This is a genomic window from Vibrio jasicida 090810c (assembly GCF_002887615.1).
GTDB lineage: Bacteria > Pseudomonadota > Gammaproteobacteria > Enterobacterales > Vibrionaceae > Vibrio > Vibrio jasicida.
The window spans coordinates 461,373-576,715 of record NZ_CP025793.1; the positions used below are offsets into that span (position 1 = coordinate 461,373).

107 protein-coding genes (2 of these 107 cut by a window edge) are annotated in these 115,343 nt (G+C 46.1%); 49 read left to right on the forward strand and 58 right to left on the reverse strand.

The annotated features are described in order from the left end of the window. A protein-coding gene (locus tag C1S73_RS19685; protein ID WP_038868997.1) for a DUF1835 domain-containing protein crosses the window boundary here: on the reverse strand, positions 1-1,039 show its 5' portion. It extends 233 nt beyond the left edge of the window; the window shows 1,039 of its 1,272 coding nt (coding positions 1-1,039); the start codon lies at positions 1,037-1,039; its stop codon lies off the left edge, out of view. Positions 1,040-1,270: 231 nt separating this feature from the next. Beyond that, complete coding sequence (locus tag C1S73_RS19690) at positions 1,271-2,161, reverse strand: LysR family transcriptional regulator (RefSeq protein ID WP_038869000.1); 891 nt, start codon at positions 2,159-2,161, stop codon at positions 1,271-1,273. 109 nt (positions 2,162-2,270) lie between these two features. Between C1S73_RS19690 and C1S73_RS19695 the strand changes: the two genes are divergently transcribed. Both C1S73_RS19695 and C1S73_RS19700 read left to right on the forward strand, forming a co-directional pair. Beyond that, positions 2,271-2,579 (forward strand): monooxygenase, encoded by a 309-nt coding sequence (locus C1S73_RS19695; RefSeq protein ID WP_038869002.1) that lies wholly within the window; start codon positions 2,271-2,273, stop codon positions 2,577-2,579. 4 nt (positions 2,580-2,583) lie between these two features. Continuing rightward, a complete protein-coding gene (locus C1S73_RS19700) occupies positions 2,584-2,958 on the forward strand; it encodes a hypothetical protein (RefSeq protein WP_038869005.1) in 375 nt (124 codons plus the stop codon). Between the two features lie 48 nt (positions 2,959-3,006). Here the strand turns inward: C1S73_RS19700 and C1S73_RS19705 are convergent, their stop codons facing one another. Both C1S73_RS19705 and nfsA read right to left on the reverse strand, forming a co-directional pair. Beyond that, entirely contained in the window at positions 3,007-7,077 is a 4,071-nt protein-coding gene (locus C1S73_RS19705; RefSeq protein ID WP_038869007.1) for a hypothetical protein, read from the reverse strand. A 152-nt stretch (positions 7,078-7,229) separates the two neighbouring features. After that, complete coding sequence (nfsA, locus tag C1S73_RS19710) at positions 7,230-7,952, reverse strand: oxygen-insensitive NADPH nitroreductase (RefSeq protein ID WP_038869008.1); 723 nt, start codon at positions 7,950-7,952, stop codon at positions 7,230-7,232. Positions 7,953-8,164: 212 nt separating this feature from the next. Between nfsA and C1S73_RS19715 the strand changes: the two genes are divergently transcribed. Continuing rightward, complete coding sequence (locus tag C1S73_RS19715; RefSeq protein ID WP_005437917.1) at positions 8,165-8,806, forward strand: MarC family protein; 642 nt, start codon at positions 8,165-8,167, stop codon at positions 8,804-8,806. 181 nt (positions 8,807-8,987) lie between these two features. Next, positions 8,988-9,860 (forward strand): patatin-like phospholipase family protein, encoded by an 873-nt coding sequence (locus C1S73_RS19720; protein WP_038869010.1) that lies wholly within the window; start codon positions 8,988-8,990, stop codon positions 9,858-9,860. Positions 9,861-9,877: 17 nt separating this feature from the next. On the opposite strand, the gene C1S73_RS19725 is transcribed toward C1S73_RS19720, so the two are convergent. The 3 genes from C1S73_RS19725 to C1S73_RS19735 form a co-directional block, all read right to left on the reverse strand. Further along, positions 9,878-10,567, reverse strand: coding sequence for a flavin reductase family protein (locus tag C1S73_RS19725; RefSeq protein ID WP_038869013.1), 690 nt, complete (start codon positions 10,565-10,567; stop codon positions 9,878-9,880). A gap of 41 nt (positions 10,568-10,608) precedes the next feature. Continuing rightward, positions 10,609-11,109, reverse strand: coding sequence for a fasciclin domain-containing protein (locus tag C1S73_RS19730; RefSeq protein ID WP_038869015.1), 501 nt, complete (start codon positions 11,107-11,109; stop codon positions 10,609-10,611). Positions 11,110-11,189: 80 nt separating this feature from the next. Further along, complete coding sequence (locus C1S73_RS19735; protein WP_038869016.1) at positions 11,190-12,671, reverse strand: cryptochrome/deoxyribodipyrimidine photo-lyase family protein; 1,482 nt, start codon at positions 12,669-12,671, stop codon at positions 11,190-11,192. Between the two features lie 109 nt (positions 12,672-12,780). Between C1S73_RS19735 and C1S73_RS19740 the strand changes: the two genes are divergently transcribed. From C1S73_RS19740 to C1S73_RS19750, 3 genes are all read left to right on the forward strand, one after another. Next, the gene (locus C1S73_RS19740; protein ID WP_038869018.1) at positions 12,781-13,086 is read left to right on the forward strand and encodes a DUF6482 family protein; all 306 of its coding nucleotides are present in this window, start codon (positions 12,781-12,783) and stop codon (positions 13,084-13,086) included. A gap of 78 nt (positions 13,087-13,164) precedes the next feature. Then, positions 13,165-14,553, forward strand: coding sequence for a DUF1800 domain-containing protein (locus C1S73_RS19745; protein ID WP_038869020.1), 1,389 nt, complete (start codon positions 13,165-13,167; stop codon positions 14,551-14,553). An 8-nt stretch (positions 14,554-14,561) separates the two neighbouring features. Beyond that, positions 14,562-15,731 carry a DUF1501 domain-containing protein gene (locus tag C1S73_RS19750; protein WP_038869021.1) on the forward strand — a complete coding sequence of 390 codons (1,170 nt, stop codon included), beginning with the start codon at positions 14,562-14,564 and terminating at the stop codon, positions 15,729-15,731. A gap of 78 nt (positions 15,732-15,809) precedes the next feature. Here C1S73_RS19750 and trhO read toward each other — a convergent pair whose 3' ends face one another. Next, on the reverse strand, positions 15,810-16,790 hold the full coding sequence (trhO, locus tag C1S73_RS19755; RefSeq protein ID WP_038869023.1) for an oxygen-dependent tRNA uridine(34) hydroxylase TrhO: 981 nt from the start codon (positions 16,788-16,790) through the stop codon (positions 15,810-15,812). 465 nt (positions 16,791-17,255) lie between these two features. On the opposite strand from trhO, the gene C1S73_RS19760 reads away from it, so the two are divergent. From C1S73_RS19760 to C1S73_RS19775, 4 genes are all read left to right on the forward strand, one after another. Continuing rightward, the gene (locus C1S73_RS19760) at positions 17,256-19,514 is read left to right on the forward strand and encodes a ribonucleoside-diphosphate reductase subunit alpha (RefSeq protein ID WP_038869025.1); all 2,259 of its coding nucleotides are present in this window, start codon (positions 17,256-17,258) and stop codon (positions 19,512-19,514) included. Between the two features lie 52 nt (positions 19,515-19,566). Further along, complete coding sequence (locus C1S73_RS19765) at positions 19,567-20,499, forward strand: ribonucleotide-diphosphate reductase subunit beta (RefSeq protein WP_005447479.1); 933 nt, start codon at positions 19,567-19,569, stop codon at positions 20,497-20,499. A 25-nt stretch (positions 20,500-20,524) separates the two neighbouring features. Continuing rightward, positions 20,525-20,767 (forward strand): glutaredoxin family protein, encoded by a 243-nt coding sequence (locus C1S73_RS19770; RefSeq protein WP_170946226.1) that lies wholly within the window; start codon positions 20,525-20,527, stop codon positions 20,765-20,767. Positions 20,768-21,258: 491 nt separating this feature from the next. Further along, positions 21,259-21,747 carry a GNAT family N-acetyltransferase gene (locus C1S73_RS19775; protein WP_005441955.1) on the forward strand — a complete coding sequence of 163 codons (489 nt, stop codon included), beginning with the start codon at positions 21,259-21,261 and terminating at the stop codon, positions 21,745-21,747. Between the two features lie 100 nt (positions 21,748-21,847). On the opposite strand, the gene C1S73_RS19780 is transcribed toward C1S73_RS19775, so the two are convergent. After that, a complete protein-coding gene (locus C1S73_RS19780) occupies positions 21,848-23,143 on the reverse strand; it encodes an alpha/beta fold hydrolase (RefSeq protein ID WP_038869027.1) in 1,296 nt (431 codons plus the stop codon). A gap of 253 nt (positions 23,144-23,396) precedes the next feature. On the opposite strand from C1S73_RS19780, the gene C1S73_RS19785 reads away from it, so the two are divergent. Next, positions 23,397-24,563 (forward strand): D-alanyl-D-alanine carboxypeptidase family protein, encoded by a 1,167-nt coding sequence (locus C1S73_RS19785; RefSeq protein WP_038869028.1) that lies wholly within the window; start codon positions 23,397-23,399, stop codon positions 24,561-24,563. A 103-nt stretch (positions 24,564-24,666) separates the two neighbouring features. On the opposite strand, the gene C1S73_RS19790 is transcribed toward C1S73_RS19785, so the two are convergent. Together C1S73_RS19790 and C1S73_RS19795 are read right to left on the reverse strand one after the other, a co-directional pair. Further along, positions 24,667-27,324, reverse strand: coding sequence for an alpha-amylase family glycosyl hydrolase (locus tag C1S73_RS19790; RefSeq protein WP_038869029.1), 2,658 nt, complete (start codon positions 27,322-27,324; stop codon positions 24,667-24,669). A 129-nt stretch (positions 27,325-27,453) separates the two neighbouring features. Next, positions 27,454-28,890, reverse strand: a complete 1,437-nt coding sequence (locus tag C1S73_RS19795; RefSeq protein ID WP_038869180.1) for a helix-turn-helix domain-containing protein — start codon at positions 28,888-28,890, stop codon at positions 27,454-27,456. Between the two features lie 195 nt (positions 28,891-29,085). Between C1S73_RS19795 and nfsB the strand changes: the two genes are divergently transcribed. Next, positions 29,086-29,739 carry an oxygen-insensitive NAD(P)H nitroreductase gene (gene nfsB / locus C1S73_RS19800; protein WP_038869030.1) on the forward strand — a complete coding sequence of 218 codons (654 nt, stop codon included), beginning with the start codon at positions 29,086-29,088 and terminating at the stop codon, positions 29,737-29,739. A gap of 5 nt (positions 29,740-29,744) precedes the next feature. Further along, positions 29,745-30,035: a putative quinol monooxygenase gene (locus C1S73_RS19805; RefSeq protein WP_038869031.1), complete on the forward strand. Its 291-nt coding sequence runs from the start codon at positions 29,745-29,747 to the stop codon at positions 30,033-30,035. Here C1S73_RS19805 and C1S73_RS19810 read toward each other — a convergent pair. Further along, positions 30,032-30,961: a LysR family transcriptional regulator gene (locus tag C1S73_RS19810; RefSeq protein WP_009697990.1), complete on the reverse strand. Its 930-nt coding sequence runs from the start codon at positions 30,959-30,961 to the stop codon at positions 30,032-30,034. The two genes, C1S73_RS19805 and C1S73_RS19810, sit on opposite strands and share 4 nt — an antisense overlap. 132 nt (positions 30,962-31,093) lie before the next feature. Here C1S73_RS19810 and C1S73_RS19815 point away from each other — a divergent pair, with 132 nt between their 5' ends. Continuing rightward, positions 31,094-31,312: a VF530 family protein gene (locus C1S73_RS19815; protein WP_005429327.1), complete on the forward strand. Its 219-nt coding sequence runs from the start codon at positions 31,094-31,096 to the stop codon at positions 31,310-31,312. Between the two features lie 164 nt (positions 31,313-31,476). On the opposite strand, the gene C1S73_RS19820 is transcribed toward C1S73_RS19815, so the two are convergent. Beyond that, a complete protein-coding gene (locus C1S73_RS19820) occupies positions 31,477-31,929 on the reverse strand; it encodes an acyl-CoA thioesterase (RefSeq protein WP_005453229.1) in 453 nt (150 codons plus the stop codon). Between the two features lie 209 nt (positions 31,930-32,138). On the opposite strand from C1S73_RS19820, the gene C1S73_RS19825 reads away from it, so the two are divergent. The 3 genes from C1S73_RS19825 (at position 32,139) to C1S73_RS19835 (ending at position 34,418) form a co-directional block, all read left to right on the forward strand. Beyond that, positions 32,139-32,903, forward strand: a complete 765-nt coding sequence (locus tag C1S73_RS19825) for a ferredoxin--NADP reductase (protein WP_038869033.1) — start codon at positions 32,139-32,141, stop codon at positions 32,901-32,903. A gap of 120 nt (positions 32,904-33,023) precedes the next feature. Beyond that, entirely contained in the window at positions 33,024-33,467 is a 444-nt protein-coding gene (locus C1S73_RS19830) for an RDD family protein (protein ID WP_038869181.1), read from the forward strand. A 114-nt stretch (positions 33,468-33,581) separates the two neighbouring features. Further along, positions 33,582-34,418, forward strand: coding sequence for a DUF481 domain-containing protein (locus C1S73_RS19835; RefSeq protein WP_038869034.1), 837 nt, complete (start codon positions 33,582-33,584; stop codon positions 34,416-34,418). Between the two features lie 56 nt (positions 34,419-34,474). On the opposite strand, the gene C1S73_RS19840 is transcribed toward C1S73_RS19835, so the two are convergent. The 8 genes from C1S73_RS19840 to C1S73_RS19875 form a co-directional block, all read right to left on the reverse strand. Next, positions 34,475-35,155 (reverse strand): DUF2057 domain-containing protein, encoded by a 681-nt coding sequence (locus C1S73_RS19840; RefSeq protein WP_038869036.1) that lies wholly within the window; start codon positions 35,153-35,155, stop codon positions 34,475-34,477. A 191-nt stretch (positions 35,156-35,346) separates the two neighbouring features. After that, the gene (locus C1S73_RS19845) at positions 35,347-36,498 is read right to left on the reverse strand and encodes an AI-2E family transporter (RefSeq protein WP_038869038.1); all 1,152 of its coding nucleotides are present in this window, start codon (positions 36,496-36,498) and stop codon (positions 35,347-35,349) included. Beyond that, positions 36,491-37,177, reverse strand: coding sequence for a potassium channel family protein (locus tag C1S73_RS19850; protein WP_038869040.1), 687 nt, complete (start codon positions 37,175-37,177; stop codon positions 36,491-36,493). Before C1S73_RS19850 ends, C1S73_RS19845 begins: the two co-directional genes overlap by 8 nt. An 18-nt stretch (positions 37,178-37,195) precedes the next feature. Continuing rightward, positions 37,196-38,083, reverse strand: a complete 888-nt coding sequence (locus C1S73_RS19855; RefSeq protein WP_038869042.1) for an HlyD family secretion protein — start codon at positions 38,081-38,083, stop codon at positions 37,196-37,198. A gap of 12 nt (positions 38,084-38,095) precedes the next feature. Beyond that, the gene (locus C1S73_RS19860; protein ID WP_019821560.1) at positions 38,096-38,299 is read right to left on the reverse strand and encodes a DUF1656 domain-containing protein; all 204 of its coding nucleotides are present in this window, start codon (positions 38,297-38,299) and stop codon (positions 38,096-38,098) included. Continuing rightward, positions 38,299-39,966, reverse strand: coding sequence for a TolC family protein (locus C1S73_RS19865; protein ID WP_038869044.1), 1,668 nt, complete (start codon positions 39,964-39,966; stop codon positions 38,299-38,301). The genes C1S73_RS19860 and C1S73_RS19865 overlap by 1 nt, the downstream gene beginning before the upstream one ends. Positions 39,967-39,976: 10 nt before the next feature. Then, a complete protein-coding gene (locus tag C1S73_RS19870; RefSeq protein ID WP_038869047.1) occupies positions 39,977-42,157 on the reverse strand; it encodes an FUSC family protein in 2,181 nt (726 codons plus the stop codon). Positions 42,158-42,571: 414 nt separating this feature from the next. Next, positions 42,572-43,438, reverse strand: coding sequence for a DMT family transporter (locus C1S73_RS19875; protein WP_038869048.1), 867 nt, complete (start codon positions 43,436-43,438; stop codon positions 42,572-42,574). Between the two features lie 206 nt (positions 43,439-43,644). Between C1S73_RS19875 and C1S73_RS19880 the strand changes: the two genes are divergently transcribed. Next, positions 43,645-44,523: a 6-carboxytetrahydropterin synthase gene (locus C1S73_RS19880; RefSeq protein ID WP_038869050.1), complete on the forward strand. Its 879-nt coding sequence runs from the start codon at positions 43,645-43,647 to the stop codon at positions 44,521-44,523. 61 nt (positions 44,524-44,584) lie between these two features. Beyond that, positions 44,585-45,460, forward strand: coding sequence for an aspartoacylase (locus tag C1S73_RS19885; protein ID WP_038869052.1), 876 nt, complete (start codon positions 44,585-44,587; stop codon positions 45,458-45,460). Between the two features lie 8 nt (positions 45,461-45,468). Here C1S73_RS19885 and C1S73_RS19890 read toward each other — a convergent pair whose 3' ends face one another. Beyond that, positions 45,469-46,386 carry a LysR family transcriptional regulator gene (locus C1S73_RS19890; RefSeq protein ID WP_038869054.1) on the reverse strand — a complete coding sequence of 306 codons (918 nt, stop codon included), beginning with the start codon at positions 46,384-46,386 and terminating at the stop codon, positions 45,469-45,471. Between the two features lie 147 nt (positions 46,387-46,533). On the opposite strand from C1S73_RS19890, the gene C1S73_RS19895 reads away from it, so the two are divergent. Beyond that, positions 46,534-47,424, forward strand: a complete 891-nt coding sequence (locus C1S73_RS19895) for an alpha/beta hydrolase (protein ID WP_038869056.1) — start codon at positions 46,534-46,536, stop codon at positions 47,422-47,424. 47 nt (positions 47,425-47,471) lie between these two features. Here C1S73_RS19895 and yidZ read toward each other — a convergent pair whose 3' ends face one another. Together yidZ and C1S73_RS19905 are read right to left on the reverse strand one after the other, a co-directional pair. Then, positions 47,472-48,440 carry an HTH-type transcriptional regulator YidZ gene (gene yidZ, locus C1S73_RS19900; protein WP_038869058.1) on the reverse strand — a complete coding sequence of 323 codons (969 nt, stop codon included), beginning with the start codon at positions 48,438-48,440 and terminating at the stop codon, positions 47,472-47,474. After that, entirely contained in the window at positions 48,415-49,605 is a 1,191-nt protein-coding gene (locus C1S73_RS19905) for an MFS transporter (protein WP_038869059.1), read from the reverse strand. Before C1S73_RS19905 ends, yidZ begins: the two co-directional genes overlap by 26 nt. A gap of 132 nt (positions 49,606-49,737) precedes the next feature. On the opposite strand from C1S73_RS19905, the gene C1S73_RS19910 reads away from it, so the two are divergent. Beyond that, positions 49,738-50,208: a GNAT family N-acetyltransferase gene (locus C1S73_RS19910; protein WP_038869061.1), complete on the forward strand. Its 471-nt coding sequence runs from the start codon at positions 49,738-49,740 to the stop codon at positions 50,206-50,208. 70 nt (positions 50,209-50,278) lie between these two features. Here the strand turns inward: C1S73_RS19910 and eno are convergent, their stop codons facing one another. Continuing rightward, entirely contained in the window at positions 50,279-51,562 is a 1,284-nt protein-coding gene (eno, locus tag C1S73_RS19915; protein ID WP_038869064.1) for a phosphopyruvate hydratase, read from the reverse strand. Positions 51,563-51,724: 162 nt separating this feature from the next. On the opposite strand from eno, the gene C1S73_RS19920 reads away from it, so the two are divergent. After that, positions 51,725-52,183, forward strand: a complete 459-nt coding sequence (locus C1S73_RS19920) for a GNAT family N-acetyltransferase (RefSeq protein ID WP_038869065.1) — start codon at positions 51,725-51,727, stop codon at positions 52,181-52,183. Between the two features lie 34 nt (positions 52,184-52,217). Here the strand turns inward: C1S73_RS19920 and C1S73_RS19925 are convergent, their stop codons facing one another. Next, a complete protein-coding gene (locus C1S73_RS19925; protein ID WP_038869066.1) occupies positions 52,218-52,730 on the reverse strand; it encodes a DUF2799 domain-containing protein in 513 nt (170 codons plus the stop codon). A 260-nt stretch (positions 52,731-52,990) separates the two neighbouring features. On the opposite strand from C1S73_RS19925, the gene C1S73_RS19930 reads away from it, so the two are divergent. From C1S73_RS19930 to C1S73_RS19945, 4 genes are all read left to right on the forward strand, one after another. Then, positions 52,991-53,701: a response regulator gene (locus C1S73_RS19930; RefSeq protein ID WP_038869068.1), complete on the forward strand. Its 711-nt coding sequence runs from the start codon at positions 52,991-52,993 to the stop codon at positions 53,699-53,701. Then, on the forward strand, positions 53,701-55,143 hold the full coding sequence (creC, locus tag C1S73_RS19935; protein ID WP_038869071.1) for a two-component system sensor histidine kinase CreC: 1,443 nt from the start codon (positions 53,701-53,703) through the stop codon (positions 55,141-55,143). Before C1S73_RS19930 ends, creC begins: the two co-directional genes overlap by 1 nt. A gap of 75 nt (positions 55,144-55,218) precedes the next feature. After that, positions 55,219-56,559 (forward strand): cell envelope integrity protein CreD, encoded by a 1,341-nt coding sequence (creD, locus tag C1S73_RS19940; RefSeq protein WP_038869072.1) that lies wholly within the window; start codon positions 55,219-55,221, stop codon positions 56,557-56,559. After that, positions 56,546-56,974 (forward strand): ribosomal maturation YjgA family protein, encoded by a 429-nt coding sequence (locus C1S73_RS19945; RefSeq protein ID WP_038869074.1) that lies wholly within the window; start codon positions 56,546-56,548, stop codon positions 56,972-56,974. The genes creD and C1S73_RS19945 overlap by 14 nt, the downstream gene beginning before the upstream one ends. A gap of 240 nt (positions 56,975-57,214) precedes the next feature. Here the strand turns inward: C1S73_RS19945 and C1S73_RS19950 are convergent, their stop codons facing one another. Next, positions 57,215-57,889, reverse strand: coding sequence for a fructose-6-phosphate aldolase (locus tag C1S73_RS19950; RefSeq protein WP_038869182.1), 675 nt, complete (start codon positions 57,887-57,889; stop codon positions 57,215-57,217). A 254-nt stretch (positions 57,890-58,143) separates the two neighbouring features. On the opposite strand from C1S73_RS19950, the gene C1S73_RS19955 reads away from it, so the two are divergent. The 5 genes from C1S73_RS19955 (at position 58,144) to C1S73_RS19980 (ending at position 63,337) form a co-directional block, all read left to right on the forward strand. Beyond that, positions 58,144-59,085 (forward strand): glycyl-radical enzyme activating protein, encoded by a 942-nt coding sequence (locus tag C1S73_RS19955; protein WP_038869076.1) that lies wholly within the window; start codon positions 58,144-58,146, stop codon positions 59,083-59,085. 2 nt (positions 59,086-59,087) lie between these two features. Then, positions 59,088-61,511, forward strand: a complete 2,424-nt coding sequence (locus C1S73_RS19960; RefSeq protein WP_038869077.1) for a formate C-acetyltransferase/glycerol dehydratase family glycyl radical enzyme — start codon at positions 59,088-59,090, stop codon at positions 61,509-61,511. Between the two features lie 238 nt (positions 61,512-61,749). After that, on the forward strand, positions 61,750-62,079 hold the full coding sequence (locus tag C1S73_RS19970) for a hypothetical protein (protein ID WP_038869078.1): 330 nt from the start codon (positions 61,750-61,752) through the stop codon (positions 62,077-62,079). A 167-nt stretch (positions 62,080-62,246) separates the two neighbouring features. Next, a complete protein-coding gene (locus C1S73_RS19975) occupies positions 62,247-62,714 on the forward strand; it encodes an Sbal_3080 family lipoprotein (protein ID WP_038869080.1) in 468 nt (155 codons plus the stop codon). A gap of 128 nt (positions 62,715-62,842) precedes the next feature. Next, positions 62,843-63,337, forward strand: coding sequence for a GNAT family N-acetyltransferase (locus C1S73_RS19980; RefSeq protein WP_038869081.1), 495 nt, complete (start codon positions 62,843-62,845; stop codon positions 63,335-63,337). Positions 63,338-63,412: 75 nt separating this feature from the next. On the opposite strand, the gene cydX is transcribed toward C1S73_RS19980, so the two are convergent. The 8 genes from cydX to C1S73_RS20020 form a co-directional block, all read right to left on the reverse strand. Continuing rightward, positions 63,413-63,520, reverse strand: a complete 108-nt coding sequence (gene cydX / locus C1S73_RS19985) for a cytochrome bd-I oxidase subunit CydX (RefSeq protein WP_010453186.1) — start codon at positions 63,518-63,520, stop codon at positions 63,413-63,415. A 10-nt stretch (positions 63,521-63,530) separates the two neighbouring features. Continuing rightward, on the reverse strand, positions 63,531-64,667 hold the full coding sequence (gene cydB / locus C1S73_RS19990) for a cytochrome d ubiquinol oxidase subunit II (protein ID WP_038869084.1): 1,137 nt from the start codon (positions 64,665-64,667) through the stop codon (positions 63,531-63,533). A 9-nt stretch (positions 64,668-64,676) separates the two neighbouring features. Then, complete coding sequence (locus C1S73_RS19995; RefSeq protein ID WP_038869086.1) at positions 64,677-66,272, reverse strand: cytochrome ubiquinol oxidase subunit I; 1,596 nt, start codon at positions 66,270-66,272, stop codon at positions 64,677-64,679. Between the two features lie 88 nt (positions 66,273-66,360). After that, the gene (locus C1S73_RS20000) at positions 66,361-66,960 is read right to left on the reverse strand and encodes an HvfX family Cu-binding RiPP maturation protein (RefSeq protein ID WP_005429408.1); all 600 of its coding nucleotides are present in this window, start codon (positions 66,958-66,960) and stop codon (positions 66,361-66,363) included. Further along, positions 66,957-67,688, reverse strand: a complete 732-nt coding sequence (locus C1S73_RS20005; protein ID WP_038869088.1) for an HvfC/BufC family peptide modification chaperone — start codon at positions 67,686-67,688, stop codon at positions 66,957-66,959. Before C1S73_RS20005 ends, C1S73_RS20000 begins: the two co-directional genes overlap by 4 nt. After that, on the reverse strand, positions 67,681-68,547 hold the full coding sequence (locus C1S73_RS20010; protein WP_010453176.1) for an MbnB/TglH/ChrH family RiPP precursor modification enzyme: 867 nt from the start codon (positions 68,545-68,547) through the stop codon (positions 67,681-67,683). Before C1S73_RS20010 ends, C1S73_RS20005 begins: the two co-directional genes overlap by 8 nt. Next, the gene (locus C1S73_RS20015; protein ID WP_005436274.1) at positions 68,535-68,849 is read right to left on the reverse strand and encodes a hypothetical protein; all 315 of its coding nucleotides are present in this window, start codon (positions 68,847-68,849) and stop codon (positions 68,535-68,537) included. Before C1S73_RS20015 ends, C1S73_RS20010 begins: the two co-directional genes overlap by 13 nt. Further along, complete coding sequence (locus C1S73_RS20020) at positions 68,839-69,795, reverse strand: MBL fold metallo-hydrolase (protein WP_038869089.1); 957 nt, start codon at positions 69,793-69,795, stop codon at positions 68,839-68,841. The genes C1S73_RS20015 and C1S73_RS20020 overlap by 11 nt, the downstream gene beginning before the upstream one ends. 346 nt (positions 69,796-70,141) lie before the next feature. On the opposite strand from C1S73_RS20020, the gene C1S73_RS20025 reads away from it, so the two are divergent. The 6 genes from C1S73_RS20025 to C1S73_RS20050 all read left to right on the forward strand — a co-directional run bounded on the left by C1S73_RS20025 (position 70,142) and on the right by C1S73_RS20050 (position 76,162). Further along, positions 70,142-70,942, forward strand: coding sequence for a PhzF family phenazine biosynthesis protein (locus C1S73_RS20025; RefSeq protein WP_038869091.1), 801 nt, complete (start codon positions 70,142-70,144; stop codon positions 70,940-70,942). A gap of 4 nt (positions 70,943-70,946) precedes the next feature. Next, positions 70,947-71,366, forward strand: coding sequence for a VOC family protein (locus C1S73_RS20030; protein ID WP_038869092.1), 420 nt, complete (start codon positions 70,947-70,949; stop codon positions 71,364-71,366). Between the two features lie 237 nt (positions 71,367-71,603). Beyond that, positions 71,604-73,277, forward strand: coding sequence for an LruC domain-containing protein (locus tag C1S73_RS20035; RefSeq protein ID WP_038869095.1), 1,674 nt, complete (start codon positions 71,604-71,606; stop codon positions 73,275-73,277). A gap of 13 nt (positions 73,278-73,290) precedes the next feature. Continuing rightward, positions 73,291-73,749: a hypothetical protein gene (locus C1S73_RS20040; protein WP_038869097.1), complete on the forward strand. Its 459-nt coding sequence runs from the start codon at positions 73,291-73,293 to the stop codon at positions 73,747-73,749. Positions 73,750-73,954: 205 nt separating this feature from the next. Beyond that, positions 73,955-75,559: an ABC-F family ATPase gene (locus tag C1S73_RS20045; RefSeq protein ID WP_080774342.1), complete on the forward strand. Its 1,605-nt coding sequence runs from the start codon at positions 73,955-73,957 to the stop codon at positions 75,557-75,559. Between the two features lie 171 nt (positions 75,560-75,730). Further along, a complete protein-coding gene (locus C1S73_RS20050; RefSeq protein ID WP_038869186.1) occupies positions 75,731-76,162 on the forward strand; it encodes a VF530 family protein in 432 nt (143 codons plus the stop codon). Positions 76,163-76,272: 110 nt separating this feature from the next. Here the strand turns inward: C1S73_RS20050 and C1S73_RS20055 are convergent, their stop codons facing one another. Beyond that, complete coding sequence (locus C1S73_RS20055; RefSeq protein ID WP_038869098.1) at positions 76,273-77,223, reverse strand: LysR family transcriptional regulator; 951 nt, start codon at positions 77,221-77,223, stop codon at positions 76,273-76,275. A gap of 148 nt (positions 77,224-77,371) precedes the next feature. Here C1S73_RS20055 and C1S73_RS20060 point away from each other — a divergent pair, with 148 nt between their 5' ends. Together C1S73_RS20060 and C1S73_RS20065 are read left to right on the forward strand one after the other, a co-directional pair. Continuing rightward, the gene (locus C1S73_RS20060; protein WP_038869100.1) at positions 77,372-77,914 is read left to right on the forward strand and encodes an NADPH-dependent FMN reductase; all 543 of its coding nucleotides are present in this window, start codon (positions 77,372-77,374) and stop codon (positions 77,912-77,914) included. Positions 77,915-78,096: 182 nt separating this feature from the next. Then, entirely contained in the window at positions 78,097-78,882 is a 786-nt protein-coding gene (locus C1S73_RS20065; protein ID WP_038869102.1) for a hypothetical protein, read from the forward strand. 86 nt (positions 78,883-78,968) lie between these two features. Here C1S73_RS20065 and C1S73_RS20070 read toward each other — a convergent pair whose 3' ends face one another. Continuing rightward, positions 78,969-79,844 (reverse strand): LysR family transcriptional regulator, encoded by an 876-nt coding sequence (locus tag C1S73_RS20070; RefSeq protein ID WP_038869104.1) that lies wholly within the window; start codon positions 79,842-79,844, stop codon positions 78,969-78,971. A 98-nt stretch (positions 79,845-79,942) separates the two neighbouring features. Between C1S73_RS20070 and C1S73_RS27925 the strand changes: the two genes are divergently transcribed. After that, complete coding sequence (locus C1S73_RS27925) at positions 79,943-80,113, forward strand: hypothetical protein (protein WP_167391665.1); 171 nt, start codon at positions 79,943-79,945, stop codon at positions 80,111-80,113. Between the two features lie 83 nt (positions 80,114-80,196). On the opposite strand, the gene C1S73_RS20075 is transcribed toward C1S73_RS27925, so the two are convergent. From C1S73_RS20075 to C1S73_RS20085, 3 genes are all read right to left on the reverse strand, one after another. Continuing rightward, the gene (locus C1S73_RS20075; RefSeq protein WP_038869106.1) at positions 80,197-81,933 is read right to left on the reverse strand and encodes an ABC-F family ATP-binding cassette domain-containing protein; all 1,737 of its coding nucleotides are present in this window, start codon (positions 81,931-81,933) and stop codon (positions 80,197-80,199) included. A 340-nt stretch (positions 81,934-82,273) separates the two neighbouring features. Beyond that, on the reverse strand, positions 82,274-82,705 hold the full coding sequence (locus C1S73_RS20080) for a DUF2000 domain-containing protein (RefSeq protein ID WP_038869108.1): 432 nt from the start codon (positions 82,703-82,705) through the stop codon (positions 82,274-82,276). 217 nt (positions 82,706-82,922) lie between these two features. Then, positions 82,923-83,738, reverse strand: a complete 816-nt coding sequence (locus tag C1S73_RS20085) for an enoyl-CoA hydratase/isomerase family protein (RefSeq protein ID WP_009700909.1) — start codon at positions 83,736-83,738, stop codon at positions 82,923-82,925. A gap of 189 nt (positions 83,739-83,927) precedes the next feature. On the opposite strand from C1S73_RS20085, the gene C1S73_RS20090 reads away from it, so the two are divergent. Next, positions 83,928-84,878 carry a LysR family transcriptional regulator gene (locus C1S73_RS20090; protein WP_038869111.1) on the forward strand — a complete coding sequence of 317 codons (951 nt, stop codon included), beginning with the start codon at positions 83,928-83,930 and terminating at the stop codon, positions 84,876-84,878. 84 nt (positions 84,879-84,962) lie between these two features. On the opposite strand, the gene C1S73_RS20095 is transcribed toward C1S73_RS20090, so the two are convergent. The 3 genes from C1S73_RS20095 to C1S73_RS20105 form a co-directional block, all read right to left on the reverse strand. Next, on the reverse strand, positions 84,963-85,958 hold the full coding sequence (locus C1S73_RS20095) for a linear amide C-N hydrolase (protein ID WP_038869112.1): 996 nt from the start codon (positions 85,956-85,958) through the stop codon (positions 84,963-84,965). A gap of 78 nt (positions 85,959-86,036) precedes the next feature. Further along, positions 86,037-86,939, reverse strand: coding sequence for a LysR family transcriptional regulator (locus tag C1S73_RS20100; RefSeq protein WP_038869113.1), 903 nt, complete (start codon positions 86,937-86,939; stop codon positions 86,037-86,039). Positions 86,940-87,044: 105 nt separating this feature from the next. Next, positions 87,045-88,013, reverse strand: coding sequence for a helix-turn-helix domain-containing protein (locus C1S73_RS20105; protein ID WP_038869115.1), 969 nt, complete (start codon positions 88,011-88,013; stop codon positions 87,045-87,047). A gap of 93 nt (positions 88,014-88,106) precedes the next feature. Between C1S73_RS20105 and C1S73_RS20110 the strand changes: the two genes are divergently transcribed. Then, entirely contained in the window at positions 88,107-89,468 is a 1,362-nt protein-coding gene (locus tag C1S73_RS20110) for a serine hydrolase domain-containing protein (protein WP_038869116.1), read from the forward strand. 62 nt (positions 89,469-89,530) lie between these two features. Here the strand turns inward: C1S73_RS20110 and C1S73_RS20115 are convergent, their stop codons facing one another. Then, the gene (locus C1S73_RS20115; RefSeq protein ID WP_038869117.1) at positions 89,531-90,076 is read right to left on the reverse strand and encodes a TetR/AcrR family transcriptional regulator; all 546 of its coding nucleotides are present in this window, start codon (positions 90,074-90,076) and stop codon (positions 89,531-89,533) included. A gap of 147 nt (positions 90,077-90,223) precedes the next feature. Between C1S73_RS20115 and C1S73_RS20120 the strand changes: the two genes are divergently transcribed. After that, positions 90,224-90,817 (forward strand): hypothetical protein, encoded by a 594-nt coding sequence (locus C1S73_RS20120; protein ID WP_038869120.1) that lies wholly within the window; start codon positions 90,224-90,226, stop codon positions 90,815-90,817. 11 nt (positions 90,818-90,828) lie between these two features. Beyond that, positions 90,829-91,698 carry an SDR family oxidoreductase gene (locus tag C1S73_RS20125; protein ID WP_038869123.1) on the forward strand — a complete coding sequence of 290 codons (870 nt, stop codon included), beginning with the start codon at positions 90,829-90,831 and terminating at the stop codon, positions 91,696-91,698. A 71-nt stretch (positions 91,699-91,769) separates the two neighbouring features. Here C1S73_RS20125 and C1S73_RS20130 read toward each other — a convergent pair whose 3' ends face one another. Further along, a complete protein-coding gene (locus C1S73_RS20130) occupies positions 91,770-92,120 on the reverse strand; it encodes a rhodanese-like domain-containing protein (RefSeq protein WP_038869124.1) in 351 nt (116 codons plus the stop codon). 108 nt (positions 92,121-92,228) lie between these two features. Further along, positions 92,229-92,840, reverse strand: coding sequence for a LysE family translocator (locus tag C1S73_RS20135; protein ID WP_038869126.1), 612 nt, complete (start codon positions 92,838-92,840; stop codon positions 92,229-92,231). 103 nt (positions 92,841-92,943) lie between these two features. Between C1S73_RS20135 and C1S73_RS20140 the strand changes: the two genes are divergently transcribed. Both C1S73_RS20140 and C1S73_RS20145 read left to right on the forward strand, forming a co-directional pair. After that, complete coding sequence (locus C1S73_RS20140; protein ID WP_038869127.1) at positions 92,944-93,810, forward strand: LysR family transcriptional regulator; 867 nt, start codon at positions 92,944-92,946, stop codon at positions 93,808-93,810. Between the two features lie 81 nt (positions 93,811-93,891). Then, positions 93,892-94,257 (forward strand): VOC family protein, encoded by a 366-nt coding sequence (locus tag C1S73_RS20145; protein ID WP_038869129.1) that lies wholly within the window; start codon positions 93,892-93,894, stop codon positions 94,255-94,257. A gap of 53 nt (positions 94,258-94,310) precedes the next feature. Here the strand turns inward: C1S73_RS20145 and C1S73_RS20150 are convergent, their stop codons facing one another. The 12 genes from C1S73_RS20150 to C1S73_RS20205 all read right to left on the reverse strand — a co-directional run bounded on the left by C1S73_RS20150 (position 94,311) and on the right by C1S73_RS20205 (position 114,597). Then, the gene (locus C1S73_RS20150; RefSeq protein WP_227740541.1) at positions 94,311-94,814 is read right to left on the reverse strand and encodes an ankyrin repeat domain-containing protein; all 504 of its coding nucleotides are present in this window, start codon (positions 94,812-94,814) and stop codon (positions 94,311-94,313) included. 108 nt (positions 94,815-94,922) lie between these two features. Continuing rightward, positions 94,923-95,102, reverse strand: a complete 180-nt coding sequence (locus C1S73_RS20155; RefSeq protein ID WP_038869131.1) for a hypothetical protein — start codon at positions 95,100-95,102, stop codon at positions 94,923-94,925. A gap of 129 nt (positions 95,103-95,231) precedes the next feature. Beyond that, positions 95,232-96,659, reverse strand: a complete 1,428-nt coding sequence (locus C1S73_RS20160; RefSeq protein ID WP_038869133.1) for a hypothetical protein — start codon at positions 96,657-96,659, stop codon at positions 95,232-95,234. 34 nt (positions 96,660-96,693) lie between these two features. Beyond that, positions 96,694-98,256 (reverse strand): bifunctional metallophosphatase/5'-nucleotidase, encoded by a 1,563-nt coding sequence (locus C1S73_RS20165; protein ID WP_038869134.1) that lies wholly within the window; start codon positions 98,254-98,256, stop codon positions 96,694-96,696. Between the two features lie 213 nt (positions 98,257-98,469). After that, the gene (locus C1S73_RS20170; protein WP_038869135.1) at positions 98,470-100,950 is read right to left on the reverse strand and encodes a GH92 family glycosyl hydrolase; all 2,481 of its coding nucleotides are present in this window, start codon (positions 100,948-100,950) and stop codon (positions 98,470-98,472) included. 89 nt (positions 100,951-101,039) lie between these two features. Then, a complete protein-coding gene (locus tag C1S73_RS20175) occupies positions 101,040-103,496 on the reverse strand; it encodes a GH92 family glycosyl hydrolase (protein WP_038869136.1) in 2,457 nt (818 codons plus the stop codon). Positions 103,497-103,568: 72 nt separating this feature from the next. Next, entirely contained in the window at positions 103,569-106,274 is a 2,706-nt protein-coding gene (locus tag C1S73_RS20180) for a GH92 family glycosyl hydrolase (protein ID WP_038869137.1), read from the reverse strand. A 47-nt stretch (positions 106,275-106,321) separates the two neighbouring features. Then, on the reverse strand, positions 106,322-108,742 hold the full coding sequence (locus C1S73_RS20185) for a GH92 family glycosyl hydrolase (RefSeq protein ID WP_038869139.1): 2,421 nt from the start codon (positions 108,740-108,742) through the stop codon (positions 106,322-106,324). Positions 108,743-108,860: 118 nt separating this feature from the next. Continuing rightward, positions 108,861-111,692 (reverse strand): GH92 family glycosyl hydrolase, encoded by a 2,832-nt coding sequence (locus C1S73_RS20190; RefSeq protein WP_038869140.1) that lies wholly within the window; start codon positions 111,690-111,692, stop codon positions 108,861-108,863. 121 nt (positions 111,693-111,813) lie between these two features. Beyond that, on the reverse strand, positions 111,814-113,214 hold the full coding sequence (locus C1S73_RS20195) for a PTS fructose transporter subunit IIBC (protein ID WP_017189627.1): 1,401 nt from the start codon (positions 113,212-113,214) through the stop codon (positions 111,814-111,816). An 11-nt stretch (positions 113,215-113,225) separates the two neighbouring features. Further along, positions 113,226-113,666, reverse strand: coding sequence for a PTS sugar transporter subunit IIA (locus C1S73_RS20200; RefSeq protein WP_038869142.1), 441 nt, complete (start codon positions 113,664-113,666; stop codon positions 113,226-113,228). A 451-nt stretch (positions 113,667-114,117) separates the two neighbouring features. Continuing rightward, positions 114,118-114,597 carry a peptide-methionine (S)-S-oxide reductase gene (locus C1S73_RS20205; RefSeq protein ID WP_038869143.1) on the reverse strand — a complete coding sequence of 160 codons (480 nt, stop codon included), beginning with the start codon at positions 114,595-114,597 and terminating at the stop codon, positions 114,118-114,120. A 158-nt stretch (positions 114,598-114,755) separates the two neighbouring features. Between C1S73_RS20205 and C1S73_RS20210 the strand changes: the two genes are divergently transcribed. Together C1S73_RS20210 and C1S73_RS20215 are read left to right on the forward strand one after the other, a co-directional pair. Continuing rightward, on the forward strand, positions 114,756-115,145 hold the full coding sequence (locus C1S73_RS20210; RefSeq protein ID WP_038869144.1) for a VOC family protein: 390 nt from the start codon (positions 114,756-114,758) through the stop codon (positions 115,143-115,145). A gap of 91 nt (positions 115,146-115,236) precedes the next feature. After that, positions 115,237-115,343: the 5' portion of a DeoR/GlpR family DNA-binding transcription regulator gene (locus C1S73_RS20215; RefSeq protein ID WP_038869147.1), read on the forward strand. It continues 634 nt past the right edge of the window; the window shows 107 of its 741 coding nt (coding positions 1-107); its start codon is at positions 115,237-115,239; its stop codon lies beyond the right edge, outside the window.

Here is a 115,343-nt window from a genome sequence, read left to right on the forward strand (position 1 = left end):
CGTAAAACATCACATCACCCAAGGTTGGTAGTGGTTCCTTTGTGAGGTACTGCTGAAACCAATCTTTGACTGTAATTGGGACGCTATGCTTAGCTAATGTTTCCAATGCCAATCTTTGTGTGAGGCTCAACCCTGAACTTGAATGAGGCAATTCTTGAAGGTGCCGTTTTAATACAGTTTTGATGTTTGGCAAGCAATCTAACTCGTGATGTTTGATTAAATTCAAAAGTGAATCCGGCGTGGGGGATGTTAACGCTTGCCAACACCGCGCGGCTTGACTTAATAGTTTTGCAGAGACAGGCTTTCGGTGTTGCCAGCAAGAGCGAATGGCTTCTGCGGGCAGTTGCCCAAACCCAATAAAGCGCTCGGTTCCCGGAAACTGATTGAATTCGATGATCTCAATGATGTTGCCTTCGGTTTCCTCTAGCAGAGAGAGCCCTCGAAGTAGCATGAATTGATCGTAGGCATCATGTTCAACCCAAAAAACGATACGTTCATACTGCACGTCGAGCAGGGTATGGATATTGTCTTGCTCAAACTGCGCTACCTCTTGCACCGAGTCTTTTCTCCCCATAACAGGCAGCAATCGGTCCACAACGTATTGTGCTCTTAGGGCAAGAAACGTGTTGTCATCATCGGGAATTGGACCAATACACAACGGATCAATCATGGGCAAGAAGTCACCTTCGAAACCGCATGTCTTTAGTTGCTGCTGAATGTCATGACCGCAGCGTACATGCAGCGTTGTCAACTCGGCATCGAGTGGCTTTTCTTGATTATCAATGGCACGTTTATGGAATTCGAGTTTTTCCACGTGCGCTTTTAACTTGCTCCAACTAGGTAAACCAAGCTCTCTTGCTAAGGCGTGTTGCACATCCGAAAGTTTGACTGATTCTGGCGTGAGCTTTTCTGGCTGAGTATGAAACTGCTTAACCAGCTTTAAGGTATCTTCATTATTTTGGCGGATCGCTTTCAAGCGTTTTTTTGCCACGGATTTTTGCTGGTTTCGATTAATTGAGAAGCTGTTGTGAGATTGCATTTTTCACCTTTCTTATTCTTCCACACTCGCCTTAACAGAAGCTATAAAGAAGGTAAAAACAAATTGTTCCTGCTAATGAGAGCAGGGAAGTTGAATTGCCATGAACTGAGTTCTTTCCGCGAGTGTTGGGCGCTTTAGGCTTGAGCACCCTGATATTAGGTGCTCAAGCTTTGTCATGCAATACGTTGCGAGAGAATGGTGTCACAAAATAAAAGATTGGAGTCAAGAGGATTAAGCTCGGTATTCGGCGCTTTTTAGCAAAGCTTGGTATAGCGCAAGGGCAGCGGGGCCACTTTTCGCACCTTTAGGTAATGTAAGGTGCAAAGCCACTTGATACTGATTGGAGTGTTCTAATTCTAATACTTTGATTTTGTTGTTCTGACGATATTCGACCAGATGTTGAGGTAACCGACAAAACCCGACACTTTGTTCTACGGCTCTGAAAGCGTGGTCAAAATTATCGACAGTAATTCGCTGGCGCGCTCTCAGCCAGCCCACATTTTGCTTCGCTTTATCAGAGTCTCCTAGATCACGCACCACAATCTGGCTGGTGGTAGCAAAGTCTGCCAGTGACACTTGTGGTTTTCGCGCAAGCGGATGATGTGCCGAAATCACTGGCACCATCGTGGTCGTACCGAACGCTTCTGCTGGGTAGTTAGTAATGGGAAGGTTGATGATCGCGATGTCTGCTAATTCATTCACTACCATGTCTGTGGTTTTACTCAGAGAGGTTTCTACTACTTGAACTGAAGTTGTGTTGTTTTGTGTGAGAAATTCGCTAAGTGGAGTATAGAGCCAACTTGGATCGCACAGGTGATCGATAGCTACCGTAATTTGCGACTCTACACCGCTATTTAGTTGTTCACTGATCATTTCAAGTTCACGAGCCTGCTCAAGCATTGACTGAGCCCGTCGAAGCATGGTTTTACCGTGTTCGGTTAGCCCTGCTTTTCGGCCTTTCACTTCTATCAACTTAATGCCGAGCTGCTCTTCGAGCTTTTTCACCGAATAGATAAGCGTGGTATGGCTTTTATTGAGCGTTACTGCGGCTGATTGAATACTTCCTGCCTGTTCAATTGCTTGTAGTGTTTGCCATTGCTCTAGGGTTGTTTTGAGTCTCATTGGTCAGTTTTTTCGACAGGTAATGGCAAAATTATGAACTTTCTTGTCAGTTTTATAAAGGCAATAATCTTTTCATCGAAAGCGAGTCAATAATAAGAGGAGACTCAAGATGGCGAAATTACTGCAAGTTGATTTTGAATTTCATGGCCCATTTGGTGAAGAGATGTCGAATGCTCTGATCGATTTAGCGAAATCAATTAACCAAGAGCCGGGCATGATTTGGAAAATTTGGACGGAAAGCGAAAAAGACAAACTCGGTGGTGGTATCTATCTTTTTGAAGATGAAGCCACGGCGCAAGCTTACCTCGAAATGCACACTGCTCGTTTGAAACAGATGGGTGTAGAAGAAGTAAGAGGCCAGATATTTGATATCAATATGCCGCTGAGCATCATCAACCAAGGCCCAATCGGAGAGTAACATTATGACTAACCGCACTTTTCTAACCGTTCATGGTGTCATATATACGGTATTTGCGTTTGCGCTGTTTTTTGTTCCGACCATGATGTGGCCGATGTATGGCGTACAAATTAACGACCAGTACGCGCTGTTTTTATCGCAGCATACGTCGATCTTTTTAGGTGGGATTGCTGCGGTCAGTTTGATGTTACGTGATGTGGAACCTAGCACTACAGCCAAGCAACTGTTCAAAGCGCTGTTGACCACGAATTTTTTAGGCGTTGTGATCACCACTTATGCTGGCATTACAGGCGTGTTTGTTGGCTTTGGGTGGAGTGACCCTGCTTTCTTCTTATTACTGAGTGCGCTCACTTTTATTCAATGGAAGAAGCAATCGTAGAACAAACCATATCAAGCAAGCCCCGCGATGCGCGTGGGGCTTGCTTTTTTAATGAGGCATAAACTCGCCACCATCTTTCATTATTTTTTTCGCAATACGGTTCATGACACGGATGAAGAAGCGCCGAGCCAAACCATATTTAACGTTCGTTACCGAGATACGACATAAGTTGTCTTTCTCATCAAAACCATAAAACACCTTCGCTCCACACTTATCGAGATAAATTGCAGCAACATTGTTTGCTTTTGTTTCATCTGGTTGAATGAGAGCTACGGGGGAGCTCTGTTTGACCGCATTTTTCCATAGCGATTTTTTTGATTGAGTCTCGGTTATGGTGCTTGTACTACCAACGAGAAGCACTCGGTTTTTCACGCGTTGTTCCATAAAAGCATAAGTTGGGTTTGAAGCATAGAACCACTGTGTCGGTTCGGCAGGAGTGACGTGTATTTCAGCGAGTTCCAATTGGTTGTCTTTTGTATGACAGTGAACGGGCATCGGCTTTTCTGGCAACTTACAACCAAAGATCATTCCGTACGGCTTCGTTTTCGCATCCACAAAATCGAGGAGCCCCTGATTAAGGCTGATCGAACCAATATGAGAGCTTTCAAATGGTGCTTTTTGTTGAGCTTCTTCCAGTAGCGCCATTTGCCTAGGGCTATCATCGACGACATGGAACACTTTGTCCGCAAGCAAGTCGCCATTTGGATGATAAATTCGATATCGATAGACGCCGGTAGAGTTAGAACTTTTTTCGCCTAGGTTCCAAGTCAAACAGTTGGAGTGATTCAGCTGAATCGAAGACTCATATTCATGTGAGTAACCTCCAATTGAAGCTCTGTATGGGTGATCGATGCGAACTGTTAGGGCGACTTCAGGTTCATAACCGTCCTTGTCGTCATCATCTTCTGGGAAATAGCCGATACGAAGTCCAAAACAACGTTGATCTTCCGCACGAACTAGGGTGGTTTGTTTTATTAATTCGCTTGGGTCATCATCTTCTGGAATATGGTAAATGCCCCAATCGAGCAACTCAAAAGGAGAAAGCGCAGCATGACGATATTTTCCAGCTTGTATATCTGCTACAAGCTGCTGGACTTTCAACGATGCGTGCTGCGCATATTCACTGATGAGTGTTGTGAACTCTGGGAGGTTAGCGACCAACTCAATAAACTTAAGTAGTTGGCTTATCTCCAATTGATCTGTATAGCGCTTTAGTTCGGTTTGTTTGGCAAACCAAGGCATCGCATCGACCCAATGCTGCTTAATTGTATACTTGAGTAAGACGATCAGTTGCGCATCGCGTTCATACAGTTGTTGACATAATTCAGTTAGAGAAAGCACTCGCTCATTCTCAAGCTGCTTCAACCCTAGACTAGGATTAAGAGCAAATAATCGCAAGAGGTTATCTTGGATGTGCGGTGAGGCTTTCCAATACAGTTCATCAATACTAGGAATTCCGTAACAGGTATCAAAATCACTGATGAAGCTAGTTGTTAGTGTATCCAGTAACGTTTGTAATTGCTCTGAGTTGAGCAATGTCGTTTGGGCGATCTGAGCAGTGATCCACTCTACTGTTTCGGATTGCTCTGTGGTGATGGTGTAACCATTAGGGTTACGACGTCCCATTTGTTCACTTACGGTGTAGCGAATAGAGTCTAAGAGCGCTTCATCATAGTAACTGGTTTTGAGATTTGGTCTTCGTTGCTCCAGCAGCTCGAAGAAGCGCAGCTCAGCATCCGGACGGAGTTGTTTTAGTGCTGATCGAACGCATTGTTTGCTTTGTTCTGTTTGTTGCTGCGCTTCGAACTGATCGAAATACATGTCCATCAAACTGATTTCATCATCGTCCCTACGATCGATTTGAGACAATAGTAATTCCAAGCGCCCAGTCAGCTTATCGATCTCTGAATGGTATTTTAAGTCATCGACAAATGAGTGTGATTGATCGCTTAACTTTCCATAACGATCGCAATAAAAATAAGATAGCATGCGAGTGACTTTCGCCGGAGCTGATGTCAACCAGAGCAAAAGTAAGCGATGGCAATAGATTTGCTCAGGAGTATTTTGTAGTGAGCCCCAAACATGAGCGGCGACTAATAGCTTCTGGGCTTTGTCGTCAAAGTCACGCAGAAACTCATAGTAAGGCTGATTTTTGTTGATTTGTCTGCTGTCACTGAGCTGTTCGATATTTCCTTTAAAAGATTTTAGCGTGACATCGAAATCATCGCTTTCATTGCTTAGAAATGCATCGACGATCTTCCAATCTTGTTTTGCTTGGGACTCCTCTTCCTCTGTGAGAGGAACGTATCGCCAACGTTTCTCGGCAGTCTCAATACAATGGAATCGACTGTTTTCACTCAAGGTGAGAAGAAGCTCTGACTTTAGGCTTGAGGCAAGTTTGTCCTCAAATGCTTCTGTTGCCCTGTCGTTGATACCGTGCTTATTATCGTAGTAAAGCATGCCAGCACAGAAGGCCAGTTGACTGGCTAAGCTAAACTCGTCATCAAACGCGTCAGCCAATTGTTCGAGAAGATCAGTTGCCTCTTCTCGATGTTTGTTCAATAACTCATGGGCAAGCTGGGTCTCTTTCTGGCGAATATTGTCTCGGTATGCACCACATTCTTTGACATAGTTTAGAAATTGCGCCTTCCAATCACCGTTATAACGTTGGGTGAAATCCTCTTCACTTATGAGCTCAAAGTCGTGGACAAGCCCATGAGCCACATCGGCATGAAAGGACGCTTTGTTGTTCCAACAATGTAATACGTCAAACAAGCGCAAGATTTTTTGATTGTTTTCCGCTATCGCTGCGTCATCCAAGTCTTCATTGTGCCAATCGTATAGGATGTCACCGGCAATGGTCATCATCTCTTCGTGATAAGAGTCATAGCGGCCGAGGTAATATTCGAATTTCTCGGAGATATCGAAGTTACCTTTTCTCGCCGCGATTTGAATGTTACACGGTTCAATCACATCTAGGACTTGTGCATCTTCCCCACTCTCGATGTAATGCCAAATTGTTTTCCCTTCATTAAAACCTTCGGTAATGAATGACTTCCATTGCGCAATACCAGTGCCTCGATAATAGTAGTGATCACGGTAGTAGTCGTCTTCATTTTCGATGACTTTGGGTGGAACAATTGGACGACCCAGATATGCTTCGATCTCACTGGTAAGTGCCATCGCTGCTTGTTCTGCTGATGAGTCAATAAAGTTGCTCATTATCACCGCGTGGTAATCTACTTCATGATCATCGATATCAATGCCATGAATGGGCGACATGATGGAATAGATGAATCGGTCTACTGGGCGTTCAACATAGTAGCGAGAGTCATCTGTATATTGTAGGTAGTCTTGATCAGCGAAGCGTTGCTTCATCAAAGATCGAAATACTTCGAACTCGTGAGGCTTTTCGCGGAAGATTTTAAGCAATCCAGTGACTTGGCTACGAGTCGTTAGGTCGCTTGCACTTTCATGTTTAGAATCATCAAACATGTATCCTCGAGCAGCACTGTTATCACAGTAGCAAAATGCTTTCAGTGTATCGTGGGTATAACCCAAATGGTTTGTCAGAACTCCTAGTGCAAACTCACCGTGGGGAGCGTGCTCACTGTCCCAATATGGGATGGTGTAACCGCCAAGATAAAAAGCCAAGCGAGGAAACGTGAGCCCTACAATCAAAAGTGGTAACAACCCAAATACTTGCTCTTCAGATACCCACATCTCACTAGAGTCATTAAATTGTCTAGCGAGGTGGCAAATCAATTTAGCCGTTTCCTCTAATTCAGACTCTAGTGCTTGATGTTGACATGCTCGAAGAAAAAACGCGCCTTCACTGGTTAAATAGGTGCTGTTTAACAACTGAGTTGGTTGAATATCGCTTTTGTACGAGTAGCCAACGTAAGCAAACACTTCTTGAGCAATTTTATTTTCAACCAATGAACCAATTTGATCGTCACTCCCGCTATTTACTTGGAAGCGAACATGACAATGATAGTTATCAAAGGCATTTTCTTGCAGGAGGGCTTCTCGATAGTGTCTTACGGCTTGGCGTAAAGATTCAATAGATTGAGGGTCGTATTCCACGACCAGAGATTTGGTATCTAAAGCAACTGACATAATACTTGCACTACAACTAATTACATATTTAGTTGAGGATAAAGACGCGTGTGGCCGATGTCACTGAAAAGATTGAGCTATTTATAAAGGTGTGACGCTAAGCCACACCTTAAGTTGGAGTCAAAATCACCTGGTACGGAAATATGGGGTGTTTAACGCTTTGCTAATCCCTTATCGTTCAAATATGGCAGTATATGAGGGCGAGATTCTCCAGACAGCTTTCCGGCTGTTTCTTGTGACCATGCACTCTGCTTTTGATTGCTTGTGCGGCTCGCGTAGTACTCTTGCATGGTTTGATCGTAAGCTTGTACATCGTCTACGTTCAGCGTTTGGTATTGGTTTTCGTGGACAATAACGTTAACGGGCAAGCGTGGTTTTACTTCTGGGTTTTGATCAGGGTGGCCCAAACACATACCAAACAGGATAGCGGCGTTGTTAGGTAAACCGAGTAGCTCATCGACTTGCGCAGCACTATTTCTTAAGCCACCAATGTATACGCCACCTAACCCCATAGACTCCGCAGCTAACAAACAGTTTTGCGCCATGATGCCGGAATCCACAGCACCAATTAGGGTCAGCTCAGTAAAGTCGGCTTGAACGTCTGGGTTGATGGTTGTGTGACGCTGGTAATCAATGCAAAACACCAAAAATTCTGCAGCACTTTCAACGTAAGCCTGATTGCCAGCGTATTGTGCTAGCAGTTTGCGCTTTTCTGCGTCTGTCACTCTAATGATAGAGACCACTTGCAGCATGCTAGAAGAAGAGGCGGCTAATCCGGATTGGAGAATCGTTTGTAGTTGTTCACTTGCAATAGGCTCAGAGGTGAACTTACGAATAGAGCGATGACCGAGAATGGTTTCAATCGTACTGTTCATGATCAATCAACTTCCTTAGTTTGTTCTTAGTATTGGCTGAATCTTCACCATAACGCTATTTATATTGAGCGTAAACCAGGATGCGCTTCAAACTGTGGCGACGAGCAAAAGGTGAGGCGCTTGGAAAGTGCAGCGAACATAAAGTGACGTTATTTATAAAGTTGGGTATATAATGATTTTTAATAATCAATAACTTACCAAATGTAGAAAACATGAAAGAACTGATACTTCATACTGTCACTGTATTCATGGGCTTTTTTGCCATCATGAACCCGATCGCTAACATCCCTATCTTCTTAAGCCTGACCGCGGACGAAGACAAGCAAACCGTGCGCTCAATTGCGTTTCGCTCTGTGTTTATCGCCTTTGTTATCGTTGCAGTGTTCGCTATTGCTGGCAAAGTCATCTTCGACCTATTTGGTATTACCCTTTACGCACTGCGCATTACTGGCGGTATCTTAGTATTCCTTATTGGCTTCCACATGTTGCAAGGGGAATCGACACATAAGAAGACCAAGGAAAAGGCTTATTCACCGGAGCAAGAACAAGCCGCGTTGAGCATTGCCGTTTCACCATTAGCAATGCCGATACTGGCGGGGCCAGGAACACTTGCGACGGCGATGAACTTTGCAACAACGGGTGGAATCACCGAAACCATCATTACCATTGCTTCATTCGCAGTCCTTTGTGTGATGACTTATGTCCTGTTTTTGTTTGGTGACAAGTTAGTGAAAGCCGTTGGTCCAAGCGCCCTGAATGTGATCACCAAAATGATGGGATTGATCCTTGCTGTGATTGGCACACAGATGTTTATTGAAGGTGCTGCCGAAGCCTATAAAACCGTCTTTGCGTAATCTCTGATTGAACGACTGCAAATCCACATCAACGCTTTGGTTGATGTGGATTTTTTGATCCTAAGTTTCCACTTAAAGTGCAAGAAACACATAGACTTCGCCTATCTCAATAATAAGAATAACCGATTGTTGCTGTAGCACGAATTTCAGTAATCTTTTTAACGTCTTTATTGGGGGAAACATGGCAACAAAAGCAATCGTAGTCGAAGGTGGTGCAATGCGTGGCGTCTTTGCCAGCGGCGTATTAGATGCATTCTTAGAACAAGACTACAAACCATTTGATTTTGCGATTGGCGTATCAGCCGGGGCTTCAAACTTGATCGGCTATCTCACTGATTATCCGCACCGTAGTATTAACGTCATCACCAAGTTGGCGACGAGCAAACGCTTTTTCGATCCTACCCGCTTTTTGAAAGGTGGGGATTTGATCGACGTGAAATGGTTGTTTGAAGAGTCAAATCGTTTGTACCCAGTCGATGAAGCAAAACTGTTTGAAGGTATTCCTTTCTTAGCGGCAACGACAAACGTAAATACAGGTAAAGCGGATTACTACCGAGTGAATCGTCATAACTTCCACAACGCGATGGAAGCAACAACTGCTCTACCTATTGCTTACAAACATACCCCGTGCTTCTCCGGTGGTTGTTATACCGATGGTGGTGTGGCGGATTCCATTCCTGTACGAGAAGCCTATCGTCGCGGTGCTCGTGATATCACGGTTGTTCTTTCACATCCTTTGGCTTATGAGAAAAAGCCAGTGAAGACGCCTTGGTTAATGAAGAAGCTGTTCGCTGAACATCCACAAATGGCAGAGGCTATGCTTCATCGCTCAGAGAACTACAATGAGTCGCTTGAGTTCATTCGCAATCCTCCCGAAGGAACGCGTGTTCGCGTAGTTGCTCCGCCAGATGAATTCAACGTTCAGCGATTGTCTATGCGTCAATCTGTCTTGCTCGAAGGCTATGAAATGGGGTTGGAAGCAGGACGCGCCCACCTTACCAACCGGGCTGGTGAACACGGCTTGGACAGAGAAAACTGCCATTTTTGTATTTAGTTCTTGAGTATGAGGAGTTAGTCCAAATCGACTTCAAGCGCTCCCCAAGACGAAGGTTCTCCCTCTCTTGTTAAGGGGAACAGACGAGAGTCAGGTTTGGCATAACTTAACCGATGCAGTCGCTGTGTCACGTGGTAGCTGTCTAGCCCAGAAATGGTCACCAAGTCGAGCAGTTCCAAATCAAGGTAACCGTCTGGCATGATCGCTCTTTCCGGTGCGTGCACCATTAACACTTCACCAATCAACATTTCAGTTTGATTGCTTTCAATCTTGATGTGTTCTTTCAAAGCTAGGCCCATCTTGAGGTTACTTTCAAGGACAAAAGGCGCAGGAAACGCATCATCATAATAAGGTGTCAGGCCTACTGCTTCGAACTCTGAGATATGCTTTGGGTAGCGCGCGGAGGTTTGATGGGCTTTTTGCACAAAGTCTACGCCGATAGCGTTGATGGTGAAATGCTTGGTATCGAGGATGTTTTCTAGCGTGTGACGGCGACTTTTACGTGGACGAACGATAAAGCCGAATAGAGGTGGATGCGAACCCAAATGAACCACCGAGCTCACCACGGCAAGGTTCTCTTGCCCCTGTCTATCTCTTGTGCCGATGAGGTTAGCGCTTTTGTATCCCGCTAGAGAGTTTATCAATCGGGTGCGTTGGCGTTGCTCCATCGCTTGAATGTCGTGCTTCGAAAGTTTGATGTTTTCCATATCCTTGAAAGGGGCGGGTGAACCCGCCCTCCTTGTTGATTTTATTTCGGCATGATGACTTCATCAATTACATGAATCACGCCATTCTTTGCTTTGACGTCGGTAGCAATCACGGTAGCGTTATTGATCATCACTTTATCGCCCATAGTTTTGATCATCACGTCTTGCCCTTGGACTGTCGTCGCTTTATCCATTTTCACTACGTCTGCGGCCATCACTTTGCCCGGAACCACATGGTAAGTAAGAATCGCGACCAGCTTGTCTTTGTTATCTGGCATCAGCAACATATCAATCGTGCCATCTGGAAGCTTAGCAAATGCTTCGTCAGTCGGTGCAAACACCGTAAATGGGCCTTCTCCTTTAAGCGTGTCTACTAAGCCTGCGGCTTTGACTGCTGCCACCAAGGTGTTGAAGGAGCCATTTGCAACGGCGACATCAACAATATCTTCTTTCATCATTCCGTGTTCATGGGCTTGCGCTGGCATTAAAAATGAAAAAGTGGCAAACATAACCGTGGTTGTAACCAAAATACGTTTTAACATTGTGCATTCCTTTCGTTGTTTGGGTACCGCTCTCTCCCTGATAAAAGCCTTTGTTTGTACGCGCGCTTCTTTCTGGGCGATCAACTTGTTTTCTTTTTGCTCGAAGGCCGAACGTGCTGCGCCAGAATTCTCGCTCCTTCTATTTTCACTTCTGTGCGTTTGCGCCATGCCCACAATCGCTCTCTTGCTGCTTTTGCGCTTGCCTCTACATTTACGACGGGCGCGAGATATCGGGAATCGGGATCCAGTTGGTACATGACGGTTTCCATTGCGGTCATTTTCCATGGCTCAAACAACAAGGGAGTAGGAACCATTGCAAGTTCTGGAATCCATTTATGAATGAACTCACCGTTAGCATCGTGCTCTTGTGCTTGTTTCGTCGGATTGTAGATGCGAATCGTATTGGTGCCGGTCACTCCTGCTTGCATTTGAAATTGTGGGTAATGGATACCCGGTTCAAAGTCGAGGAACAACTGAGCTAAGTGAGTGACGCCATCGCGCCAATCCATGTTCATATGATGCGTTAAAAAGCTCACTAACATCGCACGCATGCGAAAGTTGATGTACCCGGTGTGATGAAGACAACGCATGCAAGCATCGATGAGTGGTATCCCGGTTGTGCCTGACTTCCAAGCGTCCAAGAGTGCCTCATCTCTGACGCTTGCTTGCTGTAATAAACGTTCATAAGCCCTATTGACACAACGAAACTCCATTTCGCATTCGGATTCAAACTTCTGCATAAAGTGACAATGCCAATGCAATCTCGAAGACAACGCAATTAAGCTGCGACGAAACCCAGCCACTTGCCAATGTTGCAGCAGGTATTGGTACACTTCTCGAAGCGATATATTGCCCCATGCAAGATAGGGAGAGAGGCGAGTGCATGCAGTTCGAGATGCCGTCGGGCTGGAAATACTTCGATAATAATCGTGTCCCCGACGTTGAAAAAAGTCTTCCATGGTTTGCCAAGCGAGCGAACTTCCGCCCGTTTGCATGCCTTTTATTTTTTCTAACCAAGAAGGAGGGGGCGTAAACGAGCAACCAAGTGCGTCAACATCGAGGGTAATAAGAGAAGCACTTTCAAGGTCGATATCTTCAACCTCGGCTCGCATAACCGTATCCCAATGCTTATCCCAGCCGAGTCGGTCTTTTGCTCCTCGAATGACGGCGCCATGTTCTAATTCGCGCCACGGAATCCCTTGTGATTGAAGCCACTCTGATACTTGTTTATCTCGTTCAAACGTACAACTCAGTCCGATTTCTTGATGGGAGAAAATAGCGTTGATGTTGAACTGGTTCTGAATCGCGCTGAGGCAATCTATTGCGCTACCTGACATTACGGACACTTGATGGCCACGAGGCGAGATTGTTTCGTTCATATCTTGGAGTGATTGCCAGATAAAACGCCAGTGACGAGCAGAGTAATGTGGGTCATCCAGTAACATGGGTTCGACAATATAAAGCAGCACAGTTGGATGCTCTGAAGATAGAGCGTGTTGCAAAGGCGTATGATCGGTCAGGCGTAAATCGCGTTTTAGCCACACTAAGTTGATTGTTTGCATTGTGCCCCTCACTGTTTTTCCGATTTCTACGCATTAGGGAGGCAAATTTCTCACTCGGTGATCGATTTTATTACGGTTGACGTAAAGGCACGGAGCAAGGAGGTGCTCTATGTCTATGCCGCTCAGTAAATTGGAAAAATTCTTCTACATCGACAAGCTCGTTATCCACTCTCTCGATCTCGCTCTGTATCAAGTATCTGTCTTAGTCGATGGAGAGGAACACTTTGTTACCGATGATCAAGGCAAGTTTTTGAGAGCGCATTCGATACTGGAGTTGCAAAAGCAATGTCGTCACTTGAAAGCGAAACAGCAGGTACTTCGCCAACAAAGTGCCTATGACGAAATGGTTGGGCAGACATCCAAAGATGGTACCAATGAATTAGAGGTTCCTCTGCGTGATAACCAGCTTTACTGACTGAGAAATAACCAAAAATTGAACTCGACGCCATGTGATGCTTGCTAGACTGACATAAAGCATCACACGGAAACGGCTATGCAGTATTACCCAACTCAAGACATTATCTCTGAGCAGCGGTTCGGCTTTGGGCCCCTTTATCAACACAGTTCGCCAAGTTTAGAAAAGCAACTAAGCAGCAATACCTATTGGCATGAGGCAATAACCAAGTTGCCGAGTACAAACGAAGTGTTGTTGAAACTGAGAAAGCTCAATAACACCAAACGAGAGCTCAAACAATCCCCAACCAAAAAGCGCGAAGTGCAAAAGCAAATCGGTGCGTTCTTTCGTGAGCAATATTTGCGGCAAGTCGAGGCTCGCAACCAACAGACTTTGCACACTCCGTATGGATTTCAGGAACGCTTGATTCAATTTTGGAGCAACCATTTTGCTATATCTGCAGACACCCGAAAGGTGCGTCCGATAGTGGCTAGCGTTGAAAATGAAGTGATTCGAGAACACTGGAATGGCAACTTTGTCGAGATGCTCTTAGCGGTGAGTCAGCACCCAACCATGCTGATGTTTCTGGATAACAACTTGTCAGTAGGGCCGAACTCCAAACAAGGACTGAAACAGGGTAAAGGGCTCAATGAAAACCTCGCGCGAGAAATCATGGAGCTGCATACGCTTGGTGTCGATAGCCAATATACACAACAAGACGTAATTGAGCTGGCAAAAGCCATTACTGGCTGGAGCGTTGGATTCAAAGCGCCAAAAGTTGGTTTCCAATTTAATGCAAGAACCCATGAGCCAGGCTCGATAACTCTGCTTGGCAAGCGCTATTTTCAACAAGGTATTGAACAAGGACGAGCGTGTTTGAGAGATCTTGCGCTTCATCCTGATACTGCAAAACATATTGCACGTAAGTTGGTGCAGCATTTCCTAGGACCTTCCGGTGAAGCCTTGGTTGAACCGCTCAGCCAAGCTTACCTAAAAGGCAAAGGGGATTTGCTCCCGGTTTATCGATTGTTGATTCAAAGCGCTTTGAGCCAATCGGCAGAAGCGATGCGCTTTCGCACTTCTCAAGAGTGGTTATTCGCGGTTTTGCGCAGTGCTGATGTCCGTTTTCCTGAATCGAATGATATGCAAATGAGCAAGTCTGGGAATAAATTACTCGGTGCGCAAAGAAGCTTAGGGCAGTCTCCTTTTATGGCGGGTTCTCCTGCTGGTTGGCCAGACAAAGACGTGGATTACAACAGTCCATCGGCGCTAACTCAGCGGTGGCAGTTAGCGAATCGAATCGCTCGACTGGCGGTGAAAAGTGCCAAGTCCCAAGGTGTGAAACCACAAGCTTTTGTTGAGCAAATTAGCCAACAGCTTTACGGCAATGCGTTAGACGAACACACAAGGTTGGTGATGAACAAAGCCCCATCGGCAGAGATGAAGCTTTCTCTACTTTGGCTTAGTCCGCAATTTCAGTATCGATGAGGTGAGTGATGACAATAGATAAACAAACGAACTTAACATCGACTCGTCGACAATTTTTAAAATCCGCTTTAGCCGTGGGCGCAACAAGCTTGTTGCCTAATGCAGTCTTTGCTCAATCAAGCTCTCCAAATATCTTTGTTTGGATTACGTTGCGGGGTGCGATGGATGGATTAAACGTTGTGGTTCCTTATGCTGATAAGCAGTATTTAGCTCTCCGTCCGACGATTGGTTTAGCAACAGAAAAACTGAATAAACTCGACGATTTTTATGGTTTGCATCCGGCGATGAAAACCAGCTTCGAGTGGTATCAAAATAAGCAGATGGCGATGATTCATGCTTGTGCCACCGCGTATCGTGAGCGCTCTCATTTTGATGGGCAAAAGGTGTTAGAAAACGGTACAGACAATCCGTTACATCGTGATGGATGGTTAAACCGATTGCTGCAACTGGATGCCAAGTCGAAAGGTTTGGCGATCGATTCAGGGTTACCTTTGATTGTTCAAGGAGAGAAGGCGGTCAGCAGTTGGTATCCAAACAATCTGCAAGCGCGAGACAGCCAAGTGGAGCTGCTAGAGGCTTTGTTTCAAAGTGATGAGAAGCTTGCGAGTAATTTTGAAGAAGCGCTGAAGATTGAAATGATGTCGAATCGTAATCGTCCCGGTAAGCAGTTTCCAGTCTTGGCGTCTCAAGCGGGAACTTTTCTCTCTACTGAAGGTGGCCCTAACATCGCGGTATTGGAACTGGGAGGGTGGGATACTCATGCTGGCCAAGGCGCAGAAACAGGAAGGCTCGCCAATCAATTGCGTAAATTGGATAACGGTCTTGCCAACCTAAAGAAAGCGTTAGGGGATAACTGGTCGAAAACTGTCGTGATGGCGGCAAGTGAATTTGGACGCACCGCAGCGGAAAACGGAACCAAAGGCACCGATCATGGAACAGCAAACGCCATGTTTATTGCTGGTGGAGCCATCGAAGGTGGCAAGGTATTGGGAGAATTTCCAGGGCTTGCCCAAACTGAGCTTTATGAAGGGAGAGACTTAGCCCCTGCTAATGATATGAGGGCGGTGATCAAAGCCGTTCTACAGCAACACATGAGCATAGAATCGAGTGCGCTAGAAAGCGTGTTTCCCGACAGCGGCTCAGATAAAGCTTACGCAGGCCTTATCCGATCATCTTAGTTTTTACCTTCCAACGATAACAAAAACGCCCCGTCTCCAAGCCAGAAGCGGGGCGTTTGTGATTAATGTGTTTGAATCTTACGCTTGCTTACGCTGTGCGTCCTTCTTTGCCAACTTTTCTGCGCGTCGCTGCTCACGTTGTTTGGCACTTTCACCACCGACGTGTTGTTCGCCACGAACCGCTGCTAACGACACTTGCTTTTCACGCTCGCGGAAGCGCTCTACTTGCTCTTCACTGTGTTTACCAAAACATTTCGGGCAGCTTACGCCTTGCTCAAATTGCTCTGATTGTTTGTCTTCTTCCGTGATTGGCAGTCGGCAAGCATTACACAAGTCGTAACCTGCTTTTTCCAGCTGGTGGTTCACCGCAACGCGACCGTCGAATACGTAACAATCGCCTTCCCACAAGCTTTCTTCTTCTGGTACTTCTTCAAGGTATTTCAGAATACCGCCTTCTAGGTGGTACACCTCATCAAAGCCCTGCTCTTTCATGTAAGCAGTCGACTTTTCACAGCGAATACCACCAGTACAGAACATCGCGACTTTTTTGTGTTTCTCTGGATCCATGTTTTGTTTTACATAGTCAGGAAATTCGCGGAACGTGTCAGTATTTGGGCTAACTGCACCTTTAAATGTTCCGATTTCGATTTCATATTCGTTACGAGTATCAACCACAAAAACTTCTGGATCAGCAATCAGATCGTTCCAATCTTGCGGCTTCACGTAGGTGCCAACGACATGGCGAGGATCGATGCCTTCAACGCCCAATGTCACGATCTCTTTCTTGAGTTTTACCTTGGTGCGGTTAAACGGCTGTGTATCTGAGTACGACTCTTTGTAAATAATACCAGTAAGGCGAGGCTCGGCATTTAGCCATGCAAGCAGTGTATCAATACCTTCGCGTTTCGCTGCAACCGTACCGTTAATACCTTCACTCGCCAGTAGCAACGTTCCATGTACACCGTGGGCTTCCATTAGGGCAAGCAATGGCTCGCGTAACTCTTGGTAGTTTTCCAGTTCCACAAACTTATACAGGGCGCAGACAACATACTGACTCATGATTATTCCTTACTTTAAAAGGTCGATGGTTCGACGACTCGATACCTAACAATTTTAGCGGCTCGGAGTATACCTGAGTAATTTAGTCGGAAATACGGACAAACTATGCGGATATTTTCAGTCATGTTTCCCCGGCGATTTTTTCAACAAATTTCAGCGCGTAGCATTGGAAATTAAAGGGTATGAAAATTTGAACTAGATCACATTTGTTGTTCTTTTCTAGAAATGAACTAAGTTAATGAAAATTAAAACTTTGTGGAAAACTTCATCACTTTATCAGGTTTGCGGTGCTTGTCTCTGATTGCTGCTCCTGTCGAGCTTGGTGTCGGTGTCAATATGTTTCCTGACCCTCTCTATCGTCAGTTCTAACTTTTAAAAAACTCACTTGTAATGATAACTATTATCATCTAGATCTATTGCGTACATATGGTGCTCAACATTTAAACTACACACAAGATATAGATTATGGACGTTATAAAACGAGATGGACGGAAAGAAAAAGCCAGTCTAGATAAGGTGACTCGAAGAGCCGAAGCGCTGGCTGATGGACTAAAAGTTGAACCTATTGCGGTTGCACAACGCGTGGTAAGCGGTTTGTACGACGGCATTAAGGTGACGGAAATCGATGTATTCCTCGCTGAAACGGCAGCAAGCCTTGCGACGGAACACCCTGATTATGCCAAGCTTGCAGCTCGCGTGATGGTGAGTTCTCTGCAAAAAGAAACCAGCGGATACACCACTGCGACACGTGAGCTCGCTGAAATCGGTATTCTTTCCGATGCTTACGTCGATTTTGTTGCCAAGAATCAGTTTGCGCTCGAAGAGATGATTGACTACAAACGCGACTATCAGTTTGATTATTTCGGCTACAAAACTCTCGAGCGTTCCTACCTATTGAAAGTAAAAGGTGTGGTGGTTGAACGACCACAAGATATGTTCATGCGCGTGGCAGTCGCTGTCGCAGGTGACGATCTTGAAGAAATTCGAGAGCTATACGATTTGTTCAGCCTTGGTTACTACACTCATGCTACGCCAACGCTGTTTAATGCTGGCTGTAAGATGCAGCAACTATCTTCGTGTTTCCTATTGGCGATGCAAGAAGACTCCATCAACGGCATTTACGACACCCTCAAAGATTGTGCACTGATTTCTAAATCGGCGGGCGGCATTGGGCTACACATCCACAATATTCGTGCGACTGGGGCGCCAATTATTGGCACTAACGGTGTGTCGAATGGCATCGTGCCAATGCTCAAAGTCTTCAATGAAACGGCTCGCTATGTCGATCAAGGTGGCGGTAAGCGCAAGGGCTCGTTTGCGGTTTATCTGGAACCTTGGCATGCGGATATCGAATCCTTCCTCGATTTACGTAAAAACCACGGTAAAGAAGAGTTCCGAGCTCGTGATTTATTCCTTGCTCTATGGGTGCCAGACTTGTTCATGGAACGTGTTGAAAACGACGCGGAATGGACTCTGTTTAGCCCACACAATACCAAAGGTTTGTCTGATTTATACGGCGCTGAATTTACTCAGAAGTACCAAGAATACGAGCGTATGGGCTTGGGCGTGAAGACCATAAAAGCCCGCCAATTGATGACGCAAATCATTGAGTCACAAGCCGAGACGGGTACGCCGTACATGCTCTACAAAGACGCGTGTAATGAAAAGTCGAATCAGAAAAACCTCGGCACCATCAAGTCGAGTAACTTGTGCGCAGAGATCATGGAAGTGTCGACGCCAGATGAAACGGCGGCTTGTAATTTGGCGTCCATGGCACTACCTAAGTTCGTTACAGACGCGGGGTTTGATTTCGACAAACTTCATCAAGTCACCAAAGTCGCGATTAAGAACCTCGACCGCGTTATCGATGTGAACTATCACCCAACCGATAAGATTGAAAAATCGAACCACGCGCATCGTCCTGTTGGTTTGGGTATCCAAGGTTTGGCGGATGTGTTCTTCAAAATGCACCTTCCATTCGATAGCGAAGAAGCATTGCAGCTTAACCGTGACATCGCGGAAACCATGTATCACGCGTCCCTTGAAGCGTCTTGTGAAATCGCGGCGCAAAAAGGCGCGTACTCTAGCTATGACGGCTCACCAATCAGTCATGGTCAGTTCCAATTTGATCTGTGGGGTGAACAACCAAGCAACCGCTGGGATTGGTCACAGCTCAAGCGCCAAATCGCAGAGCATGGTGTGCGCAACTCGTTACTGATTGCTCAAATGCCAACGGCGTCGACAGCGCAAATTTTAGGTAACAACGAAGCGTTTGAAGCGCAAACCAGCAATATCTATAAACGCCAAACATTGTCGGGTGAGTTCATCATCATCAACAAACATCTGGTCAGCGATCTGGAGCAGCGTGGTCTTTGGACGAGCAAAATCCGTGACGCCATTATTCTTAATAACGGTTCAGTACAAGGCATCGATGCCATTCCAGACGATCTTCAATCCGTGTATCGCACCGTCTGGGAAATCTCTCAGAAAGTGATCATTGATATGTCGGCAGCTCGTGCCCCGTTTGTTTGCCAATCGCAAAGCCTCAACTTATGGCTCGCATCACCAACGTTCGCCCAAATTAATGCGATGCACTTCTACGCGTGGAAACGTGGTTTGAAAACCGGCATGTACTACTTGCGCTCCAAGCCATCGACGAATGCGGTGAAAGTCACCGTTGGTCAGCAAAGTGAAGATGAAGATTGCCTAAACTGCGGCGCATAAACCGATTTCGTTAATTAAAAGTATTCACATCAACCGAAAGTAAGGAAACGGTATGATTGTTAAAAACAAATTTAGCTTGTTCCCCATTCAATACGAAGAGATTTGGCAAGCGTACAAAACTCACGAAGCGGCTTTCTGGACGACAGAAGAACTCGATTTTGCTCAAGATCTTGCTGATCTTGCCAAGCTGACCGAAGGCGAAAAGCACTTCATTCGACATGTGTTGGCGTTCTTTGCTCAGAGCGAAGGGATGATCAACGAGAACTTATTGACTCGATTTTATGGTGAAATTGAAATCGCAGAAGCGCGCTGCTTCCTTGCTTTGCAGGCATTTAATGAAGTCATTCACGCAGAGACTTACGCGCTGCAACTCGAAACTTACATCCCCGATGTTGAAGAGCGTGAGCGTTTGTTCAATGCGATTGAAAACGTCCCGACCGTGAAGCGTAAGGCGGAGTGGGTAATGAAGTGGATCTCTTCCGATAAACCATTGGCAATGCGTTTGATCGCTTTTGGTCTTGTGGAAGGTTTGTTCTTCGCTGGCAGCTTCTGTGCCATTTACTACTTCCGTAAACGTGGTTTGTTGGCAGGCTTGGCAGCAAGTAATGACTTAATCGCTCGTGATGAAGGGTTGCACTTTAGCTTCTCTGCGCTGCTATTCAAAACCTTGGGGCAGGGTAAAGTGACGCAACAAGAGTTTGAAGAGATTTGCCGTGAAGCGGTTTCGATTGAGAAAGAGTTTGTAACGGAAGCCTTACCAGTGGACTTGATTGGTATGAATGCCGAACTGATGTGCCAATACATTGAGCACACTGCCGATGTTATCGCTGGTTTGTTTGGTTTCAACCCGATCTTTGGTGCGGAAAATCCATTTGATTACATGCGCTTATTGGACATGGAAGGAAAGACCAACTTCTTCGAAAAACGCGTTACTGAGTACAAACGACCTCAAGATCGCCAATTGAGTTTTGATGCGGATTTCTAACGGCAAGGAATAGCAGAGAAGAGTGATGAAAATAGAAATGTACAGCAAGGAGCAGTGCTCCCAATGTGAAACCGCAGCAATGTGGTTGCAAAATCAGGGCTTCAACGTGGCAACGCTCAAGTTGGATGTGGAGTTTGATCGGGAAACCTTGTTCGCGTTATTCCCAACCGCAAGAAGCTATCCGCAGTTTATGCTCGATGGCGAACCCATTGGCGATTTCAGTCGCTTAAAATCCGCACTCGCTTTTGAGCAAAGTGCCGCTTTCTAAATTATGTATACCCAAGTAACCTCGAGATGCTAGGTTCAGCGAGACTGACTTGGTTTGTAGACGCGGCGGCGATTTAAAGGTTTAGTGGGTCTAAATCAAGAATCGGCAACAAAGTATACAAGCCAAGGCAGCTCGCCCTTTGGGAGCGTGTCATTGACCCGATTGCTGCGTCAAACAACTTGGAAATAGCTGGCTATTACACTGCGTTGTTTTCCTTGCTCTCGAATCAATGACAACGCTCTGAATCCTGCATCTTGAAGTCACTTGGGTATAACCCCTTTTATTGAGAAAAGGGGATTTTCATTTCCACTTAAATTTTGTGGATGTTCAAATTATCAGTAAAAACTCGTAAAACTGTTGAAAACGTACTCGACATAAATGGTCGAAATTTGTACTGTTGATTCGCTTCACATTCCTAAAACTTCTTATCCGATAATCAGTTGAAGCAAAGATCTGTGCTTGATACAGGTCGGTTGGCAAAGGAATTCAACATGCAACAGTTTCATATCAGAAGACTAAGAGAAGAAGACGTCCCACTGTTGAAAACGCTCTTGGTCGAACTCGACACCTCTCATTATAATGCTGAGCCAGATTTCTACCGTTCTCCGGAAGAAATGGCGCAGTTAAGGGAAGATCGCAACATATTCGATAAATATTTTGATGGCAGCATCACGGCTTTTATTGCCTGTTCTAACCGACAGGTGGTTGGTTTTATCTCTGGCACCGTGCGAGAGGTCAACTCGATTCTCTCTCCAGAAAGACGTGTCGGTTATATCAATGAGTTGGTGGTGTCTGAAAGCCATCGTAACTTAGGTATTGGTTTGTCTTTGATGGATAAAATCGAGAGCGATTTGTGCAGCCAAGATATTGAAGAGCTGGGTTTAACCGTGGCGTCATTTAATCACGAAGGCGAAGATTTCTACCATAAGATGGGTTACCGCGTGATCACCAAAATGATGACCAAGCGAGTCAAAGACTAGCGCTAATTTAAACCTGAATCGAATCAAAAACGCCTCTCTATCTCGTGATAAAGAGGCGTTTTTCTATCTAGGTTTTTAGCGAATTCTGAGCGTTAGCCGTTTATTTTAACGTTGCTGCGGTTTGTTTACCCATCGCAATTAACTTGTCGAGAATACGCTCACCATCTGCGCGAAGACCGTTGTGCTCATATTCATTGGTGATCCAAGCTTTTGAGTTTGGCATTGCAGCGAGTGTTTCGCGGCTAATGTCCATTTCTACAAACATATCGTCGGCATAGACGGCGCAGCTCACAGGCACCTTATTGTTTGCCAATTGCTGCGCATCGTATAACGGCGTCCAATCGGTTTTCTCTGCCAGTAATTCTGCAACTTCTTTCAGTGGCTTTAAGTTTACGTATTGATCGAACATCCAAGGGAAGACCATTTCTCCAGTGAAGTAGAACGACTTACCTTGTTCGTAATTGAACGCGTTGTGTTCTTGGCGCACTCGGTGTGCGCTCCATTGAGAAGCAAACCCTTGGCAGTAAATTGATTCGTGCAGAATCGCGTAAATTGGATTGGTCTGGAAGTTTTGTTGTGCCAACATGTCGTTGAGGAATTCATAACGAAGCTGAGGTTTACCGTTCACTTCAATCAAGGCACTTTCTAGCCAGTAATAAGTTGGCAAGAAGGTATCACTGACACCAAAGTTAATCCCAATTTGTTGGAATTGTTCGACAGTAAAACGCTGACCATTTGGCAGAAACTCTTCGTGCTCCAATAAGTGATTGGCAATGTTTTGGCACAGTTGCTGCGCTTGTGGGAATTGCTGGAAGAAGGCTTGGTTCTTCTCCATGGTGCGCTTAAAGGTTGCTTGATACACATCATCGGCATGACGAGAAACCGAAGGTACACCACCTGTGATGTAGCTTTGCAGCAGGCTGTTCGGGAACAGCGATAGATAAGTTAGTGAACAGAAGCCGCCAAAGCTCTGCCCTAAAATCGCCCACTTCTCAACCCCAAATTGTTCACGGATAAATTCCGCATCGCGAACAATGTTGTCTGCGCGGAAGTGGCTTAAGTAGTCAGCCTGTTGCTTCGGCGTGAGGTGCGCAAGCGTCTGATGATTGATCACGCTGCTGTTGCCAGTGCCGCGTTGGTCGAGCAGCAATACACGATACTCACTCAGTGCGCGTTTTATCCAACCGTTGTTTCCGTTTGGACGAGGAGAAGGGAAGCCCGGACCACCTTGAAAATACACTAACCATGGTTTGTCGGAGTCTTCATCGCCGACTAAACAAACGGAGCGAGCGAAGACGTTGATCGTGCCTTTGCTTAGATCTTGGTAATCCAGTGGCACGGTAAACGAGTGGGGCGTGTAATGCAGTCCTGCGTCGATAAATGATTGAGCGTTCATTGTTATGGTCTGTCCTTGTTTATAGTCGCTTTACGATATCGAATTCCTTATTAGAAACAATAGATTTGTTGTAAGAACTCAATTTTTGAAGCGGGAAAGGCAAGGAATGGCACTCAAAACAGAAACTCTTCGATCTTTCCGTGTTGGTATGCACTGAGTGAACTATGATCTGATAGGTGCAGTTTAGACATCACTGTCTTACCGTTTTTATGAAACGAGACATTTGGCGGTCATTGACCATGGAGGATGCTTGATGAACACGTCACTAACCCGAATCACGCTCGCTTGTTTATTACTACAGACCATCAGTGCCCCTGCATTGGCAGTCGTAACGCCGAATCCGCCTCAGTTGCAGGCAAAAGGCTATGTGTTAATGGACTTTCAGTCCGGTGCCATCATTGCTGAGCAAAACGCGCGTGCCGGATTAGCCCCAGCCAGTTTAACCAAGCTGATGACCGCTTACGTCGTGGGGCAAGAAATCAAATCTGGGCGGCTTCAATGGGATGATAAAGTGACGGTGAGTGAGAACGCGTGGTCAGCCAAATTCCCAGACTCCTCAAAAATGTTTATCCAACCCAAAGATGAAATCACCGTTGCCAACCTAATGCGTGGTGTGATCATTCAATCTGGTAATGATGCTTGTGTGGCGCTCGCCGAACACGTTGCCGGTAGTGAAGGGGCGTTTGTCGCCTTGATGAACGGTTGGGCAGATAAGCTCAGCTTGAATGATACCTACTTCGTTAACTCGCACGGTCTGGATAGCGAGGGCATTCAAACTTCTCCTAACGACATGGCGACGCTGATGCAATCCATCATCAATGACGTGCCTGAAGTCTATGCGCTTTATAGTGAAAAGGTATTTAAGTGGAACAAGATCACCCAATACAACCGCAATAAACTGTTGTGGGATAAATCGATGGATGTCGATGGCGGCAAAACGGGCTACACCAGCAATGCTGGTTACAGTTTGGTCAGTTCTGCTAAGCAAGGAAAGATGCGACTTATCTCGGTAGTGATGGGGACACCAAGCAAACAGTCGCGTATTAGCCAGTCTAAGAATCTACTCAGTTATGGCTTCCGCTTTTATGACACCAAACAAGTGGCAAAACAGGGCGAAGTTCAGGCGAGTGCAAAAGTTTGGAAAGGCGATGTCAGTGAGATTGATTTGGGTTTTGCCCAAGATGCGTACCTGACGCTCCCTCGCTCTCTAACCGCTGGTTTAGACAAGAGCGTGGTCGTGAATGAGCCGCTGATTGCACCTATAGCAAAAGGGGATGTGGTTGGTAAAGTCGTGTGGAAGAGTGACGATAAAACCGTGGCGAGCTATCCGCTGGTGAGTAACCAAGCAGTGGAAGAGGGCTCGTGGATTGGGAAGTTATGGGACAGTTTGGTGCTGTGGGTGAAGTCGTTGTTTAATTAGTGCAAGGGCAAGTTTCGCAATAGTGATTTCAGAATTTCAGACAAAGAAAAGCAGCTCGAAGGTGAGCTGCTTTTTGCTTTCGCGTTTATTGGGGTTTCAGTGATTATTCAGACAAGGTGATGATTGGTAAGTCATCCCAAATCTTACTCTCATCCGATGCGCCGCCAGAGAAGTTCCAAGGACCTTTGTCTTGTTCCAGTGGACGGTAAGTGGCAGACAATCCATCCAAGTCCCAAGTTGTCACATAGAATCGAATACCATCCAGTGAATCAGGTCGACCCAGCGCGTCACTCGCGAAGTCCATCGAAATGGTGTTGTTGGCTTTGTCTACCGTCACCATTGGTGCCGGCGTTACTGCTTCGCCCCATGTTGTCGCGTTTGCGCCTTGGGTGTTGTAAATCGAGCTTTGCCAGCCGAAGACCACTGCATTGCGACTCCATGTTCCGCTTGGCATAGAAGCGTTGATCTTTGGCAGTTCCGTTAGGTTGGTTGCTGCTTCTTCCGGTAAATCAATGAAGATGGTGAAACCAACGTGGTCAAAGCCGTTTGGCGGCAACCAAGTATCGGTGATCTTGTCCATGGTGAAGGTCAAGCGCACGTTACTGCCGACAGTAAATACCTCGGCTTTGTTGATTGCGAGTTGGCTGTTGTCTTTATCGAACGTTGGATCCGTTGGTAGCGAGTAGTTACCGTTAGGACCGCCCATGCCATCTTGCGCATCACCCGCGTCATCAATAGTGTCGTCTGGCGTGTTCGACCAGCTTAAGTCCGACACAAAGTTCACATCTTCAATGCCTGCTTTTTTCTCAGTGGAGTAAATCGCGAAGCGGTGTTGCTGCTCGCCAATCGCAAAGTGACGGGTAGATAAAGTCACGCTGAACTGACCGTCAGCACCCACGGTAATGGCTTGTGCGGTTTCTAGGTTACCGTCTACGACAAGGTTCAATTTCTCGTTTGCGTTAGCAGTACCAGCAATCACGATATCATCAGTGATGGTTTGTCCTTCCCAATCTTGCGCCAGTTGAATGTTGAGGTCTGGTGTATCTACCGATTGGGTGTCGTTAGTTTTCGAGTAAATCACGGCAGATTTGGCTGGTAGCTCTAGGGTTACGTGACCGTTTTCATCGGCGACTAGCTGCTCCGGAGCGTCTGCCCAATTTGACATGATTTGTTGTTGGAAGACGGTGCCGCCCGCTTGCTCTACATCGAGTTGGTTCATCAACATCGGGGAATTCGATGTGTTCATTACCACCAAGACTTCGTCGTTATCCAACGTTCGGGTAAAGGCGAACACACCAGCACCAGCTTTATCGCTGCCAATCACTTTCATTTCGCCGCGTGTCATGACTTTGTTTTCGGTACGTAACTTAGCAAGCTCTTGGATGAACAAGTACATCTCGCTGTTTTGATCGAATGAGTCTACGTAGTCGCCATCTTCACGGTAACCGCCGGCAAACATCGCATCGCGCGCTGCTGACATCGCCTGTTCTGTACCTTGGTAAATCACGGGGATGCCCGGTACCGCCATCATGGTAATCAGCGCTTGTTTCATATCGTTGACGCTGCCTTGCGATAGAAAACGCGGCATATCGTGGTTATCGATGAAGTTTGGCATGATGTATGGATTCGGGAACATCTCCATCATTTTCTCAAGACGGAAGCGTAAGTAATCGGTCGGTTGTCCTGCTGCAAACACGCGCGTCATGGTGGCTTGCAATGGGAAGTTCAACACCGAGGTTAACTGCTCCGGTGAGCCGCTTTCGCCGATGTAAGTCAGCATCTTCTCTTCGCCTTCGGTGTTGTAAGGCGTAGATGTTTCGAAGACTTCACCAAAGGTCAGGAAGTTATCGCGACCTGTATCAACCGCTTGAGTCATCACACCATCGTCGGCGTGCAGGAAGTCGTTCCAGAAATCGTGCTCAACAAACTTCACGGTATCGATACGGAAACCGTCAACGCCCACTTCGCGGATCCATTTACGGTAGCTCTCTTTTAGATAAGCGCGTACTTCAGGATCGGACGTATTCAGGTCATCCAGATCCGACAGTTGCCAGGTTTTTTCTTGTACTGGGTCGTTGTGGTCGGTGATGCTTGGCGTCCAGTGGTAAATGCCCGAGCCATCATCTTTACACTCATTCATGTTGAGCGGATAAGGCAGTTTTTGCCCTGCTGGCAGCGCATTTTCAATCAAGCGAAAACCTTGGCAAGGAAGGCTAGGATCGTAATTGTATGGGTCATCGTAAGTGAAGAAGTTACCTACATGGTTGGTCACGATGTCTTGAATCAAGAACATGTTACGAGCGTGCACTTCTCGCGCTAACGCTTGGTAGCTTTCCATGTCACCAAAGTGCTCATCCACTTTTTGGAAGTCACGCGCCCAGTAGCCGTGGTAACCGCCGTAGTTTTGCTCGGCATCCCACCATTGGTTTGCCACTGGCGGTGTAATCCAGATAGAAGTAGCGCCTAGGTCTTCGATGTAGCCCAGTTTGTCGCTGACACCAACAAGGTCACCACCACTGAATTTTTTGTCTGAGGTAGGATCGTATTCATTCTGACCTTGATCGTTAAGCGTGTTGTCGCCGTCGTTAAAACGGTCGATCATCAAGAAGTAAATGATCTGGTCTTGCCAATCAGGAGATGCCACGTGGCTTCCTGTATCTGCTGGTGTGGTTTCATCGCTACCACAGCCAGAAAGAGCTAAGGCGATCGCTAAAGGTAGTATTTTTATTTTATTCATAGGGTTAGGTAAGTTCTCAAACACGGTTTTTGTCTCCGTTATGCAGCAATGCGGAAACGATAAATCAAAGGTTTGAAATTGAGAGTGTCATTTTGCGCCAAAAGAGACGTGAAATGATGTCACGAAGTGCTGAATTTGAACTGTGCTACATATTTAACTGAGTGGTTGCACAATTGGGTATTGAATCGGGTAATGGTCTTTGGCTAACTCATTACCAGAATGATCATAGAGCCGGAATCGACACTGTTTAGCCGTTTGGGTGAGGGGAAGTTGTAGCGCCCAGCATGTGTAATCTTCTGCATTCTGAGTTTGGCTCATTGCGTGCGGAGCTGGCGCGTCACCCACGTAGCAATCGATTTTCGCCACGTCTTTTAATCGACAGGCGAGTTCCACAAACAAGGTGTAATGAGTGCCGAGTTGGATCAGTTGTCTTGTTGGGACTATGTATTCCGCTGCGCCAATTAAAAGCCCTTTAGAAACCACGTAATCACGCTGGTGGTTGTTATCAATGTAGCGCTCACCATCGACTTCATAACACAGTCTAAAGGTCAGTGGATGTGCGACAGGAAGCTCTGTCGTCGCCCATAGTTCGGTACCATTATTCAAAAAACGCTCGAAGAAGGCTGGGTAGCGACGCCAAGTGCCATCACGGTCTCGACACTCAACGGAGACCACTTTTTCAAACGCAATGTTATCCACTTCCATCCAGATTTTACCGACGGGTTGGTCAATGTCGTTATCGGCTAGAGTGTTCGCTTTGGCGTAGTACAAGCGGATGGGTTGGTTGTTGAGATGAGTGCGGTTATCCAAGCACTGCTGGCGATATTGCATTGGCGAAAACGGATACCAACGGCGAAAAGTTCGGTGGAAGTTGGAAGGTTCTTCATAACCCAACTGATAGGCGATTTGCTGCGTTGTGAGTTGAGTGTCTGCGAGTAGAGCTAATGCGTGCTTTTTCTTGGCAAAGTCGACGCATTGCGAATAGCTCATTTGTTTTTCTTGCAGGCGACGTTGTAAGGTGCGCTTGGATACGCCCAATTGCAGTGCGGCTTGGTCTAATTTCAGTGCGTAATTGCTGTTTTTGACGAACAGAGCATTAAGCACGCTCAACAATTCTGGCTGTTCAATTGGTTGGTGAGACAGGAGCAAATAAACATGTTTTACCAAGTCGAACACAACCGAGTTTTGCGTTGAGTTGGTTTCTTCTTCTAGTTCGAAATGAACAGAATAAAGCTCAGTGCTGTGAAGTTGAATGTGCAAAGATTTATTCAAACCTAGCTGTTCCAATTGCATCAGCAGCAAGTCATAAACCGATTCTGCCCAGTTTGGCATTTCAGTAGCTCTGCACTCTAGCCGCATCTGAACCTTGTTATCACTGTGTTCGAAAACAATGTACAAGCGACGGTCGAACAGCGAAACGCTTTTGCTCCACCACAACAGACCTTCACGCAGAGTCGGTGCCTCTTGCAACATCATACATTGCAAGGCAACCAGCTTTTCAATATGCCAATATTCGCCAGCAATTCTTAGGTGATTATGCCCAAGTTTTTTGCAGAGAAAGGGCGTGATGATGTTGTCTTGAGGCAGCATGAAAGTGGTTCGGTAACAGAGCAAAGGCGACATTATTGCTCAAACCGAGTGTTGCTTCAGTGAGAGTGCTCAAAGCTTGTTACATCGGCGATTTTCAAATTTATTTTGAAGATGTTTTTAACTGAAATCGGTTTTTCCCTGTAACTCATAAGGTTAAAGTGATAACCAGCATAAACTACTCGACTGGAGAACCCGATGGACATCGTTCAAGCTGCTAAATCTCGCTATTCAACCAAAGTCTTTGACCCAACTCGTAAGCTGCCTCAAGAAAAGATCGACGCAGTCAAAGAGCTGATTCGTTTTAGTCCATCGAGTGTGAACTCTCAGCCGTGGCACTTCATTCTGGCAAGCACAGAAGAGGGCAAGCAACGTATCGCAAAAGCAGCACAAGAGAACTACGCGTTCAATGCTGCGAAGATCCTAAACGCATCACACGTGTTGGTGTTCTGTGCTAAAACGGACATCGATAACGACTACATCGAAGCGCTATTGGCGCAGGAAGAAAAAGACGGTCGATTCCCAACCGAAGAGGCAAAAGCAGCGGTACGTGGTGGTCGTAGTTACTTTGTGAACATGCACCGTTTTGATCTGAAAGATGCCAATCATTGGATGGAGAAACAGGTTTACCTCAACGTGGGTACGTTGTTGTTGGGTGCTTCAACACTAGAAATTGATGCGGTGCCAATCGAAGGTTTTGATCCGAAAGTGTTGGATGAAGAATTTGGTCTTCGCGAAAAAGGCTACACTGGTGTTGTGATTGTGCCGCTTGGCTACCATGCGGAAGATGACTTTAATGCCAAGACGCCTAAGTCACGCTGGGAAATAGAAACTGTGTTTACTGAGATCTGATCAAGATGATTCATTTAGTCGCAGAAATTAAAGCGTACCCAGATAGTATCGACAACGTAACCAACTTACTTTCTGGTCTTTTAGAACCTTCTCGTGAAGAAGAGGGTTGTTGCCAATACGAACTGTATTTGGATCAAAAGATCGAAGGCTTGTTTATGTTCCAAGAAATTTGGGCATCGCAAGAAGCGTTAGATAAGCACTTACAAAGCCCACATATCGCGCAGTTTATCTCGACGCTAGAAGATAACGATTGGGTTGAATATTCTCAGATTCGCCCAATGATGTTTGTCGGCTAACCTTCTGAGCAGAATGTTGCCAGCACTTTCTTACGTTGCTGGCAGCATTTTTCATGAATGAATTCACGAAAAGTACGAATGGTTGGCGTCAGCAAACGACGATCGGCGCACACCATGTATAACGGTACTGGACCACAATCCCACTCAGGTAATACTCTTACTAACCTTCCCTCAATCAAATCTTGGCTGATGTCCATCAGTGATTTGTTGGCGATGCCTTTGCCTTTGATTGCTAAGCGATGGGATAAGTCACTGTCGTTGCTAAGTAGCTTGCCACTCACGACAACCTGTTCTGTTTCGTCTCCGCGAGTCAGCGTCCATTTGTTGTAAACCGAATCCGCCACCATGTAACACAAACAGTTGTGTTGGTTTAGATCTTCCGGTTTGGTCAGCACAGGATTATTTGCGACGTATTCTGGAGAGGCACACAGGATTCGCTCATTTGCGCCACACAATGCCAATACGACGAGATTAGAGTCAGCAGGTTCGCCGTAACGAATCGCGATATCGACGGGCTTGGTGTACATATCGGTTAAGCTATCAGACAGCTCTAACTTGATAGAGACGTTTGGGTAAACATCAATAAATTCATCAACCCAATCAAGCAGCATGTTGCGACCAAAATCAGATGGCGCAGTGATATGCAGCTGACCAGATAACTCGCCACGCGCGCTTGATATCTGATCTAACCCCTCTTGCAGTGTTGCGAGCGCTTGAGTGGTTTTGTCTAAGAACAGCTCACCCTCTGAGGTGAGGCGAAGGCTGCGAGTGGAGCGCACAAACAGCGGAAAGCCTATTTGTCCCTCAAGACGTTTGATCGATGCACTGATGGCTGCTGGTGTCATGTCCATGCTGTTGGCAGCTTTCGAAAAACTGCCTTGGCGTGCGGTTTCGACAAAGATATTCAGATCGTTGAGGGCTTTCATAATGAAAAGGGCTTTTAAGAAGTTTGGGCTACTATAGGGGAGAGTCGCAGGGCAATTCAAGGTTAAAACACTAGGTTGCGCGGCGAGTTTGAGTTAGATTAGCGCGCAACTTCACTTTACTGGATCAATAGCATGAGCCAACAGCAGCCGAATAACCCACTTCACGGGTTGAGTTTAGAAAAAATCCTTACCCGTTTAGTTGAGCACTTCGGGTGGAAAGGAATGCATGAGCGCGTTCGTGTTAATTGTTTTCAGAAAGATCCTTCAATCAAATCGTCGTTGAAGTTCCTGCGCAAAACGCAGTGGGCAAGAGATAAAGTGGAAGCGCTGTACATCGAGACGTTCTGCTAATTGGATTTGGTGCACGTCTAAAAGAGAGATTCCGGATGGCTCGCTAGAATGACACAACTTTTCTCATCGCATAGGCTGGAAGAGTACCTCTGCGTCATTCCCGATAGCGACGAAGGAGCGCAGTCGGGAATCTCGATTCTAATCTCTCGCTTCTCGCCTCTTTATTACTCCAAATGATGCGTACTGCCCACGGTGCCTTCCAAGTCTAAAATCGACTGGCGAACGTGGTCTGGAATCGCGGCTTTCACATTGTTCTTAAAATCAAACATCACACCAGTGGCGGTCGCGATGGTCGCAATCTTGCCCCACTTCTTACTCAGCACTTGGTATTCCATCGTGATGCGATCTTCTTGCATGTCGATTACGCGTGAGCCAATCAAAAGCGTATCTGGAAACGTAACGGGTAGTTTGTAGCGGCACTGGGTTTCACTTAAAACCGGACCGATGTGAGACGTCTGCAAATCTACCAACAGATTAATCTTGTTGAAGTAGTCCAAACGCGCAGTTTCGAAGTAACGAAAATACACCGCATTATTGACGTGTTGCAGGGCATCCATCTCTCCCCAAGCGACTTTGATTTCCGTAATCACTGGGAATTCTTTTAATAACGTATCCATTACTCATGTTCCTTTTTCATCGACGTTGCCGCAATTTGCCAAGCGACTTATCACTTTGAGTATTTATTCTAGATGGAACTGATTAAAATGTAATAAAATTGTATGTAAAGTGTGAAATGAATTAGATGCTTATTTTTGTAAACTAAAAACTTTACATAGTCAGTTGTGAGGCGTAGGTTTAAGTAAGCGTAACCAAAAGGAGATGTCCAATGACAGAACTGAAAGGTTTCAATCTTGCCAAAGTAGAAAAACGAATCGACTGGACAGGTGAGCTGTTCAGTTTACGAGTTTCCGGAGCGCCTCTCTCCTTCAAAGCCGGACAATTTACCAAACTTGCACTACTCGACGAACAGGGTAATCCCATTAGCCGTGCATACTCGGTAGTAAATGCGCCCAGTGAGCAGTTTGAATGGCTTGAATTCTTAGTCGTCGCGAACCCAGAAGGGCAATTGACGCCAAGGCTACAGCAGCTTCAATCCGGCGATAGCATTTATGTTGGTGAAACGGCCCATGGCGATCTGATCCACGATACCATTCCCAAACACGCAAACGATCTATGGCTGCTTTCCACGGGCACAGGCATTGGTCCATTTCTCTCTTTGTTAGACGACATCAATCTACTGCCACACAGCGATCATATTGTGCTGGTGCATGGTGTGCGTTACGAAAGAGATTTAGTTTACAAATACCTGATAGAGCAGCTCCAACAGCGATATGAAGGTCGTCTTCGTTATGTACCGATTGTCAGCCGTGAGAGTCTTCCGGGTAAGCTTCAAGGCCGTATTCCAGATCTGATTGCGTCGGGAGAGCTCGTTAATCGCGCTGACTTACCGTTCTCTAAAGAAAGTAGCTTTGTGATGATGTGTGGTAATCCGGAGATGATCAAAGACACCTCTCCAGTACTGCAAGAATTAGGGCTTGATAAATACCGAGCGAGAACGGGTGGCAATATCATTTACGAAAGGTATTGGTAAGCTTTGACTGATTTTTAATCCATCTCACTTCTGAGAGAGGTTCACAAATATCACATCTCACAATTGAGCACTTTGTGGTCCATCCCTAGAATGCATCAGCTTGCATTTCAGGGGGGAAGTATGTGGTGTTCAATTGCCAGTAAACGGCGCAGATTTATTGGTGGGCTGATTGATTTAATGCTTGTGACAGGGATAGTGCTACTTATTGCTCTCACGATCAATTCCCTCATTAATGGCTTCGAACTTTCTTTTCGTGAAAATCTTCAACTCGTTAATGAGACCAAAGCAAACTACGTCCTAACAATTCCGATGTTAATGATGATGAATTGGAATTTATTGCGTGACGGCCAGACAATTGGCATGCGTTTAGTTGGGATTAAAGTGGTGATGAGTAATGGCCATGATACGACGAAAGTCACTGCTTCATTGCGATTATGCATGGGCTACTTGATAGAAATGCTTATTCCATATACGCCGTTAGTGAATTTGCTGTTGCTGATTCTTCACCCGCAAAGGCGACTACTGCACGATTTAATTTCCGGAACTAAAGTTGTGAACTGTTAAAACATTTCAGATTTCGCCTGTTTCATACAGAGTTGCGAGCGACTCACCTTTCCACAACCCTTCTCTAGCGTCTACACTTTCTTCAGACATAAATTCAATCGCTTAGGATCAAGGATGATGAACAAAGCTGGTTGGGCGGTTTGTTTCGCTGCACTATTCTCTTCGGCTACTTCTGCGGGTGAATGGGAGATTGAAGCCGGTGGGTTTTTCTCCCGTACCGATACGAAACTCAACGCTTACGACCCTTATCTCGATCAAATACGCACTATCGATTTTGAATCGGATCTCGATTTGAAAGAGTTTACTGTGCTGCCTTATGTGGAGTTGGAGTATTACTTTAACCCCAAACACAGCGTGTACGCAGACTGGCGAAGTTTGCATCGAGAAGCCACCCGAACGGCGGTGACCAAGCCATTCGAAGTGACGATAGATGGAACAACGTATGCTGTTCAGGCTGGTTCAAAGCTTACAACAGAGCTGAATATTGATATTGCACGCCTAGGTTACGGTTACCAATTTTATACCAGCGATAAATGGGCGGTGGATGTATTGGCTGGGTTGCACGTGATGTGGCTGTCATTGGGTTTAGATGGCAAGCTCGGTGCGAAAGTGAGTGGAGTGGATGAAATCCCAGTGATGTTTGTTGATGATGCGGTTTTAAATGATGTCACAGCGCCATTACCAGACTTAGGTATTCGAGCTGAGTATTCGCTGAGTCCTGATTGGATTTTGAAAAGTCACGCCCAAGTCTTCTACCTAGCCGTAGATGATATTGAGGGTTACTTGTTGGAATTCGATTTGGGCGCTAAATACTTCTTTACCAATCAGTTCAGCATGACGGGGTCATTCAACTATTATGAGGTGGGCGTTGATTATGAAAGTGACAAATCAGCATTGGATGTCACTTATCGGTTTTACGGGCCGATGCTGACCATGGCGTATACATTCTGATATTAAAAAAGCCACATTCGAGTGTGGCTTTTTGCATTTAGCTATACGTGACTAAATCAACGTGCTTGTTGCTGGTTGATGTACGCTTTAAAGCGCGCTTGTGTTTCTGCGTCTGCTTTTTGGTACCAGAAGTGCAGCATCTCTTCAGCTGTTGAATCGGCTTTCATGGTCGCAGGTTTAGTTTGCTTCATGTCCGCTGGGATCTTTGCAGGAAGTGTTGCTGGTTGAATTACTGCAGCACTTACAACGCCAACTGCCGCAACACCGCCAGCTTTGTTGTAATCTTCCACTTCACGAACGTAATCACGACCGATTTGCATGCCAGGCTTCATAAGCTTGTCTTGCTCAACTGCGATAGCGTTGCCAGAAGCATCAACCAGTTTCCAATCTAGATCTTTGATTTTGTTTTCGGCTTCACGAAGGTCGCGGTATTCCGGCAGTTGTAGAGTCAGCTCTGCATCTGTCGCGTCGAAACGCGTTACGATCACGTCACTCTCAACGCTTAGGCGGTCATTACCTTGGCTGAAATATGGCGCGTAACGGAACACAACTTGGTTTACGCCGTCAGGTAGAGTGAAGCTCTTTTCCGAAGCAAAGAAGCCACCAGATAGTTTTACTTTTTCGCCGTTTGCGGCCAAAACTGAAACGTCGTCAGGAACATTTACGGTTACATCCGCGAATGCCATTCCGCTCATAGCAAGAGCAAGCGCGCAAGTTAAAGGCTTGATCAATTTCATTGTTTTTATCCTAAGCACTGTCATTTGTGGTCACCGAGAGTGCATCGTAAAGTGCTTTATTGCAACTCTCGAATGTAAGAAGTATGAAAATTTAACAAGAACGTCATTTTAATCTTATTCGCGTCGATGAAACTGTGAGCCAAATAGCTCAAACCGCTGCAAGCAGCGGTTTGTTTCAATTGATAGAACGATTAGATACCAGCGCCGTGTCCGGCTTCGTTTTGTCTGGAATCTCGCTCGGCATTTTCCTCTAATGCTTCTTGCTGCTGTTGCGCTTTTTCAATGTTCAACCACCACACGAACAGCTCGTACCAAATCGCTAGAATAACAGCACCTAAGAATAGGCCGACAATGCCGTAGAACAACATACCGCCGATGGCACCTAGCAGAATGACGGGCATTGGTACATCCACACCACGACCCATCAACATTGGTTTGAATAGGTTTTCAGATAGTGCTGCAACCACAACCCAAACCGTAAACATGGTTGCTGTGCTGGTGTCTTGCGTCATGTACATGTAACCAACGACTGGCAGTACTGCCAATAGAGCAGGTAGCTGTGCGATACAAAGAATCATCAGTACTAGTGTTAGTAAGCCCGCAGCCGGAACGCCAAAGATGAAGAACCCCGCACCAATTAATAGAGCCTGAATGGCTGCTACACCAACAACGCCAAGTAACACACTCTTGATGGTCGCTGCAATAAGCGTTGTCCAGCTCTTCGCATTATCACCCGCAGTACGAACCGCGATGGTTTTCAAGCCAGATGCTAGAGACTCAGAGTAAGTCATAAAGCCAGCAGCAATCGCTAGAGAGATGATTGATAGTAGTAAGCTACCCAGTGCACCACCGACCATACCAAGCAGAGAAGTCAGACCAGCCTTAATTTGAGGCATAAAGGTTTGGATTGCTTTTTCTAGGTTGGTCGCAAACAGCGTCCATACTTCGTAAAGCTTGTCACCGACCAAAGGCCAATCTGCTACCGATGCTTTTGGACCTGGGATCTTAATGTCACCACTTTGCAGTACGTCCAGCGCATGCGTTGCGCCATCGACAATAGAACCCGATACCATGACTAAAGGTGTAACCAATAGCGCGATACCCAGCAAGGCGATGGTCGTTGCAGCGAGGCCACGTTTACCACCATACACTTTTGCCAGCTTTTTACAGATTGGCATCAGAGCAACGGCAATGATGGCACCCCAAATCACCGGAAGGATGAAAGGTTTGATGATGTCGTATGTAAACATCAGCAAGATCAAGATCAAGCCGATTCGTATTGCAGATTCCACCATGTTACTGATGAAAACCTTACTTTCGATTTTTACCGATTGTTTATCCATTTTTGTTTACCTGATGTTCAATGTTGGAACTGACGAGACTTGAAACAACAATCGCCATATAAAACACGCCTACGATGGCCTCTAGATACACGACGACTTGCGCCAAAGGTGTTAGAGGGCTGATGTCGCCATAACCGAGAGTGGTTAGAGTGACGAAACTGAAATACGCTGCGTTAGAGAAGTTTTGGCCCCATGAGATGGCTTCCATCCCAGTGAATGAGTTTGGGGAAAACTCCAGCAGAATGAGGTAAGCAATTGCCCACATCAGACCGAGCAGCAAGAAGAGTGCAACAGATCCAATCACCTTGTTGGTGTTCACATGTCCAGTGAAAAGAATCTGTCTTGCAATCGATTTAAACGTACCAAAGAAGAAGGCGAAGGTTAGGGCGAGCATCACTACGTCCATCTCTTTGATGCCTAATACTGCTTTGATGGCAATGACCACGATCCACGTACCTAACAAGGTATAAAGGAAGCGTGACCAGTTCTTATCAAAACGCAGACTCGCCATACAAACGATGAAAGTCAGAATGGTGAAGCCTTGCAGAAGATGCTCCATTGCACCTTCCCCTACGACTTGTACAAACGCACCACCGATCAACAGACCGATAAGCGCTAACGTCAGGTAGAAGAAGTTGTTTTCTTCATTGATGTTTTTGAGTTTTTTTCCAATAGCCATGGTTTGCCTGTTTAACTCCTATTCTTGTTCTTGTGATGAGTCCTTCATCACCATGATGGAAGCGGAAAGCCCGAATCTCAGATCAACGCCTTCCGGCAATTCATGCAATGACACTCGAACAGGAATACGTTGTGCTAGGCGAATCCATTGGAATACCGGGTTCACGTTAGGCAGAAGGTTATAGCCCACGGTGCCGTCTTTTGGGGCGATACCCCAACCGATAGAATCGACGGTGGCATCGATTGGTGTGTCTGGGTGTGACATCAGAGTAACGCGCGCATCACTGCCCGGAGCAATTTGCGCTAATTGGTTTTCACGGAAGAACCCAAATACCCAGAAACTGTCTTTATCGATAAGGGCAACCAAAGGTTGGTTCGCAACGGCTTGTGTACCGTCGCGGATATCAAGGTTAGAGACAAAACCGTCAACCGAGGCATAAATCTTGGTGTAGCTAAGGTTTAAACGAGCTGATTTCAATTGCTCTTCAGCGGATTTGATTTGCAGCAGTGACTCTTCGTAGGTGATCTCACGGCGGATTAAGTCTTTGTGAGAAACTGCGCCGCGGTCTTTAGCACGAATGTCTTTCAAACGATCGTACTCTATCTTCTTGCCGCGTGAACTGACGATAGACTTTTGCAATGCCACTTCTGCTTGTGAGAGGGCAACTTCGTAAGTGGTAGGGTCGATCTCAAATAGCAGATCGCCTTTCTTTACTTCTTGGTTATCTTGCACGGTGACATTGACGATAGGGCCAGAGACTCTCGGCGCCACCTTAATGACATTGGCACGAACTTGGCCATCTCGGGTCCAAGGGTTATTAAAATACTCTTCGAACTTCTGATAGCCGAACCAAGCCGCGCCACCAAGAATGACAAGATTGAGTGCAATAACGAGTAGTTTTTTCATCTTGTTGGGCACCTAAAACTGTATATAAAAACTGTCGATGGCCACCACGTAAAACACCATGATGGCAAGGAATGTCAGGGACGGAAACGCAATAAAACGAGACAGACGTGTTTTGTTTAAAATGATCACGGTAATCCAAGTGGCAGTAACCGATAAAAACAGCACTAGCAACAGTGGTGAGAAGTACACGTCACCCCAAGAGAGTTCATGTGGCATTATTGAGCCTCCCCTTCTTGTGGTGCGTTATTGCTTTCTGCTTGATCTTTCGAGGCTGAGTCCTCGATACGATAAGGCGGCAGCACACGTGCTTCTTCATCCAAGTAGCCGTCCCAATCGCTGCGTTCTTGCATTTGCTTTGCTACACCTTCCGACAAGAAAGGTTTGCCCGTTTGGGCCTCCCAGCCACCACCGAGCGCTTTGTATAAGGCGACAACTTGGTTAGCAACATTGCCTTTGATGGTGGCGTAGCTGTCTTCCGCACGCGTCATTTTCTCTACTGAGTTGAGTAGACGTTCAAACGAAATTTGGCCATTCTCATACTGAGTCATCGAGATATTGAATGCACGAATAGAGGAGTTCACCGATTGCAGACGCAATGACTTTTGCTCCAAGTAAAGATCATAAGCCTCCAGCGCATTGGTCACTTCATTGACTGCTTGCAGAACTTTCTTGTTGTAGTTAGTGAGCGTTTCTTGGAACTTCGCATCTTCAAATCGAATGTTATTTTTCACACGGCCGTACTGGAATATGTTCCAACTGAATGTCGGACCTATCACCATGGTGAGCGAGTCACTGAAGCTAAAGCTGCTGCCATCTGGCACTGTGCTGTCTATGCCGATAGAACCAAAAAGGGAAAAACTAGGATAGAGAGCCGTTTCAGCAACACCGATTTGCGCACTTTGCGCACGAGCTTGCATTTCAGATACTTGCAAGTCAGGACGACGCATCACTAAGTTCGCATCCACTTGGTTATCAAGCAGAGGAGGGCGAGGCACGATTGAACGTTCATCATTACCGGAGAGCGCTGGCTTTCTTCCTGAGGATTTAAATTGGGCTTCGTAATCCGCCATTCGCTGTGCAAAGCCCGCGGATTTCAACAATCCTTCAACCTCTTCTGGCAAGACACCAAGTAACAACGCTAACGCGGTTCGGGATTGCTTCATCGCGATTTCTAACGAAGGTTGCGCTGCTTTGGTGTTGAAGAGCTGGTTTTTTGCTTGTTGAACGTCGAGTTCCGTAACGTTGCCAGAATCAAACTGGACTTGAGTGATGTTCACCACACGTTCTTGGATCTCGATATTTCGGCGAGAAAGCAGAATACGTTCTTGGAAAGTACGGTAGTTAATGTAGTTGCGAGCCACTTCCGCAGTGATGGTGACCATAATGTCGTGATAAGACGCAATCGACGCGTAATAGCCTGCTTCGGCAGACTCAATTCCACGTGCGTATTTGCCCCAAATGTCCATCTCCCAACCCGCATCAAATGACAACGCGGCATTATTGACACCTTTGTCGTTCACATAAGCTCGCGCTAAGTTACCGGAGACGGTTTGTACTTGTGGGTACTGCAACCCAGTCGATATGCCCAGTAGTGAACGTGCTTGAACGATGCGCAGGCCAGCTGCCTCAAGGTCAAGGTTTTGTTGGCTGGCCATCTCAACCAACAGGTTAAGGGTCGGGTCGTTAAATTGCTGCCACCACTGCTGCAATTTTTGCTCTGACTGCTCTGCGTCTTGCGTGGCGGCGGCTTTTTCTACCGACCAGTCACTTGGCAAGGCGGTTTGCTCTGGGTGGACATAATCCGGACCCAAAGTCGTACACGCACTTAATCCGAGTATAGAGAGTATGGCGAGGCTTGGTTTAGTTAGTTTTAGAAGCATCATATCCTCACCTTTAAAACCGCTTCTGACGTAAGTTCACCCAATCGATATCCTCATAGGTTTGCTTGCATTGGTTGATCGCTTCGAACACGTTCCGTTTTAAATTCAGCAAGATATAAAAACCAGCAATCTCTGAATAAGCGTAGTCAGATAAATCCAACTCACTAAAGAAATCTTCCAGTTTATTTTCAAAGGATTGGTAATCTTGGCTGTATTGTTCGAAGACAGTATCGAGTTCAGTTGTTGGCTGATGGCTTGCTAATGCGCCTGCCATCAGGGGTAATATGGAATCGGTATGCTTGCTGCGTAACTGTTTGATAAGTGGGTTACTTAATAACTTTTGTTCCGCTGCAATCAGGATGTTGACGTGGTTACTCAACGCATCGCAGGATTTACTGAATGCGCCGATCGCCTCTGGTGTCGTTTTGTCAAACAGTTTGTGGTTGACCTTTGAGCCCCACACTTTGAGTTTTTTCGAAGACACATTCAGAGTGACCAAGTGCAGTGAGCGCTTGACGGATTTGAAGCTGGAGTTTGATGGCTGATGATAACTGCTAAACAGGTCGCCAACGTGTCGGAAATACCGCTCTTTCAAAGTCAGGAACAAATGCTCAGGGCGAGAGCTGAATGGAAAGTAATGTGCAAAAATGATCATAAACACCACCATGTAGAACAGGGTCATGATCGTCATTAGAATCCCGAAGTGATAGGTCATGTTGTTGTCGAGTCCGAGCACAAACAGGCCAATCATGTAGAAGATCGTTACCGGTCCTTTAAACAGATAGAAGCCGATAAAGGTGTAGATGAAGATGAACAAGCCGAGCTCACCGCCGAGCTCTAATCCCGGTAAGATGAAGACGTACGAAGGCACCGCAAATAGGAAGCCAAACGTAAACAAAATCAGCAACATAAATGGGTGAACGGGTACGAATGACAGCAATGACATAAAGATGGTCGAGAAGGTAACGAATGAGTAACCACCAGGAGGATTGAAGTAAATCCAAATCAACCCTGCTACCCAATAAGTCGTAAAGGTTTTCACTGCTGTTTTAAAGTTCTCCGCATCCCACCAAAGGAACTTACTTTTTTGTTTCGGCAGTTCTTGCTTGAAAGACACATTGTTCGTGACGGAATCAATACAGCTGATGCTTTCTGATAGGCGAGATAAGCTTTGATGCATTAACTTTAGCAAGTGACCAAGAGTAAGAGCGGAGCCTTTGGTTAGGTGGGAGGCATTCGATAGTGCTTCTTGGTTGTAATCAATGCTGAGTTCTTGCGCACGATAAGCTGGACCTTCGTACTCCCACATTTCTTGGCAGGTTTGAAATAGGGTCTGGATCTCTTTAACCACTTGATCAAAGTTGTTGATGCAATCACGGTCTTGCTGATGGCTAAAGTGGCTGTGTGCCGCGACACTGAGTTCTTGAGTGATTTGTTTATTGAAGTGAACAGCGAGTTGCCATTCTTTCATGTAAGCCGAGACATCACTGCATTCAACACTGACCATGGCGAAGCGCTGTTCTAGCGCATTCTGAGCAGTGAAAACCTTATCTAATAACTCATCAATCGTGGGAGTCGGTTCTTCATCTTCATCCCCTTCTTTTTGTTCAGAGGAAGAGGCGTTAACGTGGTGTGGCGTTGTCTTTTCTTCGAAATTTTGCAAGATCGCTGCGAACAAAGTTTGCTGAGCTTGGTTAAGCTGCTCGATCATCTGGCGCAAATTCTGTTCTGTTTTGGTCGGCCACAAAAAAGTACCAACCAAGGTATAAATGACGACACCAAAAATAGTCATGTGGGCACGATCAACACCGTACATGAATGCGCCCTCGGCATCTCCGCCATTAGACATCATCAAAACCATTACGCCGGTTAGAGCTAATAATGTCGGGTCTTTTTGGTAGGCATTGCGGAAGTAGAAGATAAAAGACACAACCACTGAAACACTAAACATGTACATTAAGCGATCTTGCGCGAACATGCCTACCAACAATAAGCCAATGACGGCACCGACTAGTGTACCAAGTACTCGTAGTGTCCCTTTTGCTAATGATTCGCGACGGCTGCCTGTAGAAGCAATCAGCATGACAGTCGTTGCTGCGGTTGAAGCTTGCGGCCAACCCATCGCAAATGGGATCAGATAAGCCAGAGTTAGGCTAAGCGCGACTTTTGTGGCGAATTTGATTTTATCGTTCATAGTGTCAAAGTTTGCTCAGGCTTATAGTTGTAAGTAAATGAATTTACTCGGTCAATAATCAGAATTTCGTTCTGAATAAAATGCGGAGGCGGAATATAGCGAGTGAAAAGAGGTGGTTTGTAAATCCTTTGTCAAAACCAAATTAGGGTTAGACGCCACAATCGTTCCTTACGCCTTACTGCTGCTGGCGCGAGAGGAAAATGAGAAAGAAAACGTTTAACTAGAAAATCTCATTAGTGATACAGATTTGCAGGAATTACCAAGCCAAGTTTTCAATCAATACATAGAGCCGGTGCGTTATCGGCAGCGTTCACGTCCAAATTTGTGAGACTGACTGCCTATAGAAAAGCATAGATGATGATAGCTAAGTAGATAGGAAAGTTTTTATTTTTTATTGGCTTGCCGAGAGCAGTGCTACTTTTTGAGATCGATATTAGGTTTTTGAGCGCGAGATAAAAATACTAACGCAATACCGCTGAGGATGATTAGGCTGGTCATGACTGAGTGGAATGTCAATGTTTCACCGAGTAACAGCGAGCCAAGCAGCAAGGCGATAGCAGGAACCGAGAGTTGGCTGACTGCAGCTTGTAACAATGACAGCTTTCGCATTACTTGATACCAGAGCACGTAGCCGAAACCGGAAGCAATGGCACCCGATGCAACAGCCAACAATATGCCTTGTATTGTAAAGTGAGCGGGAGCTGATAAGAGAGGAGAGAGCATAAGACCGAACAAAGAAGCGGTGATAAACCCCCACGTAATGCCACTACTTGGTGTCGGTGCTTGTTTACCAAGTGCGGTAAAACCTGCCCAACAAATACCAGAAGCGACCATTAATATTGCTGACCAAATATCAGGACGAGTCGCAGATGGCAGCATCAACCATGTAAAGCCAATCAAAGATACCGCAATACCGATCAACTCGAGCGTTCTAAATTGTTGTCCTTGCCACCAATACAGCGCGAGCAATGTGAGCTGGACGGCACCAAAAAGTAACAAAGCCCCCGTGCCTGCTGCTAGTTTTATATAGGCAAAAGAGAAGAGTGTGGCGTAACCAAAGAGTGCTAACCCTGCGAGTACGCTGAACTTGGTTGTCGGTCGTTGGCTATGCCAGTTTCCACGAATGAGAAGAATGAAAACTAATATGACTGTGCCTGAGAGCAAGCGGATAAGGGTAAAATTGCCAGCATCAATCAATCCTTCTGCCAATGCCAAACGACAGAGCAGTGAATTGGCAGCAAATGCCATCATGGCAATCGCAGTCAGTAAAAATGTCGACATTCCTTATCCTTATTTATCGTAAGAGCTGGCAGTGTAGCGCCAAATATCAAGTACGGACTAGTTGATAAAGTGATTAGTTATAGCGGAAAATATCGCTCAAGCTGGAATGAGAACAGACAACGTTAGGTTAAATTGAGTAGAAATTGCAATTGTTATAACATAACAATAATTTTAAATCCCTAAACTAGATGAATGAGGAATTCAGTTTGAATTTATTTGTTAAGGACCTCACTGTTATTGATGCTTCTTACTTGTGCGCAACACGAGGAATGGTCGGAGAGAGTTGGATTCTTGATGTCGTAATGCATGGTGATCTCAACGAGATGAGCATGGTGCTGGATTTCTCTAAAGTGAAAAAGCAAATTAAACAATTGGTTGATGAACACGTAGACCATCGACTGCTTGTACCGTCAAAGAACTCAGCAGTGCATTCTGCGCATGTGAAAGCGGGTTATTCTCAAGTTGATCTCATTCGCGGTGAAAAAAGTATTCATTTGAACTGCCCCGATGAAGCATTCTGCTTTATTGAAACCGAAGCTATCTCGATTGAAAGTGTGACTGAGCATATTCACAAGGTGTTGATCGGTCATTTGCCAAGCAACGTGGCTTCAATCGACGTTACCTTACGCCATGAACAGATTAATGGTGCGTATTACCACTATACCCATGGTTTAAAAAAACACGACGGCAACTGCCAACGCATTGCACACGGGCATCGTTCACCGATTGAAATCTTGACTGATGGTGAACGTGATACCGCTCGTGAACACGCTTTTGCACAGCGTTGGCAAGACATCTACCTCGCGTCCATCGAAGACCTAGTCGAGATTGGTCATCTGGAGCTGAGTGAACATGCAAGCCTTATCAACTGCGACACGCATTTTGGGTTCCGGTATACCACTTCACAAGGTGACTTCCAACTTGCTATCGCACATAGCGAAACTGAAGTATTAGATACGGATACGACGGTAGAGCTACTGGCTGTATTTATTGCCAATGACATTGCCCCTTCATTGGTTAAAGGGCAGTCGTTACAAGTCATCGCTTATGAAGGCGTAGGGAAAGGAGCGATGGCGTTTCGTTAAAATAGCTTCGCCCATTGTCAATCAAAGCTAACTTTTACTTAATTTTTGGAATATCACTTTTATGGACAAACTCAATCGTGTTCTGCTCGTGGCAGGTACGCATGGCAATGAGCTTTCTGGTATTTACCTTCAAAAGCTCATCAAAGACCGTCTTTATGTTGCCGACCGTTCGACGTTCAATACTCAGTGTGTACTTGGCAACCCTGAAGCGGTTAAGCAAAACGTTCGTTATGTTGAGACGGATCTCAACCGTGAATTTGCCTTGGTGAATCAATCATCGCCTGCGACTCAACAAGAAACCGAAGTCGCGCAGCAATTCACGCAAGTACATGCTCGCCAAGAGAATCAATTGATCGTCGATCTGCACAACACTACTAGTAATATGGGCGCAACCCTGATCTTGGTGTCGAACAACGCGTTTTATCGAAAGATGGGGGCGTATGTGAAGCAACGTATGCCAGAAGCCAACATCTTGTTTGAAGACAGAAAAGAGTGGGACGACCAACCTTATTTATGCACCACAGGGAAGTATGGTGTGATGATTGAAGTTGGTGCTCAAGCCCATGGTTCGTTGAAATATGAAACCTTGGAGCTGATGAAGAAAATGTTGACCATGGTTCTGGACTACGTTGAAGTGCATAACCTTGGAGAAGTTGGCGAACTGAGTGACTATGACGCTTATTTTTACACCGAAGAGGTCATGATTCCTCTCGGCCAAGATGGTATGCGCGTTGCGACGGTACACCCAATGATCTGCGGGCGTGATTTCGAAGTGGTAAAGCCGGGAGAGCCATTACTCGCGACTTTCTTTGGTTACGATATCTTCTGGGAAGGCAAACAAGATATCTATCCGCACTTCATCAATGAGAGTGCATACAGCAAAGCCAATATCGCTATGGCACTTGCTGAGAAAAAGGTTGTGAGCGCGAGTAATTGAAACCGAGCTCAGTTTGAATCGCCGCCTTCGCGTTTGAACTGCTTATAGTGCTCTTCGAATCGGCTTGCGATCCAATTCATAAGCATTTTGACTCTTGGCAGTTGATATTTGACTGGCGGGCAGACGAGCGAAAGTAAGGTTTTTTCTGACCATTCAGGGAGTACTTCGATAAGTTTCCCTGATGTTAAATCAGCATGGCAGTACACATCGGTCAGTCGCGTGACCCCTAGCCCAGAAATCGCGGCGTGGCGCATTGTTCTACCCGTTGCCGCTTGAATACCTTGCCCTACATTGATAACGCGTTGCTCTTTGTGATTCTTCATGATCCAATGCTCTACACTGCCATGAATCAAAGGCAAGGCTTTAAGATCTTCTGGGACGAGGATCTTCGGGTGCCGTTCGAGAAAATCCGGGCTTGCGACATAGTGTGTGCGAAGTGTGGTGAGTCGGCGCGCAATGAGAGTCGAGTCTGGCATCTCACCAACACGTAGCACCAAGTCGTAGCTATCTTCAATCAGATCGACGCGATGTTTTGAGAAGTCGAGCTCTACTTCAACGTTCGGGTAGGCGGCTTGAAAACTCATCACCAATGGTGCAATAAGCTCTTCACCAATCGGACCTCCAACAGAATTCATGTGAATCCGACCCTTAATTTCGCTGGTGGCTTGCTGTGCCCATTCTGCGGCGGAATCCAGTTGGAGCATCGCTTCTTTACATTTACGAAAGTAACCATCGCCAATCTCAGTAAGGCGGAGCTGACGTGTGGTTCTATAGAGTAACTGAACACCTAGCGAGGACTCTAATTCACTCACGAGCTGACTTACGTTTGCCTTTGATGCGCCCATCGTTTCGGCTGCGGAGGTGAAGCTTCCACATTCCGCTACATAAATAAACGCTCGAATACCGCGCCAAGATAGATTGTTCATATAAACCTAACAGTGTTTTCATAATGGCTATATATATCCGAATAATAGCGCTCCTTATACTTGTTTAAAAGAGAGGAGCAGAGTGCAAATGTTTGTGAATGCTCGTCTTTATCATCTAAAAACCGTTAAACATAGAGAGTGAATCGAGTGACAGTAACAAGATATGAGGCTTCATTTTTCAGCAATGGCAATCGACTTGCAGCGGAAATTCATCGTCCATCCGTAGTGGAAAACCCTTTACCAGCGGTTTTGATTGCTGCGCCACAGGCGGGTGTGAAAGAGCAGACGGTAAGAATCTACGCCGAGAAAATAGCTGCCAAGGGATTTGTGGTATTAACGTTTGACCATGCCAGTTTTGGCGCCAGTGAAGGTGCGCCAAGATTTCATGAAAACCCATACAATAAAGCGGAAGATTGCCGCAACGGGGTAACTTATTTACGTTCCTTAACGTATGTGAATAGTGAGCAAATCCATGGGTTAGGTGTTTGTTCTGGCGGTGGATATTTAGCTCATGCCGTTGCGACAGATAGACGAGTAAAATCACTTGCGACCGTGAGTGCTTACTTTGACCACCGAGGCTTTTATCACAACGTCATTGGTCGAGAGGGTTTGTTAGATTTACTGCTTAAAGGTAATGAAGCGAGAGAACGTTATCTGGCTACTGGGCAGATTGATTTTCTGCCTCATGCACCAACTGAAGACAGTGAGGAAATGCCACGTCTGTTCCGAGAGTTCTACCAGTACTACATGACAGAGCGCGGAGCAAAATGCTTATACGAGAGCAAGTTTTTGCCTTGGTCTTATGAAACGTTGGCTAACTTTTCAGCTTTGGATATTGCAGCAAACCTGACACCGACACCACTGCTGATGATTGTCGGTACAGAAGCGGATTCCGCATACGAAAGTGAGCAAATGTTTGATGCGGCTTCGCAGCCTAAACAGCTGATTCGAATTGAAGGTGCGAATCACATTGGGCTCTATGACGAAGACGAATATGTTGATCAAGCTGTTGAGCAGATCATCGAGTTTTTTAGCTAATCACACCATTAGAAGAAAAAGGGGCGAGAACATCGCCCCTTTTGCCATTAATCGATGTCACTGGAACAACCATAAAGTGACTTAATGGTATTTCGTAACCACACCAGTTTGGGATTGTACGCATTACGTTTGTGCCAAATCATGGTGAACGGGATCAGCAATTTTTCTTGCTGTGGTTGTTCTAAAGGAATGGGTAAGCACACCAAATCTGGATGCAGCTTCTTAGTGTAACTTTCACAGTATTGCGGTGCTGTGGTCAGCATATTGTGGTGTGGTTGCGCGGCCATAAATAGAGACTGTTCGAAGCTCGACATGGTTAAGCCAATGGAGCGCTGTAAACCAAGTTCACTCAATACTTCATCCAGTGCCCACGTCTCACTCTTTTCCCAAACAATATTGATGTGTTGGTAACTCAAAAAGGTTTCAAGGTTCCATTCCTGCTCCAAAGCGGGGTGATCTTTGTGTAGGTACACCATAGGTAAATCTGAGAACAGCACTTCGAAATCAAGAAAGTAAGGAAGCAGGTCGAGTGACTCTTTTGAGCGGGGATGACTCTCTCTGCCGGTGAAGCCGATGTCTGCCTCTCCACGCACAATTGCGTCGAGTGAATCGTAATCCCAGTTACTGGTTTTGACTTTCGCATCTGGGTAGCGCTGGTGGATTGCAACAAGAAGATCATCAAGAATTGTCAGCACTAAAGGTGACTCAATGGTCAGATCAAAGCGCACGCCTTTGGGGGCTATATCGCTGCGCTTCTCTGCAATTTGGCTACCAATTTGTAGCCACTCCGCCAGATCTTGCTCCATGCTTTGCGCTAATGGAGTCGGTGCTAATCCTTTTGGTGTTTTCACAAACAGAGGATCATCAAACCAGTCACGAAGCTTATTGAGCGATTTACTTACCGTTGACGGCGTGACGTTCAATTTCTTCGATGCTTTGGAAACACTCTGCTCTTGCAGCAGCAATTGCAGAGTGAACAACAAGTTGAGATCAAGACGGGCTAGTGATTTCTTCATAGTGGCTTTCATGAGCAGGCTTAGGAATAAATAGTATTAGAGCCAAGCTGATTGCGCCACCCATAGCTAACACAAACACCAACATATTCAGCGCATTAACGCCGATGAACCCCATAAACCAGATGTAGAGGGCAGAGCAACACACTTGAGCGATGCCCAACAGTGAGCTTGCTACACCAGCACGCAGAGAGAAAGGGCTGAGCGCTTGACTCATGGCCACGCCAAAGCCAATCGAGAAGCCAGCGCAAATCAGCCCAAATCCGAATAAGTAAAATGGGATTCCCCATTGGTTTAGATGAGCAAAACCAATCACCATCGCCGCACTGACAAGCAAGGTTTGCGAAGTCAGCATCAGAGTACTTTGTTTAAAGTAAGACAAAGCCAATGGCGCAGAGAAAGAAGTGATCATACTGACTAATGCAGTGCCTGCCATGACAGAAGAATAGCCACCACGATCAAAACCAAGTTCGCCCATCACCAGCATTGGAGAGACATTCACGTAGGTAAGAATGGTGGTCACGCCGATAGCCGTAATGATGAGTCGGCTGATGAAAAAGCGCTCCGCGAACGTTTCTTGGGTAGAAGCTGAAGTGGTGTTTTGTTGTGGCAATGCACTAGGCTTTGATTCTTTCAGCACCAAGGTCGAAAGCAAACAAACCACCACACCCATGCCTGCCATTGTGGTGAATAGGCTTGGCCATGGGAATTTGAGCATAATGAGATGGCCAACAACGGGGGCGATGACAGGAATGATGCAGGTAATGCCGTTTAGCATCGACAGCACCTTAGCGCGGCGTTTGTCATCCAATGTGTCGCGCAAAATAGCAAAAGCAACCACATAGCAAGAGCCAGCCCCAATACCTTGGGCAAAACGTGCGATTAAAAATGTATTGGATTGTTCTGCCATTCCGCCAAGTAATGATGCTGCAATAAAAATGGCTGCACCTACCATCGCCACCGGTTTACGCCCAACGGAGTCGGCGATTTTTCCTGCAAACAGCATGGTGGTTGCCATACCAGCAAGGTAAATAGAAAACGCGATGTGTAATTGTGATTCACTGGCGTTTAAATCCGCGGCAATTTGAGGCAACCCTACAAGATAAAGATCAATGGCGGTAGGATAGAGTAAAACAAGAGAGAAACTACAAAGCAGAAAACGAAACATGACAACCTCACTAACAGTTGATGAGGATAATAGTGTGCTAAACGTTTGCCTGCGAGTGGGAAATACGACAGCAGGTTTTTCCATTTACGACATACCCTGTATGAAATGGGTATAAAAACAGCAAGGATGATTATGATTACCATTGAAAAGTACACGCCATGCCGTCATGAGCAAACCCTTGAGCTGCAAGTCTTAGAGGATCAAGTCCAATACACAGTAGCGAACATTCCAGAGTTATTGGGAAGTCTTAAACCGACAGAGCTAGCGCATTTGATCTTATTGGATGATCAAGTGGTTGGCTTTTTTGTCTTCGATGCCGGATACAGTGAGAGTTACGACTTCTGTCCGGAAAAAAGTTTAGGCGTGCGTTGGTTATTGTTGGATCATCGTCATCAAGGCAAAGGCATTGCCAAGCGAGCCATCAGCCAGTTTGCTGATTATGCGAAATTGCATTTTCCGAGCTTTGATTTTCTCTATTTGACGGTTAATTGCCGCAATGTACCAGCTTATCAGTGCTATTTGAAAGCAGGTTTTGAAGATACCAATGAGCTGTATCATGGTGGTCCGGTTGGGCCTCAGCACATCATGCGACAAGCCTTGTAGTCATTGTGTTAAAAACCAAAATGCCACCCAGCTCTACACTGGGCGGCTTTCTTTTAGATGTATTGAGCTGTTAGCGAACGAAGGCTTTACGACCAGCGAACACCGCCATTGAGCCTAACTCGTCTTCAATGCGCATTAGCTGATTGTATTTTTCGACACGTTCACCGCGACATGGCGCACCTGTTTTAAGATGACCAGTGCGAAGTGCAACAGTCATATCGGCAATAAAGCTGTCTGTGGTTTCACCCGAACGGTGAGAGACAAACGCGCCCCATGCAGCGTGGTGACACATTTGAATCGCTTCAATGGTCTCGGTTAGCGAGCCAATCTGATTCAGTTTGATCAATGCTGAGTTAGCAGCATTCATGTCGATCGCTTTTTGGATGTATTTGGTATTAGTAACCAGAAGATCATCACCAACGATTTCGATCTTACCGCCAAGCTTCTCATTCAATAGTGGCCAGTTATCCCAATCGTCTTCGGCAAGTCCATCTTCGAGAAGAACCACAGGGAAGTCTTCTACCAACTTCTCGTAGTATTCAATCATCTCTGCGGAGGTCAGTTCACGGTTCTCTGAGCGCAGCTTGTATTTACCATTCTCATAGAACTCACTAGAGGCTGGGTCCATACAGATACCGACATCGACACCAGGTTTTAGTCCGGCTCTCTCAATGCCTTTGACAATCAACTCTAATGGTTCGCGGTTGGACTTCACAGCTGGCGCAAAGCCACCTTCATCACCGACGCCTACTGAGTGATTAGACTCCAACAGAACTTGGCGCAATGCATGATACACCTCGCTGCCCCATTGTACCGCTTGCCTAAAGTTCTCAGCACCGTATGGCGCAATCATGTATTCCTGAAAATCCGGACCTTGCCAGCGAGCATGCACACCGCCGTTGAGGATGTTCATACAAGGCACAGGCAATAGGTTAGCGCCAACACCACCGAGATACTGATACAAAGGTATGTCAGCGGTTAGTGCAGCTGCGCGAGCAACAGCAAGGGAGACACCAAGAATGCCATTCGCGCCGAGACGGGATTTGTTTTCGGTGCCATCTAGCTCGATCATAATGCGGTCAATTAATGCTTGATCGCGCGAGTCCAAACCAACAATGGCTTCAAGCACTTCGGTGTTGATCAGTTGAACAGCATTGAGTACACCTTTGCCACCAAAGCGGGTGTCGTCACCATCTCGCAGTTCAACCGCTTCTCGTGAACCTGTACTGGCACCCGATGGCACCGATGCTCTTGCTGCAATGCCACAGCCGAGTGTGACTTCGACTTCCACAGTCGGATTTCCGCGTGAATCCAAAATTTCGCGCGCCAGAATATCCTCAATCAAGAAATCCATAGTATGTCCTCAATGATCAGTTAGGTGGGGAAATGACTTTAAGAGTGTAGACACAGATTTTTGATTACGATGACTCTTGATATCTTTGATGTTGAAGACAGTTGTTTATGTGGCTGTTTTCACATAAATTCCAGAAAGGCCATTGGTTATCAAGGAAGAGTCGTGAAGATAGAAGTCGACAATTTAGAAAGAACAGCAGTAATTGCATTGCTAGAAGAACATTTGCAAGACATGTACGCCACGTCGCCACCAGAGAGCGTGCATGCGTTAGATTTAGATAAGCTCAAAGCGCCAGAAGTGACATTTTGGACCGGATGGAAGGGTGAACAACTGCTTGGTTGTGCCGCGATTAAAGAATTGGATAGCCAACAAGCGGAACTGAAATCCATGCGCACCACGCCAGCGGCAAGAAACCAAGGAGTGGCGTCTCAATTATTGATTCATGTGATTGAACAAGCGAAGCAAAAAGGTTTGCAGCGCTTGAGTTTAGAAACGGGCTCGATGGAATTTTTTAAACCTGCGCGCCTGTTGTATGAAAAGCATGGCTTTGTGTACTGCGAGCCGTTTGGGGATTACGAACTCGATCCGAACAGTCAATTCATGACCCTAGAACTGAGCTAGGGCCATGAATTTTTAGAAGCGAAATCCAATCGATTTAGAAATTTAGATTCAAGTTGATGGTTGGCGACAACAGGTCTGAACGCTCGTCAGCCAATCGCTTTCTCTTCTCTTTCAGACGTTTGGCATTGTCTTTGTCTGGGTTGCCATCAAGTTGATTATCGATGACCGAGATTTCAGTATCGATCTCTTGGATGCGTTGCTGGCGTTGATATTCTTGATGACCTAACTGGTAGTTTTCAATGAATTCTTTGCTGCTGCACACGCCGTAATATTCTTTGCCTTCGATACCGACAGTGTAACCATTGTCTGGTGAGCAATACTGGATAGTGCCTTTATCAAAGCCTTCTTTCCATTTCGCTCGGTCTGGTGTCACACCCGCTTCACCACAGTCTTCGGTATAACTATTAATAACGTTTGGATCGTTGCCGTCTCGGCCATCTTGATAACCTAACTTGTACCAGTTCGCCGTCTTGCACTCATCCGGAGACATGCTGGCGCAACCAGAGAGCAAAGTGAGTAAAGCTAGGGGGATTAGCGCTCTTTTCATCAGTTACTGTCCTTTAAACAAAATCGAATTGATAACTCGAGTGTAAAATGAACACTGTTCATATCAATGGTTGAAATCATTGTATTCACAATTGTAGTGACTCATCAGTGTGAGTGATAAGTTCACCACGCTGAATGAGAGGGTGTTTGATTAATATTATTCACGGATTTTGCCTTTGTGGTATCAATCCGATAGCCTTTGCGCCAAAGTAAGTGAACAAGATGTGTATCTAAACAAGTATCGTCAGTGAGGTTAGAACATTGAGCGACCAATCAACCGTCGTCATTATTGAGGATGAATCTGCCATCGCAGAGAACCTGATTCATGTATTAGAGATGGATGGCTACCACGCAGAGTGGTTTGCAACGGCAGGAGAGGGCTTAGCCTTTTTGCAGCATAACTCTGCCGCGTTACTTGTGTTAGACGTAGGCTTACCGGATGGCAATGGTTTTGAATTATGCAAAACCATCCGCGAGTTTTCTGATATTCCCATTATCTTTCTCACCGCAAGAAGCGATGAAATTGACCGCGTAGTGGGCTTGGAGATTGGTGCGGATGATTACGTGACTAAGCCATTTAGCCCGCGCGAAATGTTGGCTCGCATTAAACTTCGAATCAAAGCTAAAGCGCCAATGATGGAGCACAAACCAGAGCCTGTGGCTGTTCTACAACAACCTCATTTGAACCATGATTTAGTTGCGCAAAACTTCGATTATGGTGTTGGCGGGCAAATGCTCGGGCTGACCGCAGTCGAATTCAAGATCCTCGATAAACTGATTTCCGTCTCTTCCAATGTATTGAGTCGAGAGCAACTTATGATCGCGGCAGACATGGCGCCAGAGGCTGCGTACGAGCGCAATATCGATACTCATATCAAAGCTATTCGCCATAAGTTGAAGCCGTTTGGGATGTCTGAACGTATCTGCACCAAGCGTGGCTTTGGTTACTTCTACTGCATTAAAGGTGAATGATGAATCGCTGGCCGAAGATCCCGCTTGGACTCAGACTGTTTTTTCTCTACTTCATCTTAGTCGGAATGACGGCTTACATGGTGAGCAAAACGGTTGTCCAAGAACTTAAGCCAACCGTGCGCCAAACTACCGAAGAGACGCTGGTGGATATGGCGAACTTGCTTGCGGTATTGGCGGAAGAAGACGTTGCAAACGGAAAGTTGTCTGAGAGTCGCTTCTCCAAACTACTAGTGGCTTATGGGCAGCGAGAACCTCAAGCGCGCATTTGGGAAATTGGCAAAAAAGCGATTAACCATCGAATTTACATCACCGACAAACAAGGCATTGTGATTGCGGATTCTTGGCAGCAAGACGTCGGTAAAGACTACTCACAATGGAACGATGTATATCTCACGTTGCGTGGTCAATACGGCGCGCGCAGTACCATCGAAGACCCGAAAGATCCGCTCTCAACCGTTATGCACGTTGCTGCGCCCATTTATCATAAAGGCGAAATTATTGGCAGCGTGACGGTGGCAAAATCCAATCGCTCAGTACAACCCTTCATCGACCTTTCTAAACGCAATGTGCTGTTTTGGATGGTGTGGATGAGTGGTTTAGTGCTATTGGCAGGGGCATTGTTTGCTTGGCGAATTCACTCGGCACTGAACAAGCTAGAAGACTACGCGACCAAAATGGGTGAGGGCGAAAAGGTCTCTAAGCCGACATTTCGTATCTTTTATGAGTACGGCACGCTAAGCGACGCATTGGAGAAAATGCGCAATCAGCTCGATGGTAAACAGTATGTGGAAGAGTACGTACAGACGCTGACTCATGAGCTGAAAAGCCCGTTATCAGCGATTAAAGGCGCGAGTGAAATATTGCAAATGCCGTTGCCTGAAGAAAAGGTCACACGCTTTGCTGGCAACATTGAGCGAGAAAGCGATCGCATGCAGTCATTGATTGATAAGCTGCTAGAACTTGCTCGTCTTGAAAAGCGCCCTGAACTAGAACAAGTCGAAGCTATCTCGCTAAAACAAATGGTCAATGAAGTGGTTGAATCGGCGGATGCGCGTTTGAGTGCTAAGTCGGTCACTGCCAAAATCCAAATTGATGACCATCTCTCCGTGCTTGGTGATGCCTTCTTACTGAAACAAGCCGTTTTTAACTTGATGGACAATGCGCTGGATTTTGTTGATTCAGAGGGATGCATTGAATGGAAAGCGGAGGTCACAAAAGAGAAGGTGTGCTTGTCGATTTTCAATTCAGGTCCTCACATTCCCGACTACGCGATGTCGCGTTTGACCGAGCGCTTCTACTCCCTCGCTCGGGAAAATGGCGTTAAGAGCACTGGGCTTGGGCTGAATTTTGTTGAGCAAGTGACCAAGCTGCACAAAGGTAAGTTGCAAGTCGAAAACGTCGATTCTGGCGTGAAAGTTACCCTGATTTTACCAACTCCATAGAAACTCCACATTAGCTCCATTCGTTCTCCAAATTGCTGATTTAGATTACTCCCATCAGCAAATGGAGAATGAAACATGAAAAAGATCCTCAATAACCAACTCGGCACGAAGTTCGCCTTCGTGCTGTTTTTGTTTGTCTTACTGCAAATCCCGCTTTCAATGGTCACAGGGTTGATCTCAGAACGCTCATATCGCCAAGATGAAGTCAGAAACGACATCGCACGCAGCAGCAGCGGCGAGCAGCGCATCATTGGTCCATTCATCATGGTTAACTACACCGAAACCAGTTACCGAGATGACAAAGTACAGATTAAAGAGCGTCGTAAATTTCTTTTACCTAGCACTTTTGATATGAGCGCGAATCTGGACAGTTTTGAAAAGTACCGAGGCATTTACCGTGCGCGTTTATACAAAGCACAAGTGGCACTGAAAGGCACTTTTGATGCAGACGATCTCGCGGCGTTGCAGGGGCTTGATATTGACAACATGAGCCTAGTGGTTGGCATTGAAGACAGCCGCGGATTAATTCGTTTGGATGACATGACACTGGCGAGCGCTGACATCGAAGTCGCACCGGGAACAGGGTTAAATCAGTTACCACAAGGCTTCCACAGTGATCTGACACTTGCAGACCTAAACCCAGCACAACCTTTGGCTTTCGATCTTAACTTCTTGCTGCAAGGGATGGGGCAGCTTCAAGTCACCCCAATCGGCAGTCAAACAACAGTTGAACTCTCTTCAACTTGGGCACACCCGAGCTTTATTGGTGATTACTTACCGGTGTCATCAGAAGTCTCTGAAGATGGATTTAACGCACAATGGGCGAGCAACAACTTCTCTACCAATATCGCGCAGTTGTTCCAAAGCTGTTTGTCATCGAATCACGCTTGTCACGAGCTTGAACAGCGACAAATGGGCGTAGATTTGATTGATCCCGTGGACCACTATTTGAAATCTCACCGAGCTGTGAACTATTCACTGTTGGTTATCACATTAGTATTTGCGAGTTTCTTCTTACTGGAGCTGTTCCAAGCGCGTCCGGTTCACCCAGTGCAATACGGCTTTATTGGTCTGGCTTTAGCGCTTTTTTATCTATTGCTGATTTCGATGAGTGAACATCTGGGCTTTAACTGGGCGTATGTGGTGTCAGCAGTCGCATCGACGGGGCTTTTAAGTGTGTACGTGAGCGGTATGTTGAGCAACACCAAACACGGCACGATATTCGGAGCGTGTTTACTTACTCTCTACGGATTACTGTTTGGCTTGCTACAAGCAGAAAGCTACGCATTGGTGATGGGGACATTACTGTGTTTCGCGATTTTGAGCTTCACTATGGTCATTACACGCAACATCGATTGGTACGCACGAAATAAGAAAGCAGAAGAAAGCGCAAAGGCGAATCATGAAGATGGTTAAACGAGCAATTCTCACTGGTCAGCCAAGCGATATAGTGGAAGAGACGTCTGCTATCCACCTGCGATTTTCTGCAAAAAATGGACTGAAAAGCTTGGTGTGTTTTATCGCATTGGTCGTTATTGCGCTCTATGTTCGAGACAGCTTTATTCGTCCGACAGTTGGTGATGTTCTCGTTGTGGTTTGGCTCTACTACTTTCTTGCAAGTATGTTCTCTATGCCCGTTAACTGGCTGGTTTCATTGGTGGTGTTGATTGCGTTTGCTGTCGAGTTGGGGCAATTGCTTCAGGTCGCAGCTTGGCTTGGTATCGAATCTTCATCGCCTCTGGCTGTAATTTTGGGCGCCACATTTGATTGGAAAGATCTGCTGGCTTACTGCATCGGAGGTCTACTGTGTTGGTGGATGGAAAAGAAATGAAAACCGAGATGAAAGTTATTGTGCTACCAAACCGACTCCGCCATTCCAAACGAGGTATTCGTAAGAGGCTCAAAATCAGTTTACTCAAGCGCGTGTACCTTTGGTCACTGACTAATAGAGAACTGCTGTAAACCTCACCTCTTTATATGAGATACAAAAGGGAATCTTAAACTCACCGGCGCACAGGGTGAGTTAAGATTCCCTTTATTATTCATTGAGACGTCTAGCTGTTACTTTTAATTAGCTTTCAAATGAAAGTTTCTCGCCGAACGTCTCTTTCCAGTCTTTCTCGAACTGCTCAACCGCCGGTTTTACTGCTGGATGTGCGAACATTTGTGCCGCCACATCAGTTGGTAATGTAATGGCTTCGATGCCCAGTTTCATCACCTCCATCGCTTGTTGAGTGTTCTTGAAACTGGCTGCCAAAATCTTCGCTGATAGTTGGTTTTGATCGAGCAACAATTGAAGATCCGCGACCACTTCAACACCATTGCCGTTCATCGCATCAATGCGGTTTACGTAAGGTGCTAGGTAGTCTGCACCGCACAGTGCTGCAAGGAAACCTTGTTGAGCTGAATAGATAGCGGTAGCAAGAACCTGAATTCCCTCTTTTTTCATTAGCTTAATTGCTGCTAATCCGGTTTCTGTGGCTGGCACTTTTACCACCATATCGTAAGGCAATTCATTCAGTTGGCGCGCTTCTGCCACCATACCTTCGACGGTTGAACTCACGACTTGAGCATGAAAGCGAGGTGCACCGCCAAGTGCTTCTTGCATGCCTGCTAGGGTTTCATTCAGTCCCTGTTTTGACTTCGCCAAAATGCTTGGGTTTGTCGTCACGCCTTTTAGCGGTAGGCACTGGTTAAAGCGTTTTACTTCTGCCACATCAGCAGTATCTAAATAAAGTTCAATCATGGTTTCTACCTTAAACAAAATCTTCGTTTTGATGATGGGATCACTATAGATCTGACAATCGAACGAGATCTTGATTTTGATCAATTGAAATTTCATTTGAAACTATAATAATTTCATTAAATGAAAGTTAAGTGAAACTTGTAAACGCTCAAATGAAGCTTTCAGTTCGAACAAAGAAAAGCCGCTGATAAGACTTAACCAGCAAGAAACGGATTAAGTACACAGCGGTAGCACAGACCAAGAGGCAAGCAGAGATGTATTTCAATATCCAACGATTCTCTACCCATGATGGCGATGGCATTCGTTCCATTCTTTTTCTTAAAGGATGCAGTTTGTCTTGCCCTTGGTGTCAAAACCCAGAAAGCCGCAACGAAAAGCATTCACTCTTATTTGATCAGCGAAGTTGCATGGAAGATTGCCAGCTGTGCGTTTCTGCTTATCAAACTACAACTCAATCTACTGCGGGTAGTGAAACGGTGAGCGATGGTATTCAACGCATCGACAACCAGATCATCATCAATCGCAAAGCCATCAAAGAAGACCAACTGATCGCGCTTCGAAACGTCTGTCCTACGCAAGCATTGACTGTCTGCGGTGAAGAAGCGAAATCAGACATGCTGTTCGACACCTTAATGAAAGACAAACCTTTCTACGACCAAAGCCAAGGTGGTGTGACCTTCTCCGGTGGTGAGCCACTCATGCAAGCAGATTTGGTGGCAGAACTCGCGCAGCGTCTGCATGACAACCAAGTCTCGACTGCGATTGAATCGTGTATGCATGTGCCGTGGAAGAACGTCGAAAAAGCCGCGCCGCATATCGATTGTTGGTTGGCGGATTTAAAACACACCGATGAAGAGAAGTTTCTTAGCTGGGCGAAAGGTTCACTAAAACGCATCAAAGACAATTTCCGAAAACTGGCACCTATCGCGAAACGCATTGTGATTCGCGTTCCCGTGGTGCCGGGGTTCAATGACACCATCGAAGAGTTGAAAGACATCATCGATTTTGCGGCTTCACTAGAAAGCTGCCAAGAACTTCACTTGCTGCCGTACCACACGCTCGGCATCAATAAATACCGTTTGCTCGATATGCCTTACGAGTGTTCTGACAAGCCACTAAACAAACCAGAACTGCTAGAAAGCGCCATGCAATACGCAAGCGAAAACACCCAACTTAACGTGATTGTAAGAGGTTAACTATGGACCTGAATTGCCTTCCTGAGCGTATCAAAGCGCACAAATCGGCACTGGTAAATATCGTAACGCCACCTGTCTGTACCGAGCGTGCAGAGGCATACACTCGTGCTTATCAAGCAAACGAAGACAAACCTGTAATTGTCCAACGTGCGCTAGCATTGCAAGAGCACTTACGCACTCGTACTATTTGGATTAAACACGATGAATTGATCGTCGGTAACCAAGCGAGCAAAGTGCGCGCTGCGCCTATTTTCCCAGAATATACAGTCCGTTGGATTGAAGCGGAAATTGATGAGCTAGCCGACCGTCCTGGTGCAGGCTTTGCGGTCACTGAAGAAGATAAGCAAAGCATCCACAGCATCACACCGTACTGGCGTGGCAAAACCGTTCAAGACCGTTGTTATGGCTTGTTTACTGATGAGCAACAAGAGATCTTAGCTAGCACCATCATTAAAGCCGAAGGCAACATGACTTCGGGTGATGCGCACCTTGCGGTGGATAACGAAAAAATCTTGAAGCTAGGCATGAACGGCTTGCTAGAGGATGTTCGTCAGCACCGTGCTAACAATGATGTTTCGACCTTTGAAGGCTTGAAGAAAGAGCAGTTCTACAAATCGGTCGAAATCGTACTACTTGCGATTCAAGATCACATGGTGAGCTACGCTGAATTGGCGGCAAAAATGGCGTTAGAAGAGATACGCCCGCTACGCAAAGCTGAATTAGAAAGTATTGCAGCAAACTGTCGTCATGTCGCGAACCACGCACCAGAAAACTTCTGGCAAGCACTGCAATTGAGCTACTTCGTTCAATTGATGCTACAAATCGAATCGAACGGTCACTCGGTTTCTTTCGGTCGTATGGACCAATTCCTAAACGAATTTTATGTTCGCGATATCGAAAACGGCACGATTGAGAAAGACTTTGCATTAGAGCTTTTACAAAGCTGTTGGTTGAAGCTGCTTGAAGTAAACAAGATTCGCTCTGGTGCTCACTCGAAAGCATCGGCAGGTTCTCCGCTGTATCAAAACGTGTGTATCGGCGGTCAGAAGTTGAATGAAAAGGGTGAGCCTGAAGACGCAGTGAATCCCCTTTCTTGGGCGATTCTGGAATCTTGTGGTCAGTTACGTTCGACGCAACCTAACTTGAGTGTGCGTTATCACGAAGGTTTGAACCAAGAGTTCTTAATGGGCTGTATCGAAGTGATTAAATGCGGCTTCGGTATGCCAGCGTTCAACAACGATGAGATTGTTATTCCTGAATTCATCAAGCTTGGCGTAGAGAAAGAAGACGCTTACAACTACGCATCTATCGGCTGTATCGAGACGGCGGTTCCCGGCAAATGGGGTTACCGTTGTACGGGCATGAGCTTCATTAACTTCGCTCGTATCCTGCTCGCTTCATTGAACGAAGGTGTGGATGCAACAACGGGTAAAGCCTTCTTGCCGCACGATAAGTCATTAGCAAAAGGTAACTTTGAGAACTTTGAGCAAGTGACGGCTTCTTGGGCAGAGCAAATCCGCTACTACACCCGTAAATCGATTGAGATTGATACGGTAGTCGACAGTGTGCTTGAACAGCAGGCACAAGACATATTCTGTTCAACGCTGGTGGATGACTGTTTGGCTCGCGGTAAAACCGTGAAAGAAGGTGGCGCGAAATACGATTGGGTATCTGGCTTGCAAGTCGGTATCGCAAACTTGGGTAACAGCCTAGCAGCAATCAAACATCTTGTTTTCGATGATGCGCAAATCACCCAACCAGAGCTGGCAAAAGCATTAGCAGAAGATTTCGACGGCATGGAGAACGAGCAGCTTCGCCAACGTCTTATCAACTTTGCACCAAAATACGGTAACGATGATGACGCGGTAGACCAACTGCTGGCAGACGCGTACCAAGTGTACATTGATGAGCTAGAGCAGTTCGTTAATACGCGTCATGGGCGTGGTCCAATTGGCGGAGGTTACTACGCAGGTACATCAAGCATCTCGGCAAACGTCCCATTCGGCGCCTCAACCATGGCAACGCCGGACGGTCGTAAAGCGAAAACACCACTGGCAGAAGGTGCAAGCCCGTCATCTGGCTCAGACCGTTTAGGTCCAACAGCGGTATACAACTCGGTCGGTAAGATCCAAGCGAATAAGATCCTTGGTGGCGTGCTGCTTAACCAGAAGTTAAGCCCGGCAGCGGTTGAGTCTGAAGGGGATAAGCTCAAGCTCTCTATGCTCATTCGTACCTTCTTCAACCACCACAAAGGTTGGCACGTGCAGTACAACATCGTCTCTCGCGAGACCTTGTTAGCTGCGAAGAAGAACCCTGAACAATATCGTGACCTTGTTGTGCGAGTTGCAGGCTACTCGGCCTTCTTCACCGCGCTATCACCTGACGCGCAAGACGACATCATCGCACGTACTGAGCACGAACTGTAAGTACACCAGTTTGAGACGTTTATACGTCTTGGCAGAGGCGCCTAAGCATGCTGTGCGGAACTTAAAAGCTCGCGAGGCACTTAAAGTGACATATTAGTAAACGCGTTAGAGCGTCACAAAGGCACCGATTGGTGCCTTTTTCTATTTGAGCTGTATCGTGTTTAGTTGCATAACTGATTGATTAATTGGGTGGTTTAAATAGGGTGGGAGAAAATTAAAAAGAAGGGTAGAAGAACGGATGTTTTTACTCATCGCAATACTTGCAGGGGTAGCGGCGTTAATTTGGTTTTATCGAGAAGGGCAAGTCATTGGCTTGAACCGGATCCTCGGCATACTTTATTTTATTGTTTACGCTGTGGTGTATTTGTACGTTCCACCATTTCTCGAAATGGGGCATCAATACATTGGCAAAACCTACGAGCTGATCCCCATCGCCTGCCTTTACGGCATTTTGTACCCAGATCCTGAGGAAGCAACGACTGAACAGAAGGCGATAACCTTTTTTTCATGGTGTGGCTTGATCTTTATCAGCTGTTTCTTGTTGTATTTCAAAATGAATGTCTGGTGAGAAACTAAACACTAAGTGCAAGGAAGATAAATGAGTTATGAATTATTTATCCTGTTGATTTTGTGAGAAGGATTATTGAGGTGTTGAATTAAAACTGCCAGAATCCAATATTCGATGCTGATTATTCATTTGGCGTCATTGGTTGTCATTTAAAAACAGAGAAAAATATGTTTAAAAAAGCACTCGTTCTGGCTCTTCCGGTTATATTAGCAGGTTGTTCTGCTCCTAAATTCACTGCTGAGCCTATTGCACAGTCGAATCAAAGCAAAGAAATCACTATCGTAAAAGATGATGCGACAAGGGAAGTGTTCATGGATTCGTTGCAAGAATGGTGCTTAGACACAGCACGTAAATGTACTGTTGTAAGTGACGGTACAGCGCCTAAGACAGACGAACTGACGTTAACTTACGTTTCACGTTGGAGTTGGGATTTGAGAACGTTTATCGCTGATGCAAAAATTAACGCCTACAAGAATGATCAGAAAGTCGGCCACGTTGAATTTAAAGCGTCCAACAATGGTAATTTAGACAAATTTGGTGACGATACAAAGCGTATTGAATCGATGATTCAAATTTTATTTGGTGAGCAAACTATTAGTGACGCTCAGCAAAAAATTAAATCTGGCGAAATCTAAGCACACAGTTTAAAAATGTAAGAGCATCGATACTCTAGTAAAGCTCAAAAGTAATGTTTTTCTTTTGAGCTTTATGTTTTTATGTCATTTAAAGCGCATATGAAATAAGCCTAAATAAGTGAAATGATATGGAAATAGCTAAAGCCAATCTCAGCCATTTTGAAGCGTTTGAGCAGTATGTTGAAAAGTGTGCTCAGGCGGGAATGGAAATGTACGTCGCCGCCCAACGCGACAGTGACGCGCTGCTGAAAAAACGAATTGGATACGCGAAAGGCGAAGGTTTGCCGGAAGGTTGGACGCCGTCTTCGACTTACTTTTGTATCAAGGAGGGGATGATACTTGGTTCGATTCGAGTTCGTAACGGTAATAACGACTACCTTGAAAATGTGATTGGGCACATTGGTTACGAAACCGCGCCAGATGCTCAAGGCAAAGGCATCGCCACATTTATGTTGAACTGGGTGAAAGCTGAGGTTCTTGAAGGCAGCGCAATCGTTACTTGTGATGTGAACAATACCGCATCAAGACGCGTGATCGAAAAAGCGGGTGGCGAGTTCCTCAATACGTTTTATTCAGAACAAGATCAATACGAAGTGCGCCGCTATCAAGTGACGGCAGAGTAAACTCATTGAGATGAACAAACGCCCTCGTGATTGAGGGCGTTTGTTATTGGTAATGTTCCATTCTGAAGTGAGAAATTAGAACTCTTCCTCTTCAAAGCGTCCTGTGTTCTCTAGCCATAAACCATTGATGACACCAAAGGCGCAGGCGAGTAACACGCCAAGTACCCAACACATGTACCACATACTTGCCTCCTTAATAGAGCGATGAGCTGTTGCTGCGGATGTAGTTGTTATCCAAACGTCCGAACATTTTGTAGTAACACCATGCGGTGTAGCCCAGAATCACAGGCACAACGATGATGGCAACGATAGAGATAATGCCGAGCGTTTTCTCACTCGATGTCGCATCCCATAACGTTAAGCTGTGCGATGGGTTGATGCTTGATGGCATGATCATCGGGAACAAGGTGACGCCTGCCGTTAAGATGATGCAAGCAATCGCAATGCTCGACATAGTAAACGCCACCCCAGCACGGCGAGAGACGGTTGCCCAAAAGCACACGAGTAAGCTCGTTACCGCAGTGAATGGAATCAACCAAAGTTGCGGCATTTCGCTGAAGTTATGCAATAAATCACCCGCGATGCTCACCACTTGTTTGTTGAGTGGGTTTGAAATGCCATCTTTAAGCATTGCGCCTATGATGATGTAACCCGATTGCGATGCCGCGAACAAACCGCCAAACATAAACAGCAACATGGTTGCCCCCGCGCCCCACAACGTGATGTTTTGTGCTCGAGTGCGTAGCTCATGTTTGGTTTTCATTTGAAGGAAAGCAGCCCCTTGTGTCACCACCATGGTTAAGCTCACCAAGCCACACAGAATTGGGAATGGAGTGAGCAAGTCAAAGAATCCACCTTGATAATCGAGCATCAGCAAGTTGTTTAACTCGAACGGCACACCGACTAACAAGTTACCGAAGCCAACCCCAAAGATAATCGGTGGAATCACACCGCTGATGAACAAGGCGATATCACATGCGTTGCGCCATTGCGGATTATCGATTTTAGCTCTGTAATCCATACCGATAGGACGCAACCAAAGGGATGCGAGCACCAACAGCATGGCAATGTAGAAGCCGGAAAACGCTGCGGCGTATACCAAGGGCCATATCGCAAAGATGGCACCACCTGCGGTAATTAGCCAAACTTGGTTGCCGTCCCAGTGTGGCGCGATAGCGTTAAGCATTACGCGACGTTCGAGGTTCTTTTTCCCCATAACTGGGAGCAGCGCGGCCACCCCCATATCGAATCCGTCAGTGATGGTGAAACCAATCAACAGCACACCAACGATCGCCCAAGTAAATAGGCGTAGGTTTTCGTAATCAAACATAGTGCCTCCTTAGTGCTGATGAATCAGTTTGAATGTGTCGGATTGTTTGTCTTTTTCGTTGTTCTCTTCATGGTGATAGCGACCCGTTTTAAGCACGCTTGGTCCACGTTTGGCAAACTTCACCATCAAGAACATTTCTACAATCAAGAACGCTGTGTAGAGCACATAAATAAAGCCGAGCGAAATCCAAATGTCACTTGGTGCGAGGTTAGATACTGCCATATTGACCGGAAGCACCTCACCAATTGCCCATGGCTGACGTCCGTATTCGGCAACGAACCAACCTGCTTCACAAGCTATGAAAGGCAATGGAATCGCCCATAGTGCCGCTCTCAATAACCAAGGGCTCGAACCCAATTTTCTGCGGCAGACTTGGACGAAAGACAAACCGATAATGGCGAACATCAATACCCCACAAGCCACCATGATTCGGAAGCTCCAGAACAGTGGTGCTACTTGAGGAATCGTGTCTCGCGCCGCTTGCTTGATTTGGCTTTCGGTCGCGTCGGTGACGTTATCGGTGTATTTCTTCAAGAGCAGACCGTAGCCGAGGTCTTTCTTCATCTCATCGAATTGAGCGATGTTTTCAGGGCTGTCGTTACCTGCGCGAAGTTCCTCTAGCATGCCGTAAGCTTTGATACCATCGCGGATGCGATCTTCGTTCTGCGCCATCAGATCGCGTAAGCCCATCACTGGTTCATCCAGCGAGCGAGTTGCGATGAGCCCCATTAGGTATGGAACCTTAATCGCGTAGTCGGTTTCCATGGTTTCTTGGTTTGGTAAGCCAAATAGCGTGAACGAGGCGGGTGCTTCTTCCGTGTGCCATTCGGACTCAATTGCCGCGAGTTTTACCTGTTGCACGTCGCCAAGCTCGTAACCCGATTCATCACCCAGCATCAATGTCGACACAATCGCCGCCATACCAAATGCGGACGCCACCGCAAACGAACGGCGAGCGAAAGAGATATCTCGACCTTTGAGTAAGTAGTAAGCACTGATGCCCATCACAAACAAAGCACCTGTGGTGTAACCGGCAGCCACGGTATGAACAAACTTCACTTGCGTGACAGGGTTAAACACCACATCAGCAAAGTTGATCATCTCCATTCTCATGGTCTGGTAATTAAATTCTGCGCCGACTGGGTTTTGCATCCAGCCATTCGCCATCAAAATCCACAACCCAGAGAAGTTAGAACCTAGCGCTGTCAGCCAAGTGACCGACAAGTGCTGGCGTTTTGATAATCGATCCCAACCGAAGAAGAACATGCCGACTAAGGTGGATTCGAGGAAGAAGGCAATCAAGGCTTCGATGGCAAGCGGCGCCCCGAAAATATCGCCCACATAGTGAGAGTAATACGCCCAGTTGGTACCAAATTGAAACTCCATGGTAAGACCGGTCGCGACGCCCACGGCGAAGTTAATCCCGAATAACTTACCCCAGAACTTGGTCATGTCTTTGTAGATGGTTTTTCCCGTCATGACGTACAAAGACTCCATAACGGCCAGCAAGAAAGACAAACCTATGGTCAGTGGGACGAATATAAAGTGATAGAGTGCGGTACTAGCGAACTGAAACCGCGACAGATCAACGACATCTGCAAACATAAGGACTCCTTCCCGCTACCAGAGTAGCGGGTTAGATAAGGTTATTATTAGTCTGTTTAATTAAGCGTTAAAGCTTGATGCGCTTGAGTTACGCTTTTGCTGGTGTGCGAGAGAAAGGTTTTCTCAACCAGTAATCCAAGCTTACGTAGCGACCACCTCCGTAGAAGAACAGCACCAGCAACATCACAAAGTAGGTCGCTGCGAACTCCATACCGTTGTTGAGCATTACTGGGTCACCCAATTCGGTGATGTAGTTGTATCGACCTGGGAAGTTGGTTGCTAACCATTCAATAAAGCCGTTCAAACGCACCGTTGCTTCCATGCCGCCAGTGGCGATGGCATCCCAACCGTGTTTCCAGTGCACCATCGCGCTCGCAACACTCATCAAGAAAATCATCGGAATCGACATCACTCGGGTAAACAAACCCAAAGCGATACAAATACAGCCAAGTACTTCCGTACCTGCGGCAAGAAACGCTAACAACTCGGGAAATGGTAAGTTCAAACCACCATCTGCGGTGGACGCGCCAAACCACGCGACGGTGCCAGAGAAACCCAGCACCTTAGAGCGAGCGCCAACAAAAATGACCGGAATGAGGTAGAGACGAATCGCAAGTAACGCTAAGTAATCGTATCTTTTGCATTTCTCGACGAGACCGTCGAACCAATTGAGGGCTGACTTAATCATAATTTTTCTCCTGAAGGGCGGACGTTGACGAGTCCTAGTTCACTGAAGTGTTGAGCCCACTCCATGAAACTGAATCTGGCGAGTTGCTGAGCAATCATTTGTTGTAGTTGCGCCAGAGTCAGGTTTGGTTGCTGTTGTAATAGCTGAATCAATGCGACATCCACTTCTCTGAGCTTTTGCGATATCACATGATGCTGTGAGTTCCGAAACACGCCATAAAACACAGGGTGACGCCTGTCAGTTAAGAAGGTCACGGAGTCTTGATGCAGCAAGAAAGGCACTTCGACCAGCTTTAATGTTGGGTTGAGTTGCAGCACTTGATTCTCTTCGAATATCGGATTCGAGGGTGAATTTAATGCCGCGACTAAGGTGTCAATTTCTACATTGAACGCCACCCATTCATATTCCAATAACGCCTTCTGATCGGCAGAGATGGAGCTGGAATCTTGATGCGCTTTCTGCTGCAAAAACTGAACAAACTCGGTGGCAATATGATGAAACTCAGGCTCGGACGCGCCATGCATCACCACAAAGTCATCCACCATGCGTTCAAGTTGTTCATCAGCGAACTGCGAAGAAAATAGAGGGAACGTATTCGCAACGACACCCAAGATGTTGTCGCGGATAAATTCGCTATATCGACACAGCGCATGCTGATTCATAGGCGTGCGAATTAGAGCCGTTAGGGACTCGGTTTGCGCGCGCATTTTGCTCGGAGGATTAAGCATTGAGCACCTCCTTACACAACACTTCGAGTGTTTGACTGAAATCCAAGATCTCGCCATGAATGCTGCGAAGCTCTTCAGCCAGAACAAGCAACGACGGCACATTGTGGTCGCGCTCAAGCAGTAAAGGTTTGCTGCCATGCACCGAGTAGGTGTAACGAGCCAGATCAATCACTTCATCAGGCACTGGCTTTCCATGGGTATCGAGCAAGAAGTCATCACGCTCTTTCAAGTGACCCGCAATGTGGTAATAACGAATCGCGTCGCTTGGTAAAGTACTCAGCATGTCGTAAGGGCAGAAATGATGATTTCGGCTGTTGACGAACACATTGTTGATGTCGATAAGCAGCTCACATCCACTGCGGTCACTCACTTCAGCGATAAACTCGCCCTCTGGCATTTCATGTCCGTAATCGTGGTAGTAAGAGATATTCTCTAACGCCAATGGACGCTGAATAATGTCTTGCACGCGTTGAATGCGTTCGACCAAATACGGAATGTTCTCTTTATGTCGAGGGATCGGAAGCAGTTCATACAAATAGCCCTGATTGTCTCTAGAGAAACTCAGATGTTCGCTATAGATGTCGATATTAAATTCATCGAGAAAGCGTGCGACGTCTCGTACAAAAGACTCGTTTAACGGTTGGCAATCACCAATCGATAAGCTCAAGCCATGAGCGACAAGCGGATAATATTTCGCAATGTCTTGCAGCTGTTCACGTTTCAAGCCGCCAATATTCATCCAGTTTTCCGGTGCCAATTCGAGGAAATCGATATCTGGGTGCTCGGGCAACTGACACAGCAAATCAACGTGTTCGCTGCGCAGCCCAATCCCTTTTGATGTATCGGTTATTGTCCGCATACCCCACCTGTGATTTTGCTTTTGGTTAATTTGATGGTTTCAGCCGAAGGGTTAATGCCCTCGCCAGTCACGCCACATTTGCCGTCACGAGCGCGTACCAAACGGCCTTGCGGATCATCTTTTAACTCTTGTTTCTCAAAGCGTTTCTCTGTACCACATTTACCAGCCGCACACTTACCGCCATGTTGAGAGCTGGATTGAGCTTCAACGGGAGCCTCGGTGGGTGCATCGGCAAACGCCATGCCTGAGTTCAAAGTAATGACAGACGTCATCGCGATAGATAGAGCGAGTTTATTGTTCATGAGACATCTCCTTCGCTGCGCTCATTGGGTAGCTAGATAAGTCGTGACCAGCGATAACTTGACCGTGGTAGTACTCTTTAACGATCTTGATGGAAGCGGGTTTGAGTTTTAGGCCTAAGCCCATCCAGTGGTTAAGCACCAAGAGTTTTGGATTCACTTCTGCGGCGATCTTGCCGACAACCGATGGCTTAGCGTGCATAAATGATGAGACTTCGTCGGCTTCTTCATGAATGGCTAGTGGCATCAATAAAATGTCGGCACCTTTAGCAAAGTCGATGAAGTCAGGGTTACTGCCGTTTTGGTCGGCGGAAATCACCATCACGCCTTCGGTACTTTCGATTCGGAAAGCGAGACAAGGTACGTCGCCGTGTGGGATCCCGAGAGCGTAAATGGTCAACCCATCTTGCTCGTACACCTTAGTGCCTTGGGAAGTTTTGTATGGCACATCAGTAATGGTGACTGGGAACAAGCCATCGCTGCCATCAAACAAACCGTTCAGATATGCGTACGCACCTTCATCACCGTCGAAAAGCGCTTTCATGTAACCGGTTAAGCTAGGAAATGCAGAGCCTGCTTCTGGGCCTGCGATATCGAGGGGATCTTGACGATCAAAGAAGTAGCCACCTTTTAATAAGGCAGGAACGTCAGCGACGTGGTCAGTGTGAAAGTGGCTTAAACCAAGGAAGTCTAAGTCTTCCAGTTTGCCGCCCGCTTGACCAAAACGCAGATAAACACCGCCACCGGCATCGATCATCACGCGTGATTTTCCTTTCCACCAAATCAGTTCACCAGACGATGCACGCAGGTCATCAGAGATTGGTCCACCGGATCCGAGTAGCTGCAAAGTAAAATCTTTTTCGAGCGGTTCGACAGTTAATGCGTAACAGTTGGCTGCGCCTAAGGATAACCCTAGAGCCAGCACTAACGCTTTTAAAGGCTGTTTCATATTGAATACCTATGAGTTTGATTTTTATTATTTATTTTCTTTGGGTGAGCATCCAAAGAAGTGTTGAAGAGGCAGGAAAAACGATTTGTTTTTGATGTCCGTCAAAGCACGGGAATAAGATATCCAATATGAATGGTTAATTATATCTAGTAATTTTAAAGTTTCGTTCAGGTAAATTGAACGTTATTGGTTTGAGCTGAACAAGCATCAGAATGTAAAAAGGCACCGCGAAGGGTGCCTTTTGTTTATGTTTTGCAAGAACAATCAGGGCATGCATTGTCGCTTTAGCATGAAACCGATAAGCTGTTTGGCATCTTGCCAAAATAGCAGTATTAGGAAGTGCATCATGGATCTCGATATTTACCAAGTGGACTCTTTCACCACCGAACCTTTCAAAGGAAACCCTGCTGGAGTTTGCCTTTCACAAGAACCGTTACCAGAAGCATTGATGTTTTCTATCGCTGAAGAAATGGCGGTATCAGAAACCGCTTTTCTCTGTTTGAAAGATATGCGACTGCGCTGGTTCACACCTAAAGTAGAAGTGGCGCTATGTGGTCATGGCACATTAGCGACAGCGCAAATCTTAAAAGAGCAAGGGTTAGCGAAGGTTGGCGATATCATCGCCTTTCAAACCCTCTCTGGTGAGCTTCATGCAAAAGTGAATGAGTCGACTATTGAGCTCGATTTTCCTTCGACTCAGCTTGAAATGGATGTTGAACAAGACGCTGCGTTGTTAGCGGCGCTTGGATTGAAAGCGGAGCAAGTGGTTTCTTACGCTCAGTTTGACAGCAAAGGCTTTATTGAAGTCGACAGTGAACAAACCGTGTTGGAACTCGAGCCTAACTTTGACGCATTAAAAAATAATAAAGGGCGCGGCGTGGTGGTAACTGCTCAATCGAAATCCCCGGATCTCGACTTTATCTCGCGCTACTTCGCCCCTTGGGTGGGCGTGAACGAAGATCCTGTTACAGGCTCAGCCCACTGCGCACTGACTCAGTTTTGGTCGCAAAAACTCGTTCAAAATCAGTTCCGTGCCTATCAAGCCTCAGCCCGCGGTGGTCATTTACAAACCGAACTGCTTGAAAACGGACGAATTAAACTGATTGGCTCTGCAAAGACGGTAATCAGCGGAAAACTAAAGGTATAACGCGATGAAACAATCCATTATCCATATTGCTTTGGTCGTAAAAGATTACGATGAAGCGATTGATTTCTATGTGAATAAGCTGAAGTTTGAGCTGGTGGAAGATACTTACCAACCAGAGCAAGATAAGCGCTGGGTTGTGGTTTCTCCACCGGGTTCTAATGGTGTGACATTATTGCTAGCCAAAGCGTCTAAGCCAGAACAGCATGATTTTATCGGCAATCAAACTGGTGGACGTGTGTTCCTATTTTTAAACACCGATGACTTCTGGCGTGACTACAACCGAATGGTAGAGCAGGGCATTAAGTTTGTTCGCCCGCCTGCGGAGCAAGGCTACGGCACAGTCGCAGTATTTGAAGATCTCTATGGCAACCTGTGGGACTTGTTAGAGATGAGCCCAAGCCACCCAATGGCTTCGCGTTCATAGATTCATACTAATTGATATTAACAGCGTCTTTCGGGGCGCTCTTTTTGTTTCAGATGTCCGCCTCTTGCATTTCTTTCTTCTTCTCCTATTTCGCTTCACTTTGCCTATCAGCTTCATTCTCAAAATGATAATGATAAAAACATCTAAATAAGATTTTGTTTTTTAATGGTTTAAACTCGGCACTATATTTGCGTTATCCCCCTTACAACCAACGATTCAGTTGACGAGGGGAATAATATGAAAACAAGGAAAATGTTCGTGCTAACGTGTTGTTGTGCATCTGCGTCAGCATACGCACTTACTACCAGTGATTTGACATATGAATCTGGCAGCGATAGCTCAAACTACTCGCTAAAAGGCAAGCCGAATAATATGTATTCTATTTCCGGGACATTGCCACAAGACACTCTCAGTAATGTTTATTCAATGCTGCCAGAGGGTACAGCCGTTAACAATGCCTTTATCGCACCAGAGCGTTACTCGAACATCGATATTGACGATGAACTCGATGGAGCCCCTTATGCGACCGCCTCAATTACTTTTCTGAATGAAGGGGCTGGTTATAGAAATGCATTGGGGTACTTCGTTTACGACACTGATAATCCACCGTCAAACAAAGACGAAGTTAACGCACATGTGATTGTATTCCCTAATGCTTCCAAGGCACCAGATGGTGAGATGGCTGAAGGTGATACGATTGACCTCAATGTGCAGTTGACAGCAGGTCAAACGCTGGCATTTTTCGTTATCCCAAATGGGTGGGGAGCCAGTACTTACAACAATATTTTGAATTTAGGTCCTTGGAACACGCCTTTCTATAGTTATTCGAACCTTAACCCTGAATCAACTGCGCTCTATCGTAGACATAATGTTGCGTTTATCGATACGCAAAACGAGTTTCTTGTGTTGGGGTTTGAGGATCTTCTTCGCCCCTACGGTGACAATGACTTTAACGACTTACTGTTTACCGTCGATGTTTCACCATTCTCCGCAGTAGACGGTGTAAACCCGGATGGAACGACGGATTCTAAATACGAAGTGCTGGTACAAGAAAACGACCCAGATGTTACCGTTACTTCTGTTTATCCAAGTTCTAATTCTTATGCGACCATGGCCTTTGAAGATCGCTGGCCATTAATGGGCGATTACGATTTTAACGATGTGGTGTGGCGCTACCGCGTGACTGAACTGTTGAATGGTCAACGTGAACTGAAAACCATCACCGTGGATTACACCTTACAGGCAATGGGAGCAGGGTTTTCAAACGGCTTTGCTGTAAAACTGCCGAATGTTGACCCGACAAACGTTGCTTCTGTTACGCTCACGAAAAATGGGCAGGCGGTTGAACATACGGTCTTACAATCTGGTAGTGAAACGATTCTTGTGGTTTCAGAAGATCTACGAGCAGAGTTGGAATCGCTTGGCGTGCTTAGTGAGACTTGTACTTATTACCGAACGCAAAGTGGTTGTTTGAACCAACAAGCTGCTGAGCTCCTCGCATACCAACTTGTTGTTGAGTTAACCACTCCTGTGGAGAGAGATTTGGTTGGCTATCCACCTTATGACTCTTTCATTTTTGCGGCTGAAAATACCTACCATGGCGACTTTGTGGCGACATTCCCTGGTATGACATGGCAAACGCACTTTAAGTCGTTCTCCGGTACTGCTGAGATGAACAATGCAATATTCAATATGCATGATGACGATACGGGTGGTTCGGAATACTTCCTGACCGATAACAACATGCCTTGGGCGATCAACATTCGTGCTGAGTGGGAACATCCTATCGAACTTATGGACATCAGCCATGCTTATACCGGTTTTCCTGCGTGGGTATCGAGCAATGGTGAAACGGATACCAGTTGGTATAGCACGCCAGTAAGCGGAAAAACCATTTCAGTAGCGGAATAATAAGGAGCTTCACATGAAAATTTCAACAAAACTGCTGACCATCATGTTCGTTCCTGTGTTTATTGTCGCTTGTGGTGGTGGAGGCGGCGGTGGTGGTGGTTCTTCAACGCCTGCACCAACGCCCACTGTTGAAACCATCGATAACACTCAAGATATTGTGGCGGAACGTAATTTTTCATTTGATGTCGGAGAAACCATTACTATATCGATGAACTACCAAGGTTCTGCGGATGGTGCTTTACACCTTTACACCAAAGCGGCATTTACTACAGAAAACGGTGTGGTCGTGGCCGATCCAATGTCGCGCATCACCACCATTTATCCAACACGAACCAGCGAAGTGGAGTTAGAGGTAAATGGTAACTGGAGCCAGTTGTATGCTCAGTGGGTACCCATGAGCGCGAATGAATCAGAGAAGAATTGGGTCGTATCATTAAATCAGTCCAACAATAACTACCACCTCGACTTTTAATAGTGACGAGTAGAAAAACGAAAGCGCGGCAAATGTCGCGCTTTTTGTTTTTCGAAAAATTCGGCGCAATATGAATGTGACCTATATCACCTTATGAATGAATCATATAGAATGGCGGCCACATTCAATATGACCTTTTTTAACAGTATCTCGAAAGTAAATTAAGAGCTTGTTATTAAAAGAAATTTACTTCGAGGGCACTGCTATCATTAGTACAAACAACATCACCATGCAATTTGGTGCCGAGCCATTGTTCGAAAACATTTCCGCTAAATTTGGCAACGGTAACCGTTATGGCCTGATTGGCGCGAACGGCTGTGGCAAATCTACGTTCATGAAAATCCTGAGTGGCGCGCTCATGCCAAGTTCAGGCAACGTTTCTATTACTCCAGGATTAAAACTTGGCGTATTGAGCCAAGATCAGTTTGCGTTTGAACAATACAGCGTGATTGACGCCGTGATCATGGGTGATCGCAAATTGTGGGAAGTGAAACAAGAACGTGACCGCATCTATTCATTGCCAGAAATGAGTGAAGAAGACGGCATGAAAGTCGCTGAGCTTGAAAGCGAGTTCGCAGAAATGGACGGCTATACAGCAGAAAGCCGTGCTGGCGATATTTTGCTGCAAGCGGGTATTGAAGAAGAGCTGCATTTTGGTTTGATGCAACAAGTTGCTCCAGGCTGGAAACTGCGCGTGCTTTTGGCACAAGCCCTGTTTGCTAACCCGGATATTTTGTTGCTCGACGAACCAACCAACAACTTGGACATTCATACCATCAACTGGTTGGCAGAAGAGTTGAACCAACGTAAGTGTACGATGATCATCATCTCGCACGACCGTCACTTCCTAAACTCTGTGTGTACTCACATGGCAGATATCGATTACGGCGAATTGCGAATTTACCCTGGTAACTATGAATACTTCCTTGAGGCATCTGGTCTTCGTCGTGAACAGCTATTGGCTTCTAACGCGAAGAAAACCGCTGAAATCAACGAACTTCAAGATTTCGTAAACCGTTTTGGTGCGAACGCATCGAAGGCGAAACAAGCCAGTTCGCGCGCTAAAAAGATGGATAAAATCCAACTCGACGAAGTGAAAGCAAGTAGCCGTGTTAGCCCATCGATTGATTTCGGTGAGGGTAAAAAACTGCATCGTTTAGCCTTGGAACTGCAAGACCTTGGTCACTCGTTTGGTGATGAACTGTTGTTTGAAAAAGGCAACTTGTTACTTGAAGCGGGCACTCGCCTTGCGATCATCGGTGAAAACGGTGTGGGTAAAACGACCTTGCTGCGTTGCCTAGTGAACGAGTTAGAGCAAACTCAGGGCGTAGTAAAATGGTCTGAAAACGCTTCGATTGGTTACTGTCCACAGGACAGCAGTGCAGACTTCGATAATGATCTGACCATCTTTGAGTGGATCTCTCAGTGGCGTACCGTGAAGCACAATGACCTAATGGTGCGTGGCATTCTGGGTCGCTTGTTGTTTACCGCTGATGATGCCAACAAAAAAGCGAAAAACTGCTCGGGTGGTGAGAAGAACCGCCTTCTGTTTGGTAAACTAATGATGCAAGACATCAACGTTCTGGTGATGGATGAGCCAACCAACCACATGGATATGGAAGCGATTGAAGCGTTAAACAGCGCATTAAAAGACTACACTGGCACTTTGATTTTTGTCAGTCATGACCGTGAGTTCGTATCGTCATTGGCGACTTCAATCATTGATGTGAAGGACAAACAGTTGGTGAGTTTCCAAGGTACATTTGAAGAGTACATGGCACACCAACAAAAGGTGCTTAGCGCTGCGTAACCAAGTGCCAGCGTCGATCATTGCGAATACTTGGATGTAAAGTTCGTCTTTGAGACGAAGCAAACAACAGATTATTCGTAATAGTGATTTAATCTAAACCTAATAGAGGTAAGGTGGTGAGTACTACGCTCGCCACCCACAATTAAGGAGCCGTTCATGAGCCATGAATTTATGACCGACGAAGAACGTATTGAACTGCAGAAGAACAACCCTCTGCACGGTCTTAAATTAGAAGACATGTTGCAGCAGCTTGTTGACCATTACGGTTGGGAAATCCTCGACACAGCAATGCGTATGAACTGTTTCAACACTAAGCCAAGCATTGCGAGCAGTGTTAAATACCTGAAGAAAACAGAATGGGCTCGCGAGCGTGTAGAGAACTTTTACCTATACCGTTACAAGCGCATGCCAAAGGCATCTGAATACGAATACAATCTACCGCCACGTGCACGTACTTTCCGTCATGGATTAGAACCACGTGAACCAATGGAACTGACGGTTGAATCGATTCTAGCTTCACAAGCAAAGGCTGCGTCTGCGCACAAAGAGCGTTCGTCTAAACAGCGTACAGATCGCGCTCGTTTTAACAACCGCCGTCGATAAACTTTCAGTTCTCTTGTTCTGTAGTCATCAGGTACAAGAATGATTTTGATGAAAAGCCAAACTATTTAGTTTGGCTTTTTTATTGCTTTTTCTTTGGCTAAATATTTTGCTCAAGACCCTAGCTTGATAATCGAAGAGTACATCTGCTGCGGATCTGACTGACGGTTGAATCGCGCTTGGAAGCTCTCCACCACATAATCAATAAAGGCTCGTAATTTTTGCGATTGCTCTTTGTGGTAAGGGTAAACGATGTACAGCGCGTGCTTTTCCATCTGCCACTCAGGGGTAATCTCGACCAATTCACCTGAAGCTAACTGAGGCTCGACAAAGAAATCTGGTAGTAATGCGACACCGAGTCCGGCGCATGCCGCTTGGGTAAGCGCAAGACCACTGTTGACCATATAAACACAAGGCGGAATCGCAACATCTAAAATCTGATTGCCGTTATTAAAAGTCCAACGACGTGATGCCGATGACAGGCTGTAACTCAGTAGGCGATGATTTACCACATCACTAGGCGAGAGGAAGGGCGCAGATGCTTCCAAGTAATTAGGAGAGGCACAAAGCACACGCCGAATGTCTAACAGTTTTCTCGAACGTAAAGTTGAATTTCCAAGCTCTTCTCCACCACGAATGGCGATATCAACCCCTTGTTCAATCAAATCGAGGTGCTCGTCGCTCATGATTGCCTCTATGGAAAGTTCTGGATGCAGCTTCATAAACTCGCAAATGATAGGGTTTAGTTCAATCAACCCTAATGACATCGGCATGCTGACTTTTAGCGTGCCCTTTAATGTGTGCGAAGACTCAATCACTGAACGATCGGCATTGTTGAGTGCATCGAGAACCTGACACACTTGCTGATAATAGAGCTGACCATTATCGGTAATGTGTAAATTGCGGGTAGTGCGGTTAATCAAAGGGCTTTTCAAATAGCTCTCTAATTCATTGATGTTCTTACTTATTGCGGCTTTTGAGAGGTTTAAATCTTCTGCAGCTGCGACGAAGCTGCCTAGCTCCACGACTCGACGAAATACGGTTAATGCTCTGATCTTATCCATGTAATTGCTACCTTGAACTTATTATTGTTCACTATTGGTGAACTATATAGACACTATTATAGAGTTTATTCACTGTTTGGAGTTAATTAATATCACCTCATTCAATGAGTGCCCGCTGAGTAGGGGCAAGTGTAACTAGGATTCCACTATGAAAAAGATCGTCGCATTTACTGGTAGCAACAACAGTCACTCAATCCACAGTCTATTGGTTCAAGCATTAGCAAACCAAGCTACCCAAACAGAAGTAAACACAATTGACCTAAACGACTTTGAATTGCCAATGTACGGTTTGGACGTTGAAGGTCAGGGCATCCCAGAAAACGCACACAAACTGCGTGCGACGTTAAACGAATACGATGCGATCATCATTGCATCACCAGAGCACAACGGCTCAATGCCAGCATTCCTGAAAAATGCGATCGATTGGCTATCACGCGTTGCGCCTCAAGGTACGTCTTTCTTTGGCGACACTAAGAAACCAGTTCTGCTAGTGAGCACATCTCCAGGTGCAAACGGCGGCGCGACAAATATCAAAACCATGGCTGAGTTGATGCCTTGGTGGGGCGGTGATGTAAAAGGCACTTACAGCTTGGGCGGTTTCTACGACAAGTTCCAAGAGGGTGAATTTGATACAGCGACCTCGGCGGAATTGAGTGAGCTAATGGCCTCTTTCGAACATGCTATTAATTAGTTTGATTATATTTCTATACAAACTATTAAATCACTAACCTAGTTGCTAGTTAATTTTTAATAACAACTAGGTCATTCCTTACAATTATTGCTTTTTAATTGCGAAATTAAATCTTACTGTAAATTTATAGTAAGTTGTGTTTTGTTGTCTGTGAATATAAAAATAATATAAAGGTTTATATTATGAGTACTATTAAATATCCCATATTATTGCTAAGTGTTTTTGCCTCTCTTCCTGCTGTCTCTCAAGAAAATAAAGATGAAAAACTGCAAGATATGTCTGATCCACTTGCGGTATATACACAAGCTGGTTTTGGCATCAGTGATAAAGGCATTAATATTAAAGTCGGCCAAGCCTATGATTCAAATAAGCCAAATACGCTTGCTATGAATGTTATTGAAGTGAAGGGGATCGGTGGTGACTTATTAGGTATAAGAGACAACGATGAACCACTCTACAAAAGTGTAGACGATAGCATTGACTCACTTCGTCTTCGTAACTTTCAATCTGACTTAACAACAGGTCGAGGCCGCCAAATTGATATCAATTATGACGTTGATAACGACAGACTTGACGCTTCTTACAGTTATGTTCAATCGCTTCCCAAGTTTGGCATAGTGCAGCTTTTTCCTCTAGGTGGTGTCGGCGTGACTGTCGCGAACGATTATAGCGGAGAAGATAATGGTTACGAAATTCCGGGCACGTTTATGGTGGTTGGCATGTACTCTAAAATCGACATCACAGATAAAATCTGGATTAATTATAACCCAATGTACATGCATACATTATCTGGTTCGAGTGAGTATAAAGATAATTATTATGCAGAAGAGAAGGATATTCTAACCCATGAGTTTACGCTCTCTTATCAATTAAATAAAAGATCGAATATTCGTTATTATGCAAACTGGAGTGAAAACGTTGATTTTAATGATGGTGATCATCGTATTGAATACAACTATCAATTTTAATTACTAGTTTTTATTGGTAACGATTTTAAAGTGATTATTGAAGTAAATATCTAGTTATGGATATTCTCTTTTTATCACTAATGTTGTTACTTGGGCTGTACGCTAGGATAGAAATCCAAACAACGCTCTGTAAGCCACTGCATAACAGGACCTAATTCTTTTGCTTTGCCTGTCACACGGTCAATTTGTAAAAGCCAATCTTTTTCTTCCCCTTGTAGCTTAAGGGGAACGATATCTGAGTGTTTTTGAAACAAGTGGTCAGGTATCAAGCTCCAGTTATTATTCAGTTTAATCAACTCTACTAGGGTTTCTAAATCGTTCACTTTGGTCAGTGAGTTCGATAAGTTTGCGTTGTAGTGAGCAGGGTAGTCTTTTAATACGATTTGCCGATAGGCCTTAAGTGCTTCAAAAGAAACGGAGCCTTCAGCCAATAATGGATGTGATTGATGCACCGCGATAGAAAACGGCACGTAACCAATCGAACCTAAAAGCACGTTCTTAGGCTGTGTGCTGCCCCACAACATAAAACCGATATCCACTTCATTACTCGCGACAGCATCAGCAATGTCATTGTTTTTCAAGACATTGAGATTGAGCTCGGTGTGCGGGAATTGCTGATAGAACTCCTCAATCACGCCAAAAAACTGCGGTGTTAGTAAAAGCGCATTGATTCCTATCGAGATCCTATCTTCTATTCCCACATTGAACGTTTGCAGCATATTTTGTACGTGTTGTGCGTGCTCTAACAAGGAGATGGCTTGAGCATGCAGTCGCTCGCCTTGTGCCGTTAAGGTAGGCAATCGAGAAGTACGATCAAAGATGGTCAGTCCTGTGTCGATTTCCAAGTTTGAAATCGTAGTACTGACCGCAGACTGTGCTTTACCAAGCTTTCTTGCCGCCGCAGAAAACGAACCACATTCCACGCACATGACTAACGTTTCAAGTTGTTGAAGGTTGAACATAACGATGTATCTAATTTTTAGATGGTAGCTAACTATATCTTATAAAAACTTTAGATGAAAATCGCTCCATTAATCGTTAAGTACAAGTAGAGAATAAGATGAGTAACCACCAATCTACGGAATTATCGGATACACAAAAGGAACTAGAAGCATTGCGTGAACGCTTGCGTCAAAACACTCAAACCATGCAAAGTTCGGCTAAGAAATCAGACGCTAACGAAATGATGTCTGGCGTGATTAAGACCGTAGCGACGTTCGAAAAAGACTAATAAGATCCTTCTTAGAAAATAGAAAATAGAAAATAGAAAATAGAAAATAGAAGAAAGGCACCAATTAATGGTGCCTTTTGTTTTTATAGCTGCGCCGTAATTTCCTCTATCTCTTGCTGCCATTGCTTTTGCATCGCTGGTTTTTGATGTTTGGGTTTGCGCCCCAAATCGGCTTCCAGCAAGCTTTCCAGCTCCAACAGTCTTTCCAGCATTTGCTCTTCGGATTGCTCATCAGACGCGGTGTTTGTTTCCATCGACATTACTTCATTGCAATAATGCGAGATGGCTGATTTCGGTGCTGTATCAGTTACGCGTTGATACACCTCTTCCGCGCTTAAATACTCCGTCAGTAAGCCATTTTCAATAAACCAGAATCGATTACAGCTTTGCTCTATCAGGCTTCGGTCGTGACTCACCAATAAGGCGGCACCTTCGAAGTTTTGCAGAGTTTCAATCAGCTCTTCTTTGCCTTCCATATCCAAATGGTTGGTCGGTTCATCTAAAAACAACATGTGATAACGAGCGAGGGTTAAGCCAACAAACAGCAGCCTTGCTCGCTCTCCACCACTTAGACTGACGACTTTCTGCTCGTGTCTTGCATACTCGAATCCTGCACCAATTAGCGAACGTTTTGCCTGTTCACTGCTTATGCTGGCAAACGACTGCAACGCATCCGTGATGGATTGATGATCGTCGAGTTGCCTTAGAGATTGATCGTAGTAACCCAAGCGACAGCGATCGTGAAAAGTCACACTCTCATGTTGGTTGCCTAGGTCGGTTTGGATGACTTCATACTGACGATAAAGCAGGTTCAACAACGTCGATTTACCGCAACCATTACTGCCTAGAACGGCAATTCGGTCGCCACTTTTCACGCGCATTTCTGCCATATCAAACAAGTGATAATCACTGTTTGGTGGCGTTACCGAGAAAGGCAAAACCTCAAGCAGTCGATTTGCTGGCATTGACTCACCTTGAAGTTGTAGCGCCCACGGTGTGCCTTCTGTCAGTTCGGTTTGTTCTTCCTCTAAACGTTCTTTGCGCGCAAACATCGTCTTGGCTTTTCGAGCAAGATCCTCGTTGTCGTAGACTTTGCCCCAAGTGGCTAAACGCTTGGCGCTTTTTTCGATTCGGTCGATCTCTTTCTGCTCGCTGGCATAGCGAAGTTGATCGGTTTCATCTTTCTCTTTCAATGCTTGTCTTGCTTGAGAACAAGGTAGAGAGAAATGATGCAGAGAGCGATCTCGCATGACCCAAGTGGTGTTGGTGACGCGATCGAGTAAGGTTTGATCGTGAGATACCAATACGAATGAGCCTTTCCAGTTTGATAAGAATTGCTCTAACCAAAGGAGCGATGGCAAGTCCAAGTGGTTGCTTGGTTCATCCAGAAGCACTAAGTCAGGTTGATGGATAATCGCACGAGCAAGCAGGAGTCGCATTTGCTGACCACCACTGCAATTCTTAACCGGCATGTGTCGTTCTGTGGTTGAAAATCCGAGTTCATCCAATAAGAGTTCGGCGCGCCAAATCTCATCATCGGATAAGGATTCCGCTAACGCGTCCAATACGGAATGTGTACTTAAAGACTTAGGTAAATGCTGCTCAACATAACGCATCAAACATGAACTGGCTTTGGCAACCGTGCCTTGGCTTGGTTCAAATTGACCGCTAAGCAGTTTGAGTAGGGAGCTTTTACCACAGCCGTTATGACCGATAAGACCAATTTTGTCGCCACGATGAATCGTAAACGTTAGATCTTTGAAGATTGGTGTTGCTGTGTGAGAAAGGGTTAATGATTGTGCAGTTAAAAAAGTACTCATAGTGTTCTCAAGAATTTTGGACGTAAGACGCCGTTGTCATAGCTGACAATAATTCTTCGAGCTTGAGGGAAAGTACTCGGGTGACGTGTTTTCGTCGAAAGGTAATTATTCGCTCAAGTCGAGATTATCGCAGCGCGAAATCTGAAACTCTTGAGCGGTCCTTCATGCCATAAAAACGTGGGTTGATTGAACACCACAAAGACATAAATTCCTCCTTAATTTCGTTGTAAGTGTTGCCACTTTTGGTTGATAGATGCACTAGATTCTAACCCTAAAAGTGGCAATGTACAGATAGCTTGATGAAAAAATGATGAGAGGATCACCAAGGTATCACGTGCTTTTAGCGATATAAGCTGAACTTCTTGGTCAATTCTCGAAGAGTTTCAGTCTCGCCGAACAAACAAATGCCCAAATATTCTAGCTCTGCTTCTGATGTGTTTTTGGTGGTTTGCTGTTGTATTTCAGAGCCGCCTTCTACCATGGTGTGAGTAAAATCAGAGAATGGGATGCCTTTATCGAGTGCTTCTTGGCGAAGCTTTCTGATTTTGTTGGAGTTATCCGCTCTCAAGACGATAAACGGATAGTGCGAGATATTTGGATGAACATTGCCGTCGAGGTCGTGATAGTCGGTATAGACTGCGTCGCCATCAGAAAGTTGATTCGCAAGGCTTACACTCAAGTGTCCTAATACGTTAACGGCGCGTCCCACTTCGACTTTTTTACTGATCACGGCAACAAATCGTTTTTGGTTTTCTTCGGGAAGTTGATTCATGGAGGACCTCGTTTTTCTATAGATCTGAATACTGTTTAACTGTCTCCATTGTATTTCCTCACACGCGCAATTTTGTTTCTAACATTGCTTTCGAAAAGTTAAATTTGCAATAAACGACCGATGTAATCGTTTTTCATGCAATAAGATTCCTCAGAGTTTGCAAATAGACAAGGCACCAACGGATTGTCGGTGCCTTAGGTCTATGGCGAACCAAGCTCTATTGTTTGTTTAGCTCTGCCGCGGTATCCACAAAGATGCCTTGGATGTCTTTCGCTTCACGTTCTGTTTGACCACCGTGTTTTAGGAACGCGTCGATGATCGCTGCGGTTTTTTGCTCTTTTGCGCGCTCTAAGAAGTAACGTAACTCTAGCTCTGCACCTGCGTCTTCATCTTTGATAGAGGTTGCGATGATCTCTTTGTACATTACGATGTCACGCACTTCTAATTGGCTAATCACGCCCAATGTTGCCGCTAAGAACCCATCCAACTCTGCTTTAGGAACAAACTGAGTAATGATGTTTAACTGCTCCGCTTGTTGTGCCGTAAAGTCGTTACCAAGTAGCAGTGCTTGAAGCGCTTTGTTTTTACCCATGCGACGAGCGAACTGAACCGCGCCTTGACCACCCGTTGGGATGTTGACGTGAATCTCTGGCTGAGCAAATGCTGCGTTTTCAGTGCCGTAAGCCAAGTCACACGCCATCACAAACTCATTACCGCCGCCACGAGCCACACCATCAACCACAGCAACCGATACCTGTTTCATCGCTTTGATGTTGGCAATCATATGATTGAATTCAATTGATGCTGCCTGACCACCTTGTGTGCCGTTGATAACGTTCAAATCTAAATGCGCCAAGAAGAAAGACTCATGAAGCGATTTGAAGACCACTACTTTCGTATCGCGGTCATCTTTAAGTGATAGGACAAATTCGTTGATTTCATTAATCAAATCGATAGTCAGTACATTCACTGGTGGGTTGTTGATTTCAACAGTAGCGATGCCGTTTTGTTGTGTGATTGATAGAGTTTTCATAGCTGTTTCCTCAGCGTTAGTAAGATCAGCAGACCTCGGTAACGCGAATTTATTGGTTTGGTATTGAGGAGGTTTGTCTCTCTCCCGTTGTGTGCAGCTACTATAGATTTGTTATAAGATGAGAAAAATAAGCTAAATGGCATATAATTGGTGCCATAAAAGCAACAATGGTTTTTTAGGTAAGACGTTATGGATTTCTCTAGTCGTTTATTGCTGTTACTTGAAGTGGTCGAGCTTGGCTCGTTCACCAAGGTATCAGAACAGAAGAATGTGGATCGTTCGGTGATCTCAAAACAGATCAGCCGTTTGGAAGATGAGTTGGGTGTTCGATTGCTCAACCGAACTACGCGCTCCTTATCATTGACGGCGGCCGGGAATGAAATGGTCAACCAAGCCAAATCCCTTCGGTCACTTCTCAGTGATACTCACCGTTTGGCGCAGAATTTTCACGAAGAGCCTCGTGGTGTCTTGCGTATTACCAGCTCGAACATGTTCGGGCGTCAATATGTTCAAGATGCGATTTCGGTGTTTCAACAGCAATACCCAGATGTGGAATTTGAACTGCGCTTAGAAGATCGCATGGTTGATATGGTGCAAGAGGGTTTTGACATTGGCTTCCGAATTGGGCGACCTAAAAACTCAAGCTTGATTACCCGTAAGATTGCACGAAGTCGCCTGTTGATTGTTGCCGCTCCTGCGTTTATAGAAAAACATGGTGAGGTGAACAGTCTTGAGAAATTGGAATCTTTACCCGCTACTATCTACGCCGCTCCTGGTTTGTTATTCGATAAATTCGGCTATCAAGATGAGCAAGGCAGACAACAGCATTTTCAGCTTAATGTCGCTTATAAAGTGAATGATGTGGAAATGTTGGCAAGAAGCGCAGCAGGAGGAAATACGCTCGCTGTGGTGACCGCACAAATGGTTCAAGACGAAATCAAACAAGGCAAGTTAGTGCCAATCATGACGCACTTGAACATTGATGATTTCGGAACCTTCTATGCCGTGTATCCGCACCGAGATGCACCGATTAAAACCAAGCTGTTTATCGACACACTCAAATCCATTGTGGGAGAAGAGACGCCCATTTGGGAAAAGAACATTCCAAACTTCGACAAGATGTATGGGCGAGGGAAGTAGTGGCTTGGTACTCGGACGAAAAAAGCACCGACATCGCGGTGCTTTTGTTTGAGTGCGAAATGGCGATCAGTATTTTGTTTGCGACTAGAACTTCGCCATAAATGATTTCGTCAGTGGTAGGCGGAAATCTTTGCCCATCATTTCATAAACGTTGAATTTCACCGTGTTCCAGTTTTCTTCAAAGTTGTATTCGAACACGCTATCACCCGTATCCAAGCTTTGTGTCATGGTCCATTCTGTTGCGTAACCAGACATACCATTGCCGTTGCCAAAGTCTTTGTATGGCGCATCCGCAGGTACGCGATAAGGAACTGTCGACAGCTTCATCATACCGTTGGTGATGCTGGTCGGCTCCGTGAGTTTGCTCATAAAGTAGCTCGCGTGAACAAAGCGACTGTGTGAGTTACCGTTGCCAATGGAGCCATAGTCGGTATCACGACTCGCGTTTTCCCACGTTGGTTGAACCTTCTTGCGCATTTCGATGTGTTCTTTCATCGAAGGGTCGTTAGTCATTACCATCGCTTCTTCGCCGCGGTAGGTATGCAAGCCGTCTTTATCCATTTCAATCACTAGACGGTCACCGCTTTTGTCTGTGACAGACCAGTGCAGTTTCATTTCAACGGGCATCCCCTCCATAGGGATAGATGCGTATTCCAATGTTGGTAGCGCTTTAACCACGTCATCAACCGTTGCGTAGTTAGCAAGTAGGTATTCAGCGATGGTAAATTGCGTGACTTCTGACCCCGTTTCTGCCTTTTTCATGGTCATGTCTGGATAGAACAGAGCGTTGACTTGCATGCCCTCGCTGTTTACCCCATCGGCAACCAGTTCACCATAAGCCAGTACCGCAACCATGTCGTATTTCACCGTGTAGGTATTGCCTAGGCCATTACCTTGAAGCGAACGAACGTCGCCTTTGTTAATCGTACCTAGCACAGGTGAGGTTGATTCCATCCAATCCATCGTTCTAGAAGTGAAAGTGCCCAAGTCGGTATTCCATGCGACTGAGGTACAAGCGTGCGCTACACCAGTAGTAAGAGTGCCAGCAAGAAGGGCTAGGGTGATTGCTTTCAATTTCATAGTAACTCCGATTCATGTTTAGGAACGATTTGGAGTGTACGGTGGAAAACAAAAACACCTAAATCACGTTATGAGCATTCAATCCTCACTTCGAGCGGTGTGGGCATGACTGTGTTCTTTAAACAGTCGAATCATTTCTCGCGTAACAGGACCGGCTAAGCGGTTGTGTTGCCAAAGGTTGATGGGAAATTGAAGCACGGCATGGAGTTCGTCTATCTCAATGGTCTGTAATTGCTGGGTTGTTAAAAGATCCTCCACGCAATGGGTTGGGACGATTGCCCAGCCATCACCTGCGACTAATAGGTTTTTGAGCACATTCACACTTTCGATTTGTTGAGCGAGATTCGATATCGTCAGAGTTTGTGCGATGCCAGTATGGTGAAAATCCGCCATCAACAGTTGCCTTGCTCGCTTTAGAGAGGTGAGGTCAACAATCTGATGTTGCTTGATAAATTCGCTGGTGGCACACACAACAAAAGGAAGATTGAGTAGATAGGTGTAGCTGAATGCTGTTGTGGCATTGCCCGTTGGAACGAGCATGACAGCAAGATCTGCGGCATCTTGTTCGAACAACGCTTTCGTTTCGTGATTGTTTTTGTGAAGCCAGTTCACTTTGACCAACGGGAATTTTTTTCGAATCCCAATCATCACATCTTGAATCAGTTTTCCCGGCACCAATTCACTGTGGCAGATAGTAATTTGGCTCTCGTTCCCTTGTTCGGTGCTCTGGCATAGACGCTCAAAAGACTTGGTCGTTTCCGCGAGGTTTTTAGCATGTTGATACAGTGCTAAGCCTTCTTCCGTCAATTGAGGGTAGCGGGTTGAACGGTCAAACAAGGTCATGTTGATTTCAATTTCGAGGTTGGTGATCACCTGACCAAGCGTCGTGCGATGCTTATTTAATTGTTTTGCTGCAGCGCTAAAGGAGCCACATTCCGCAACAGCGACAAAGGCGGTGACTTGCTCATAACTGATGTGCATGATGATTTGGTCCTACAAAAGTGTCTTATTCAAACCTAATGTAAGACCCCAACAGAGTCCAGCCAGAGAAGATCAAGTTGTGATGAGTTGAGAGTTCTATGTGATTCAACGATTGGAATCTAGATAATCATTGCGGTATTGAGCTGGCGTTTGTCCCGTCCAAGCTTTGAAAGCACGATTAAAATTGGAGAGGTCGTTGTAACCACATTGCCAAGCCGTCTCGAATGGAGTGAGTTGTCCTTGTGTAAGTAGCGTTTTGGCAGAGCGGCACCTTGCTTGATCTCGTAATGTCCGGAAGCTCTTATGGCGCATGTGAAGTTGGCGTTGCAATGACCGCGAAGAGGTACCGAGCAGTTTGACAAACCAGTCGATATTAAACCAAGGTAACACAGCATAGGTGGCAATCAACTGCTCGACTTTGTCCAACCAGTCTGTGGTTAGGGTTTGTCTATCAATTGGGACGAAGCTGCTCGGTAAATCAATCGCGATTGCGCCATAGTCTTTTTCAAACAGAAACTCAGTGTTGTCAAACGTGGCTGGCAACCTTGCGTTCAGGTGCTCTGCAGAGCTCATCCAGACCTGTTGTGGTTGCCAAGCCTCTCCTGTGAACATACGACACATTGATAGCAAGGCAAAGCTACGAAACCACTCGGCTTGATCAAAACCAATTGTTGATGGGTGATAGGCTCCTCGGTGACATAGAAACCATTGACCTTGAATGTTTTCGACCCAGACCATGACGTGACTATTGAGTGTCGGCATTATCTCAATCAGCTTATGCAGTGCATCGCCTAAATTATCGCAATTCGACAGTGTTTGATGCAATTCTGGTGATATTTGTTCAAGGGTAATTAGGCGTCCTACTTCAATGCCAATCCGCTTTTTGCTCTCCCTCATCATTGCCATTAAAAACGCCATCACTTGATGAGTGGGAACCCAGTTAGGTTGAACGTCAATATCTTCAGGAATGTTATTTAGACGAGCCGCCGACTTCCATTCAATGCCCTTTAAGTCAAAGTAACGAATAAAGGGCAATAAGTTGTTAGTCTGAGTGATATTGATGTTTTCAGGCATTCTTTTCTCGTTAGATTATATGGCGGGAAATGACCTAATTTGTTCCTCACGGTATCAGTACAGTTCTCCCAAGACAACACGGGAGATGCACACATGACAGTCAAACCAAGTACCCTAATTCTAAGCGCCATTGTTCTTAGTCAACCTGTATTCGCAGCCGACGAAAACCCAGTCAAAGCCGCACTAAAGGCAGAGGGTGCGCAAGTAACGTTACCAGTGAGCGCTGCAAAACAACCTTATTCCAACCAGTTTGTAGATTCGGCTCGTGAGCAGTTCAATAATTTTCATTGGCAAATGGGCGGTGACCACTCCCTTTACTACAACATGCACATGAGTGAGTTTATGCCGACGGCGGTTGCCTCTCCAAACCATGAGTACCAGCCATTGGTCAAAGCTATTAAACCAGAACTAGGCAGTCTTAAAGTCGAAACAGAATCAAAAGGCGAAATGACCATGGATCAGTACTTGGCTGATCCTCAGTTTCGTACTCAGGGTTTCATGCTGATTCACAAAGGTAAAATTGTTTATGAAGCGTATCCGGGAATGAAGCCGACTGACCGCCATATTTGGGCATCTGCGGCGAAAACCACAGTGGGTGCTGTGATAGCGATGCTGGTAGAAGAGGGAAAAGTTGACCAAAACAAACCGGTTTCCGAGTACGTTCCAGAGTTAAAGGGAACGGTATGGGATGATGTGTCAGTACTAAATGCACTCAATCATGCGACAGGTTTGGACAATGAGGAAACCGGTGAGTCGATCATGAACCCTGACTCTCCAGTGGTTCGCTTCTTTGCTTCAGCGTTTGGTTCGCCACGTTACTCGACTGGCAAGCTTGAAAGTTGGTTGGATGTCGCCTTAGATACGCATAAGTTACCAAACGAAGAGGCTGGTGAGCATTTCCGTTATGCGTCGATGAATACGATTGTTCTGACGCAAATTGTAGAGAATATCGAGGGAACGACTTGGACTAAAGTATTCGAGGATCGCGTTTGGTCTAAAGTCAAAGCACGCCAACCAATGATGATTAATCAAACGCCAGATGGTATGGCAATTGCGGTTGGTCTCGTCTCGACAACCTTAGAAGACATGGCACGCTGGGGGATATTGTTTACGCCAAGTTGGAATGCGGTTGCCGATGAGGCAGTGATTTCTCCTGCTGTTATCGATCGTATTTTACTTAATGGTGACCACAACGCATTTGTCGGCACTGCGAAAGAGGCGAGTTCGCTACATTCATTCAACGAGAAAGCACAGTACAACTCGTACCATTTCGATTTCATTTTTGAAGATGGAGCCATGGCGAAGAGTGGCAACCTAGGGCAGATGATTTACATCGATCCTAAACGTGATTTCGTTGGCGTGGTGTTCTCAAATAATCCGTACCATTCGGGCTATGGTGAAACTAAAGCGCCAGCATTAATGCGCTCAGCTGCTAAATTATTGGCTGATAAATAAGAGAAATTAAATAGAGGCTCGACGGAGCCTCTTTCACGTTGATTTTAAATGTGAGTTTGAATCTAAACTAAAATGCGCTCAACTTGCTCAATAACATACGAATCTTCTAGCGCTTTACCCAACATCAATTGATGGTTCAGTAGTCCTAGCATAAGGGTATAAAGCGATTCTTTGTGTTGCACTGAAACGTAGTTTTCTAGCATCGTCATGTACTTTTGATTCGCAAGTAACATGCATGGATCGGTAGCTACGTTTTCTTGTCCAATCACATCAATGTAATCAGAGACAAGCTTCATCTCTTGGAAGAAACGCGGAGCCATTTGCTGGAAGATCAATACGAAGTTTTCGATTTGTTGCCCTGTACTCGCTTTACTTGAGTTTGGTCTATCTGCTAGCACTTCTGCATCAAAGTTGACGATGGCCTCTGTTGCGGCTTTGAACAATTCATCCTTACTTTTGTAATAGTGATAAACCGCACTTTTGCTCATTCCTAACTGTTCGCACAGTTGTCTCATACCAATGTTTTTGTAACCGAACTCAAGGAACACTTCGGTTGCTTTTAAGGCCATTTCTCTACGTCTTCTTTCATGATCGACGATCTTAGGCATGGTTTTCTTCTCAGCTTTTGTTACCGCAATGCCCTGCAGTATAACACAAGATCTTTTATTTAGACCGAGTGGACAAAAAAAGATCTTTACCTAGCTCTCAAAGCGTACTAATTTAAAAAGACCGAGTGGTCGAAATAAGGTTTTAGTATGAAAATTGATTGGAGTGTTCCTCAAGCAAGAGCGGGTTTCTGGGGTGGAATTGATAAGCTGATTGGTCCGGGCGCAACGAAAGCAGAAAAGAATTTGCAGCTGTATGTCCCTTTTGCTGCTGGTTTTGTCGTGGTGATTTATGCGTACTTTGCACAGCTAGGTTGGACTACTACTCAATATGTTATCGCGGGTTTGCTCACAGTGGATATTATCGGCGGCATTATTACCAATGCGACTTCTACGGCAAAGCGCTGGTTTCATCGTGAAGGACAAGGTTTTAAGCAGCACATGAGCTTTATTCTGACTCATTTCGTGCAGCTTTCTCTCTACAGTTGGGCGTTCTTGAATTTCGATATCATGTGGATTGTTGTGATCGGTGGTTACATGGTTCTGGCATGTAGCCTAGTCATGAAAACACCGTTGTATTTACAACGTCCTGTGGCGCTAACTCTGTATTCTCTTAGTGTGATTATTTCGATTTATTGGGCACAAGCACCACAAGGTTTGGAATGGTTTTTACCGCTGTTCTACCTAAAGTTATTGGTGAGCCACGTATTGCGTGAAGAGCCATACCGACCAGAGCAAGAATAGGACGTCATGTTATGAAAACGCACCCTCGAATTTTAATTGCGGGCTCAACGGGGTACTTAGGCTCGAATATTGTTGAGCTACTCCTATCTGAGCATATTAACTTTAAAGCCATTGCGAGAAACAAAACCAAGTTATCCGCAATGGGTTTGGAAGAGTCACAAGTGATAGAGGTGCAGGTTACTCATCCCGATGAGCTTAAAGGTGTTTGCGACGGTGTCGATGTTGTTATCTCATGTTTGGGCATTACTCGCCAACAAGACGGATTAGGTTATTTGGATGTCGACTACCAAGCAAATTTGAACTTGCTTGAAGAAGCAGAGCGAGCAGGTGTCGGTAAATTCATCTACATCTCTGCATTTAATGCTCAGAAATGTCCTCAAGTTCGTCTTTTAGAGGCGAAAGAACGCTTTGCGAATCGGCTTCTGCAATCAACAAAACTAACCCCTTGTGTGATTCGCCCGAATGGCTTTTTCTCTGATATCACCGAGGTGTACAACATGGCGAAATCCGGTCGAGTGTTTACTTTTGGCGATGGTGAAAACTTGCTTAATCCCATTCACGGAAAAGACTTGGCGAGGTTTTGTGTAGAAGCGATTGAACGAAATGACACAGAACTCGATGTCGGTGGTCCAGATGTTTTGTCAGTCAATGATATTGCTCGGCTTGCGTTCAAATCTCAAAACAAAGTGGAGAAAAATACGCACCTACCGGACTTCCTGCGCAGAGCTGGGTTATCGATAGTACGTCACTTGCCAGAGAAATGGGGTGGTCCTGCTGAGTTCTTCCTGACCATGTTAGGCGGTGACAATATCGCGCCGATTTATGGTCACCATCGACTGGAAGACTACTTCGGCGAGCTGGCTTCAACCGATAACGAATAGATAGTGAAAAAACAAAAAGCACACGAGAGGTGTGCTTTCCATTCAGTTGGCTAGGTAGGTGCAAAGTCGTATTACTTCGCTTGTTGCATCTCAACCAAGCCGCCCGCGTTATGTAGGTTGGTAAACCCTTGCGATTGTAGGTACTGATACGCTTGCCCTGAGCGATTACCACTGCGGCAGTAGAGCACGATTTGCGTGTCTTTATCGACATTAGCAAAGTGTTTATCTAACTCTGAAAGCGGAAAGTTCACCGCTTTGTCTAAGTGACCATCGGCAAACTCTTGTGGCGTGCGCACATCGACAATCATTGCGCCTTGATCAATCCATTGCCAACCCTGCTCTGCTCGTTCAGAAGCCAATACCGATGGTGCGGAGAAAGCTAAGCTCAAACAAGTGAATACAATCGGAAGTAGTTTTTTCATTGAGTTCTTTTCCTCAAGGTCAATTGCCCTTAATCGTTCTGATGAAGATTATACGTGCGATTATCAAACTTCGATGTGGCATCGGTCGAAATGTCGTAACTCAGCGTGTTATGACTTTAATCCTAACATTGCACCAAACAACAATAACCCAGCGCCACAAGCTTGGTTCAACCTATGTTTCACGCGCAGTAATAAGCTCTGTAATCGCGGTGAGGTAAACAAGATGGCGACCATAGAAAACCACATCCCGTGTAGCGCAATCATGTAGACACCGTAACCTAAAGCTAGGTGCTGTGATGCTGCATTCGGATCGATGACTTGGCTAAAGATACTCAAGAAGAACAACATGGTTTTTGGGTTAAGCACATTGCACAAAAAGCCTTGGAAAAAGAACTGCCAAATGGAGATGCTTTGTTGTGTTTCCCCCTCTATCTTCTGCTGAGAGTCAGCCCCAAAAATCCCTTTTAATCCTAGATAGATCAGATAAGCCGCACCGAGGTAGCGAATCAAACTGAACAACCATTCGTTCTGTGAGATTAAGTAACTGATACCAAGCAATGAATAGGTAATGTGCACCGAAATCGCAAGACTAATGCCCACGGCACTCCAAATTCCCGCTTGTCTGCCATTGTTGAGGCTATTTCTAAGAACCAATACAAAATCAGCTCCGGGACTGATAACGATGAGTATGCCTAATAAGGCAAGGCTGAAAAGCTCCATGGTGTTTCCTGTTTCTTCGTTGTTATGAATGGGGCAATTGTAGGTCGAGAGTTCGGAGACTATAATCGAAACAAATTCCGCTAAGTGTGAGAAAAAGTCACAGATGAGGCATCTTAAATCCTTCCATGTTTTCCATGTCGCGGCATCGTCTGCGAGTTTTAGTGAAGCAGCAAACAAGCTCAATATTACGCATGGCGCAGTGAGTAAGCAGATCAAAGTGTTGGAAACCTATCTGGCTCAACCTCTGTTCTACAAACAGGGGCGTAATATGCTGCTCACTAAAGAGGGTGAGATGCTGAAAAGCTACACCGAGCAAGCATTCCAAGCGCTGGAAACTGGAGTGAACAAGCTGGTGCAGGAGAAGCATCAATACCTTGAAGTCTCTTGTGAGCCAACGTTAACCATGCGTTGGTTGATGCCAAGGCTTTCCGCGTTTAATGATGGTTGTGACGCAGATGTTCGTCTTTCGACTGCGGGAGGACCTGTAACGCTTGGCTCGACGGGGCTTGCTATGGCGATTCGTCGAGATGACTTTGAGCCTTTGTATCACTACCCAAAAACCAAGTTGGTGGAAGAGTGGGTGGGTCCCGTGTTTTCACCTGACTACTGGCAGCAAGTGAAAAGTGATTTGAGCTCCGTGAAGCTATTACACAGCCAAACCAGACCTGAAGCTTGGCACGAATGGATGCAGCGTTCTGGTGAAGCGTCGATGAATACCAAAGCAGAACAGTCTTTCGCACATTTTTATTTCTGCATTCAAGCTGCGGTGGATGGCTTAGGCGCGGCGATGGGCTCTTATCCTCTAGTGATGGACGAACTCGAACGTGGCAATCTCGTTGCACCATTTGGTTTTGTGCCGTCAGGGCATGACTATGTCTTGTTGACTCAAGACAAGGCTCGCTCGGAACTGGAACAAAAATTTGTCCATTGGCTGCAAACCCAAATGGCGGAGTGTGTGCCTTGCGCCTAAGAAACAAAGAGAGACTCTAGTCAGGGCGCGTTGAGTTACCTAGAGTGGTTGAATACGTGCTACACAATGGAAACTTAGGAAATGGAAAACCTCAATATTGTTGAAATTAAATCTTTTGTTCCTGCGAAAGATTACGAGCTATCAAAGCGCTTTTATCAGGCGTTGGGTTTTGAGATGCCTTCGGATTTTGGTGGTGTGGCGTACTTCTTCAAGGGCAGTTGCTCATTCTTGCTGCAAGATTTTTATGAGCCAAAACACTGCAATAATTTCATGATGCATTTGTTGGTGGAAGATGTTGCCAGCTGGCATGAACATGTTTCAAGTGTCGATCTGGAGTCATTCGGAGCCAAGATGACGGAGCTGGTTGATCAACCTTGGAAGATGCGAGAATTCTGTTTGCACGATCCTAGTGGCGTGCTGTGGCGAATTGGTCAGAATATCGATTAATTTCAACTATATAAAAACAGCAAAGGGAGCGAGCGGCTCCCTTTGTTTTTGCTCTAGTGCAATAGCGCGTACATAGCGCCGCGATTGGCGGTCGGGTTCTCGGTGTAAATCCAATCTAAAAACTCAGTGGCGTTCTTTCCTACCTTAGGGCAATAAAGATCTTTGTTTGCCCCTTGCTGCATTAGCCATTTAAACGCTTCGAAATCATCATGAATGATGGCGGAGTGCAGAGGTGGACTGTTACTTTCGTTCAGCCAATTTACGTCAAACCCATGTGCGATTAAGGTGTTTGCCATACGAAAGCGGCTATGACTGTCACCACTTAGAATCGACGAAATACCATATTGATACTCGACTAACCTCAGTAAATCTTGCGAAACGCCAAACGTCTCAAAATAGAATAAGCAATCTTCGCTATCAAACACTGGAATATCATTTCCTAATGCGCACAACATCATTCGTTCTTCGGTGAGTGAATGCTTCAAAAACAGTGCGAATGAAGTTGTGATAAACGATAGGGTAAAGATTGTGGTTCTAATTGTTGTATTGATGTCCATATCTACCTGTATTTAAAAAATAAAAAGCCGTAAGCGCACCTGACGCTTGTTGGCATTAGGTAAACTTGGAAACGGTTTAATTGTGGAAATAAGGTGTCATTACGCGGTTTACGCAGCCATGGTTTGGCGTTCTTCTTCTAGCAACCAGCCGTACCACCAACTCATGAATTCGAGCGAGACAATCGGGTATGGGTTCTCCTCGAAAGGCGTGTTGTGAAGGTAGGCATTACGTCCTTCCGTGACGACTTCATCCACTAGTGGAAGTCCGCCATCGTCATAGTCTTTCATGATAGTTCGTCCTTTTTATCATTCGGAAAACTATACATTACAGAGTTCTCTAACCTGCAATACGGCATTGTATAAAGAGGCAAAAATGAAAATGCTATTATCAGTAAAAAGGCATTTTTAATCAGATGGTTATGATGATTCGCTTGTTAGTGAATGATGGTTTATGAAGTCAACTAAGTGAGTAACTTGGCTTGGTTCGATGAATCGAGATCCAATTTTGATTTCGTGGCGGCACAGTGTGAAATTGTGCAAAAAGCGATAAATGCTTTGCCACTGCTGTATTCGAGCCAAGCTGAGGTGAGACGCGTAACTAGGTTGTAGCCATTCGGTGTAGCGTTGCCAGAAGCGCGAGTTCCAATCTGGATCCGTGGGGAAAAGGGAGTGAATAGCGGCATCATCGAGCTCGCCTTTTTTGGTCAATAAACCCATGCCGATTTGCCACTTGCCCAGTGTATTTTCAATATTCACTCGTCGCCATGTTTCATCCCACCAACTCATGTTTTGTTTACCGCTGTTGTTAGTGTCGTACACGTTGTGTGAGGTGACATGGCAGTAGTACAGATGTGTGCTTCCACTGATTACCGTTGGTGTAAATCCGGTAATCGCAGCGCCGCGAATAAAGCTTTCATGTTCGAGCAATAAGGCTTTTGGTGGCTGAGATTTTAGATACTTTGCCAAGTTCTGCATGTGAGCGTGAGCGGCAAATACAGGGCGCGTTAGAAACACTTCCTTGGATTGGGCATGCTGGGCAGCGCAGTAACCGAGTTGATCAAACTGGCTGCGATTTAAGATCTTGTCGTAAGTCTTTTGCGCTTGAAGCAGTACGTCTTTTTCTGTGGGAGCGAGCTCTTTCTTGGTGAGTCGATAACGGCTCTGCTCTTGCACCTCTTCAGATAACGAATCTTTCTCCATCAGTGCATTATCACTGATCAACAGTACATATCCCGTCTTGGCATCGGCCGTCGATAGTGTCCAAATATGCGCGCTACTTTGAGAGCGGCTATCGTGTCTAAACCCAGATCGCGCGACTTGAAGAAACGAACGAGTTTGTAGGACTGAGAAATCAAGCTGTGATTCAAACAAACGGCTGAAGGTATTGAGTAGCTCAGCCAATTGTTCCATCCGCAGAGAAAACGCGCGGTGATTGAGCCCCAAAACCTGTTGCAGTTCTTGGGGAGGAACGCCAGAAATCAAAGCATCCAGCATTGGTTGCAGGTTTGATGATGCTTTACTTGAGTTGATCAGCGTTGCGGTCTTTTGGCATTGCCGACATTGCACACGTTCGGTGCCAGACGTTGTGCGTCCGAAACGTTGCCAAGAAGCACGAGGACAATGGCATTGAGGCAATAAATCGAGTTTGAAGGTGTGCTGTTCCAACTGATTGGCTAACGCGAGAATAGGCTCGTTCACCAAAACAGGAGGATAAGCACCACACTCAGAACAATGCCACGCATCGTAACCGAGTCGGTTTGAGCGCGAATACAAGCTCAAGTCGGGTACGCCGCAATTGGCACAACCAAACGACTTACAGCCATTGTATTCTTGACGAAATGTCATGGTGCTTATTCTCCGAGCTAAGTCCGTTATGGATTTAGTTTTGGCTTACGTCTACTTGACGACCGAGTTCTGGTACGGTTACTTGTTTCTTCGCTTTGAACTGGTCAATCAACACTTGTGTTACTGAATCGCCTTCTGATTCAAACGTGCCTTTCTCAAACACATGATAGCCGTCACCGCCACTTGCTGCGTAGGAGTAAGTCGCGACTTTGTATGAGTCAGCATTGTCCACTGGTTTGCCGTTTACATTTAGGTTCACCAAGCGTTGACCCTCAGGCTTTTCGTTGTCATAACGCGCTTCGATACCAGAGAATTGCGCTAAGCCGTAAGGCAAGGTGTAGCTGTATTCCAACAGTTCTTTGAGCTGTTCACCGTTTAATGTCACGACCAAGAGTTTATCCGTGAATGGGAAAAGATCCATCACGTTTTCCATCGTCACTGGACCTTTGTTTAAGTCGACACGAATACTGCCAGAGCTGATCATGCCCACATCGGCATTGGCAGCTTCACGCATCATATCGGCCACCAAGTTACCGACGTTTGATTCGCGGTAGTAACGGCGGTAAGCAGTGTCGTTGATGGTCGCCAGTTGCTCGCTTAACTCAGGGAATTTGCTGCGTGCATTGGCGATAAGGTCGCTGGTTTTTTTGTCTCGTTCCAGCTTGTCTGATTCAACAGGGATGAGTTTGCCATCAAGCAGTTTTACGTCGTGCTTTTCTGTATCCACCGCGAACTTGGTGTAACCCAAGTATTTGCCTTGACCGAATGTAAGACCAATGACGGTGCCAGTTTTCGGGTGTACAACTGGCTCCCACAAGCCATGGTCTGAGTGACCACCAAAGATCACATCCACGCCTTTTAGCTTGCCAGCCATGTCGTAGTCTTCATCAAAACCGCGTTGCACTTCTGGGTCTGCTTCTTTGTCGGTTTGCATTGGCGCCGTTTTGTTTTGGTGAGTCAGTACGACAATCATGTCCACTTCATCACGAATCTTATCAACCCAGTATTGAGTGACTTCGATAGGGTCATCAATGGTTAAACCCTTGCGGTTTCCTTTCCACATGGTGTTGTAAAAAGCATCCACGCCCATAACACCTATCACGCCTACACGAACGCCATCACGCTCAATAATGGTGTAGGGCGAAGCAAATGGGGCATTGTTTTGCTCGAATTTGATGTTGGCGTTCAGTACTGGGTAAGCCGCTCTTGGCATGTTCTCTTTCAGCGTTTGCCAACCGTATTCAAATTCATGGTTGCCGAGTGTAATCGCGTCGTAGCCCATTGCGCTGTACAAATCGAAAGAGAGTTTGCCTTGAGTCTTCTTAGCAAGTGACCCAGTGAAAATGTCACCTGCATCAAACAAGAAACTTGTCTCTTCCTGCGCTCGGGTTTGTTTGATCAAGGTGGCTAGATATGGAATACCACCGATGTGTGAGATGTCTGGATTCCAAAAGGCATCAACAGGTTCGTAAACGCTCTCGATGTCGTTGGTATGCAGCAGCGTGACATTGCGAATTTCCGCAAATGAAGAAGATGAAGCACCGATAGAAATTGCAGCCAAGGCGCAAAGTAACGGCTTTTTAGAAAATGTGTTCATAGCTGATCCGGTTAAGTCGAATGAATGTTGGGTTTCGCGAAACGGGGCAACTTTAAAAAAGCAAACGTTTAGTTCGCTTGAATTGGATCACATAAATTTACTGAGCTTATGATTAATTGTCGCGGAGTGCACTTTTGTGTTGGTGGAAGTGAAAGGTTAAAAAAAGGCCAGCGCTCGCGAACTGACCTTTGAAGAGGGAAGTGTGATAGAGGCTTATTGAGGCGCTTTCATCGCTTCTGATTGATCGCCCGTCATCACGAAGTGTAACTCACCACCCGGTTTGAACTCGGAATGGTCGAAGAAGAAACCATTATCCAACGCTTTGCCATTGATGGTGACAGACTTGATGTACATGTTGTCATCGGCGTTGTTCTCCGTGGTGATGGTGAACGTGCCGCCTTTCACCGGAATCACTGCTTTGTCGAATAGCGGACGACCCACAGTGTAGGTAGGCTCTGCTGCGTTCACTTGGTAGAAGCCTAATGCAGACATCACATACCAAGCGGACATTGCGCCCACGTCTTCGTTACCAATGACGCCTTCTGGCGCTGCAAAGTACATGTCATCAAGAATGTGGTCGACGACTTGTTGCGTCTTCCATGGTTCTGCGGTCCAGTTGAATAGGTAAGGAATGTGGTGCGAAGGCTCGTTACCAAACGCAACTTGACCAATCAAACCAGACATATCCGGTGTTTCAGTGCCTTGGCTTTCTGCGGTGAAGGTTGCTTCTAGGTTCTTCTGGAACTCAGCATCGCCACCCATGATGGTCTTCAAGCCTGCGATGTCATGCGGTACAAACCAAGTCCACTGCCATGCGTTACCTTCGGTGTAGTTGCCTGTCTCGTGTTCTGTGCCGTATGGGTCGAATGGCGTCATGAAGGTTTCATCAATCATCACTGGGCGCATAAAGCCCGTTACGCCATGCTCTGCGTATTCCGTCGGGTTGTAATCGAAGTACTTTTTGTAGCCTTTTGAGCGTTCAAGGTATTGCTCTTCCGCTTGAGTATCACCCGCTGCTTTGGCAATTTGTGCGATAGCCCAATCGTAGAACGCATTTTCCAGACCGTAAGAAACAGACTCAACCGTGTAGTCTTCAAATACTGGCTCACCATCGACACGTTGGATAGCAGGCGTGAAGCCGTTTTTCTCAATGTAGTCGATGTGCTTGGTTAAAGTGCGATCCAATACGCCCTGATCCCAATCCGCTTGCAATGCAGGGTAGTTGTCGTAAGTCGAAGAGTCGATCGCGGCTTTCAGCGCCAGCTCTTTCTCTTGTTGAGTAAACTCATCTGGGAACTTAGTGATCGCATCCGCAATCACTGCTACCGCTGGGTAGCCAACCATGGTGCCTGTCTCGTCACCTAAGTGCTCCCATTTCGGCAGCAAGCCGCTTTCAGTGTACTTCTGAACTAGGTTCTTCGCGTACTGCACCGCGCGGGTTGGCTCTGTGATGGTTTTTAGTGGGTGTAATGCACGTTGGGTATCCCATAGAGAGTAAACCGAGAAGTTTGGCTGCTCTTCCGTTGCTTGACCGTAAGCGATGGAGTATTCCCCTTCGCCTTCACGAATTGAGCCTTTGCCCATGCCACGGAATCGACCATCTACGTCTTGATGCACCATAGGTGCAATTTTGGTGTGGTAAAGCGCAGTGTAGAAGATCTCTTTCTGATCTTCCGTGCCCCCTTCAATTGAGAAGTTGAGTGCTTTTGCCCATTTCTCACGTGCGTTGTTGCGCGCAGTATCGAAAGAGACATTCGCTTCGGCATCGTAGTTGTTTTCTGCGCCTTGTGGGTCAACCGCAGATAACGCCACTTGCGCATTCAACTCTTGTGAGCCTTCATCTTCAAATTCGATGTAGGCAGTGACGTCTGCTTTGACACGCTTAACTGGATTACCTTGGTCATCGTAAATTAATTCAGAAACGTGCTCTGCCGATAGACCGTCAACAGGCTTACCATTGGCAAGGATGTAGACGTCTTTGATCTTCTTATCGAAAGTCGCATAGAAGAAGATTTTTTGGTTTTTCGCCCAACCAGAGAAGTGCGCTGCATCGCGCTCGCCCGTGATGGTATGGCCGTCTTCGCTCACCGTCAGTTTGTTGCGCAGAGAGGTCGAACCCCAGTCACTGTTTAGGATGGAGTTGAGGTCAATCTTCAAACGTTGTGGTTGACCTTGCGGATAGGTGTAACGATGGAAGCCGACACGTTCAGACGCCGTAAGCTCGGCTTTGATACCGTTCTCGGCAATCTTCACCGAGTAGTAACCCGCTTCTGCCACTTCTGAGGTTTTGTCCATCTTGACTGAAATCGCTTCGCGGTAGTCGTCGCTGTCTTCGATGTATTTGGCTTTGTCTTCGGTAAACGGTAGGAACAGAATGTCACCTAAGCCACCCATACCCGTGCCGGAGAGGTGAGTGTGGGAAAAGCCAAATAAGGTCTTTTTATCGAAGTGGTAACCTGATGAAGAGTGCCAGCCGATCAGCTCGGTATCTGGAGAAAGTTGCACCATGCCTTCTGGCACAACAGGACCCGGAAAGGTATGTCCATTAAAGCCGGTTCCAATGAATGGATCGACGTATTTTAGGTTGGAAGTATCGATGCTTGGTGAGGTGTTATCGTCGTCATCGTTGCAGCCAGCCAAACCAATAACACTTGCAATCACAGCGGTGGCGATAGCGGTTTTCGTAAAGTTCATAATCTTGATTCCTTAGGCAGGAAGCGCGTCACTTCCTGCCACTGAGTTAATCTATCTGTTTATTCTTTAAACACGAATTACATAAAACGTTACTGAGCTTGAAGCGCTTCTTGCTTGTCACCCGTCATGACGAAGTGAAGCTCGCCGCCCGCTTTGATTTCGCTGTGTTTGAAGGTGAAGTTGGCATCCAGCGGCTTGCCGTTGATGGTTACGGACTTCACGTACTTGTTGTGTGGGCTGTTGTTGTCTGCGATGACTGTGAATTCGCCGCCTTCCACTGGAATGGTGATTTCATCAAACATAGGGCGACCGATGGTGTAGACCGGATCTGCAGGCGTCACTTGGTAGAAGCCCATTGCCGACATCAAGTACCAAGAGCTCATCTGACCCACGTCTTCGTTACCAATCAAACCAGTTGGTTCGCTGGTGTACATCTCTGACATGATGCGGTCTAGGTACTCTTGCGCTTTCCATGGCTCATCGGTTAGCGCATATAGGTAAGGAATGTGGTGCGATGGTTCGTTACCGTGCATGTACTGACCGATGTAACCCGTTAGGTCTGGTAGCTCTTCGCCTGTGTTTGAAGAACGCGCATTGAATAGTTCGTCCAAGTCTTCACGGAAGGCTTTCTCTGGCGTGGTGTCTTTGCCTTGTGCCAAGTCTGCTTGGTAGATTTCTTGTTTCAGACGGTTGAAATCGTGCATTGGTTGGAACTTCCATTGCCACGCGTTCCCTTCGGTGTAGGAAAACTCGTCCACGTAGTAAGGGTCAAATGGTAGCAGCGGGCATTTCTCTTTCATCACACCTGAGCCTTCTGGCCACTCAACCATTTCACACTCATCCAAACGTTCTTCATCAATCGGTTGGTTGAACTCCAAAGGCGGTTTGTTTGGTGATGAACTCAGTGGGTGGTTTTTCGGACGTAAGAAGCCTGTCTCTGCATCCCAATGGTTAAGCCAGTTGTCGGCACGAGTCATAAACTCTTCTTGCAGTTTTACATTGCCAGCCATGCGCGCGATTTCTGCCATTGCCCAGTCGCCGTAAGCAAACTCAAGCGTGTAAGACGCACTGTTCCAGTAGCCGTGGTGAACAAAGCCATTTTCTTCGTACACCTTCACTTGCACAACGTTTGCCGCGCCGATGTTGTTGTCTTCCGTCCAATCTGGGAATTCAGAAGCCTCGTGGTAACGCACCGTAAACTCAGCCGCTTCTTTGGCAAGTTGTGGGTCGATGTCTAAACCTTTCGCCATCGCGTCAGCAATGATAGAAACCGCAGGGAAGCCGATCATAGTGCCAGTGTAATGGCTGTGCAGTTCCCATTTCGGCAAGATGCCACCGTCTTCGTATTTACGAATCAGGTCGTTGGCAAACTCTTCGGCACGTTCCGGATCGATGATGGTTTTCAGTGGGTGGGCTGCGCGGAAAGTATCCCACATGGAGTACACAGAGTAGTTTGGTGTGTCGCCCGCGTCTTTTTGAATGCGAGTACGCATCGCAGGGTATTGGCCGTCGACATCTTGGAAAATCATTGGCGCGATAGAAGCGTGGTAAAGCGCGGTGTAGAAGATCTCTTTCTGATCTTCCGTGCCACCAGATACCATCATGCGGCTAAGCTCTTGGTGCCATGCGTCGTTGGCTTGAGCGCGCGCAGTATCAAATGACACGTCTTTCGCTTCTGCTTCTAGGTTTTTCTCCGCACCTTCTGTGCCTGTTGGTGACAAGCCTACTTGAATTTCTAGCGGTGTTGATGATGGTGCGAATTCTAGGTAAGCGATGGTTTTCACTGCGTCGATGTTGTCGTTGTTTACATCGATTTCCGTTTCTGCGCCGTCAACCAAAGCAATGGCTTTGACGATAGGTTGGTTGAAGGTGGCGTAGAAGTAGACGTGCTGGTTGTTCGCCCATCCGTTTGAGCTACGTAAACCGCGGATGGTGTAAGCGTCGATGAACTCTAAATCACCCTTCATGGTGCGGTTGTTGAAGTGACCTTTGTTGAGGGTGTGGTCTAAATCGAACTTGATGTGTGGTGTGGTGCCTTCTTTGAAGGTGTAGCGGTGGAAGCCAACACGTTGCGTGGTAGTTAGCTCAGCTTTGATTTCGCCTTTGTTCAGTTCAACCGCGTAGTAGCCTGCTTCTGCGGTTTCGTAGTCTTTATCGAAGGTGTTGAAAACGGCATTTTCTTTCTTCGTGAAAGGTAGAACTAAGATATCACCAAGGTCGGTAATGCCTGTGCCAGAAAGGTGAGTGTGGGAGAAGCCATACACTGGGATTTCAGTCAGTTTGCCGTGGTCGAAGTAACCTGCGGCAGAGCCCCAGCCTTCCATTTCGGTATCAGGAGAAAGTTGCACTAAACCGTAAGGCACAACCGCCCCCGGGAAGGTGTGACCATCTGCGCCTGTACCAATCAATGGGTTGACGTATTGGGTTAGCGTGGTGTCGAGGGATGGAGTACCAGATTTGCTGTTGTCGTCATCACTGTTACAACCAGCAAGACCAAACATGGCAGCGAGTATAGCGGTAGAGATAAGAGTTCTTTTTAGTTTCATTTTTATGGTTCCACTGAAGTGAAGTTTTTTAGGGGGCTAGATGCCCCCTTTCGTTATTTGGATGGGTATCGGTTACTGCGCTTTCATCGCTTCAGATTTGTCTGAAGTCATGACGAAATGCAGCTCACCACCGTCTTTCAAATCGCTGTGCGCGAAGCTGAAGTTGTCACTCAATTGTTTGCCGTTGATGGTCACCGACTTAACGTAGATGCTCTTCTGGCTGTTGTTTTCTGAGGTGATGGTGAATTTACCGTCCGCGACTGGAATCACGGCTTTGTCGAACAGAGGACGACCTATGGTGTAACTTGCTTCGCCCGGTGTGACTTGGTAGAAGCCCAATGCAGACATCACATACCACGCCGACATCTGACCGACGTCTTCGTTACCAATCAGGCCTTCATGCGTTGGGTGGTAGAACTCGTTCATCGCTTGGTCGACGATTTCTTGTGTCTTCCAAGGTTCTGCCGTCCAGTTGTATAGGTAAGGCACGTGGTGATCAGGCTCGTTACCCATCACGAACTGACCGATGTAGCCCGACATGTCGTGTGATTGGCTCGTATCGGCGTTGGAGTCCGCATTAAACAGCGCATTCAAGTTAGCGAGGAATGCCGCTTTGCCTTGTTCGGTTACGTCTTCAGGAAGAGAGAAGTCAGTACGGTCGATGTGCTCGCCACCCATCACGTTGGCTAGACCGTTCAAGTTGTGCGGTGCAAACCATGTCCATTGCCATGTATTGCCTTCGGTGAAGTCTTCACCACGGTGCTCGGCGCGGTAAGGCCAGAACACGTCACTTTCGTTGAGTGCTTTGCGGTCTTTACATGCGTTGTAGTCCATACCGTCTGGGATAGACAGCGCCATGTTCTCGTCCAAACATTCGGCTTTCAGGTTGTTTGCCCAAACCTTGCTGCCGCTGTTCATGTAAGCCGGACGCATAAAGCCCGTTGCACCCAATGCGTTGCCTTTGGTGTCTTGCAGTTTGCCGTATTGCTCTGGGTTGTAATCGAAGTAGTTCTTGAACGATTCAGAGCGCGCCATGTAGCGGTCGTACTGCTGGTCGTTGCCTGCAAGTTTAGCGATCTGAGCGATACACCAGTCGTAGTAAGCATTCTCAAGACCGTAAGACACCGATTCGTTCACAAGCTCGTCGTATTTATCGACTTTCAAACCTTCCACGTAACCCGGTTTGTCGCCAGAATCTGGCGCCCATTTGGTGTTAGCTGGAATAAAGCCGACGTCTTCTTGGTAGTCGTTGTGACGCGTCATGATCGTGAAGCGTTTGTCACCGTTCCAAGCATCTTGGTAAGGCACCCAGCTTTCGGTTTTATCAAGGTTGAAGTTGACTGTTTCGTCAGCAGCTTTCAACGCCAAATCAAACTCGGCAGCAGTAAAGGCTTCTGGGTGTTTGACCATGATATCGGCAATAACCGAGACCGCAGGATGACCGACCATTTCACCAGTGTAATCCGAGTGCAGTTCCCATTTTGGCAGCACGCCACCCGTTTGGTATTTGTTCAATAGATCGCGTGCGTGTTCAATCGCGCGGTCTTTATCGATGATGGTTTTCAGTGGGTGTGCGGCGCGGAACGTATCCCACATTGAGTATACCGAGTAGTTCACTAAGCCGTCTTCTGCTTGGTGCACTTTGCCATCCATGCCACGGTATTTGCCATCCACGTCTTGGTATAGGAATGGGGCAACGAACGTACGGTAGAGCGAGGTGTAGAACATGGTCTTGTCGGCTTTGTTGCCGCCTTCCAGTTCAAACTCGCCAAGGATGTTTTCCCAAGCCACGCGGTTTTGTTGTACGACATTGTCGAAGTCCCAACCGTTGGTGTCTGCTTCTAGGTTTTTCAGTGCGCCGTCAACGCCAGTGCCAGAAATCGCTACCTTGACCACCAACGGCTCATCGCTTTGACCAAAGTTCAAATGCGTCAGGACATCGTTTGCGCGTTTTGCCAAACGTTCTGGGTCAGGTTCTGGCTCGCCCGGCATTGGTTTGTGCTCTGCGTAGCCACGGTAATCTTCCAAGCCGACTTCCGTAGCGTCGGTTGGAGTCAGTTTGCTCTCAGAAGCCAGCTTGGTGTACAGGTTTTCTTCAATGATTGGATCTGAGAATTCTGCCGCGAAGAACACGGTTTGCCATTGACCCCATTCGTTTGAGGTGCGCGCGCCTACGACGGTGGTGTCATTAACGCGTTTGTAGTAGATGCTGCGAGAGTGGTTGCCGTATTGCTCCAACAGTTCGTGTTGAAGATCGATACGTACTTTGCGGTCTTCACCCGGCTTGAAGGTGTAACGTTGGAACGCCACGCGGTCGGTTGCAGACAGTTCAGCTTTTACGCCGGTTTCTACAAGATCAACCGAGTAGTAACCAACCTCTGCCACTTCCGAGCTTTTATCCATGGTCGCGGCATCAGTATTGAAGCCTGTGTATGGCAAGAAGGCGAAGTCGTTTAAATCGCCTTTACCTGCGCCGGAAATGTGGGTCATTGAGAAGCCAGAAAGCAGGCTGTGTACAGGATCGTATTCAACAGGCGAGCCTTTACCATTCCAACCGTTTGGATCGAAGTTATCTGGTGAAGGTTGAATCATACCTTCTGGCATGACTGGAGAAGGGTTAACGTTGCCAAGACCTTTAGTGCCGATCAAGGTATCAACGAATTCCAAAGTAGGGGTAGAGATAACCGGAGTTTCTGGATCAGAGTCGCTGCCACAACCAGCAAGACCAAGCATGGCGGTTAACACTGCGGTAGAGAGTAGGGTTCTTTTTAGTTTCATTGTTTTTATTCCACGAGAAAAGGGGACACGAAGTCCCCTCAAAATCACTATTCGCCTAGGTTGGCTTGCATTGCTTCAGACTTGTCAGCCGTCATCACGAAGTGCAGTTCGCCGCCTGCTTTGAATTCGCTGTGCTGGAAGGTGTTGTACACATCCAAAGGCTTACCGTTGATGGTCACTTCTTTGATGTACATGTTGTCTGGACCGTTGTTCTCAGCCGTTACCGTGAACGTGCCAGAACCAATGTCTACCGTCGCTTTGTCGAAGATTGGACGACCGATGCTGTAGGTTGGATCGGTTGGCGAGATTTGGTAGAAGCCCAGTGCCGACATCAAGTACCACGCCGACATTTGACCTACGTCTTCGTTGCCGATGATGCCGTCTGGTGTCGGTTTGTAGAACTGGTCGTAAACTTGGTCTAGGTATTCCTGCGCCTTGTAAGACTCTTCAGTACGGTTGTACAAGTAGATGACGTGGTGCGAAGGCTCGTTACCGTGAATGTACTGACCGATGTAGCCTGTCATGTCTTGGTGCGCTTCGCCGCCATTTGGATCGGCAGTAAATAGGTTGTTCAGCTTGTCGTTCAGACCTTGAGTGCCGCCCATGATTTCAGTCAGTTTGTCCAAGTCTTGCATAAACGCCCATTGCCACTGCCACGCGTTGCCTTCTGTGTAGTAGAACGCGTCAGACTTGTAAGGGTCGAAGTCAGTTGAAGCGTATTTCAGTGCACATGGGTCGCCTTCTTTCAATTCTGTTGGTACAAAGAAGCCCGTGCCGTCTGCGTTACCTGCTTCTGCATCCCAGTGTTTCAAAGAGTTGTAAGAACGAGCTTTGAACTCTTCATACGCGTCCATATCGCCAGCTGCTTTCGCCATTTCTGCGATCGTCCAATCGTAGAATGAGAATTCCAACGAGTACGACACTGAGTTCCAGTTCGGGTAACGAACACACTGTTCTTTCTCGTGGTAGTTCAACTGACCTGCCATAAGTGAGCTTAGGATGTCGTCATGAATCTGTGGGTATTCATGCGGCGTGTAACGTGCTGATTTTACTGACGCGGTGTAAGCCTGCTCTGCATCAATCAAGCCTTTGGTTACCGCATCGCCTAGAATTGCTGCCGATGGGTAGCCGATCATGGTGCCGGTTTCTGAGCCGTGACCTTCCCATTTCGGTAATAGACCAAACTCGTCGTTGGATTTACGAATCAAGTCTTTCACGTATAGCGTTGCTTGGTCTGGGTCGATGATAGTCCACATTGGGTGAACGGCGCGGAATGTATCCCACGTTGAGTAAATCGAGTAGTTTGGTGTGTCGCCATCTTTCAGTGTGCGCACTGTGCCAAGCATATCCACGTATTGACCATCCACATCGTAGAACTCGATTGGGGCGATCATCATGTGGTACATGCCAGTGTAGAAGTTGGTTTTCTCTGCGTCTGTGCCGCCTTCTACTTTGATTTTCGCCAGCTTCTCAGCCCACGCGTATTCTGCGTCTTCTTTTACTTTTGTTAGGTCGAAACTTGGTGCTTCCGCTTCTAAGTTTTTCTGTGCGCCTTGCCAGTTAACTGGAGAGATTCCCACGCGGATTTCAATTGGCTCTTCGCCTGTGCCGAAGTTTAGGTAAGCCGTCAGATCATCGCCTGAGTAAACCGCACCATTACGCATTTCGCGCGTTGGTTCTAGGTCTTGTTCGCCTAACAGTGCTTTGGCGATTGGTTGGTTGAATTTCGCATAGAAGAAGATGTCCTGACCTTGGTGATCTTGCCCTTGGAACCAGCCTGTTGATGTTTTACGACCGCGAATAGTGTATTCGTCCACCACTTCTACTTTGTTCTTCAAAGACTTGCCGTTGTTGTTCATTAGGGTATGACCTAAATCGAACTTCACGTTGCGGTCTGCGCCATCAGCAAAGGTGTATTTGTGCAAACCAACGCGTTTGGTTGCGCTCAGTTCTACTTCGATTTGACCTTGGTTTAGCTTGGTTTTGTAGTAGCCTGCGCTTGCTTCTTCATTGGCTTTGTCGAAAGAGTTCAGTTGTGTGTTCGCCATGTCTGCGTATGGCAGAACCAAGATGTCGCCTAAGTCCGTTGCGCCTGTACCTGAAAGGTGAGTATGGGAGAAGCCGTACAGCGGAACGTCAGTGTTAACCACTTCGCCAGTTTCGTAGTTAGATGAATCCCAGTAGCCAGAAGCCGAGTGCCAAGGGTTAAGCCCAGATTCATGGTCTGTGTTAGAACCGATGAAAGTATCTGGAGACAGTTGAACCATACCTGCCGGTACCGTCGCGCCCGGGAATGTATGACCAGAAGCTGCTGTGCCGATCATAGGATCGACGTATTTCAACACCGCAAGATCAACAATTGGATCGCTCGGCAGTGAAGAGGAAGAATCGTTGTCGCTGTTACAGCCAGCCAAGCCACCCGTCAGACCAACCAGGATAGCCAAAGAGATAAGATTACGTTTAAACATGTGCATACCGTTTTGTCGTTATTCGTATATAAAAGTGTTTATAAAGGACTGCTTATAAAATTTGCTTGTAGGGATAGCCGGGAGATGGGCTCTCCCGGCTGAGTTGTCACTATTGGGATTAACGAGAACCTGCTGGCATCTCGCCTTCATGCAAGAACTCACCGATGCCTTGTGCTGGTGGAAGATCTTGCTCTAGAGAGCCCCAACGTTGATTTGGTTTGTCGCCCATCACGAACTCCAACTCACCGCCGTACATGATTTCGTTATGAGTCAGGTAAGTACGGTTGAAGTCTTTGCCGTTGTAGCGAGCCGATTGAATGAAGATGTTTTCGCGGCTAACGTTCTTCGCCGTAACCGTGAACTTCTGGTTGTTGCCGACATCGATAGACGCGCTGTCAAACAGCGGAGTACCGATTTCGTAGATGCCAGAAGAAGCGTTCACTGGGTAGAAGCCAAGTGCACGGAACACGAACCACGCAGAGAGCGTACCGAAGTCGTCGTTACCACAAATGCCGTCAGCGGTGTTCTTGTAGCAAATGTTGGTCGCTGCGGCGATGGCTGCCTGACCTTTCCAAGGTTGACCTACGTAGTTGTACAAGTACGGCACGTGGATATCTGGTTCGTTACCTTGTACGTGCTGACCAACGTTACCTGTGTTGAACACTGGGAATTGGTTGTCGCCTGCGTTGCGATCTGGGTAGGTTGACCAGTACTCATCCAAGCGAGCTGCGAACAAGTCACCGCGTTCTGCTTCAGGGTTTTGTGTCTTATCGAAGCGTGTCATCAGGTCAATCAAGCCATGAATGTCGTGCTGAACACTGAACGAGTATTGCCAGCCGTTCGATTCAGAGAATGACCAGTTGAACATGTCTGGACGCCAATCCTTACCCACCGCACGACCGGTGATTGGGTCTACCCAACCTGCATCGATAAACTCGCCATCGTAGTCACGGGCTTTGAACCAACCTTGGTATTGCTTACCACCGAAGTCGAATTGCGCTTGCCAGTTTTTAGAACGGTTAGCGAACTCGGTGTAACGTGGATCTTCTTCACCGAAGACTTCCTTGATCGATTGTGCGATTGCCCAGTCGTTCATTGAATATTCAAGCGAGTAAGATGCTGTCCAAGAGTCTTTAAACGGTGAGTGACCGCCGTAAGAATCTGGTGGAGTGTCGTGCAATTGCGCTGGCACGTAACCTTGTTCTTCGTACTCTTTGATCCATGCTACGCCTTGGCTCGTTGCGGCGCGCGCGTCAGTGATCATCGCTTCAACTAAACGTTCTTTTACGTCTTTGCGCTCAGCTTCTGTGAAGCCAAGGTCAATCATGCGTTTTTCTAGTGAGCCTTTCGACAACACATCATGAATTACAGGCGTTGAGTGCATGCCCATCATCATGCCAGTTTCGTTGCCTTTGAATGTCCACTCAGGCAGGCGACCTTTGCGCACGTTGCCTTTGTCATCCACCCATTCTTCTTCGGCGTAAGACAGCATAGACAGAACCACGTCGGCTAGGCGGTCAGGCTCAAGAATCGAAGACAGCGGTTGAACTGCGCGGTAGGTATCCCACAAAGAGAAAGTGTCGTAGCGCGTGAAGTCTGCTTTGCCATCTTTGTTTGCATCGGCTGTGCGGATTGACTCTTTTAGCGTATCGATCTTATCGCCCCAAGGTGTGTTGCCATCTGGGTAAGCGTTGCGACCTTGGTGCACTTGGCGGTAGCGACCATCTAAGTCAGAGTGAATGGTTTGACCTAGGTACGAGTGGTACATCGCGGTGTAGAAGGTCTGTTTGTAATCTTCGTCGCCAGAGACTTGGATCTTGCCGAGTTCGTCTTCCCATTTCTTCGTTGCTGCTTCGCGTACTTGGTCGAAGTTCATGCCCGCAACTTCTGTCATGTTAAGAGAAGCACCAGACTTGCCGTTCTCGCCAATCTCAACGTTTGATAGCGCCAATTTCGCTTCAACCGTTAAGCCGTCTTTGGATGTATCGAACTCAACGTAAGCGCGCGCGTATTGGTACTTGCCGCGTGTTTCGTTACCGATTTCCGTAATGCCTTCTGGCACGTCCATGTAACGACCTTGCTCTTTATCGTAGTAAGCAAAGCGAACGTTTTTGATTGGTTGGTCGAATTCCATCACGAAGAATTCTTTTTGGCTTGGTGCCCAACCATCAGAGAAACGGTGACCTTCAAGACGGTTATTGTCTTTGTCCCATTTCAAGTAAGAATCTGAGGTGTAGTCCCAGTTAATTTTGAAGCCAGTGTTCACGATGATTTCTGACTTCTCATCACGAGGGAAGGTGTAACGGTGGACACCAACGCGATCAGACGCCGTCAACTCAGCTTTGATGTCGTAATCCAATAGATCGACTTTGTAGTAGCCTGCCGTCGCTTGCTCGTCACGATGCTGGAAGCGAGACGCTTCTAGGTTGAGCGTTGCTGAACCTTCATCAATCATGTAATCCGAACGCGAGTTGATTGGCATGACGAGAATGTCGTTCAAGTCGCCAGCACCTGCTCCGGAAAGGTGGGTATGAGAGAAACCGGAAGTACGTGCGTCGTGGTAGTAGTAGCCTGAAATGTATTCCCAGCCGTTAGAACCGTTGTTTGGAGAAAGCTGCACCATGCCGTGTGGTGTGGTTGCACCAGGGTAGGTATTGCCTAGGTTACCTGTGCCGATGAATGGGTTGACGTAGCGTGTTACGTCCATATCGGCGAAATCTACCGGAATGTGAACGCCCATGTCGATTTCAGGTGTTTCTGGGTTTGGCTTGTCATCACAGTCGCCATCGCCAACTGGAGGACATACTGGCTTGCCGCCGTCAGGAATATCCGGCAGTGCAGGGTTGGTGTCACCGCCTTCATAAATGTTAGTTGTGTCGTCGTTACAGCCAGTCAGACCGACTAGACCACTGAGAACTGCGCAAGCGAGTAGGGAAGGTTTGAATTTCATTTTTAAAGCCTTGTAAATTGTAGGGTTATATAATTAAAAAAATCAGGGGTATTACTAAAACTTAAAAACTTGAAATAGAGCCCTTTGGGGGAAAGGGCTCTTAGGGGGAGGAGCTTAAGGTTTAAGCTTTCACAAGAGTCGCTGCGTTACGCATCGCTTCTTTCGTTGAACACTCAACAACGTTTGCTTTTGCAAAGCGGTGAGCGTCTTTTACTTGGATATCATGAGCTAGAATAACCAGCTTCGCGTTTGCTACATCTAGGTCAGTGATGCGGTTCTGGATACCGTTTTGACCTTGAGTTTCTACTTTGATTTTCAGACCCGCTGCCGCACCTGCTTTCTCTAGTGCTTTCGCTGCCATGAATGTGTGTGCTACGCCAGATGGGCAACATGTTACTGCTACGATGTCGTACTCGCCTTCGCCTGCTGCTGGAGCCGCTTGAGCTTGTGCAGGTGCTACTTCTGCGATTTCGTCTTCTGCTTCTTCTTCAGCAACAGGTTTCCAGAAGCCAACGATAACTGCTGTTGTTAGTGAGCCTAGTGCGATACCCACAACGTACATTGGGATGTTGCTTGATACAGGTGCTGTGATTAGACCGCCCCATGGTGCGTGTAGTAGTACGTCTGTTAGGAAGCCGAACACACAGCCAACGATACCACCAGCAACGATTGAAGGAAGAACGCGTACAGGGTCGTTTGCTGCGAATGGGATAGCACCTTCAGAGATACCGATAGAACCCATGATTGCTGCTGCTTTACCTGCTTCTTGCTCTTGCTTAGTGAACTTCTTCTTGAATAGGAATGTTGCTAGTGCCATACCTAGAGGAGGCGTACAGATTGCGATACCAACACCACCCATTAGCCATGGTTGAGTATCAACTTGAGTTTGAGCGAATAGCGTTGCTACTTTGTTGATTGGACCGCCCATATCGAATGCAGTCATACCACCAAGAATCGTACCTAGAACCACTTTAGAAGCGCCAGCCATAGAAGCTAGGAATTCGTTCATAGAAGCCATGAAGATCTTGATTGGCTCACCGATACCCCATAGAACGATACCTGCAGAGATAAGCGTACCTAGTAGAGGGTAGATGAAGTAAGCGCCCAACGCAGTCATGTTAGCAGAAAGAGGGATCTTCTTAAGTTGGAATACCACACCACCAGCGATGAAGCCCGCTACGATACAACCAAGGAAGCCGCCGCCCATGTCAGCCATGATGCCAGAAGAGATCATCGCTGGTGCTAGAGCTGGTTTGTCTGCAATTGAGTAACCGATGAAGCCACCAAGAATAATTGGGAACAGCACCAGACCTTTAATACCGATATTAGAAATATCAGCCAATAAACCGTCCGCAGGTACCGCACCTTTACCTGATGCCATTACCGCTAGCGCCAGTAGTACACCACCAGCAACGATAAATGGAAGCATGTGAGAAGTACCGAATAAAAGGTGACCTTTCATGGTACTTAGGATTTTTTTGAAATCGCTATTATTACTAGCTTGAGCTGTGATTGTACTCATAATTTCACGCCTTATGAATTAATTAAAATATTTAGTATTTGGTTTTCGTCTTTTTCGTTATGAATATCTTCAATAAACTCTTCGCTAAATTTTCCGAATAATTCTTGAAGAACATAAATATGGTGGTCGGCACCGTTATCTGGTGAGGCAATCATGAAGAATACGGTCGGTTTGACTCCCTCTTCGTCGCCATACTCGATGCCTTCGCGCTTTACGCCAACAGCGATTGCAGGCTCTGTAACCGCTTTGCTTTTTGCGTGTGGGTAAGCGATGCCGTCCATTGAAGTCACGCTTAATGCTTCACGTGCTTCGATGTCGGTTAAAAAAGCCTCTTTGCTGCTGATTCGATTATTTTCGAATAGCATCTGTGCTAGCTCTTCAAAGACTTCTTTTTTATTATTTGCTTGAAGGTTGCCTTTAATTAAATTGACGTTTGTTAGTTCTGTAATCATTTTTTGACTCATTGGTACTGAAGTAATGAGGCAAATTTAATTAATGTTACGGTTTTCTGAAATAGTAAAAAAAATCCAATAACTATATTTTTGTATCACTGAGAGCTAAGTGTGATAGAAGTCATTAATATCAATGAGCTAGAAGGTAATTAGTATTGTGACTTATATTCCATTTATTTTGAAATTAATAATGAAGCTTGAAAATAAACGAGAAGGGAATCAAATATGGTTCAATTTTGCTATAAAAAAGAGGCTTTGTGCTAAAAGCACTCCAATAACCCTTTTAATAGCTTCATTTTCTATCTCTATGAGAAAAGAAATAAAGCGCTTAGGAGAGCTGATAGTGAGCTCAGCTAGTTCCTCCCCTTGATACACATTGGCGAATGTAAGCTCCGAATTTAAAGCCAAGGGGAGGTTAGGAGGGGTTGGTACGCTGGATTTAGCTTATCCATTAAGACGGATTCTTGTACTTATGCAGCAAATCTAACGGAATATGGCAGTAGTCGTTTGGAAAGCGCGTGAGCCTGTCTTGGTGCTCATCATCACTTGGTACGTAGTTTGTGAGTGGCAGTACTTCTACGGCGATCTTATCGGCTTCTGGTCTTGATGCGATAAATGCTTTGGCAATCGCTAGGTGTTGTTTGTTTTGACTATAAACACCGGTACGGTACTTTTCACCTACGTCTTCACCTTGCTTGTTTACACTGTGCGGGTCGATGATCTCAAACAGATATCCCATTAAAGTTTCAACCGAAACTTGTGCAGGGTCGAACTGGGTTTTCACGCATTCGGCGTAGCCATCGAATTCGGATTGAGTGTTATCCGTTGAGCCATTTGCTCGTCCTGCTTCGGTGCTAATTACGCCCGGAAGGTGACGCATAAATTCTTGAACGCCCCAAAGGCAGCCGCCTGCGAAGTAAATTTCTTCCATCATTCTATCCTGAAAAACTTTGCGTCATTATGGGCATCACTTTCGCTTAAACACAACTCCAACCATAAAACAGGAACAACTCGGTGGTGATTTGCTCTCTTTTTTGTGCTGCTTTTCCTCGTTAGATTGAACGCAGTTAAGAGCTAGGGGGAATCCTAATGAAAATTGAACATATCGCGATTTGGACTGAACGTTTGGAAGAGCTTAAAGCCTTCTATGAGAAATACTTTAACGCGGTGTCTAACGACAAATACCACAACCCAACTAAGCAGTTTTCATCTTACTTTCTTTCGTTTGAAAGTGGTGCACGATTGGAGTTGATGTCGATGGAAGGTGTGAGCGCCTGTGAAAAATCTCATCCGATGCAGGTAACAGGATTAGCACACTTTGCCTTTGCTCTAGGATCTGAACAGGCAGTGGATCAATTGACCAAAACCTTAGTGGATGATGGCTACCAATGGATCGATGGTCCGAGACAAACAGGTGACGGTTACTACGAAAGCTGCGTGTTAGATCCGGATGGCAACCGTCTTGAGCTTACGGTGTAACGCGACTTAGCTTATTTCCATCGTTCACAGGCTGCTTTCATATGAAAGTGTTCGGACGTATACTGCAAGCTCATCTATAAGGAGCGAGCCTGTGAACTCAAGACAAAACGAAATCCTGCAATTGGTTAATGACCGTAAACGCGTTCAAGTGACGGAGCTTTCTGACATCATTGGCGTGTCGGGTGTGACCATCAGGCA

Excerpts from the sequence above, each read along its gene's own strand:
- C1S73_RS19690 (WP_038869000.1), bottom strand. The coding sequence starts at position 2,161 with ATGAGACTCAAAACAACCCTAGAGCAATGGCAAACACTACAAGCAATT.
- C1S73_RS19695 (WP_038869002.1), top strand. The coding sequence starts at position 2,271 with ATGGCGAAATTACTGCAAGTTGATTTTGAATTTCATGGCCCATTTGGT.
- C1S73_RS19700 (WP_038869005.1), top strand. The coding sequence starts at position 2,584 with ATGACTAACCGCACTTTTCTAACCGTTCATGGTGTCATATATACGGTA.
- C1S73_RS19705 (WP_038869007.1), bottom strand. The coding sequence starts at position 7,077 with ATGTCAGTTGCTTTAGATACCAAATCTCTGGTCGTGGAATACGACCCT.
- nfsA (WP_038869008.1), bottom strand. The coding sequence starts at position 7,952 with ATGAACAGTACGATTGAAACCATTCTCGGTCATCGCTCTATTCGTAAG.
- C1S73_RS19715 (WP_005437917.1), top strand. The coding sequence starts at position 8,165 with ATGAAAGAACTGATACTTCATACTGTCACTGTATTCATGGGCTTTTTT.
- C1S73_RS19720 (WP_038869010.1), top strand. The coding sequence starts at position 8,988 with ATGGCAACAAAAGCAATCGTAGTCGAAGGTGGTGCAATGCGTGGCGTC.
- C1S73_RS19725 (WP_038869013.1), bottom strand. The coding sequence starts at position 10,567 with ATGGAAAACATCAAACTTTCGAAGCACGACATTCAAGCGATGGAGCAA.
- C1S73_RS19730 (WP_038869015.1), bottom strand. The coding sequence starts at position 11,109 with ATGTTAAAACGTATTTTGGTTACAACCACGGTTATGTTTGCCACTTTT.
- C1S73_RS19735 (WP_038869016.1), bottom strand. The coding sequence starts at position 12,671 with ATGCAAACAATCAACTTAGTGTGGCTAAAACGCGATTTACGCCTGACC.
- C1S73_RS19740 (WP_038869018.1), top strand. The coding sequence starts at position 12,781 with ATGTCTATGCCGCTCAGTAAATTGGAAAAATTCTTCTACATCGACAAG.
- C1S73_RS19745 (WP_038869020.1), top strand. The coding sequence starts at position 13,165 with ATGCAGTATTACCCAACTCAAGACATTATCTCTGAGCAGCGGTTCGGC.
- C1S73_RS19750 (WP_038869021.1), top strand. The coding sequence starts at position 14,562 with ATGACAATAGATAAACAAACGAACTTAACATCGACTCGTCGACAATTT.
- trhO (WP_038869023.1), bottom strand. The coding sequence starts at position 16,790 with ATGAGTCAGTATGTTGTCTGCGCCCTGTATAAGTTTGTGGAACTGGAA.
- C1S73_RS19760 (WP_038869025.1), top strand. The coding sequence starts at position 17,256 with ATGGACGTTATAAAACGAGATGGACGGAAAGAAAAAGCCAGTCTAGAT.
- C1S73_RS19765 (WP_005447479.1), top strand. The coding sequence starts at position 19,567 with ATGATTGTTAAAAACAAATTTAGCTTGTTCCCCATTCAATACGAAGAG.
- C1S73_RS19770 (WP_170946226.1), top strand. The coding sequence starts at position 20,525 with ATGAAAATAGAAATGTACAGCAAGGAGCAGTGCTCCCAATGTGAAACC.
- C1S73_RS19775 (WP_005441955.1), top strand. The coding sequence starts at position 21,259 with ATGCAACAGTTTCATATCAGAAGACTAAGAGAAGAAGACGTCCCACTG.
- C1S73_RS19780 (WP_038869027.1), bottom strand. The coding sequence starts at position 23,143 with ATGAACGCTCAATCATTTATCGACGCAGGACTGCATTACACGCCCCAC.
- C1S73_RS19785 (WP_038869028.1), top strand. The coding sequence starts at position 23,397 with ATGAACACGTCACTAACCCGAATCACGCTCGCTTGTTTATTACTACAG.
- C1S73_RS19795 (WP_038869180.1), bottom strand. The coding sequence starts at position 28,890 with ATGCTGCCTCAAGACAACATCATCACGCCCTTTCTCTGCAAAAAACTT.
- nfsB (WP_038869030.1), top strand. The coding sequence starts at position 29,086 with ATGGACATCGTTCAAGCTGCTAAATCTCGCTATTCAACCAAAGTCTTT.
- C1S73_RS19805 (WP_038869031.1), top strand. The coding sequence starts at position 29,745 with ATGATTCATTTAGTCGCAGAAATTAAAGCGTACCCAGATAGTATCGAC.
- C1S73_RS19810 (WP_009697990.1), bottom strand. The coding sequence starts at position 30,961 with ATGAAAGCCCTCAACGATCTGAATATCTTTGTCGAAACCGCACGCCAA.
- C1S73_RS19815 (WP_005429327.1), top strand. The coding sequence starts at position 31,094 with ATGAGCCAACAGCAGCCGAATAACCCACTTCACGGGTTGAGTTTAGAA.
- C1S73_RS19820 (WP_005453229.1), bottom strand. The coding sequence starts at position 31,929 with ATGGATACGTTATTAAAAGAATTCCCAGTGATTACGGAAATCAAAGTC.
- C1S73_RS19825 (WP_038869033.1), top strand. The coding sequence starts at position 32,139 with ATGACAGAACTGAAAGGTTTCAATCTTGCCAAAGTAGAAAAACGAATC.
- C1S73_RS19830 (WP_038869181.1), top strand. The coding sequence starts at position 33,024 with ATGTGGTGTTCAATTGCCAGTAAACGGCGCAGATTTATTGGTGGGCTG.
- C1S73_RS19835 (WP_038869034.1), top strand. The coding sequence starts at position 33,582 with ATGATGAACAAAGCTGGTTGGGCGGTTTGTTTCGCTGCACTATTCTCT.
- C1S73_RS19840 (WP_038869036.1), bottom strand. The coding sequence starts at position 35,155 with ATGAAATTGATCAAGCCTTTAACTTGCGCGCTTGCTCTTGCTATGAGC.
- C1S73_RS19845 (WP_038869038.1), bottom strand. The coding sequence starts at position 36,498 with ATGGATAAACAATCGGTAAAAATCGAAAGTAAGGTTTTCATCAGTAAC.
- C1S73_RS19850 (WP_038869040.1), bottom strand. The coding sequence starts at position 37,177 with ATGGCTATTGGAAAAAAACTCAAAAACATCAATGAAGAAAACAACTTC.
- C1S73_RS19855 (WP_038869042.1), bottom strand. The coding sequence starts at position 38,083 with ATGAAAAAACTACTCGTTATTGCACTCAATCTTGTCATTCTTGGTGGC.
- C1S73_RS19860 (WP_019821560.1), bottom strand. The coding sequence starts at position 38,299 with ATGCCACATGAACTCTCTTGGGGTGACGTGTACTTCTCACCACTGTTG.
- C1S73_RS19865 (WP_038869044.1), bottom strand. The coding sequence starts at position 39,966 with ATGATGCTTCTAAAACTAACTAAACCAAGCCTCGCCATACTCTCTATA.
- C1S73_RS19870 (WP_038869047.1), bottom strand. The coding sequence starts at position 42,157 with ATGAACGATAAAATCAAATTCGCCACAAAAGTCGCGCTTAGCCTAACT.
- C1S73_RS19875 (WP_038869048.1), bottom strand. The coding sequence starts at position 43,438 with ATGTCGACATTTTTACTGACTGCGATTGCCATGATGGCATTTGCTGCC.
- C1S73_RS19885 (WP_038869052.1), top strand. The coding sequence starts at position 44,585 with ATGGACAAACTCAATCGTGTTCTGCTCGTGGCAGGTACGCATGGCAAT.
- C1S73_RS19890 (WP_038869054.1), bottom strand. The coding sequence starts at position 46,386 with ATGAACAATCTATCTTGGCGCGGTATTCGAGCGTTTATTTATGTAGCG.
- yidZ (WP_038869058.1), bottom strand. The coding sequence starts at position 48,440 with ATGAAGAAATCACTAGCCCGTCTTGATCTCAACTTGTTGTTCACTCTG.
- C1S73_RS19905 (WP_038869059.1), bottom strand. The coding sequence starts at position 49,605 with ATGTTTCGTTTTCTGCTTTGTAGTTTCTCTCTTGTTTTACTCTATCCT.
- C1S73_RS19910 (WP_038869061.1), top strand. The coding sequence starts at position 49,738 with ATGATTACCATTGAAAAGTACACGCCATGCCGTCATGAGCAAACCCTT.
- eno (WP_038869064.1), bottom strand. The coding sequence starts at position 51,562 with ATGGATTTCTTGATTGAGGATATTCTGGCGCGCGAAATTTTGGATTCA.
- C1S73_RS19925 (WP_038869066.1), bottom strand. The coding sequence starts at position 52,730 with ATGAAAAGAGCGCTAATCCCCCTAGCTTTACTCACTTTGCTCTCTGGT.
- creC (WP_038869071.1), top strand. The coding sequence starts at position 53,701 with ATGAATCGCTGGCCGAAGATCCCGCTTGGACTCAGACTGTTTTTTCTC.
- creD (WP_038869072.1), top strand. The coding sequence starts at position 55,219 with ATGAAAAAGATCCTCAATAACCAACTCGGCACGAAGTTCGCCTTCGTG.
- C1S73_RS19945 (WP_038869074.1), top strand. The coding sequence starts at position 56,546 with ATGAAGATGGTTAAACGAGCAATTCTCACTGGTCAGCCAAGCGATATA.
- C1S73_RS19950 (WP_038869182.1), bottom strand. The coding sequence starts at position 57,889 with ATGATTGAACTTTATTTAGATACTGCTGATGTGGCAGAAGTAAAACGC.
- C1S73_RS19955 (WP_038869076.1), top strand. The coding sequence starts at position 58,144 with ATGTATTTCAATATCCAACGATTCTCTACCCATGATGGCGATGGCATT.
- C1S73_RS19960 (WP_038869077.1), top strand. The coding sequence starts at position 59,088 with ATGGACCTGAATTGCCTTCCTGAGCGTATCAAAGCGCACAAATCGGCA.
- C1S73_RS19970 (WP_038869078.1), top strand. The coding sequence starts at position 61,750 with ATGTTTTTACTCATCGCAATACTTGCAGGGGTAGCGGCGTTAATTTGG.
- C1S73_RS19975 (WP_038869080.1), top strand. The coding sequence starts at position 62,247 with ATGTTTAAAAAAGCACTCGTTCTGGCTCTTCCGGTTATATTAGCAGGT.
- C1S73_RS19980 (WP_038869081.1), top strand. The coding sequence starts at position 62,843 with ATGGAAATAGCTAAAGCCAATCTCAGCCATTTTGAAGCGTTTGAGCAG.
- cydX (WP_010453186.1), bottom strand. The coding sequence starts at position 63,520 with ATGTGGTACATGTGTTGGGTACTTGGCGTGTTACTCGCCTGCGCCTTT.
- cydB (WP_038869084.1), bottom strand. The coding sequence starts at position 64,667 with ATGTTTGATTACGAAAACCTACGCCTATTTACTTGGGCGATCGTTGGT.
- C1S73_RS19995 (WP_038869086.1), bottom strand. The coding sequence starts at position 66,272 with ATGTTTGCAGATGTCGTTGATCTGTCGCGGTTTCAGTTCGCTAGTACC.
- C1S73_RS20000 (WP_005429408.1), bottom strand. The coding sequence starts at position 66,960 with ATGATTAAGTCAGCCCTCAATTGGTTCGACGGTCTCGTCGAGAAATGC.
- C1S73_RS20005 (WP_038869088.1), bottom strand. The coding sequence starts at position 67,688 with ATGCTTAATCCTCCGAGCAAAATGCGCGCGCAAACCGAGTCCCTAACG.
- C1S73_RS20010 (WP_010453176.1), bottom strand. The coding sequence starts at position 68,547 with ATGCGGACAATAACCGATACATCAAAAGGGATTGGGCTGCGCAGCGAA.
- C1S73_RS20015 (WP_005436274.1), bottom strand. The coding sequence starts at position 68,849 with ATGAACAATAAACTCGCTCTATCTATCGCGATGACGTCTGTCATTACT.
- C1S73_RS20020 (WP_038869089.1), bottom strand. The coding sequence starts at position 69,795 with ATGAAACAGCCTTTAAAAGCGTTAGTGCTGGCTCTAGGGTTATCCTTA.
- C1S73_RS20025 (WP_038869091.1), top strand. The coding sequence starts at position 70,142 with ATGGATCTCGATATTTACCAAGTGGACTCTTTCACCACCGAACCTTTC.
- C1S73_RS20030 (WP_038869092.1), top strand. The coding sequence starts at position 70,947 with ATGAAACAATCCATTATCCATATTGCTTTGGTCGTAAAAGATTACGAT.
- C1S73_RS20035 (WP_038869095.1), top strand. The coding sequence starts at position 71,604 with ATGAAAACAAGGAAAATGTTCGTGCTAACGTGTTGTTGTGCATCTGCG.
- C1S73_RS20040 (WP_038869097.1), top strand. The coding sequence starts at position 73,291 with ATGAAAATTTCAACAAAACTGCTGACCATCATGTTCGTTCCTGTGTTT.
- C1S73_RS20050 (WP_038869186.1), top strand. The coding sequence starts at position 75,731 with ATGACCGACGAAGAACGTATTGAACTGCAGAAGAACAACCCTCTGCAC.
- C1S73_RS20055 (WP_038869098.1), bottom strand. The coding sequence starts at position 77,223 with ATGGATAAGATCAGAGCATTAACCGTATTTCGTCGAGTCGTGGAGCTA.
- C1S73_RS20060 (WP_038869100.1), top strand. The coding sequence starts at position 77,372 with ATGAAAAAGATCGTCGCATTTACTGGTAGCAACAACAGTCACTCAATC.
- C1S73_RS20065 (WP_038869102.1), top strand. The coding sequence starts at position 78,097 with ATGAGTACTATTAAATATCCCATATTATTGCTAAGTGTTTTTGCCTCT.
- C1S73_RS20070 (WP_038869104.1), bottom strand. The coding sequence starts at position 79,844 with ATGTTCAACCTTCAACAACTTGAAACGTTAGTCATGTGCGTGGAATGT.
- C1S73_RS27925 (WP_167391665.1), top strand. The coding sequence starts at position 79,943 with ATGAGTAACCACCAATCTACGGAATTATCGGATACACAAAAGGAACTA.
- C1S73_RS20075 (WP_038869106.1), bottom strand. The coding sequence starts at position 81,933 with ATGAGTACTTTTTTAACTGCACAATCATTAACCCTTTCTCACACAGCA.
- C1S73_RS20080 (WP_038869108.1), bottom strand. The coding sequence starts at position 82,705 with ATGAATCAACTTCCCGAAGAAAACCAAAAACGATTTGTTGCCGTGATC.
- C1S73_RS20085 (WP_009700909.1), bottom strand. The coding sequence starts at position 83,738 with ATGAAAACTCTATCAATCACACAACAAAACGGCATCGCTACTGTTGAA.
- C1S73_RS20090 (WP_038869111.1), top strand. The coding sequence starts at position 83,928 with ATGGATTTCTCTAGTCGTTTATTGCTGTTACTTGAAGTGGTCGAGCTT.
- C1S73_RS20095 (WP_038869112.1), bottom strand. The coding sequence starts at position 85,958 with ATGAAATTGAAAGCAATCACCCTAGCCCTTCTTGCTGGCACTCTTACT.
- C1S73_RS20100 (WP_038869113.1), bottom strand. The coding sequence starts at position 86,939 with ATGCACATCAGTTATGAGCAAGTCACCGCCTTTGTCGCTGTTGCGGAA.
- C1S73_RS20105 (WP_038869115.1), bottom strand. The coding sequence starts at position 88,013 with ATGCCTGAAAACATCAATATCACTCAGACTAACAACTTATTGCCCTTT.
- C1S73_RS20110 (WP_038869116.1), top strand. The coding sequence starts at position 88,107 with ATGACAGTCAAACCAAGTACCCTAATTCTAAGCGCCATTGTTCTTAGT.
- C1S73_RS20115 (WP_038869117.1), bottom strand. The coding sequence starts at position 90,076 with ATGCCTAAGATCGTCGATCATGAAAGAAGACGTAGAGAAATGGCCTTA.
- C1S73_RS20120 (WP_038869120.1), top strand. The coding sequence starts at position 90,224 with ATGAAAATTGATTGGAGTGTTCCTCAAGCAAGAGCGGGTTTCTGGGGT.
- C1S73_RS20125 (WP_038869123.1), top strand. The coding sequence starts at position 90,829 with ATGAAAACGCACCCTCGAATTTTAATTGCGGGCTCAACGGGGTACTTA.
- C1S73_RS20130 (WP_038869124.1), bottom strand. The coding sequence starts at position 92,120 with ATGAAAAAACTACTTCCGATTGTATTCACTTGTTTGAGCTTAGCTTTC.
- C1S73_RS20135 (WP_038869126.1), bottom strand. The coding sequence starts at position 92,840 with ATGGAGCTTTTCAGCCTTGCCTTATTAGGCATACTCATCGTTATCAGT.
- C1S73_RS20140 (WP_038869127.1), top strand. The coding sequence starts at position 92,944 with ATGAGGCATCTTAAATCCTTCCATGTTTTCCATGTCGCGGCATCGTCT.
- C1S73_RS20145 (WP_038869129.1), top strand. The coding sequence starts at position 93,892 with ATGGAAAACCTCAATATTGTTGAAATTAAATCTTTTGTTCCTGCGAAA.
- C1S73_RS20150 (WP_227740541.1), bottom strand. The coding sequence starts at position 94,814 with ATGGACATCAATACAACAATTAGAACCACAATCTTTACCCTATCGTTT.
- C1S73_RS20155 (WP_038869131.1), bottom strand. The coding sequence starts at position 95,102 with ATGAAAGACTATGACGATGGCGGACTTCCACTAGTGGATGAAGTCGTC.
- C1S73_RS20160 (WP_038869133.1), bottom strand. The coding sequence starts at position 96,659 with ATGACATTTCGTCAAGAATACAATGGCTGTAAGTCGTTTGGTTGTGCC.
- C1S73_RS20165 (WP_038869134.1), bottom strand. The coding sequence starts at position 98,256 with ATGAACACATTTTCTAAAAAGCCGTTACTTTGCGCCTTGGCTGCAATT.
- C1S73_RS20170 (WP_038869135.1), bottom strand. The coding sequence starts at position 100,950 with ATGAACTTTACGAAAACCGCTATCGCCACCGCTGTGATTGCAAGTGTT.
- C1S73_RS20175 (WP_038869136.1), bottom strand. The coding sequence starts at position 103,496 with ATGAAACTAAAAAGAACTCTTATCTCTACCGCTATACTCGCTGCCATG.
- C1S73_RS20180 (WP_038869137.1), bottom strand. The coding sequence starts at position 106,274 with ATGAAACTAAAAAGAACCCTACTCTCTACCGCAGTGTTAACCGCCATG.
- C1S73_RS20185 (WP_038869139.1), bottom strand. The coding sequence starts at position 108,742 with ATGTTTAAACGTAATCTTATCTCTTTGGCTATCCTGGTTGGTCTGACG.
- C1S73_RS20190 (WP_038869140.1), bottom strand. The coding sequence starts at position 111,692 with ATGAAATTCAAACCTTCCCTACTCGCTTGCGCAGTTCTCAGTGGTCTA.
- C1S73_RS20195 (WP_017189627.1), bottom strand. The coding sequence starts at position 113,214 with ATGAGTACAATCACAGCTCAAGCTAGTAATAATAGCGATTTCAAAAAA.
- C1S73_RS20200 (WP_038869142.1), bottom strand. The coding sequence starts at position 113,666 with ATGATTACAGAACTAACAAACGTCAATTTAATTAAAGGCAACCTTCAA.
- C1S73_RS20205 (WP_038869143.1), bottom strand. The coding sequence starts at position 114,597 with ATGGAAGAAATTTACTTCGCAGGCGGCTGCCTTTGGGGCGTTCAAGAA.
- C1S73_RS20210 (WP_038869144.1), top strand. The coding sequence starts at position 114,756 with ATGAAAATTGAACATATCGCGATTTGGACTGAACGTTTGGAAGAGCTT.